We start from the raw sequence: 112,871 nt of genomic DNA on the forward strand, positions 1-112,871 counted from the left end.
ATGCCGACAGTTATCTGGGGATTTTGGAAGGAGCTAGATCCGACATAGCTGCGATGAGTGGCTTGGCCAAAGAAGGAAATCTGAAAGAGAGCTTGGAAAAGCTTCTTAGCGACCAGTGTTGCCAAGCAGATGGTGCTACCGTGGTCGACATTGACGGCGCTATTTCTCGGATCAGGAAGGGGCTGCCAGCTGAGCCTGCGCCTACTAGCTCTCTGGTCCCAAGAATTGATAGATTATGCGAAAAACTTCTTGTCGAGCGAAATAAATTAAAGACCCCTGCACCCGAAGATCTTCAGAATATTCAAGATTTAATCGCGGAAAATCTGCCAAAGTTTGTCTATTATTCGAACTATGGGAACTTGGATTCTGAGATTTACCTCCCGCATGTTGTGCAAAACCTTAAGCGAGATGACCTTGGAGCGCGAGAGGCGGCGAAAGCTCGGACGCTGAGGGTTCTTTTCAACTTTGTCACCTTGCAACCTAAAGAGATATTGGAACTTGGGCAGGACTTTCCGATGGCGGAGGGACGGACTCCGACACAGGAAGAGATTGCAGAGATTGCCACGAAAAAGCGTGATCGGACGATCCTTCTAAATTCAGCGGCAACTATGCTTACAAAAAGGTTCGGGGAGTGGTGGAAGCAGGGCGACTACATTTTCGAGTTCCAGGCGGATGGAGACCATTTCCGGATTTGGGTAAGTGACGCTAAAAGGCCAGAGAAGGTTGAACTGGAGGATAGAAGCACAGGACTCCAGTGGTTCTTAAGTTTTTACCTCGTATTCCTCGTTGAAAGCCGAGGCGAACATCGTAATGCGATCTTGCTATTAGATGAACCAGGTCTTTCGTTGCATCCTCTGGCGCAACGTGATTTGTCTTTATTTTTTGAGAATCTGGCGCAAACTAACCAACTTATTTATACCACACATTCGCCATTTCTTGTTGACGCAGATTCCCTTGATCGTGCTCGCAAGGTATATGTTGGGCCGGACGGATCAACCAAAGGCCTCCGCAGACCTTCGTCGTGGAAACGATGATCCACGAAGGAACGGAGCGACGTACGCGATATACTCGGCCCTCAATATGAACGTGGCTGAGAGTTTATTGCTCGGATGCACACCAATAGTAGTGGAGGGGCCTTCAGACCAGCATTATCTTACGACTATAAAGTCTCTACTCATCTCGGGAGGAAAAATATCTCCAAGTCGGGAACTTGTATTTCCACCCTCGCATGGGGCGCGGAATGCAATGGTAGTGGCAAGCATACTCACAGGACGAGATGAAGTTCTTCCCGTAATTTTTTTTACTCCGACGCTGCCGGTCAAAAAATGGCGAATGATCTAAGGAACGGATTGTATAAAGAGGCAAAGGAACGGGTATTGAATACCACAACATTCGTTCCGTTTGAAAATTCGGAAATTGAGGATCTATTTCCTCCTGATCTTTTGGCTCAGGTTGTTGATAGGTGGCAGCGCCAAGCAGACGTGCTTTTTGAGAGTGTGTTGAAGGTTGGTGAACCGATTGTCCCACAAATCGAAGCTTGGGCTGTTTCTCAGAACATCGAGTTGGAGGATGGCTGGAAGGTCGAAGTGGCAAGGGCCGTAAAGAAGCGCGCTTTAACCATGGGAATCGAGGCGTTCGATGCCGCGCGTGTCGCTAATTGGGTTTCATTGTTCGGCAAGTTTGAGGCGCAATAATCCTCCAACCCTTGACCCACCCCCCACACCCCGCTAAGGGCCCGTCCATCCGAAGGCGGCTTTAACTCCGCTCTCGGGCATAGAGCTGAACATTGCCGGTTTGTCCCGGAAGGCCCCGCGAAGATTCGCATGGGCCTTTTTGCTTTTTCGCTCTCCTGTCCAAAGCTGGGCTCCGGAACAATCCGGGGTGACGGTGAAGGGGGAGAATGCTGAGAGTTTCGGGGTGGCCGTCAAAGTAACCCGGTGCCTTGTGCATCAGGTGGAGTGTTTCAGGCTCCGTGCTGGTTTTGCAAGTGGACGCCTTCGGCGGCTCTCTTGTCAGCTGGACCCCGGATCAAGTCCGGGGTGACGAAAGCGGGCGTTGGTCCGGTTTTTCCAGCGCTAACCGGCATGGTCCCTTTTCCCCTTCACCTGCTGCCTTTGGCACCACCAACAAGGTGAAGAGAATACATGCCTACTATCAACCAGCTTGTCCGCAAGCCGCGCACGCCTGTGAAGGCGAAGAGCAAGGTGCCGGCGATGGAAAAGAACCCGCAGAAGCGCGGCGTTTGCACCCGTGTCTATACCACCACGCCGAAGAAGCCGAACTCGGCTTTGCGCAAGGTGGCCAAGATCCGCCTGACCAACAGCCGCGAAATCATCGCCTATATCCCGGGTGAAGGCCACAACCTGCAGGAGCACAGTGTTGTGCTGATCCGCGGCGGCAAGGTGCGCGACCTTCCCGGTGTGCGTTATCACGTGCTGCGCGGCGTGCTGGATACCCAGGGCGTCAAGGACCGCAAGCAGAGCCGTTCGAAGTACGGCGCGAAGCGTCCCAAGTGACCATGCCGGGGGCATGGTCATCCTGAAAAATTCGCCATGAGCGAATTTGTTCAGGATCCATCCCTCCGCTGTCACCGAGGTTTGCGTTAGATTTTCCAGGCTCTGCTCCCAGCCGCCCGATGGACCCTGAAACAAGTTCAGGGTGACGGTAAGGGAGGAGGGCACAAGATAAGGAATGCGAGAATGTCTCGTCGTCGTCGTCCCGAGAAGCGGGAAATCCTGCCTGATCCCCAGTTTGGTGATGAGGTGCTGTCCAAGTTCATGAACAACCTGATGCTGGATGGCAAAAAGGCCGTGGCCGAAAAGATCGTCTATGGCGCGCTCGCCACTGTCGAGAGTCGCGCCAAGACCAATCCGGTGGAAGTGTTCCACTCGGCGCTGGAAAACATCAAGCCTTCCGTCGAGGTGCGTTCGCGCCGCGTCGGTGGTGCCACCTACCAGGTGCCGGTCGAGGTTCGCCCCGAGCGTGCCCAGGCCCTGGCCATCCGCTGGCTGATCTCGGCCGCGCGTGGCCGGGCCGAAACCACCATGTCGGCGCGCCTGTCGGGCGAGCTGATGGATGCGGCCAACAATCGCGGCTCGGCCGTGAAGAAGCGCGAAGATACGCACCGCATGGCGGATGCGAACCGGGCGTTCAGCCACTACCGCTGGTAAGGGCTTTCGTTTGATGACCGGGGCGGGGGCGGATTGCCTGTCGCTCCGGTCTTCAAGCGGTCACATTTGCTACTATATGGGGCGGCAAGGGCATCAGGCCCGCCACTCCGAAAACCGAGGAATTGGACAATGGCCCGCGAATATCCGCTGGAGCGTTACCGCAATATCGGCATCATGGCGCACATCGATGCCGGCAAGACCACCACGACCGAACGCATCCTGTTCTATACCGGCAAGTCCTACAAGATCGGCGAAGTGCACGATGGTGCCGCGACGATGGACTGGATGGAGCAGGAGCAGGAGCGCGGGATCACCATTACCTCGGCAGCCACGACCTGCTTCTGGGGCGATCACCGCATCAACATCATCGATACGCCCGGCCACGTGGACTTCACCATCGAAGTCGAACGGAGCCTGCGCGTGCTCGACGGCGCCGTCGCCTGTTTCGACGGAGTTGCAGGTGTTGAACCCCAGTCCGAAACCGTCTGGCGCCAGGCCGACAAGTACGGCGTCCCCCGGATGTGCTTCATCAACAAGCTCGACCGCACTGGCGCTAACTTCAAGTATTGCGTACAGTCAATCATCGATCGTCTTGGTGCAAAGCCTGCTGTGCTTTACTTGCCGGTTGGCATCGAGGCTGACCTGAAGGGCCTCGTTGACTTGGTCAACAATCGCGCGATCATCTGGAAGGACGAGGCCCTTGGCGCCGAGTTCTTTTACGAAGACATTCCCGCCGACATGGCCGACGAGGCAGCGGAATATCGCAATGCCCTCATCGAGCTCGCCGTCGAGCAGGACGATGACGCGATGGAAGCGTACCTTGAGGGTAACGAGCCCGATGTCGCCACGCTGAAGAAGCTCATCCGCAAGGGCACGCTCAATCAGAGCTTCGTGCCGGTATGCTGCGGCTCGGCGTTTAAGAACAAGGGCGTACAGCCCCTGCTCGATGCCGTGGTCGACTACCTGCCCTCGCCGCTCGACATCGAGGACGTCCAGGGCGTGAAGATGGACAGCGACGAGAAGGACAGCCGTCCTCCCGAAGACGATGCTCCGTTCAGCGCTCTGGCCTTCAAGGTGATGAACGATCCGTTCGTCGGCAGCCTGACCTTCATCCGCATCTATTCGGGTACGCTCAACAAGGGCACCTACCTGAATTCCGTGAAGGACAAGAAGGAGAAGGTCGGCCGCATCCTCGAAATGCACGCCAATGACCGCAAGGACATCGACGAAGCCTTCGCGGGCGACATCGTGGCCCTGGCCGGCATGAAGGAAACCACCACCGGCGATACCCTATGTTCGGAACGCCAGCCGATCGTGCTGGAGCGGATGGAATTCCCCGATCCCGTGATCGAGCTGTCGGTGGAGCCCAAGACCAAGGCCGACCAGGAAAAGATGGGCGTTGCCCTCAACCGCCTGTCTGCCGAGGATCCCAGCTTCCGCGTATCGACCGACCACGAAAGTGGACAGACGATCATCAAGGGGATGGGCGAGCTTCACCTCGACATCATCGTCGATCGCATGCGTCGTGAATTCAAGGTCGAGGCCAATGTCGGTGCGCCGCAGGTGGCCTATCGCGAGTATCTCGCGAAGCCGGTGGACATCGACTACACCCACAAGAAGCAGTCGGGTGGTTCGGGCCAGTTCGGTCGGGTGAAGTTCAAGCTCACCCCGGGCGAGCGCGGATCGGGCATCGTGTTCAACGACAACGTCAAGGGCGGCAATATTCCCAAGGAATATATTCCGTCGGTCGAGAAGGGCATGCGCGAAACCGCAGCGTCCGGTTCGCTGGTCGGCTTCCCGATCATCGACTTCGAGATCGAGCTCTATGACGGCGCCTACCACGATGTCGACTCCTCGGCGCTGGCGTTCGAAATCGCCGGTCGCGCAGCAATGCGCGAAGGTGCCCAGAAGGCCGGCATCAAGCTGCTCGAACCGATCATGCGGGTCGAGGTGGTTACACCGGAAGAGTACATGGGTGATGTGATTGGCGATCTGAACAGCCGTCGTGGCATGATCCAAGGTACCGACAGCCGGGGCAATGCCCAGGTGGTCGAGGCCCACGTGCCGCTGGCCAACATGTTCGGCTATGTGAACGAGCTGCGCTCTTTCACTCAGGGCCGTGCGCAGTACTCGATGTTCTTCTCCCATTACGACGAAGTGCCGGCCAACGTGGCCGCCGAGGTCAAGGAGAAGCTTGCGTAAGGCTGGCTCAACGTCTAGGGGCGGCGCCTGATTCAGCGGGTGCCCGCCTGATCTAAAGAAGCAAACAGATTCGAACTTGAGAAGGTTACAACAATGGCAAAGGCAAAATTCGAGCGGAACAAGCCGCACTGCAACATCGGCACCATCGGTCACGTCGATCACGGCAAGACCACGCTGACCGCCGCGATCACCAAGGTCATGGCAGAACTGAACGGCGGAGCGGCCGTTGATTTCGCCAACATCGACAAGGCTCCGGAAGAGCGCGAGCGCGGCATCACCATCTCGACCGCCCACGTCGAGTATGAAACCGCCAACCGCCACTACGCCCACGTCGATTGCCCGGGCCACGCCGACTATGTGAAGAACATGATCACCGGTGCTGCCCAGATGGACGGCGCGATCCTGGTGGTGAACGCGGCTGACGGCCCCATGCCGCAGACCCGCGAGCACATCCTGCTCGCCCGCCAGGTCGGCGTGCCGGCCCTGGTTGTGTACATGAACAAGGTCGACCAGGTCGATGACGAGGAAATCCTCGAGCTGGTTGAACTCGAAGTGCGCGAGCTGCTGAGCTCGTACGACTTCGACGGCGACAACATCGCCATCGTCAAGGGTTCGGCCCTGGCGGCGATGGAAGGCCGCGACGACGCGATCGGCAAGGATTCGATTGTTGCCCTGATGCAAGCCGTGGATGACTTCATCCCGCAGCCCCCGCGTCCGACCGACAAGCCCTTCCTGATGCCGATCGAAGACGTGTTCTCGATCTCGGGTCGCGGCACCGTGGTGACCGGCCGTATCGAAACCGGCATCGTCAACGTTGGTGACGAAGTCGAAATCGTCGGCATCAAGGACACCCAGAAGACCGTCGTGACCGGCGTGGAAATGTTCCGCAAGCTGCTCGATCGCGGTGAAGCCGGTGACAACGTCGGCGCCCTGATCCGCGGCATCGCCCGTGAAGCAGTGGAGCGTGGCCAGGTTCTGGCCAAGCCGGGTTCGGTCAAGCCGCACACCGAGTTCAGTGCCGAGGTTTACGTGTTGTCGAAGGATGAAGGTGGCCGTCACACGCCGTTCTTCGCCAACTACCGTCCGCAGTTCTACTTCCGCACGACCGACGTGACGGGCGAAGTGATCCTGCCGGAAGGCACCGAGATGGTCATGCCGGGCGACAACGTCACCATCGGCGTGAAGCTGATCGCACCGATCGCCATGGACCCGGGCAACCGCTTCGCTATCCGCGAAGGTGGCCGCACCGTCGGTTCGGGGGTTGTCAGCTCGATCACCAAGTAATATAGGCGCGCGACCGGCGGGGATTCGTTCCCGCCGGTCGAACGTTTAAATCTCGATTTTGGGGGCCGCCCCTCACCGGGAGACCGGCAGGGTGGGGCGTTTCTTTGTTTTTGGCAGCAGGCCTCATCCGGTTTGCTCCAGTGGCTCTTTCGCATCGGTATGGACATGGAAGCTCAGAATATCCGCATTCGCCTCAAGGCGTTCGACCATCGCGTGCTCGACCAGGCAACTGGTGAAATCGCCGATACCGCACGTCGCACGGGTGCCCTTATTCGTGGTCCCATTCCCCTGCCGACGCACATCGAGAAGTTCACCGTGAACCGCGGTCCGCACGTCGACAAGAAGTCGCGCGAGCAGTTCGAGGTGCGCACCTACAAGCGGCTGCTGGACATTGTGCAGCCGAACGCCCAGACGGTCGACGCGCTGATGAAGCTCGATCTGGCTGCTGGCGTCAACGTCGAGATCAAGCTGGCCTAAGCCACTTGTTCCAGGTCCGCGGTTCGGACCCTAAACGAGCCGGAAGTTTCAGGGGCCCTCGATTGCCCCGCACTGCTGAACCGCAGTGCAAGACATCGGGATACCGCCGGATTTGATCCGGGCCGCGTCCCCCGTCTCGCTCCTTTCCTCAGACGGAAGGGGGCACACCAGCCCGGACGGGGCGATGCGTTACAATTTGGGCTGGTCAAGCACCCGGGATGGTCTCGGGTGCCTCTGTCGAGGAGTATGGATCATGCGCACAGGCGTGATCGCGAAGAAAGTCGGGATGACCCGCCTGTTCCAGGAAGATGGCCGGCACGTGCCCGTCACCGTCCTGGCACTCGAAGGCTGCCAGGTCACTGCCCATCGCACAGCCGATCGCGACGGCTATTTCTCGGTGCAGGTTGGCGCCGGTGATGCGAAGCAGAAGAATGTTAACAAGCCGCAGCGCGAAGCTTTCGCCAAGGCTGAAGTCGGTTTGAAGCAGAAGGTTGCCGAGTTCCGCGTGGCGGACGAGGCTGGCCTGCTGCCTGTCGGTTCCACCATCTCGGCCGAGCATTTCATTGCCGGCCAGATGGTCGATGTAACCGGCCACACGCAGGGCAAGGGTTTTGCCGGCGTCATGAAGCGCTGGAACTTCGGCGGCCTGCGTGCATCGCACGGCGTGTCGGTCTCGCACCGTTCGCACGGTTCGACCGGCCAGCGCCAGGATCCGGGCAAGGTCTTCAAGAACAAGAAGATGGCCGGCCACATGGGTGACCGCCAGCGCACCCAGCAGAACCTGGAAATCGTCCGCACGGACGCGGACCGCGGCCTGCTTTTCGTCAAGGGCTCGGTGCCCGGCTCGAAGAACGGCTGGCTGCTGGTACGTGACAGCGTCAAGGTGCCTGCTCCCGAAGGTCTGCCGTTCCCCGGCGCGATCCTCGAGAAGAAGTCCACCCTTCCTGAGCATGAAGAAGCTGCCCCCGGCCTGGTCGAAGCCGCCGCCGAGCATGAAGTCATGCCCGAAGTGAGCGTCGAGCAGCAGGAACAACTGCTTCAGGAACAGCAGGCCGGTGCTGGTGATGACATCACCCCCGCCGTCGGCGAAGACACCACCACCGACGGCGCTGCCGACGGTGAGAACAAGGAGTCCTGATCGTGAAGGTCAAGGTCCAGAAAATCGACGGCAAGGCGTCTGGCGATATCGATCTGAGCGATACCGTCTTCGGCGTCGAGCCGCGGGCAGACATCCTGCACCGCATCGTCACCTGGCAGCTCGAGAACCGTCGCGGCATCGCCCGCGCCACTCGCGAGCGGTCCGACGTGGCCCGTACCGGCAAGCGCTTCGGCAAGCAGAAGGGCGGCGGTACCGCCCGTCACGGCGACCGCGCAGCCCCGATCTTCATCGGCGGCGGCAAGGCCCACGGCGCACGTCGTCGTGAATTCGGCCAGTCGCTCAACAAGAAGGTCCGTGCACTCGGCCTCAAGATGGCCTTGTCGAGCAAGGTCAATTCGGGCCTGGTAGTGGTCGACAGCCTCGAGATGAAGGACGCCAAGACCAAGGCCCTGGCGCTGACCATCGGCAAGAATGGCTGGAACGGCAAGGTCCTCGTGATCGACGGCGATGCAGTTGACAGCGGCTTCGCCCGCGCAGTCGGCAACCTGCCCGGCGTCAACGTGATGCCGGCCGTGGGCGCAAACGTCTACGACATCCTGAAGCATGATACGCTGGTCCTCACCAAGGCAGCGGTCGAAAAGCTGGAGGCGCGCTTCAATGGCTAAGAAGACCGCAATCGACGCCCGTCACTATGACGTGATCGTCGCGCCGCACATCACCGAGAAGGCGACCCTGCTTTCGGAACATAACGCTGTTGTGTTCAAGGTGGCCAACACCGCGTCCAAGCCGCAGATCAAGGAAGCGGTGGAAGCCCTTTACGATGTGAAGGTCACGGGCGTGAACACGATTGTCCAGAAGGGCAAGAGCAAGCGCTGGAAGGGCAAGCCCTACAAGCGCTCTGACATCAAGAAGGCGGTTGTCACGCTGGCCGAAGGCCAGATGATTGACATCACCGAAGGCGTGAGCTGATCCGATGGCATTGAAACATTTCAACCCCACCAGCCCCGCGCGTCGCGCCCTGGTCCTCGTTGACAAGTCGGCCCTGTACAAGGGTCGTCCGGTCAAGGCTCTCACCGAGGGCAAGAAGAAGACTGGCGGCCGCAACAACAAGGGGCACGTCACTTCGCGCGGCATGGCCGGCGGCCACAAGCAGAAGTACCGCTTCATCGACTTCAAGCGTCGCAAGTGGGACGTGCCGGCCACGGTCGAACGGATCGAGTACGATCCCAACCGCACGGCGTTCATCGCTCTCGTCAAATACGAGGACGGCGAACTGAACTACATCCTGGCGCCGAACCGCCTCTCCGTTGGCGATGTCATCGTCGCTGGCGAAAAGGTCGACACCAAGGTTGGCAATGCCATGCTGCTCGGCCAGATGCCGGTCGGCACCATCTGCCACAATGTCGAGATGAAGCCGGGCAAGGGCGGCCAGATCGCCCGTTCGGCCGGCACCTATGTGCAGTTGGTCGGTCGTGACCGCGGCATGGTGATCGTGCGTCTCAACTCGGGCGAGCAGCGTTACCTGCGCGCCGATTGCATGGGTACGGTTGGCGCGGTGTCGAACCCCGACAACCAGAACCAGAACTTCGGCAAGGCTGGCCGCAAGCGCTGGATGGGCGTGAAGCCGCTGACCCGCGGTGTCGCCAAGAACCCGGTCGATCACCCCCACGGCGGCGGCGAAGGCCGCACCTCGGGCGGTCGCCATCCGGTTACCCCGTGGGGCAAGCCCACCAAGGGCGCCCGGACCCGCAACAACAAGCAGACGGACAAGCTCATCATCCGTTCGCGCCACGCCAAGAAGAAGAGGTAAGACGCCATGGCACGTTCCGTCTGGAAAGGTCCGTTCGTCGATCTTCACTTGCTGAAGAAGGCGCAGGAAGCGCAGGAAGCCAGCAACACCAAGCCGATCAAGACCTGGTCGCGCCGTTCCACTGTGCTGCCCGATTTCGTCGGCCTGACGTTCAGCGTCTATAACGGTCACAAGTTCATTCCGGTGTCCGTTTCCGAGGACATGGTCGGTCACAAGCTCGGTGAATTCGCGCCCACGCGCACATTCCCCGGCCATGCTGCCGACAAGAAGGGTAAGCGATAATGGGCAAGCTGAAAGCTCCCCGCCGCGTCGCCGATAACGAGGCGCTGTCGGTTGGCACCACCATCCGTGGTTCGGCCCAGAAGCTGAACCTGGTGGCCGCACTGATCCGTGGCAGGAAGGTCGAGGATGCGTTGAACATCCTGACTTTCTCCAAGCGGGCCATGGCGCGCGACGCCAAGAAGGTGCTGGCCTCGGCCATCGCCAACGCGGAAAACAACCACGACCTGGATGTGGACGCGCTCGTCGTGGCCGAAGCCAGCGTCGGCAAGTCCGTCACCATGAAGCGTTTCGCAACGCGCGGCCGTGGCAAGTCCACCCGCATCCTCAAGCCCTTCAGCCGGCTGCGGATTGTCGTTCGCGAAGTGTCCGAAGAAGCTGGGGAGGCCTGATCGATGGGTCATAAAAGCAATCCGATCGGCCTGCGCCTGCAGATCAACCGCACCTGGGACAGCCGCTGGTATGGCGAAGGCGCCGATTACCGCAAGCTGCTGATCGAGGATCTGGCGATCCGCAAGTTCGTGTTCGAGAACCTGCAGCAGGCCGCCATCTCCAAGGTGGTGATCGAGCGTCCGGCCAAGCTGTGCCGCGTGTCCATCTATGCCGCACGCCCCGGCGTGATCATCGGCAAGAAGGGCGCCGACATCGAGAAGCTGCGGGGCCAGCTGTCCAAGCTGACTGCCAGCGAGGTGAAGCTGAACATCGTCGAGATCCGCAAGCCGGAAGTCGATGCCAAGCTCGTGGCGCAGGGCATTGCCGACCAGCTGGTCCGCCGTGTCGCGTTCCGCCGGGCGATGAAGCGCGCCATGCAGTCCGCCATGCGTCTGGGTGCCGAAGGCATCAAGATCATGTGCTCGGGCCGCCTGGGTGGTGCTGAAATCGCCCGCGTGGAACAGTACCGCGAAGGCCGGGTTCCGCTGCACACGCTGCGCGCCAACGTCGACTATGCCGAAGCCGAGGCGCTGACCGCCTATGGCATCATCGGCATCAAGTGCTGGATCTTCAAGGGCGAGATCTTCGCTCACGATCCGATGGCCCAGGACCGCCTGATGATGGAAGCCCAGACTTCCGGCGTCCGGCCGGCTCGCTGAGGGTAGGGTAGAGCAATGCTGCAACCGAAAAAGACCAAGTTCCGCAAGACCTTCAAGGGCAAGATCCACGGTCTTGCCAAGGGCGGTTCGGACCTGAACTTCGGTTCCTACGGCCTCAAGGCCCTGGAACCCGAGCGGATCACCGCGCGCCAGATCGAAGCGGCCCGCCGTGCGATCACGCGCCACATCAAGCGCCAGGGGCGTTTGTGGATCCGCGTGTTCCCGGACGTGCCGGTGACCAAGAAGCCCGCCGAAGTCCGCCAGGGCAAGGGCAAGGGCGGGATCGAATATTGGGCTGCTCGCGTAAAGCCGGGCCGCATCCTGTTCGAACTCGACGGCGTTCCCGGTCCGCTGGCTGCCGAAGCCTTCAGCCGCGCAGCGATGAAGCTGCCGATCAAGACCAAGGTCGTTGCCCGTCTTGGCGACACCTCGCACCTGGGAGGCGAATGATGGCCCAGAAGAAGACCACTATCGAAGATCTTCGCACCAAGAGCGACGATCAGCTGAGCGAGACCCTCACTGGTCTGAAGCGCGAAGCATACAACCTGCGGTTCCAGGCCGCCACCAACCAGCTCGAGCGTCCGGCCCGGGTCAAGGAAGTGCGCCGCGAAATCGCCCGGATCAAGACGCTTCAGGTCCAGCGGGCCGCCGAAGCTGTGAAGGCTTGAGGAGCTAAACGATGCCCAAACGTATCCTGATCGGGACCGTCACCTCCGACAAGACCGACAAGACAGTGACCGTCAAGGTCGAACGCAAGGTGAAGCACCCGCTTTACGGGAAGATCATCCGTCGTTCGAAGAAGTACCACGCCCACGACGAGGCGAACGCCTATCACATCGGTGATACCGTCCGCATCGAGGAAACGCGCCCGATCTCGAAGACCAAGACCTGGGCCGTGATCGACCGCGTGGCAGCCAGCAAGGGGACGGCAGTCGATGCCAACCTCGATGCCGAGGCTTCGACGAATTGAGCCATTTTGCCCGCGCCATTCCGGTTCGGGCTTGACGTTAGGAACTGCCGGACTGGATCCGGCAAGCCAATGAGAAGGAAGACGGATCAATGATCCAGATGCAATCCAATCTCGACGTCGCGGACAACAGCGGCGCCAAGCGCGTCCAGTGCATCAAGGTACTGGGTGGCTCGAAGCGCCGGACCGCGTCTGTCGGCGATGTGATCGTGGTTTCCGTGAAGGAAGCCCAGCCGCGCGCCCGCGTGAAGAAGGGTGACGTTCACCGTGCGGTGATCGTGCGTACCCGCAAGGACGTGCGCCGCGCCGATGGCAGCGTGATCCGCTTCGACAGCAATGCTGCCGTGCTGGTCAACAAGAACGAGGAGCCGATCGGCACCCGTATCTTCGGGCCGGTGGTGCGCGAACTGCGTTCCAAGGGCTTCATGAAGATCATCAGCCTTGCTCCGGAGGTGCTGTAATGGCCGCTTCAAAGATCAAGAAGGGCGATAGTGTCGTCGTGCTTTCGGGCAAGGACAAGGGTCGTACCGGCACCGTGTCCAAGGTTCTCCCGAAGGACGGCAAGATCGTGGTGGAAGGCGTGAATGTCGCTGCCCGTCACCGCAAGCCGAGCCAGGCTAATCCGCAGGGCGGCATTGATCGTGCCCCCGCTCCGATGGCGATCTCCAAGGTTGCCATTGCCGATCCCAAGGACGGCAAGCCGACCCGCGTCCGCTTCGAAGAGCGTGATGGCAAGAAGGTCCGGGTTGCCGTCAAGTCCGGGGAGACTATCAGTGGCTGATGCAACTTACACGCCGCGCATGAAGGCGCAGTACAACGAGCGTATCGTTGCGGCGATGACCGAGAAGTTCGGTTACAAGAACGCGCTCGAAGTGCCCAAGCTGACGAAGATCGTCATCAACATGGGTGTCGGTGAGGCGAGCCAGGACAAGAAGAAGGTCCAGACCGCCGCCGAGGAAATGGCACTGATTGCTGGCCAGAAGCCGGTCATTACGATTGCCAAGAAGTCGATCGCGCAGTTCAAGCTGCGTGAAGGCATGCCGATCGGTTGCAAGGTGACCTTGCGCCGTGACCGCATGTTCGAGTTCCTCGACCGCCTGGTGACGATCGCCATGCCGCGCATCCGCGACTTTCGGGGGCTGAATCCGAAGAGCTTCGACGGCAATGGCAACTATGCCATGGGCCTGAAGGAGCAGATCATCTTCCCCGAGATCAGCTACGACAAGATCGAAAAGGTGCGGGGCATGGATATCATTGTCACCACCACCGCCAAGACCGACGAGGAAGCGCGCGAGCTGCTGCGCCTGTTCGGTTTCCCGTTCCCGGCTGAAGAAGCCGCTGAAGAAAAGGCTGCCGCATAAGCGGCCGAGGAGAGCTTAAGTCCAATGGCGAAACTGAGTTCCATCAACAAGAATGAGCGTCGCAAGAAGCTCGTCAAGAAGTACGCGGCAAAGTACGCGAAGCTTAAGGCCGTTGCCGACGACAAGTCGCTCGACGAGACCGAGCGCCTGATCGCTCGCCTGAAGCTGGCGGAAATCCCGCGCAACGGGAATCCCACCCGCGTGCGCAACCGCTGTGCCACCACCGGCCGCCCGCGCGGCTATTACCGCAAGTTCGGCCTTTGTCGCATCGAACTCCGCGATCTTGCCAACCATGGCATGATCCCGGGCGTGACCAAGTCGAGCTGGTGAGGACCTGAACGATGGCTATGACCGATCCCCTGGGTGACATGCTCACCCGCATCCGCAACGGCCAGCAGGCGAAGAAGGATTCCGTCCTTTCGCCTGCCAGCAAGCTGCGTGCGAACGTTCTCGAAGTGCTCCAGCGCGAAGGCTACATCCGTGGCTATTCCGAGGACAATTCGGGCCAGCACAAGGCGCTGCGGATCGAACTGAAGTATTTCGAAGGCGAGCCGGCGATCAAGTTCGTCGCCCGCGTCTCCAAGCCTGGCCGCCGCGTCTATTCGGGTTCGAAGGAACTGCCGACGATCCGCAATGGCCTTGGCATCTCGATCGTCTCGACGCCGCGCGGCGTGCTTTCCGATGCGGAAGCCCGCCAGCAGAACGTCGGTGGCGAAGTGCTGGCGGAGGTGTTCTGATGAGCCGCATCGGCAAGAAGGCTGTAGCGATCCCCAACGGGGTTTCTGCCAGCATCGATAACGGCACGCTCAGCGTTAAGGGGCCGAAGGGCACCCTGACGCTCGGCCTGTCGGACCTGATCGACTACAAGGTGGAAGGCGAGGAAATCGTCGTGAAGCCGGCCAACGACACCAAGCAGGCGCGTGCCTACTGGGGCATGCAGCGCACGCTGGTGGCCAACCTGGTGGAAGGCGTTTCCAACGGCTTCACCAAGGTGCTGGACATCAAGGGCGTCGGCTATCGTGCATCGACACAGGGCAGCAAGATCAAGTTGCAGCTCGGGTTCAGCCACGATGTCGATCTCGACGTGCCGGAAGGCCTGGAGGTGAAGACCCCGGACCAGACCACGATCGAGATCAGCGGGATCGACAAGCAGAAGGTCGGGCAGTTCGCTGCCGAGATTCGCGAATGGCGCAAGCCCGAGCCCTACAAGGGCAAGGGTGTGGCCTATCGCGGCGAGTATATCTTCCGCAAGGAAGGGAAGAAGAAGTAAGATGGCAAAGCTCTCTCTCTTTGAACGTCGCCGTCGCCGCGTTCGTACCGCGCTCCGCGCTCGCGCTGGTGGCAAGCCCCGCTTGTCGGTGCACCGCACCGGTCGGCACATCTATGCGCAGATCATCGATGACAAGGATGGCCGCACCGTAGCCGCTGCGTCCACCCTGGGTGACAAGACCTCGGGTGCCAATGTCGATGCCGCTGCCAAGGTGGGCAAGGACATCGCCGCTGCCGCCACCAAGGCTGGCGTGACCACAGTCGTGTTCGATCGCGGCGGGTTCCTGTTCCATGGCCGCGTCAAGGCGCTGGCCGATGCCGCCCGCGAAGGCGGGCTGGAGTTCTGATGATGGCTGACGAAAACACAAACCCCGAAAACGCGACCCCGGGCAGCATTGCACCGGAAAGCACTGGTTCGGCCGGCAACTTCCCCGCCAGCAGCGAAACCCAGGGCAGCGATGCTCCTGCGGTGGAGGCGACGACTGCTCCCGAGCAGTCGCGTGGCCGTGGTGGCCGTGGTCGTGGCGGCAACGATCGCGGCGGCCCCGGTGGCGGTGGTGATCGCAACCGTGGTGGCGGTCGTGGCCGTGACGATCGTGGCGGCCGTGGCGGCCGTGACGATGACGGTGGCGAAGAACTGATCGAAAAGCTGGTCCACATCAACCGCGTGTCCAAGACGGTGAAGGGCGGCAAGCGCTTCGGTTTCGCCGCGCTGGTCGTGGTGGGTGACGGCAAGGGCCGCGTCGGCTTCGGCCACGGCAAGGCCCGCGAAGTGCCGGAAGCGATCAACAAGGCCACTTCGGCGGCCAAGAAGAAGATGATCCGCGTTCCGCTCAAGGAAGGCCGCACGCTCCACCATGACGGCAAGGGCCACTTCGGCGCCGGACTGGTTAACGTGCGTTCGGCTCCTCCGGGCACCGGCATCATCGCCGGCGGTCCGATGCGCGCCGTGTTCGAAAGCCTTGGCGTTGCCGACGTGGTGACCAAGTCGATCGGCACGTCGAACCCCTACAACATGATCCGCGCCACCTTCGAGGCACTGGGCGAGCAGACTTCGCCGAAGTCGGTCGCACAGCGTCGCGGCAAGAAGGTTGCCGACCTGCTGGGTCGTGGCGGCGCGAGCGCAGTGGAGGCCGAGGCCGCCGCTGAAGCGATTGCGGAGTAACGACAATGGGCAAGATCAAGATCAAGCAGATCGGTTCGCCGATCCGTCGCCCCAAGGTCCAGCGCCAGATGCTGATCGGCCTGGGCCTGAACAAGATGAACAAGGTGGTCGAACTGGAAGACACCCCCGAAGTGCGCGGTGCGCTGCGCAAGCTGCCGCATATGGTGGCGATCGTCGACTGACAGCCGCGGCTGCAAGGCTATTGGGCAATTGACTTATGGTGGCCCGGGCTAGTACCGGGCCACTTCACATTTTGGCGCGAACAAAGCGAAAGCGAGTGCAACACATGAAACTCAACGACATCCGTGACAACGAAGGCGCCCGCAAGGAGCGCATGCGCGTCGGCCGTGGCATCGGCTCGGGCAAGGGCAAGACCGCCGGCCGCGGCATGAAGGGCCAGAAGAGCCGTTCGGGCGTGGCCATCAAGGGCTTCGAAGGTGGCCAGATGCCGCTCCACATGCGCCTGCCGAAGCGCGGCTTCAACAACCCGTTCGGCAAGGACTTTGCCGAGGTCAACCTGGGCATGGTGCAGAAGCTGGTCGATGCCGGCAAGCTGGATGCCAAGGCCGTGATCGACCATGCGGCGCTCCAGGCGGCCGGGGTGGCTCGCGGCGGCAAGGATGGCGTGCGCCTGCTGGGCAAGGGTGAATTCTCGGCCAAGCTGACCTTCAAGGTCGATGGCGTTTCGGCCGGTGCCCGCGCTGCGGTGGAAAAGGCCGGCGGTTCAGTCGAACTGCCCGCAGCTCAGCCGAGCGAGCACGAAAAGAAGACGGCCCGCCGCGAAGTGAACAAGGCGGCGTCCAAGAAGAAGTAGGTTTGTGGTATTTGGGGGACGGGTGCATTTTTTGCCCTGCGCCGGGTTCGACATTCGGCCCGGCGCACCCTACATGACCGTGATTGCCGGACCTCCGGCGTCCCGACACCCGGGATCGATATCAGGGCGAAACTAGACCAATGGCATCACGCGCCGACAACATCGCCAGCTCGCTGAGCTTTTCCAACTTCGGCAAGGCTACCGAGCTGCGCCAGCGTATCTGGTTCACCATCGGTGCGCTGATCGTGTTCCGCTTCCTCAGCTTCATCCCGCTGCCGGGCGTGAATCCGTTGATCCTGGAAACGCTCTACGACCAGACGCGCGGCGGCATCCTCGACCTGTTCAACACCTTCTCGGGTGGCTCGCTCGAACGGATGAGCCTGATTGCCATGGGGGTGATGCCCTACATCACCGCCTCGATCGTCATCCAGCTGGCTGCCTCGCTTCATCCCACGCTGATGGCGATCAAGAAGGAAGGCGAGGCCGGACGCAAGAAGCTCAACCAGTACACCCGCTATGGCACCGTGCTGCTGTGCGCGATCCAGGGCTGGTTCCTGGCCTCGGGGCTTGAGGCCTATGGCGCGCAAAGTGGCCTGCAGGCGGTTGTTGCACCGGGCCTGATGTTCAAGGTGGGCGCGGTGATCAGCCTGATCGGCGGCACCATGTTCCTGTTGTGGCTGGGTGAGCAGATCACCAGTCGCGGCATTGGCAATGGCGTCTCGCTGATCATCATGGCGGGCATCGTGGCCCAGTTCCCCACGTTCACCGGCAACCTGTTCAGCGGCTATTCGGAAGGCTCGATCGGCAACGGCACGGTGATCGGCGTTATTGCCATGGTCATCATCCTGATCCTGGTCATCTGCTTCATGGAGCGAGCCCAGCGGCGCCTGCTGATCCAGTATCCCAAGCGCGCCACGCAGGGCGGGGGCATGCAGGCCGACCGCTCGCACCTGCCGCTGAAGTTGAACACCGCCGGCGTGATCCCGCCGATCTTTGCCAGCTCGCTGCTGCTGCTGCCGCTGACCATAGCCCAGTTCGCTGGCAATTCGGTCACCACGGATAGCACGTTCTACAGCGTGATCCAGACGCTGAACCAGTATCTCGCGCCGGGGCAGGTGATCTATCTGTCGCTCTATGCCATCGGCATCATCTTCTTCTGCTTCTTCTACACCGCCGTGGTGTTCAATCCGGAAGATACGGCGGAGAACCTGAAGAAGAATGGCGGGTTCATTCCCGGCATCCGTCCGGGAAAGCGCACTGCCGACTATCTCGACTATGTGCTCACCCGCATCACCGTGGTCGGCGCGATTTACCTCACACTGGTCTGTGTCCTGCCGGAATACCTGCTGCGCAACACCGGCTTCACCCTGTTCCTCGGCGGCACCAGCCTGCTGATCGTGGTGAACGTGACGATCGATACGATCAGCCAGATCCAGGGCCACTTGCTCGCGCACCAGTATGGCGACCTGATAAAGAAGGCCAAGCTGAAGGGCCGCATGCGCTAACAGGCGCGGGCGGTCCGGCTTGCGGACCTGCCCAAGGGGGAGAAGAACAATGGCGATGAACATCATTCTTCTCGGGCCGCCCGGTGCGGGCAAGGGCACCCAGTCGGGCCTGCTTGTAGACAAGTACGGCATGCGCCAGCTGTCCACCGGCGACATGCTGCGCGCTGCCGTCAAGGCGCAGACGCCGGTCGGCCAGCGCGCCAAGGCCGTGATGGAGGCAGGCCAGCTCGTCTCGGACGAGATCGTGTCCGACCTTATCGACGCCGAGCTGGCCGCCATGCCCCCTGAAACCGGGGCGATTTTCGACGGCTATCCTCGCACGGAGGCCCAGGCAGTTTCGCTGGACGGGCTGCTCGCCAAGCATGGCCGCCAGCTCGACCATGTGATCGAATTGAGCGTGAACGAGGATGCGCTGGTCGAGCGCATCACCGGCCGCTTCACCTGCGCCAATTGCGGCGAGGGCTATCACGACCAGTTCAAACTGCCCAAGGTCGACGGCGAGTGCGATCGCTGCGGCAGCACCGAATTCAAGCGCCGGCCTGACGACAACGAGGACACCGTGCGCACCCGCATGGCCGAATACCGCGCCAAGACCGCGCCGATCCTGCCCTATTACGACGCGCGCGACCTGGTTGCCCGCGTCGATGGCATGGCGGAAATCGGCCTGGTGACCCGGGCCATCGACAAGGTCATGCAGTCCGATTGACTATCGCGCAGGGCCGATCGACAGCGGGCGATACGGTAACTTTTGACCTGAGCGCCGGAAAGGGTTAAAGACCATTCCATAAGAAGTCGCCCGCCAGAGCCAGGGATTTTTCCCGCGGCTCTTCTGCGTGCTTGACGATGGGACCGAATCACCTTACGGCCCCCTAACTCGTTCAATCGGAAACCGGTCCGGCAGGCGGCAGCCATCCAAGCGCGCCATCCGGGCTTCTTGTCGTTCTGGCATCGGTTACCGGTTTTGCGTGTTTGAACCTATCGCTATGAGATGGGGGCCGCCTTCAGGCTTGCCCCTGTGGAGCAGGAGAAACAAGTGGCTCGTATTGCCGGGGTAAATATCCCCACCAACAAGCGCGTTATCGTGGCGCTGACCTACATTCACGGTATCGGCCCGACCACGGCCAAGAAGATCGCCGACAAGCTCGGCATCGATCCCAGCCGACGCGTGCAGGACCTGTCCGACGCCGAAGTTCTGCAGATCCGTGAAGCCATCGACGCCGATTACACCGTGGAAGGCGATCTTCGTCGCGATACCGCGATGAACATCAAGCGCCTGATGGACCTGGCCTGCTATCGCGGCCTGCGTCACCGCAAGGGCCTGCCCGTTCGCGGCCAGCGCACCCACACCAACGCCCGTACCCGCAAGGGTAAGGCCAAGCCGATTGCCGGCAAGAAGAAGTAAGCTTTTTCGCTTTTCCCTTCTCGCTGACTTTTAAGGAATACGAACCATGGCACGCGAACCCGGCCGCATCAGGCGCCGCGACAAGAAGAACATTTCAAGTGGTGTTGCGCACGTCAACGCCAGCTTCAACAACACCATGATCACCATCACCGACGCCCAGGGCAATGCAATTTCCTGGTCCAGCGCGGGTGCGATGGGTTTCAAGGGTAGCCGCAAGTCCACTCCCTATGCCGCCCAGGTGGCTGCGGACGACGCTGGCAAGAAGGCCGCCGAACACGGCGTCCGGACCATCGAAGTCGAGATCAAGGGCCCGGGTTCGGGTCGTGAAAGCGCGCTGCGGGCTTTGGCCGCAGTGGGTTTCACAATCACTTCGATCCGCGACGTCACGCCGATTCCGCACAACGGTGTGCGGCCATCAAAGCGCCGCCGCGTCTGATCGAAGTCTTTCGCGAAACCGGTAGAGAGCTCGCCGGTTTCGCAACAAGTCATTTGCATCGGCCGCGGCGCTTCAAGCGTCCCGCGGCCGTTGCCGCCAAAACAAACCTTTAGGGGAAGTCCATGTCCGTCAACATCAAGAACTGGCAGGAACTCAAGAAGCCCAACAGCCTCGAAATCAAGGAAGGCGGCGACAAGAAGCGCAAGGCCACCTTCGTGGCTGAACCGCTCGAGCGTGGCTATGGCCTGACGCTCGGCAACTCGCTGCGCCGCGTGCTGCTGTCCAGCCTGCAGGGTGCCGCCATCACCTCGATCAAGATCGAAAACGTACTGCACGAATTCTCCAGCCTCGCCGGTGTGCGCGAGGATGTGACCGACATCGTGCTCAACGTGAAGCAGATCGCTCTCAAGATGGAAGGCGAGGGCCCCAAGCGCCTGCAGCTTTCGGCTACCGGCCCGGCCGATGTGAAGGCCGGCGACATTGCCGTGACCGGCGATATCGAGGTGCTGAACCCCGACCTGCTGATCTGCCACCTGGACGAGGGCGCGACCCTCAACATGGAACTGACCGCCGATACCGGCAAGGGCTACGTTCCCGCCGTGTCGAACCGTCCGGTCGATGCGCCGATCGGCCTGATCCCGGTGGATTCGCTGTACTCGCCGATCAAGCAGGTCAGTTACAAGGTCGAGAACGCCCGCGTCGGTCAGGAACTGGACTTCGACAAGCTGAGCCTGACGGTCGAGACCGATGGCACGGTGACCCCGGAAGATGCCGTTGCCTATGCCGCGCGCATCCTGCAGGACCAGCTGACCCTGTTCGTCCACTTTGACGACGGCATCCCGCAGCCGGTCGGCACGATGATCGGCCTTGCCGCCGAGCCGCAGGAATCGGACACTAACCAGCTCAACCGCTACCTCCTCAAGAAGGTGGACGAACTGGAACTGTCGGTGCGTTCGGCCAACTGCCTCAAGAACGACAACATCATCTATATTGGCGACCTGGTCCAGAAGACCGAAGCCGAGATGCTGCGCACTCCGAACTTCGGCCGCAAGTCGCTCAACGAGATCAAGGAAGTGCTGTCCAGCATGGGTCTGCGCCTCGGCATGGACATCCCCGGATGGCCGCCGGAAAACATCGAGGAAATGGCCAAGAAGCTCGAGCAAGAGCTGCTGGGTTAATCCATAATCGGGGCATGGGCCGGACCCCTTCTTCCGGCCTGCACCGGGCTACCTCGTACGGGCCCCTTTCGAACGGAGTATAGAATATGCGTCACGGACATTCAGGCCGCAAACTGAGCCGCAAGTCGGGCCACCGCACGGCCATGTTTCGCAACATGGCTGCTGCGCTGATCAAGCACGAGCAGATCACCACGACCACGGCCAAGGCCAAGGAACTGCGCCCCTATGTCGAAAAGCTGATCACGCTGGCCAAGCGTGGCGGCCTGTCGAACCGTCGCCTGGCCCACTCCCGGATGCTGGACGATGCGCAGCTGACCAAGCTGTTCGACGTGCTGGCCTCGCGTTATGCGGATCGTGAAGGTGGCTACACCCGCATCATCAAGGCCGGCTACCGCGCATCGGACGCTGCCCCCATCGCGGTGATCGAACTGGTCGATCGCGACGAGAGCGCCAAGGGCCAGGATTCGGGCCCGGTCATGACTGCGGACGATTACGAAGACGCATAAGCTCCGGTTAATCCGGAACTTTCCAAAGGGCGGTTGCAATTGTAACGATTGCAACCGCCCTTTTGCGATTCCGGAGCCCCGATGCGTCTTGCCGCTACTGTTGCCGCCTTTGCCCTCACCGCCGCTCCTGCTATCGCGCAGGACATGACAGCTCCCCGATATCCTGAAACCCACCGCGGCCCGACCGTCGAAACCCTGTTCGGCGAGGAGGTGGCAGATCCCTATCGCTGGCTGGAGGACGATGTCCGCAATAGCCCCGAGGTAGCCCAGTGGGTGGCACAGCAGAATGCGGTCACCGACGCCTACCTGGCGCAATTGCCTGCCCGCCCATGGTTCAACCGGCGCATCGGCGAGATCTTCGACTTTGCGCGCTATTCCACGCCCTACGAGCGCGGCGGGCGCTATTTCTACACCCACAACACCGGCCTGCAGAACCAGAGCCCGCTCTATGTGCGTGACAGCCTGGAAGGCGAGGCGCGCCTGCTGATCGATCCCAATGCCTGGGCGCAGGATGGCGCGACCGCCCTCGACAGCTGGCGGCCTTCGCCCGATGGCTCGAAGCTGCTCTACAGCGTGCAGGATGGTGGCAGCGACTGGCGCATCCTGCGGGTGCTCGATGTTGCCAGCGGGGAACCGCTGGGTGAGGAGATCCGCTGGGCCAAGTTCACCTCGCTTGCCTGGGTAGGAGAGGAGGGCTTCCTCTATTCGCGCTTCCCGGAACCGGCCGAAGGAGAAGATTTTCAGGCACTCAACTATAACCAGGCGGTGTACTTCCACCGCATCGGCACACCGCAATCGGCTGACGAACTGGTCTATGCCACGCCCGGCCATCCGGAGCAGAACCACACTGCCGGGGTGACGCATGACGGGCGCTGGGCGATCATCACCTCGTCGATCGGCACCGATGCGCGTTACGAAGTGCGCGCGATCGACCTTGCTGCGCGCGCCGCGCAGGGTTGGCAGGCGCGCGAGCTGGTGACCGGGTTCGACAACTCGTGGAGCGTGGTCGAAGGGATCGGTGGCCGCCTGTTCGTGGTCACCAACAAGGATGCGCCGCGCTACCGGGCACTGACGATTGATCTCGACTCGGTCTCACCGGCATGGACCGAACTGGTGGCCGAGCGCGAGCAGCCGATCAGCGGGGCTTCGGTGGTGGGCGACCGCCTGGTGCTGTCCTACCTGCGCGATGCAAGCTCTGCCGTCAGCCTGTTCACTCTCGAAGGCACTCCTGCGGGCGAAGTCGAACTGGCGGGCATCGGCTCCGTCGGCGGCTTCTCGGGCGAGCCGGGCAAGGCCGAGGCGTTCTATTCCTTCACCAGCTTCAACCGCCCGCCGACCGTGTACCGCTGGGACATGGCCAGCGGCGAGCGCACGACCTTCGCTGAAGCCGATCTTGCCTTCGATCCCGAGCGCTTCGTGGTCGAGCAGCGGTTCTTTGCCAGCAAGGATGGCACGCGGGTGCCGATGTTCATCATGCGGCGACGCGATCTGGCCGATGCCGGCGCGGCAGTGCCGACGCTGCTCTACGGCTATGGCGGGTTCGACATCTCGCTCACCCCCGGGTTCTCGGCCAGCAGGATTGCCTGGGTCGAGGCGGGCGGCGCCTATGTCGTCGCCAATATCCGCGGCGGAGGTGAATATGGCAAGGCGTGGCACGATGGCGGCAGGCGGGCGAACAAGCAGAACGTGTTCGACGATTTCATCGCGGCGGGGGAATTTCTCATCGCCGAGGGCATTACACCGGCGGATGGCCTGGCGATCCAGGGCGGCTCCAACGGCGGGCTACTGGTGGGTGCCGTGGCCAACCAGCGGCCAGACCTGTTTGCTGCCGGAAATGCCTCTGTCGGGGTGATGGACATGTTGCGGTTCGACCGCTGGACCGCCGGGCGGTACTGGGTGGACGACTATGGCTATCCTGATCGCGAGGAAGACTGGCGGATCCTGCGTGGCTATTCCCCGCTGCACAATATCCGGCCCGGCGTGGACTATCCCGCCTTGCTGGTGACCACGGCAGATACCGATGATCGCGTGGTTCCTGGGCACAGCTTCAAGTACACCGCTGCCTTGCAGGCGGCGGGGCTTGGCGATCGGCCGCAACTCATCCGGATCGAAACCCGCGCGGGCCACGGATCGGGAAAGCCGACTGACAAGGCCATTGCCGAGGCGGCTGATGTAATGAGCTTTCTGGCCCGCTGGACCGGTTTGCAGGCCCCCTGAGTGACCGTTCATGAAACGAGCTCTATTTCTGAACGTTTCCTAACCGGCAAGTTCAGGCTCATCTCACGCCGACTCGGTTAGAACTCCTCTCATGGGCGGCAAACCCGCTGCCGGAATTGAGAGGAGAAGCCTCATGAAGACCCTGACAAAAACTCTCGTCGGCACGGCCGCAGTTCTTGCAGTAGCCGTCGGCTCGGCGGTTCCCGCAGCCGCGCAGGATCGCCAGCGCGACCGCGGCGGCCTGAGCACTGGCGAAGTGATCGCCGGTGCACTGATCATCGGCGGTATCGCTGCCGTTGCCGCGTCTGCCAGTAACAACCGCGACCGCTACGACGATCGCAACTATCGCGGAAACAACAGCGGTTGGTACGATTACAATTCCAACCGCCGCAACAACCGCAACAACAATGCCGATCGCGCCGTGCAGCAGTGTGTCCGCGCAGCCGAACGCCAGGCTGAACGCTGGGGCGGTGGCCGGGCCGATGTCACCCAGATCCGCGATGTCGAGCGGGAGCGCAACGGGTTCGAGGTGCGTGGCACCATCGCCGTCCGCACCTACAACAACCGGGGCGGCAACTGGAACAACTACCGCCGCGGCTATCGCAACAACGGCTTCGAGGAAGGTCGCTTTACCTGCGACTTCCGCCGGGGACAGGTAAGGAACGTGGACTTCCGCGGACTGCGCGGTCTTTGATCCCGATACCGGTCATCGGGGCTCCTGACCGATGATCCTTCCCGGATGGGCGGTTCAGGCACATGAAAGCCTGGGCCGCCTATCTGACTGTATCCCCGTGTGATTATATCGCCTCCTATAAGGACCGTTCTATGGTTCACCTTCGCTCGAAGCTTTCGCTTGCTGCCGCAGTGCTCGCGGCAACCTCGATGACTGCCGCACCCCTCGCGGCAGCCGAGCTTCCGTACCAGGTGTCCGGTGCGGCAGGCGCATATGACCCGCGTGTCGAGAATGCCCACGGCTATGGCTACCGGTACGATCGCTATCGTCCGCATCGTCGCGGACACATCAGCACGGGCGACGTGATCGCAGGCGTGGCGGTTATCGGCGTGCTGGCGGCAATTGCCAGCTCCGCATCCAACAACCGCTCCCGCACCGAGACCTATCGCGCCCCACCGCCTCCGCAGCGCCAGTCGCGCGGGTGGAACAGCAGTGGCATCGATAGCGCGGTGGATATGTGTGTGGATCAGGTCGAACGCGGACGCGACCGGGTGGACAGCGTGGACAATGCCGCGCGCAATGCCAGCGGGTGGAACGTGTCGGGCAGGCTCGACAATGGCGACGGCTTCACCTGCCGGATCGACAACGACGGCCGCATCCGCGCCATCGACATCGGTGACGGCTATGCCACCCGCGACCTGTCATACGGCGGGCAGGGGGCGCAATTGAGCGACGATACCTACGCCCGTGCCCGGGCGGCAACGCGAAATTCCCCGCGCGAATGGTCCGACCAGATGCCGATGGCTGGCGCGGTCGATGGCGACATTGCCGATGACGATCTGCGTCCGGCCTATCCCGGTGGTCCGCTGCCGGGTGAAGAGGGCTATGAGGAAAGCTGGGGCGGCTGAGCCGTTCAGTCCCCGCGCGAATAGGCGGGTAGCTTGATGTTCCATGTCAGCGCCGCGCCGCGCAGGGCGAATCCTGCCAGCGCGGCGATGGACCAGGTGAGCGCCTCGCCCACACCCAGTGCGTAGAGCGTAACGGTCAGCCCAGCCGACAGGGCGCCGGCCGTGACATAGATCTCGGGCCGCATGATGATCGACGGCACGCCCGCCACCACATCGCGGATGATGCCGCCCGCGCAGCCGGTCAAGATGCCGAGGATCGCTGCCGGAACCGGGGCCACGCCCAGCGACAGGGCCTTGGCCGTGCCGATCACCGTGAACATGGCAAGGCCTGCGGCATCGGCCCATTCCAGCAGCTTGCCCTCCCACCAGCGATGCGGCGTGAACCACGCGACCAGCGCCGTGGCGAGGATGGCGGGGGCGATCCACGGATCGCGCAGCCAGAAGGCGGGCACGTTGAGCAAGGCATCGCGCACCGTGCCTCCGCCGACCCCCGTCACCAAGGCGAAGAAGCTGGCGGTCACGAAAGTCTGTTTCAGTCGCGCGGCCAGCAATGCGCCGGTCAGGGCGAACAACGCGGTGGCAACGATCTCGACCGGGGCGGGCAGCACCGGAGGCATGATCGCGCCGATCATGGCTTCACTGCCGTCTTGGGACGTGCCTTGCGCCGCCGGAACAGCAGCACGCAGCCCAGCAGCGATCCAGCCACGGCCAGGGCGGCGAACAGGATCAGGATCGGGTGCGAGCTGTCCTCGCGTGTTTCGAGATCCATGATGTGCAGGCCCCACATGACATCGTATGTCCGCCACCAGTCCGTCCGTACAGCCAGCACCTCGCCCGTTGCGGCGCTGAGATAGACATTGGTGCCATCGGCATAGTGCGCCTGCCAGCTATCGATCGGGGCGCGCAGATCTGGCGGAGACAGGTCGGAGGGGAAGTAGGTGACGCTTTCGAGCGCGGCATCGCCAGCATATTCCGCCGCGACAATGCGTCGCGCCTCGCTGGCGATCACCGGGGGGACGAGCGAGCCGTCCCGCGCCGAATAGCGGTATCTGCCCCCGTCAGGTTCGGTCACGATCCACACCGGCCCATCGGCCTGCATGGCAAGGACCACACTGGTGGCGCGCCCGATGCGGTTGGGAAACACCAGTTCGCTGGTGTCGATTACTCGCGCTTCTGTCCGCAAGTGATCGCCGCGCACGTCTTCCAGCGGGTAAAGCGCCATGACCAGGCCGGTCGCGGTCCACATCAGCACCGGCACACCGACCAGCCATCCCAGCCAGATGTGCCAGCGGGCGAAGTTCAGCATGAAGTTGGGCGAGCGGGCCATCCCTAGCTGGTCGCAAACAGCTTGGAGCGGTCGGCAAAGGCCTTCATCTCGATGGCATTGCCCGAAGGATCGCGGAAGAACATGGTCGCCTGCTCACCCGGCTGGCCCTTGAAGCGGATATAGGGTGCGATGGCAAAGTCTGTCCCGGCGGCGGTCAGTCGGTCGGCCAGTGCCTGCCACTCGGGCATCGACAGCACGATCCCGAAATGCGGCACCGGCACGCCGTGGCCGTCAACCGGATTGTTCGCCTCGTCACGCTGGTCGCAATCGGGCACCAGGTGGGTGACGATCTGGTGGCCGTAGAAATCGAAATCGACCCACTGGTCGCTGCTGCGTCCTTCCGAGCACCCTATCACGCTGCCCCAGAAGGCGCGCGCGGCGGCCAGATCATGCACCGGAAAGGCGAGGTGGAAGGGCGAGAGTTCGGTCATGCGGCAGCTTTCCTGACTAGGCCTAGAGCCAGTCCATAGCCGATGATGGGCGCCGCGCCATGGCCGATCAGGGCCGAGGGATAATTCGACAGCAGCGCCATCAGCGAAAAACCGAACAGCGATCCGGCCAGCGCGAGCCGCGCAGGTCGCTCAAGTGGAACGGCCGTGGCGATCAAAACGAAGCTCGCCACCAGAGCGGCGAACAGGGCCAGGGCGACCGTGGGGCTGAGGACGGCGTAATCGACCAGCACCCGCTCGACGAACTCGGTCGCGGGCAATTCGCCATGGACCGCCATGTAGAGCGTGGCGACGAAGCCAACGATAGCGGTCAGGCCCATGCGCCAGTCGCGCGTGGCGTGATGGATCCCCACCGCAGCAATGGTCAGGGCAAAACCGCTCGCCGCATCGGGCTGGAGCAGCGCGGCGCCCAGGGCCGCCAGCAGGATCGGGGCGGCATAAAGCTTGTCGCGCGCGGCGAAGACGGCGAGGGCGGGGATGACCAGCATCCCGGCGTGGAGCCGCACCGGACCTAGCGCGATCCAGCGGGTCACGTCGTTGTATGCCGGGCCGGCTACCAGCGGCAGGTAGAGCAGAGCGACGAGGGCGACTGCGACGATCCGGCTCCGTCGTTCATCCGGCGCATCGAGCAGCAGCAGCAGGGCAAGGCCCAGCGCCAGGCCAGCGCCATTGGCTGCAACATAGGAGCCCGGCGCCCCAAATGCGACGAGGCAGGCGATGCCGGCCAAAACCGGCAGGGCGAGCGCCACGATGGCGGGAAGGCGGTGGCGCGCGCGATCCTGCAACGCCACCGGCTGCCTCACATGTGGATCGGCTTGCCGCGCACCGCCATGGCCGCTTCCTTGACCGCTTCGGCATGGGTCGGGTGGGCGTGGCAGGTGTAGGCGATATCTTCCGAAGTCGCGCCGAATTCCATGCCGAGCGCAGCTTCGGCGATCATCGTGCCCGCCACGCTGGCAATGCACCACACGCCGAGCACGCGGTCGGTCGCTGCATCGGCGATGACCTTCACGAAGCCGTCGGGCTCATGGTTGGTCTTGGCGCGGCTGTTGGCGGCCATGGGGAACTTGCCCACATTGACCTCGCCCTTTTCGCGCGCCTGTTCCTCGGTCAGGCCGACCCCGGCCATTTCGGGCCAAGTATAGACGACCGACGGGATCACGCCGTGGTTGACGATGCCGATCTCGCCCGCGATCCATTCGGCCACGGCAATGCCCTCGTCCTCGGCCTTGTGGGCCAGCATGGGGCCGGGCACCACGTCACCGATGGCGCGCACGCCTTCGACAGAAGTGCGGAATTCGCCGTCCACCTCGATCTGCCCGCGCTTGTTCGGTTCCAGCCCGATGGCTTCGAGGTTGAGGCCATCGGTATTGGGCTTGCGACCGATGGACACCAGCACGCAATCGGCGGTCAGCGTTTCCGCTTCGCCCCCGGCAGCGGGTTCGAGCGTCAGCGTGGCCTTCTTGCCCTTGACCGTGCAGCCAGTAACCTTGGTGGAAAGCCGCAGTTTCATGCCCTGTTTAGCGAAGATCTTGGCCGCTTCCTTGCGGATGTCGCCATCCATGCCGGGCAGCAACAGGTCGAGATATTCGACCACGGTGACTTCGGCACCGAGCCTGCGCCACACGCTGCCCAGTTCCAGCCCGATCACCCCGCCGCCGATCACGACCATGGTCTTGGGCACGGCTGGCAGTTCCAGTCCGCCGGTGGAATCGACCACCACGCCCTTGGCGTTATCGACTTCGACCCCCGGCAGCGGCGTGACGCTGGAGCCGGTGGCGATGACGATTTCCTTGGCGGTGTGGGTGGCATCGCCAACCTTCACTGTGTGCGCATCGACAAAGCTGGCGTGGCCGTTCAGCCAGGTCACCTTGTTCTTCTTGAACAGGAAGGCGATACCCTTGGTCAGCTGGTCCACCGCGTCGATCCGCTGGGCGTGCATGGCGGGCAGGTTGAGCTTGGGCGTTACTTCCACGCCCATCTTGGCCATGGTGCCATTGGCGGCCGCATCGAAAAACTCGCTGGCGTGGAGCATGGCTTTGGACGGGATGCAGCCGACATTGAGGCAGGTGCCGCCCAGCGTGGCGCGGCTTTCGACGCAGGCCGTGCGCAGGCCAAGCTGCGCCGCGCGGATCGCGCCGACATAGCCGCCGGGACCGGCACCGATGAACAGGACGTCGAAATCGTAGTCAGCCATTGTTGGGTTCCTCAAAGGTCGATCAGCAACCGCATCGGATCCTCGATCGCTTCCTTGATGATCTTCAGCGCGGTCACCGCCTCGCGCCCGTCGATCAGGCGGTGGTCGTAGCTGAGCGCGATGTACATCATCGGGCGGATCACCACCTGGCCATCGCGCGCCACGGGGCGATCCTCGATGCGGTGGAGGCCGAGGACGGCGCTCTGCGGGGGGTTGATGATCGGGGTGCTCATCAGCGAACCGAACACGCCGCCGTTGCTGATCGTGAACGTGCCGCCCTGCATGTCGGCCATGGTCAGGGTGCCGTCCTTGGCCTTCTGGCCATAGCCGGCGATGGCCTGCTCGATCTCGGCAAAGCTCATGGTGTCGACATTGCGCACCACCGGCACGACCAGCCCGTTGGGCGCGCTGACCGCGACCGACAGGTCGAGGTAATCGTGATAGATGATCTCGTCGCCTTCGATGCGGGCGTTGACCGAAGGCACGTCCTTCAGTGCCAGGGCCGAGGCCTTGGCGAAGAAGGACATGAAGCCCAGCTTGATGCCGTGCTTCTTGGCGAACAGGTCCTTGTACGCCTCGCGCGCTTCGATCACCGCGGTCATATCGACATCGTTGAAGGTGGTGAGCAGCGCGGCCTCTTCCTGCGCGCTCTTCAGGCGGCGGGCGATGGTCTGGCGCAGGCGGGTCATTTTCACCCGTTCCTCGCGGCGTTCGCCACCGGCGCCTGCCACGGGCGAGGGTGCCGGGGCCGATGTGCTGGGTGCAGGGGCGGCCTTCTTCGCTTGCGCTGCGGCCAGCACGTCTTCCTTGGTCAGGCGGCCATCCTTGCCGGTGCCCTTGATAGTCGAGGGGTCGAGCCCGTGTTCCAGCACCGCGCGGCGGACCGAGGGCGAGAGTGTCTGCGGATCTCCGCTTTCTTCCTCGGCAGCAGGAGCAGGGGCGGGTGTCGGCGAGGGCGTTGGTGCGGGCGCCGGAGCCGACGATGGCGCAGCCTTAGCGGCCGGTTTCGCCCCGGCCTCTCCGGCCTCGACCAGCGCGATCAGTGCGCCCACGTTCACCGTGTCGCCCACCTTGACCGAATGTTCGGACAGGATGCCTGCCACGGGCGAAGGCACTTCCACCGCCACCTTGTCTGTTTCCAGGCTGGCGATCGGTTCATCCAGCGCCACGGCATCGCCGGGCTGCTTCAGCCATTCGCCAAGCGTGGCTTCGGTAACGGATTCGCCGAGCGCGGGGACTTTGACTTCGGTTGCCATGATTGTGGTCCTCGAACCTTATTTCTTGCGATTGGTGATGCCCAGCGCATCGGCGACCAGCGCCTCCTGCTGGGCAAGGTGGCGGGCGGCGAAACCGGTAGCGGGCGAGGCGGCGGCCTCGCGTCCGGCATAGCGCGGGCGCATGCCCTTGTGCCCAGCGGCGATCAGGGCATCCTCGATCTGGTTATCGACGAAGAACCAGGCGCCGTTGTTCTTCGGCTCCTCCTGGCACCAGACGATCTCTTCCAGATTGGTCATGCGCTGCAGGCGCACGGCCAGCGGCTCGCCCGGGAAGGGGTAGAGCTGTTCGAGCCGCACGATGGACGTGTCGCCCAGCTTTTCGGCATCGCGCTTTTCCATCAGGTCATAGGCGACCTTGCCGCTGCACAGGACCAGGCGCTTCACCTTGGCATCGGCGATCTCGGTCTTGTCCGACAGGATGCGCATGAAATGGCTGCCGGTGAAGCGGATGGAATCGCTCTTCGCCAGCGGGTGCCGCAGCAGGCTCTTGGGGGTCATGATTACCAGAGGCTTGCGGAACGGGCGCAGCATCTGGCGGCGCAGCACGTGGAAGTAGTTCGCCGGGCTGGTGATGTTGCAGACCTGGATATTGTCGTTCGCGCACAGCTGCAGGAACCGTTCGAGCCGGGCGCTGGAGTGCTCCGGCCCCTGGCCTTCAAAGCCATGCGGCAGCAGCATGACCAGGCCGTTGGCGCGCAGCCACTTGGCCTCGCCGCTGGCGATGAACTGGTCGATGATGACCTGCGCGCCGTTGGCGAAATCGCCGAACTGCGCTTCCCACATCACCAGCGTCTTGGGGTCGGCCAGGGCAAAGCCGTATTCAAAGCCAAGCACGCCGAATTCCGACAGGACGCTGTCGTACACCTCGAATTTGCCGTGGGGCAGGGTGGCGATGGGGATGTATTTGCGCTCGCTGGTCTGGTCCACCCAGATGGCGTGGCGCTGGCTGAAAGTACCGCGTCCTGAATCCTGGCCCGACAGGCGCACGTTGAAGCCCTCGGACACCAGGCTGCCGAAAGCGAGCGCTTCTGCCGTAGCCCAGTCGAACCCGGTGCCACTGGCGAACATTTCCTTCTTGGCGTCGAGCACGCGCTGCAGGGTCTTGTGGATCGTGTGGTCCTCGGGGACCGTAGTGAGCGTGCGGCCGAGGCTTTCGAACAGCTTTGGCGAAACGGCGGTATCGACATTACGCCGCGCGGTTTCGGGGTCGGCCGGCTTGTGCAGCCCGCTCCAGCGTCCGGCGAACCAGTCCGCCTCGTTGGCCTTGTAGCTCTTGCCGGCTTCGAACTCTTCTTCGAAAATGGCGTTGAATTCGGCGCGCACGCCATCGGCGTGGCCATCGTCGATCACCTGTTCGGCGGCGAGGCGCGCGGCATAGACTTCGCTCACGCGCGGATGCTGGCGGATGCTTGCATACATCAGCGGCTGGGTGAAGCTGGGCTCGTCGCCTTCGTTGTGGCCGAAGCGGCGATAGCACCACATGTCGATCACGATATCGCGCTTGAACCGCTGGCGGTATTCGATGGCGAGCTTGCAGGCGAAGGTCACGGCCTCGGGATCGTCGCCGTTGACGTGGAGGATCGGTGCCTGGACGCCCTTGGCAACATCGCTGGGGTAGGGGGACGATCTGGCGAATTGCGGGCTAGTCGTAAAACCGATTTGGTTATTGATCACGAAATGCAGGCAGCCGCCGGTGTTGTAGCCACGCACGCCCGACAGGCCGAGGCATTCCCACACCACGCCCTGGCCCGCGAAGGCGGCATCGCCGTGGAGCAGGACGGGCAGGACCTTCTCATGCTTGCTCAAATCATCGTGGATCGCCTGCTGCGCGCGGACCTTGCCCAGCACCACGGGGTTGACCGCTTCGAGGTGGCTGGGGTTGGGAACCAGGCTCATATGCACCTTGATGCCGTCGAATTCGCGGTCGGTGCTGGTCCCGAGGTGGTACTTCACATCGCCCGAACCACCCACATCCTCCGGGTTGGCGCTGCCACCGGAGAATTCGTGGAAGATCACGCGGTATGGCTTGGCCATGACATTGGCGAGCACGTTCAACCGGCCGCGATGGGCCATGCCATAGACGATCTCGCGCACGCCCAGCGATCCGCCATACTTGATGACCGCTTCCAGCGCCGGGATCATGGATTCGCCGCCATCAAGGCCGAAGCGCTTGGTGCCGACATACTTCTTGCCGAGGAACTTCTCGTATTCCTCGCCGCGGATCACGGCTGCCAGGATCGCCTTCTTGCCCTCCGGCGTGAAGGTGATGACCTTGTCCTTGCCTTCGATCCGTTCCTGCAGGAAGCGGCGCTCCTCCACATCGGCGATGTGCATGTATTCCAGGCCGACATGGCCGCAGTAATTTGCCCGCAGTGTTTCCACCAACTCACGCACGGTGGACCATTCAAAGCCCAGCGTGCCGCCGAGGTAGACCGGCTTGTCGAGCGCCGCGCCGGTGAATCCGTGGTATTCGGGCGTGAGATCAGCCGGGATGTCCTGCTTGGTCAGGCCCAGCGGATCGAGATTGGCGGCCAGGTGCCCGCGCACGCGATAGGTGCGCACCAGCATCATCGCCCGGATCGAGGCGTCCGCCGCCTCGGTCACGGCCTTTTCGTCCAGCACCTTGCCGCCCTTGGCTGCGGCATCGGCCACGGCCAGCTTCATCGCCGTGGGATCCATCGCGCCCGACAGATCGGCCCCGTCGGTCAGCGGCCAGCGTGGATTGGCCCAGCTCGGCCCGGCCTGTGGTCCATCCTGTCCCTCGATCTCGGGGAGGAATTGCTGTGCTTCGTTACCCATGGCGATAAATCCCAGTGAAGCGGTTTACGCCAGCTCTTTGAGCAGAGCGTCGAGCGTGGTGCCGAGTTCCGAGGGCGAGGCGGCAACGCGGATGCCGGCCTTCTCCATCGCGGCGATCTTGTCTTCCGCGCCGCCCGATCCGCCCGAAACGATGGCGCCAGCGTGGCCCATGCGGCGGCCGGGAGGGGCGGTGAGACCGGCGATGAAGCCAACCATCGGCTTGGCGCGGCCCTTCTTGGCCTGATGCGCGATGAATTCGGCGGCCTCTTCCTCGGCGCTGCCGCCGATTTCGCCGATCATGATGATCGACTTGGTTTCGTCGTCAGACAGGAACAGGTCCAGCACGTCGATGAAGTTGGTGCCGTTGACCGGATCGCCGCCGATGCCGACTGCCGTGGTCTGGCCGAGGCCCGCGCGGGTGGTCTGGTGTACGGCTTCATAGGTCAGCGTGCCCGAACGCGAGACCACGCCCACGGTGCCCTTGGAGAAGATGGAGCCGGGCATGATGCCGATCTTGCATTCGTTCGGCGTCAGCACGCCGGGGCAGTTGGGGCCGATCAGGCGGCTTTTGCTGCCCGACAGCGCGCGCTTCACGGAGACCATGTCGAGCACCGGAATGCCCTCGGTGATGGCCACGATCAGCTCGATCTCGGCATCGATCGCTTCGAGGATCGAGTCCGCCGCGAAGGGCGGGGGGACATAGATCACCGAAGCGGTGGCGCCGGTGGCGTGCTTGGCCTCGGCCACGGTGTTGAACACCGGCAGCCCGATGTGGTTGGAACCGCCCTTGCCGGGGGTCACGCCCGCCACCATCTGCGTGCCATAGGCAAGCGCCTGCTCGGTATGGAAAGTGCCGGTTTCACCGGTCATGCCTTGCGTGATGACCTTGGTGTTCTTGTTTACGAGGATGCTCATGAAAACTCCGACGAATTTAGTGACGCTTTCCGGCGGTCAATGGACCGAGAAATGACGAAATAGAGAGCGATTAGGCAACCAAACCAAAACGGCAGGAAGGCAAAAATAGCAAAGCCATGAGGACCCGCCACGGCGTCAAACTGCATTGCTATTAACGGAAGGGCAAAACTTGCTGCGAGTATCGCGGAGGCAGATCGGATCGAAGCAAAGCGCAGTGCTGTTAATGCCGGGAGGGCACCAAGCAGAACCGCAAGTGCAGCAAAGATGACTGCCGCGAACATTTACCCCAAGCTGCCATCAATCGCCCGGCACGCCACCAGCAGTTCCTTCACCGCATCGACGCTGACCTGGAAGTTGGCCTTGGCTTCGTCGTCCAGGGCAATCTCGATCACCTCTTCCGCGCCGCCTGCGCCGATCACTACCGGCACGCCGACATAGAGGCCGTCGAGGCCGTACTGGCCGTCAACATAGACCGCGCAGGGCAGGATGCGCTTCTGGTCGCCCAGATAGGCTTCGGCCATCGCGATGGCGCTGGTGGCAGGCGCGTAATAGGCCGAGCCGGTCTTGAGCAGGCCGACGATCTCGCCGCCGCCAGCGCGGGTGCGGGCGACGATTTCGTCAAGCCGCGCCTTGCTGCTCTTGCCCATCTTCACAAGATCGGTGACGGGCACGCCGCTGATGGTCGAATATTCGAGCACCGGCACCATGGTATCGCCGTGGCCGCCCAGCACGAAGGCGTTTACGTCCTTCACCGAAACGCCGAATTCCCACGCGAGAAACGTGGCGAAGCGCGCCGAGTCCAGCACGCCAGCCATGCCGACCACCTTGTTGGCGGGCAGGCCGGAAAACTCGCGCAGCGCCCAGACCATCGCATCGAGCGGGTTGGTGATGCAGATCACGAAAGCGTCAGGCGCGTTGGCCTTGATGCCTTCGCCCACGGCCTTCATCACGCCGAGGTTGATGGCCAGCAGATCGTCGCGGCTCATGCCCGGCTTGCGCGGGATACCGGCGGTAACGATGATCACATCGGCCCCGGCAATATCGGCATAGTCGTTGGTGCCGGTAATCTTGCTGTCGAACCCTTCGACCGGGCCGCACTGCGACAGGTCGAGCGCCTTGCCTTGGGGAATCCCCTCGGCAATGTCGAACAGGACGATGTCGCCCATTTCCTTCTTTGCTGCGAGGTGGGCGAGGGTGCCGCCGATCATGCCAGCGCCGATCAGCGCGATTTTCTTGCGTGCCATGTAATCTACCAGTCCTTGCAAGCTGCGCGGGCGCGAAACCGGTGATCGAATGGCCTTCCCCGCGCACCGCATGGGGGACAGGGCCGTCAAATGCATGTCCGCCCTACGCCCGCGAATCACCGATGGCAACCGCGAATGACGCGTAAGTGACGGTTAAATATGATAACAGTTCGCAGTAGCTATAATGCAACGTTTATCCCGCTCGCAGAACCCGCGCCGCCATGCAACGCTCCTCTTCCAGCAGCCGCAACGCCAGATGTTCGGGCACGGCGCGGCTGAAGTGGAAGCCCTGGCCCAGCGTGCAACCGGCACGGCGAACGGCCTCGACCTGTTCTGATGTCTCCAGCCCTTCGGCCACAATCTCCATGCCCAGCGTATTGCCCATCTCGGCCACGGCCCGGATGATCGCTTCGGTCCGCAGGCCGGTTGCCGGGCCGGACACGAAGCTGCGATCGACCTTGATCGTGCTGAACGGATACTTGTTGATGTAATGCAGCGAGGAATAGCCCGTTCCGAAATCGTCGAGAGCAAAGGTCACACCTTCCGCCGCAAGCTGTTCCATGAACACGGTGGTTTCGTGCTTGTCCTCCACGAACAGGCTCTCGGTGACTTCCAGTTCGAGCCGGCGAGGGTCGAGCTGGGCTTCCTTCAGCGCTGCCAGCACGCCCAGGGCAGCGCCCGGGGCGCTGATCTGCGCGGGGCTGAGGTTGACCGCCAGCTTCATGTCTTCGGGCCAGCTGGCGCAGGCGCGGGCGGCGGTGCGGGTGATCCAGTTGCCCAGCGTGATGATGAGGCCGGTCTCCTCGGCCACGGGGATGAATTCGTCGGGCAGCAGCTCGCCCTTGTCCGGATGGAACCAGCGTACCAGCGCCTCGAACCCGCGGATGCGTCCGGTGGACAGGTCCATGATCGGCTGGAAATAGATCGACAGTTCATCGCGCAGGATGGCGCCGCGTAGTTCGGCCTCGATCTCCTTGCGGCGGGCGAGGTCGCGGGTCATCGACGGGGCGAAGAAGCGGGCCTGGTGCCGCCCGGCAACCTTGGCATGGTAAAGCGCGAGGCCGGCGTTCTGCATCAGCTGGTCGAGGTCTGGCGTGCCGGGACACAGCGTGGCGATGCCGATGGATGCTCCGCTTTCGATCCGGTGGCCGTCCACCCGCATGGGCAGGGCCATGTCGGCACAGAGCAGCCCGGCCAGCTGTTCGATCGCCTTGCGCGAGGTCATGGGGGCCAGCAGCAGGAATTCGTCGCTGCCAAAGCGCGCGCAGATGGAACCTTCGGGCATGCGCGCTCGCAGACGTGTGGCGATCTCGCACAGCACGCGGTCACCCGTGTGGTGGCCGTACATGTCGTTCACTTCCTTGAAGCGGCGGACATCGAGCCAGAACAGCGCCATCTGTGACCTGGCGCCAACGCAGGCCAGTACGGCGGGCGCTGCCGCCTCGAAACCAGTGCGGTTGTATAGGCCGGTGACCGGATCGGTCCGCGCCTGTTCGCGCATTTGCTGGCCCAGCGAAGCGCTCTCTCCCGCCGCGCGCACCTGGCGCATGAGGCTGGAGAACACGTTGAAGGTCACATAGGTCAGGCCCGATGCGAGCGCGGGCAGGATCAGGCCCAGCACGACCAGCGGCATGGTGCCCACGGTAAAGCAGGCGAGGGAAATCGGCAGGAAGGTCAGGACCATCTGCCCCACCGCGATCAGCGGGCGGCCGGCGTTGCCCATCGCGATCCCCGCGCCCAGCGTCATGGCATAGCCGACCAGCAGGATCTGCAGGTGTTGTTCCACATCGTGCAGGATCGCCGTGGCCGCTGCCAGGCCGATGATGGCGGCATAGGCCAGCGCGCCGAACGGATAGATGCGGCGCATCGTGCGGCCCAGTGCATTGTCGCACTCGCTGGCCAGATAGGCCATGACCACGCGAGCGGCGGCCACGATTACCAGCGTCAGTGCAATCCACCGCAGGGCGGGGACTGCAGTGATGGCAAGGGTGGTGCTGCCCGCCGCCATGCCGCAGGCGGCACTGGTGAACAGGCCGATGGGCCGCGTGTGCATCTTGCGCGCAAGTTCGGCGCGGAGCCGCGCGTCGTGGTTCTCGAAGCCGAATGCACCGGCCAGCAGGTTTTCCAGGCTTGCGATGGGAACAGCTCCTCCTGGGGCCGATCTTGGAGCCGGAAGGTCACCTTTTGGTTAACTCCGGGCTTACCCTGAAATACCTAGGAAAAGGCTGCGATTGCGCCCTCAGATCGCCCGGCGGTCAAGCTCGCGCGCCATGCGGCGGTCGAGCGCGCGGCAGATTTCCAGCCACCAGGCAAAGCCCTGTTCGTCCCCAGCCAGCCGCGCGGCCACGGCCTGGGCGCCGGCGTGGCGAGCGGCGGCAAGGCCGTGGCGGGCGAAATGGCGCAGTGCGGCGTGCAGCGTGGCATCGCCCGGGCCGCTGTCGCTGTTGTCGTTGGCCGGAAACAGGCAGGCGGCACGCGCGGCGGGATCGTCCATGTGGTTGCGGATGGCGTGCCGGGGCGCGGCAAAGCGGATGGACATGGGGGCGGGTTCCTGCTCGTTGGCGGGCGTCCGTTGCCCGCAGGCCGCTTCTAGGCGCGCGCCGCCTAAGCCTTGGTTCGGCAAGATGGTTTCCGGATTCTTGCGCCGCGTTAAGGCTGTTGCAGCCACTGCCCGCTGCGTGCGTGCTGTTCGAGGACCTGGCCGGATTGCGGACGGATGACCTGCTGCGCAGGTTGCACAGGGGCAGGTTCCGTCACAGCTACCTGCATAGCCTGGGCGGCCGGGCTGTAAGTCGCATGCTGGTAGGATGCGGCAAGCGGCGCTTCTGCCCTGGCCACGGGCTCTACAGCGGCGCTGGCATAGTGCCGCACCGGCCCGCTCTCGTTCCCGGCATAGACCGCACTGAACGCACCCGGCCCGCCGCCCGCGCCATTTCCGCGGTAGAACCGGTGGAGCCCGATCGTGGCGACCGTCTTCAGGCTGGGCGCCCAGTAGGGATAGATGTCGGTCGTATGGTAATGGGTGGCAAGACCAACTCCATCATGGACATAGCCGCCCAGCGCTGCCCGCGCGACCACATGCGCCCGCGCCATGGCCGAGGCCTGCGGCTTGCGGTTCAATGATCCGTCGCAGGTAAAGCTGAACTGGCAGCCGGTCGTCCGCTCCGCCCCCTGGAACACCACGCCGCAGACGCTGGCCGGCCACGAGGGATGGCGCACGCGGTTCATCACCACCTGGGCCACGGCGCGCTGGCCATCGAGGCTTTCGCTCGCCGCTTCGTAATAGACCGCCATGGCCAGGCACTCCTGCGCCCGCGCGCGGTCGGCATAGCCGAGGAGCGCAGCGAATGGGCGCGCCGAAGGGCCGGGGTCGGCGAGAGCGGCGGGCAGGACAGCCGGTTCGGCGACAACTGCGGCGTTGTCGGCTTGGGCAACAGGAGTTGGCACCCAGGGGATCGTATCGGGCAGGACGAAACGGATCACCTGCGGCTCTGCCTGCTGGATCGGCGGGGCGGCCATGGCGGGCACGGCGATCGCGGCGGCGAGGACGCCCACGCGCTTGAACACGATCCGGCGGCGGGTGCGGCTGGTCAGCCCCTGGGCGCGGCCGACGCGGGTCATCCGGGCGGAAAAGTCCCGCGCGGGTTCATCATCCCGGTCATTAATCAGGCGCAGATAGTCGGACAGGTGCTGTGTTCCTTGGCTCGCGAAAATCGCGCCCCGGCGCGTAGCCAGCCACGCCGCCCGCCGCACCTGCCGTGAATGGGGCGTTCCGGAACGGGACGGATAGGAGCAAGGTCTTAAGCAGCGGTCGCGGGCAGGGGAGGCGGCGCAATTCGCGCCGCCTCCCACCCGGTTTTACATCAGTCCGCGCGCTTCCAGCATCGGTTCCACCCGCACGTCGCGGCCGGTGAAATCGCGGTACATCTGTTCGTAGGGCCTGGAATGGCCCAGGCCGAGGAAGGTCGAGCGGATGCGATCGCCCATGGCGCGGGTCATGCCGCCGTTGTCCTCCACCCAGCTATAGGCATCGTGGTGGAGCGCCTCGGTCCACAGATAGGCGTAATAGCCTGCGTCATAACCGTGGCTGAAGATGTGCCGGAAATAGGGCGTGCGATAGCGCGGCGGAACGAGATCGGCGTTAAGGCCAAGGCGATCCAATGCTTCGGCCTCGAATGCCATCACGTCGTCCGGAACCTCGCCCGGAGCGAGCGCGTGCCATTCCATGTCGAGCAGTGCGGCGGTGACCGTTTCGCCCATGGCATAGCCCTGGCCGTACTTGCCCGCCCGGTCGATCGCTTCCAGCATTTCTGCCGGGATGGTCTCGCCGGTCTGCCAGTGACGGGCATAGTTGTTCAGCACGGCAGGCACTGTGGCGAAGTTCTCGTGGAACTGGCTGGGGAATTCGACCCAGTCGCGCGTGGTGTTGGTGCCGGACAGGCTGGGATAGTGCTGGTCGGCGAACATGCCGTGCAGCGCGTGGCCGAATTCGTGGAACATCGTGATCACATCGTCGAAACCGGCGAGCGCGGGCTCGCCTGCGGCCGGCGGAGCGATGTTCTGGGTGTTGGTGACGACCGGGATGTCGCCGAGCAGGTGGCTCTGTTCGACAAAGTTGCTCATCCACGCGCCGCCCTGCTTGGTGTCGCGCTGGAACGGATCGAAGTAGAACAGGGCCAGCTCGCTGCCATCGGCATCGAACACGGTGTAGACGGTGACATCGGGGTGATAGACCGGGATGTCGTCACGCTTCTCGAACCGCAGGCCATAGAGCTGTTCGGCCATATGGAACACGCCGTCTTCCAGCACGCGGGTCACTTCGAAATACTGCTTAATGGCGTTCTCATCGAGCGAATAGCGTTCCTGCCGGATCTTCTCGGCATAGAGCGGCCAGTCCCACGGCTGGACGGTGAAATTGTGCCCGTCCTGCGCGATCCGCTGGTTGATTTCCTCGGCCTCGCGCTCCTGCGTGGCGGCAAGGGCGGGGACCATCTGGCGCATGAAGGTAAGTGCCGTGGCGGGATCGCCCGCCATGCGATCATACATCTGCCAGGTGGCATAGGTCGGCTCGCCGAACAGTTCGGCCTTGCGGGTGCGCAGTTCGACAACTTCGCGCACGATGGCGCGGGTGTCGTTCGCGCCGCCTGACGAAGTGCGGTCGGTGCTCGCCTTGTAGAGTTGCTCGCGCACATCGCGGTTTTCCAGCCGGGCGAGGGCCGGTTGCTGGGTGGTGTTCTGCAGCGCCAGCATGAACTTGCCCGGATGGCCGCGCTCGGCCGCCAGGGCAGCCGCGGCGGAAATCTCGCCGTCGGTGAGCCCGGCCAGCTCCGCGCGGCTATCCACCAGCACTGCGGCGGCATTGGTCGCAGCGGTCAGCTTCTGGCTGAAAAGTGTCTCCAGCTCCGAAATGCGGCTGTTGATACCCCGCAGTTCCTCCTGCGCCGCCGGATCGAGCAGCGCGCCATTGTGGACGAAGCGGGCGTAAGTGGCTTCCAGCAGCATCGCGTCTTCTGCCGTCATGGCCCCCGAGGCGCTTTGGGCGGCGCGGTTGTCATAGACCGCCTTCACGCGGGCAAAGAGCTGCGGGTTCAGGTAGATCGCGTCCTGCATCGCGGCGATCTGCGGCGAGATCGCGCTGTCGGTGGCATTCAGCACATCGTTGAAGTTGGCGCTCGTCTTCTGGCTGAACGGGGCATAGGCGCGATCGAACATGCGGCCGGTCCGCTCCATCGCCACCAGGGTGTTGGCGAAGGTGGGCGCGTCGGGATTGCGTTCGATACGCTCGATTTCGGCCAGCTTAATGGCGATGCCCTGTTCCAGCGCGGGCAGGTAATCCTCGTCGCGGATGAGGTCGAAATCAGGCGCCTGGAACGGCAGGGTGGAGGCTTGCGCAAAAACGCCGGTCGCTTGGGGGATCGGCGGGAGGGCTTCGGCAATGGCAGCAGAACTCATCGGGGCATTTTCCATGGTGGTGCAGGCGGCAAGCAGCGACAGCGCGGCAACCCCTGCGAACAGGCGGATTTCCATATTTTCTCCGAAATGGCGAGTCTCGCCCTGAGGACTCAGCGAGGTTTCAGGCGAAACTTGATTCGCGAGCCACTAGGAAAACCGGCCTGTCGCGGCAATGAACAGGACGCTTCAATCCAGCAGTTTTGCGTTTAGCCGTGCGGGAATTGTGCCAGTTCTTCGTAACTTGCGCCGGCGGCTGACAGGTGACTGCGGAACAGGCCGAAGTGGCTCACCGTGAAAAGCTCGCTGTGCAACCGGGCATGGCGGGCAAGCCATGCCGGGACTTCGGGCGCGGGGTGTGAGAACCGGGCGAGGGTGATGTGCGGCGCAAAGCGGCGATGGTCGGGCTCCAGCCCGGCGGACTGGCAAGCCCGTACTACGCGCCTCCGTAGCGCATCCAGCGCCTCGCTGGCGGACAGACCGGCCCAGATCGCCTTCACCCGCCCCTTGTGCTCGAAATGCCCGACCCCGGCAACGGCCAGGGCAAAAGGCGAGAAGGCCACGCTTTCGAGGGCACTGGCTAGGTCCTGCGCGCTGTGCTCATCGACATCGCCGAGGAAGGCGAGGGTGAGGTGCAACTGTTCCTCGTCCTGCCACCGGGCGCTTTCGATGCCTTCCATCGTGTCGATCAGCAGGTCGATCACCGGCGGAGGCGGACGCAGGGCGACGAACAGGCGCAGCATGGTGGGCGGGTTCAGCTTGCCGGGCAGGTCAGGGCAGCGGGGCGCAGCGGCTGAGATCGCCCCGTTGACACGCGGCTACATCGGCCCGCCAGCGGTCCATCGCGGCTTCGTGTTCACGCTCGCGCCGCAGTCGTTCGTCCTCGTATGCTTGCTGGGCGGCTGCTTCCTCTGCCTTCATGCGGGCAAGGGTCGCCTCGTGCTCGCGCATCTCTCGTTCGTAGCGTTCCACATCAAGGCGGCTGGCTTCGTTCTCGGCCAGTTGGCGAGCGGCGAATTCGGCCTGTTCGCGATTGAGCTTTGCCCGTGTCTCGGCCTCAGGGTCGGGCGACTTCGCCTCATCCTCAAGGTTGGCGAAGGCGTCGGCCACGCTGGCGGGAGCCTTTTCCTGTGCGGCCACAGGCGGCGCAACAACCATGCCCGCCGTGGCCAGCGTCAGCGCAAGGCAAGTGTGAAGGGTACTGTGCATCGGTGCAGACTCCAGTGGTTGTTCTGTCCTCCCAGTCTATCACGAACCCGTTCCATCATGAACAGTCGGGGCCGTATGCGCGGCTTTTTCACGGCCGGGCAGGCAGCTGAATGGACAAGCGCCGTGTTATTGCCCGTCGAGCGACAATGATCCGAATGTCCTTGGCCTTGCTTGCCATTCTTACCTGCCCGATGGCTTCGCAGGCCGCCGTTTCGCAGGCAACGGACGAGGCAGCGCCCGGCGATGACGTGCAAGTCGTACTGAGCCCCGCCGAACTGTTCATTTTCGCCGATAACGCGCGCGATGCCGGGATTTCGTGACGATCAATAGCGGGCTGTCCGCTTTCGCCGGTACGGGAACGATGCTGGTCGATTTCGCCAATCTTTCGGTAATTACTGTACGTGAACATTCCCGACCTGACCTTCAGCGAATTGTTCAGCGGCAGTTCGGCGCGCATTTCCACCACCCTGAACATCCAGGGCACGGCGCTGGAAGGTGGCGCTTCACGCAACTTCGGCACCTTCGCCTATGACAGCCTGATCGAGGGCAATACCATCAGCACGGCATGCAACCGCTGCGGATTGCGCGGGACCTTCTACGGCCCCAAAGCCGACGAGGTGGCCGCGATCTTCGGGATCAGCGCCTTCAATGGCGAGGCGGGCGGTCCGCCGTCCACGGAACGGACTGATCTGGACGGGCTATTCCTTGGTAGGAAGGCACCTTGAGCGCCGCCATGGCACCGGCTGTACGGGGATAGCAGCCTTCCTGCCAATGACGAGGGGCCGCGACAACCGAAGCTGCCGCGGCCCCTGTCGTTTTGGGGTTCAGTGGATCAGAAGCTGAACCCGGCTCCGGCGGAGAAGCCACCCTTGCCGCGTGTGTCGAGCGTGCCACCCGCCTTTACCACTGCAGCGCCATCGTTAAGCGTGGTCGATGCGCCGATGGCGAATGCGGTCTGCCCGCGGAAGTGACCGATCGCTCCGCCGACCATTGAGCGACCTTCCTCCATCGTCTGCGGGATGCCGGCAAAGGCCATCGCTGCGGCCGAACCGGCAAAGGCATCGCGCCGCAGCCGTTGCACGTCCGAGCCCAGGTTGCCGAGATCGAAGCTAAGCGCATTGAACCGTTCGTCGGTATAGCTGCGCGCATCAGCCAGGGTCGAGGCCAGCCCGGCCTGCATCTGTCCGAGGTTCACCGCATCGGTGGCAGTCAGGCCATTAGCTACGTTGTGCACCCGCACCGGCAGGCCAGGGTCAGCCCCCACGAAGGTGACGTCGTTGGTTATGGTGCCGCCGTTGCTCTGCGTGGGGTTGTCGGGGTCGGAATACTGCACTGCCACCACAGTGCTACCGGCCAGGTTGTTGTTGATCGTGGTGATCGCGGTGGTGTTTTGCGTCACCTGCTGGTTGGTGGCAAACAATTGCCCGCCATTGACCGCATCGGTCGATCCGGCAGAAAGCTCTCCGGCCGCCACGGTGGTCAGCGTGGCCGCTCCGCCACTGGCCGAAACCAATGCTACCGTGTCGGTCGGAACAGTGCTGGGGGTCGATCCATCGGCGTTCGAGACATAGCGGATCGGGACATTGGCCACCTGCTGCTGCAGCACGGTGACATTGCCTTCGTTCACAGTAAGCCGCGTATCGACATTGGCGATGTCGGTGGTGTTGGTGGTGACCCGCGCGTCGATGTTGGTGACATCGGTCTCAAGGCTGGCAATGTCCCCTTCGTTGACGGTGACCCGCGCATCGATGTTGGTGACATCTGTTTCCAGATTGGCGATGTCGCCTTCGTTGACCGTGACGCGCGCATCGATGTTGGTGATGTCGGTCGTATTTGTGGCCACTTGCTGGTTGGTCGCGAACAATTGCGAGCCGTTCACCGCTTCGGTCGATGTGGCATCGAGAGCGCCTGCCGCAACGTTTGACAGTGTCGTGCCACCAGCCCCGTCGAAGGTGATCGAGGTGTGGCTCGCATCGTCATAGCGCACGGCATCGGCACTGAACGCCTGCAGGTCGGCGATATCGGACGTGTTAACATCCACATCGGCCCGCAGGTCGACAATGTCGGCCGTGTTGGTCGTCACGCTGGTCTGCAGGGTGGTTACATCAGTCTGCAACGTCGTCACATCGGTTTGCAGCGTGGTCACATCGGTCTGCAGAGTGCCGATTGCGGCGGTGTTGCTGGAGATGTTGGTGGTGTTGGTTGCCACCTGGGTGTCCAGTGCAGCGATATCGGCGGTATTCGTGGAGATATTTGTCGTGTTCGTTGTCACCTGCGTGTCCAGGGCCGCGATGTCGGCCGTGTTGGTCGCGATGTTGCCGCCATTCACGCTGATCGTTGCGGTGTTCGTCGCCACCTGGGTGTTCGTGGCGAAGAGCTGTGAACCATTTACCGCATCGCTCGATGCCGCACTGACTGCGCCGTCTGCCACATTGGTAACCGTGGTGCCGCCTGCTCCACCAAGGGTTACCGAGGCCTGCGTTGCGTCATCGTATTGCACGCCAAGCGTGCCGAGATCGGCAATGGCATCGAGTGCGCCCTGGACTTGCCCCACGGTTGCCGCATCGGTCGCGGCCGTGCCGGGCGCGACATTGGTAATCTGGCGCAAGGCTCCGGCAGATCCTACCGACACCGAGCCGGCGGAATCGAAAGTACCTGCAAGGCCCGGGGCCGCGTAACCGGTTTGTGGGCCGCGATCCGCAACCGAACCGGCGCCCAGCGCGACACTGTTGACGGCCGTGGCTGAAGCGTCGGTGCCAATCGCCACCGCGCCGGTTGCTCCCACCGCCGTGCTGGCATTGTTGCCAAAGGCGATTGCATCGATTTCACCAGCCGTTGCCGCCTGGCCGTTGGCACCAAGACCGGTGATTGCATTGCCGCCGATGGCAATGCCACCTTCCTGGTTCAGGGCGAAGCCGTCTGCTGTCACGTTGCAATCGTCCGAAGCGGTGATGACGTTGCCGTCGGTATCGAGGATCTGCAGGCTGATCGGGTCACCAGCAGCGGCATCGGCCAGGATCGTGGTCAGGTCGATATCAAGGTCAGTGAGGGAAGCGAGCGGGGCCAGGATCAGCGTCACCGTCGTGAGGCCGTTCACCGTGCTCTCGACCTGGTTGACGATCGGCTGGTTAACCGCACCGATGATCTCGGTGACTGCCGAGCGGGGCAGGGTGATGCCGGTGCACAGATCGACCACGGGCTGCAAGGTCTGGGCCTGGGCCGTTGCTGTGAACGACCCCGGGGCGACGATGGCCATGGTTGCCGATGCCATCAGGCAGGCCCGCAGGCGATTTGTCTTGTTGATCCTCACGATTGCTCTCCTCTTGATCTCCCGTCCAAGAAAAGTGCTCTGCTATCGCGAGCGGAGGTTGCAATGAAAAGGTTAAAAAAAGGTAAACAGACATAGTTAACAAAGAAATATAGCGTTTATTTAAAGTAAGTTATAAAACTTTCATTATGGTCTAGCATGAAACAAAAACGCGTCGAACCGCTGTCGGGCCTGAAACTATGCAGATCGTTGCGCGTTGTTGGCGCCTGTGCCCGCGCAGTTTGGCGGGCGTACTAGGGCTGGCAGTTACAGGGACACAAAAGAACATTCCGACGATTGGCGAATGGTCCTCTCGCCAAATCGCAGGACGCTTCTGGTCACTGATTGACTCGGGTGAACATTTGCGGAACATGGTTCATTCGCCGGGCCGGAGCGATCCTGTTCTTAAGCCCTACTGGACTTAGTCGAACACAGGCACCACATCGCCGCCATGGCACTCACCCACATTTCCGTCCGCGGCGCCCGGGAGCATAATCTCAAGGGCATCGATATCGATCTGCCGCGCGATGCGCTGATCGTCATCACCGGTCTGTCGGGCAGCGGCAAGTCGTCGCTCGCCTTCGACACGATCTATGCCGAAGGGCAGCGGCGCTATGTCGAGAGCCTGAGCGCCTATGCGCGTCAGTTCCTCGAGATGATGCAGAAGCCCGATGTGGAGCATATCGACGGCCTGTCGCCGGCGATCTCGATCGAGCAGAAGACCACGAGCCGCAATCCGCGCTCCACCGTGGCGACCGTCACCGAAATCTACGACTACATGCGCCTGCTGTGGGCGCGGGTGGGCGTGCCGCATTCACCCGCCACCGGCCTGCCGATCAGCGCGCAGACGGTCAGCCAGATGGTCGACCGGGTGATGACCCTGCCCGAAGGCACGCGCGCCTACCTGCTCGCGCCCGTGGTGCGCGGTCGCAAGGGCGAATACCGGCGCGAGCTGGCCGAATGGCAGAAGGCCGGCTTCACCCGCGTCCGCGTGAACGGCGAGGTTTACGAGATCGCCGATGCCCCGCTGCTCGACAAGAAGTTCAAGCACGATATCGAAGTGGTGGTCGATCGCATCGCCGTGCGTCCGGGGATCGAGACGCGGCTGGCCGACAGCTTCGAAACCGCGCTCAAGCTGGCCGAGGGGCTGGCCTTTGTCGATCTGGCCGATGGCGTGGTTCCGGGGCGCGAGGAGGAGGCCGCATCGGGCGGCAACCTCAAGGGCGCAGGCCTGCCGCCCAACCGCATCGTGTTCTCCGAGAAGTTCGCCTGCCCGGTCTCCGGCTTCACGATCGAGGAGGTGGAGCCGCGCCTGTTCTCGTTCAACGCCCCGCAAGGCGCCTGCCCGACCTGTGATGGCCTGGGCGAGAAGATGCTGTTCGATCCGCAGCTGGTGGTGCCCAACGAAGGCCTCACGCTGAAGAAGGGCGCGATCGTGCCCTGGGCCAAGTCCAACCCGCCAAGCCCCTATTACATGCAGGTGCTGGCCAGCCTGGCCAAGGCCTACGGCTTTGATCTCGACACGCCGTGGAACGAGCTGGGCGGCGAGGTGCAGCTCATCATCCTCTACGGCACCGGCGGCAAGAAGGTGGCGCTCACGTTCAAGGACGGGCGCAAGGAATATACCGTCGAGAAAGCGTTCGAAGGCGTGATCGGCAACCTCAACCGCCGCCTCATGCAAACCGACAGCGCCTGGATGCGCGAGGAGCTGAGCCGCTTCCAGACCGCGCAGCCGTGCGAGACCTGCGGCGGCGCGCGGCTGAACGAGAAGGCGCTGTGCGTGAAAATGGCGGGCAGCGACATCTCCGGCCCGGTGCGCCTCTCCGTGTCCGATGCGCTGGCCTTCTTCACCGACCTGCCGGACAAGCTGACCGACACCCAGAACCAGATCGCCAGGGCCATCCTGAAGGAGGTCGTGGAGCGGCTCGGCTTCCTCAACAACGTCGGCCTCGATTACCTCAACCTCGATCGCACCAGCGGCACCCTCAGCGGCGGCGAGAGCCAGCGCATCCGCCTCGCCAGCCAGATCGGCAGCGGCCTGTCGGGCGTGCTCTACGTGCTCGACGAACCCTCCATCGGCCTCCACCAGCGCGACAACGACATGCTGCTCGCCACGCTGAAGCGGCTGCGCGACCTCGGCAACACGGTGATCGTGGTGGAGCATGACGAGGACGCCATCCGCGCCGCCGACCATATCGTCGATCTCGGGCCGGGCGCGGGCGTGCATGGCGGTGAGGTGGTGGCGCAGGGCAAGCTGAAGGATATCCTGAAGGCGAAGAACTCGCTCACCGCCGCCTATCTCAACGGCACGCGCGAAATCGCGATTCCGGCCAAGCGGCGCAAGGGCAGCGGCAAGAAGATCACGGTCCACGGCGCGCGGGCCAACAACCTGCGCGATGTGACCGCCACGATCCCGCTCGCCACCTTCACCTGCATCACCGGCGTATCGGGTTCGGGCAAATCGAGCCTGACGATCGACACGCTGCAGGCCGGCGCCGCCCGCGCGCTCAACAATGCGCGGGTCATTGCCGGCGCGCATGACAGGATCACCGGCCTCGAACACTGCGACAAGGTGATCGAGATCGACCAGAGCCCCATCGGCCGCACCCCGCGATCGAACCCGGCCACCTACACCGGCGCCTTCACCCAGATCCGCGACTGGTTCGCCGGCCTGCCCGAAAGCCTGGCGCGCGGCTACAAGCCGGGGCGCTTCAGCTTCAACGTGAAGGGCGGCCGCTGCGAGGCGTGCCAGGGCGACGGCCTGATCAAGATCGAGATGCACTTCCTCCCCGATGTCTATGTGACCTGCGAGGAATGCCACGGCCGCCGCTACAACCGCGAAACGCTGGAGGTGAAGTTCAAGGGCATGTCCATCGCCGACGTGCTCGACATGACGATCGAGGACGCGGAGGAGTTCTTCAAGGCCGTGCCCCCGATCCGTGACAAAATGCACATGCTGAACGAAGTCGGCCTCGGCTATGTCAAGGTCGGCCAGCAGGCCACCACGCTATCGGGTGGCGAGGCGCAGCGGGTGAAACTGGCCAAGGAACTGGCCCGCCGCTCCACCGGGCAGACGCTCTATATCCTCGACGAACCGACCACGGGCTTGCATTTCGAGGATGTCCGCAAACTGCTCGAAGTGCTCCACCGGCTGGTGGACCAGGGCAATTCGGTGGTGGTGATCGAACACAACCTCGACGTGATCAAGACCGCCGACTGGGTGATCGACCTGGGGCCGGAAGGCGGCGTGCGCGGCGGCGAGATTATCGCGGTCGGCGTTCCCGAAGAAGTTGCCAAGAATGAACGGAGCTACACCGGCCGCTATCTCCGGCCTCTCTTGGAAAAGTGACACGGGAACGAGCCTGCCCCGGATTCATTCCGGGGCCGGAGGACGTGGCGAAGGAGCCGCGGTCCTATACGGGGCGGTATCTGGCACCGATGTTGTGATTTTGGCATATTTGTGGAGAGGTATACGAGCGAACTTATAATGGGGGATTCTAGTGGCCAACTTCATCGAACTTGCAAAAGCGCTTGGGTGGCCAATTGCGATAATTATCGCAGCAGTTTGCATCCTCGTCACAATTTTCAGAATCACTTCTAAAAAGGGGTCGTTGAAATTCGGCGTAAAGGATTGGTTCAATCTTGAGACAGATTCCCAGAAGAGCGTCACAGCGACTGCGGACAAATCCGTTACCTCTGAAGACGAGATAACCTCTCGACCAATTTCTGGCAGTGGGATTGGCGAGAGAGACGAGGATGGCGTTCTCCAACCAGAGAAAGCGGGCCCGGTCCACTTCTTCCTTGCCGGCTCAATTGAAGAACTCGATTCAGCGTTTTCGAGCTTTCGCATTACCGAAAGCTTTTCTAAGGATCCTGATTTTTGGCAGTGCACCTATATAAATAAGAAGCACGAATTAGGTGTGCTGAATGAAGATGTAGAATATCAAAAATTGGCGGCTGCTAATCCTACTTGGGTATGGCCCTTAATTTATCTTATTCGGCGCTACGTTCGGCTTCATGAGGCGGAAAAGGCAAGCGATTGTCTGGAGCAGGCGCTTATTCGCTCATCAGAGGATAATTTGCAGTACGTTCTGAGGGAAGGTGTGCGAATGCATGCCACGCTGTTCAGCACAGATCGGGCCTTTCAGTTCGTGGTCAGCAGACTGAAAATTTCAAGTAGCGATATTGATATCTCAAGCATGTTTCGAGAACTATCTAGTGTTATTCAAACAGATAATATTTTCGATACGATATTCTACAGAGAAATTGCATTATCATTGAATTTCGATAAGAATGAGCTGTTTGAGATAGCTTACGCTTATGGCAGTATTCCTGATACGAAGCTTGTTTCCTTTGAGAGGTATCGAGAGCTTTACTGTGCAGATGATGGATACATCAGCGCCGCAAATAATATGGGTGTTATAGTAAGTGACAATACAGCGGTGGAGACCGACTATTTCGAGAGAGCGATAAAGAGTGGTGATGCTATGGCGCACGCAAATCTCGCAAGAAATCTTGCGCATGCCGGATATATTGCGCGCGCCGAGAAGGTTCTTGAAGATGCTTTTAGTTTGCACCTATCGACGGAGGCGGAGGCCGCTCTTGCGGATGCGAAGGTCAAAGTTAGTGTTGCTAGGAAGAGAGTCGATGAGGAACGCGACAAGCTCGAGAAACATGCTCGTGAACAGGACACCAAGTATAAGTCGCTAGTGTTTTCTGCTTTCTCCTTCTTGAAGGCCGGTGGAGATTATTCGATTGAGGGGCTATTCATCTCAGAAGACAATGAAATTGGGATAAATGGAACGGCAGACGTCCGCGTTGGAATGCAGGTTGGAGAAGAAATTCATTTGGGAGTTTTAGCTGCAAGAGGGCTCTGCTATGAAGGAAAAATTAATCGTAAAGGTGCTGGCCTCTTGGATTTTTCGGAAAGAAGAGTGATTGCCGCTCGCGTATCTGATGATGAGGTCAGGGTTATTTTGTTCCCGATCGGATTTTCACTTGATAGCAAATCTCGCGTAATTTCCCTCCGCCGTGTTGTTAGCGATCATCAGCAACTAGAAGAACAAAAAGATATGATGGAGCGATTACTGTTGGAGGTAAAGCGCTAGCCCCTTTCCTACACCCCCCAATCCATGCCTTACCCGGTTGCCCCTTTCCGCAATCCGTGAGGCCTCGCCGTGGCTGCTCCTGTTCCGTCCGCCCGCTTTCTCTCCACTACGCCGGGGGAGTGCTCGGTGCCGGGGGAGGACCTGGTGCGCTGGCGGGGGCATGTGGCGGCGGGGCGGATCGGGGAGGGGTGCGCGGTGGCGCCTGAACCCTGGTGCCAAGATCCCTGGTGGGCGTCCATGCCGCCCGACCAGCTCGCGCGGCACCTGGCTAACGAGGCCCTGATCCTGGGGCCGGATCATCCGCGCGGGCTGGCGATGATGCTGCGGGCGGCGGGGGTTGTTTTGTGAGGTTGTGCTTTGGCGCCCCCACCCCTTGCCCCTCCCCTGAAGAGGAGGGGGATAAGAGATTTCTCACGCAAAGGCGCGAAGGGGAGGGGCTTTTGCCCGCAATATTCGTCATCCCCGCGAAGGCGGGGATCCAGTTGCGGAAGGGGGACTGGATTCCCGCCTTCGCGGGAATGACGAAGTGGGGCGCGGGAATGACGAAGTGGGGCGCGGGAATGACGAAGTGGGGCGCGGGAATGACGAAGTGGGATGCGGCGGGAAGTTGGGTTGGGCGCGCAACGGCGCTACGCGGGGAAAGAGGCGCAAGTCTCCCGGGGGGGGTGTCACTTTGTCCACTTGGGCGCAACATGCTGGGATTGCACGAAAACAGGGCGAAAACGAAAGTGACACCCTGTCACTTCTGTCACCTTTGTCCGGCAGGCGGGAAGGCTCAGTCTTCGAGCAGTTCCAGCGCCACCTCGGCATGGCCGGGGCGGATCAGGCCGAGTTCCTCGGCGGCGGCGCGGCTGACGTCGATTTCGCGGCCGCGGATGAAGGGGCCGCGGTCGTTGATGCGGACCACCACGCTGGCGCCGGTCGCCTCGTTCGTCACGCGGACCAGCGATCCGAAGGGCAGGGTGCGGTGTGCGGCGGTATAGGCGGCCTGGTCGAACGCCTCGCCGCTGGCGGTGCGGCGGCCGTGGAACTTGTCGGCATAGTAGCTGGCGCTGCCGGTGCCGAGGGGGGTGGCGAGCGGGCTGGCGACGGGGGCCGCAAGTTCGGCAGCGGCTTCGGCGCTGGGCTGGAAGCGCAGGGCAGGCGGCGTGGTGGCGGCAACGGCAGGGGCCAGGGCGGCGGTCTCGGTGCTGACCTGGGCCTGGCCGGCAGTGCCAAGGCCTACGCCAAGCGCCACGGTGGCGGAGAGGGCCAGGAGCCAGCGGACCTGGGTCCGGGTGGCGCGGGGCCGGGGGGCTTCGGGTCCCGTCATGGGCAAGGCGGATAGGCGGGTGGGCGCGCGGATGCTACCCGTCGGGGCTCTGTCTGCCTCCTTTGCGCCACAATTGGTCGTAATCCGGAGGACAAGTGCGGGCGGACTCGGGGTGCGGGCGGGGAATGGAGCGCACAACAGAAATGGGGCCGGCATTGCTGCCGACCCCACTCTCACCGGCGTGTGGACCGTGCCGAAGCATGGTACTTTGCGCCTGGCGTGTCGCCTCATGGCTCGCCCGAAGGTGGGCCGCTTGGCTATGTCGCCCGGCGCTCGCGCCGGTGCCGGATCGTTGCCGTGGCCGGGTATGATGACGGGTTTTACCCCGGATCTGTCCCTTGCCGCGTGGCGGTCCGAGACCGGGTTGCTCTGCCTGCCGCCTCGAACGGAGCCGCTTTTGCCAGGGGGCTTGGCGGTTCCTCGGCGGCCGGAATTGCTGTCCGGCCTGTCCGGCAGTTGGGCCTTGCGCGGGGTCGATCAGTCGGGTTTCGGATTGCCCTTGCGGGTGTTTCCGGCACCTTCCCTAGTCCGCGCGGTGGCTTTCCCGCCGCGTCTTTCACTTCGGCCCTTCCGGTCCGGATCGGCAGGCGATCCTTCGTGGGAGCGGGTCTCCGTGGCTGACAAGTGGAAGATGCGCCGCTGTCCTGAGTCGGGCAATATTGCGCGCGCCGACTTATCCACCGCACGCAAATTGCGCGGTGGACAAGGGTGGATAAGTCAACGGTTCGTCGCAGGGTGCGGAGCGTTTACGCCTTGCGGTCGCGGCTGGCGAGGAGGCGGAGGCGGAGCGCATTGAGCTTGATGAAGCCCGCCGCATCCTTCTGGTCGTAGGCCCCGGCGTCGTCCTCGAAAGTGACGTGGGCTTCGGAATACAGCGAGTGCGGCGACTTGCGGCCGACCACGCTGGCCATGCCCTTGTAGAGCTTGAGGCGCACGGTGCCGCTGACCTTCTGCTGGCTGAGGTCGATCGCGGCCTGCAGCATGTCGCGTTCCGGGCTGAACCAGAAGCCGTTGTAGATCAGCTCGGCATAGCGCGGCATCAGCTCGTCCTTGAGGTGGGCGGCGCCGCGATCCAGCGTGATCTGTTCGATCCCGCGATGGGCGCGGGCGTAGATCTCGCCGCCCGGCGTCTCGTACATGCCGCGCGACTTCATGCCGACGAAGCGGTTCTCGACCAGGTCCAGCCGGCCGATGCCGTGCCTGCGGCCAAGCTCGTTGAGCGCGGTGAGGAGGGTAGCGGGCGACATGGCTTCGCCGTTCAGCGCCACGCCGTCACCGCGTTCGAATTCGATGGTGATGTACTCCGGCGCGTCGGGCGCGTCCTCCGGGTTGACGGTGCGCGAATAGACGTAGTCCGGCGTCTCGACCCACGGATCCTCCAGCACCTTGCCCTCGGACGAGGTGTGCAGGAGGTTGGCGTCGGTGGAGAAGGGGCTGTCGCCCTGCTTGTCCTTGGGCACCACGATCTGGTGCGCTTCGGCCCAGGCGATCAGCGCGGTGCGGCTGGTGAGGTTCCACTCGCGCCACGGGGCGATGACCTTGATGTCGGGATCGAGCGCATAGGCCGAAAGCTCGAACCGCACCTGGTCGTTGCCCTTGCCGGTGGCGCCATGGGCGATGGCATCGGCGCCGGTCTCGTGGGCGATTTCGACCAGGCGCTTGGAGATGAGCGGGCGGGCAATTGAGGTGCCCAGCAGGTAGTCGCCTTCATAGCGGGCATTGGCGCGCATCATGGGGAAGACGAAATCGCGCACGAATTCCTCGCGCAGGTCCTCGATATAGATGTGGTTGTCGGGTATGCCCATCAGCCGCGCCTTGGTGCGCGCCGGTTCGATCTCCTCGCCCTGGCCGAGATCGGCGGTGAAGGTGACCACCTCCAGCCCGCGCTCGACCGAAAGCCACTTGGCGATGACGCTGGTGTCGAGGCCGCCGGAGTAGGCAAGGACAACACGCTTGATATCGGACATGTGAGGTTCCCGTCTGCAAAGTCGCGGCGCGCCTAACAGGCGGCGGGGAGAGTCGCAACGCCGTTGAGGTCAGCGGACCTCGTCGGCGCCCAGGTGCGGGTTGTTGCGCGTGACATAGTTGAGCCAAGCGCGCGGGCGGCGGACCATGTTGGCGGGCACATCGGCGCGGATGCCGATCAGTTCGGCCATACGGGCGACGAAGTGGACGCAGTTGCGGGTGTCGAGGCTGTAGTAGCGCCCCGGCTGGTTGCGCCAGGTCTCCACCTCCTCGCGCAGGCGACGGTACTGGGCATCGGTCAGCACGACGCTGAAATGGCGGTTGGTGCGGCGGATCTGGTCCGGCTCCTCCACAACGATGTCATGCTCTGCCGGGCCGCTGATCGCCTGGGTGGTGGACTTGGCGGTGAAGCCGAAGTTCTCGTTTACCACCGTGCCGGTGTCATCCAGCGTCCCCTCGAACACCACGAAGGTGTGCGGGAAGCGGCCGAACAGGACCGACCCGTTGAACGAGTGGAAATGCACGGTGACCGCTGCCTGGGCGGGCAGGGCGGCAAGCAGCATGGCCAGCGCAGCGGCCAACAGCAGGGCGAGGTGGCTGGATGGCTCGCGCCAGCGGTGGAACAGGGAGGACATGCTTAGGCAAAATCCCCGAGCCGTCCCGCCGCGTCAACCCGCCTTGTCGGACGGCTTCGGGAAATCGCGCAGCAGCGCGGGGAGGTACAGGCCGAGCGCTCCTGCCCGCAGCAGGTAGCTGGCAGAGAAGGCAATCCATACGCCTAGGTTGCCCGCGCCGCGCAATGCCAGGTCGAGCGCAAGATAGAGCGCCGCCGCGATCACCGCGGCGTTGCGCAGGGCAACTCCGCGGGTTGCGCCTATGAACACGCCGTCGAGTAACCAACTGGGCATGCCGAGCAGCGGAATGGCGGCGGCGAACGGCAGGTAGCGCGACGCTTCGGCCCGCACAGCAGGGTCGGTGGCGATAAAGGCAATCAGGTGCTCGCCCAGAGCCAGGAACAGCAGGGCCAGCACCAGGCCTGCCGCCAGCGAGAATTCGCTCGCCAGCCGCACACTGCGCACGAAGCGCGGCTTGTCGCGCCCGCCGATTGCATGGCCGACGCGCGCCTCGGCGGTAAAGGCGAAGGCATCGAGCACGAAGGCGGCCAGGCTGACGAACTGCAGCAGCACATGATTGGCCGCCAGTTGCACTGCGCCGAGCCGTGCCCCGGCATTGGCGAACCAGGTGAACATCAGCAGCATGGCGAGGGTCCGCACCATGATATCGCGGTTGACGACCAGCAGCCGGGCCAGTGCTGCCCTGTCGGTGAGAGTGCCGGCCGGTACGGTCCGGATCATGGCGATCAGGCTGCGATCCAGCACGCGGCCCATTAGCAGCAGCCCGGTGACAAGCGCAGCAAGTTCCGCCAGGGCCGTGCCATAGCCGACGCCTTCTGCACCCATGCCCAGGCCCCAGACAAACCACAGGTCAGCCCCAATGTTCACGGCATTCATCACCAGTTGCAGCACCAGCGCGGCGCGGGTGCGGCCAAGGCCGAGCAGCCAGCCGGTGATCGCATAGCTACCGAGAGCGGCCGGTGCGCCAAGCAGGCGGGCGGCGACATAGAGATCGGCCTCGGTGGTCACAGCCTCGCTGCCCGAAAGGATGGCGAAGGCGGCGGCGCGCAGGGGTATACTGGCGGCGAGCAGTGCTGCACCGATAACCAGCGCCAGGACTAGCGCGCGCAGGGCCAAGGCGCGAACCTCTGACGTGTCGCCGCGCCCGTCGGCCTGCGATGCGAGGCCGGTCACGCCCATGCGCAGGAAGCCGAAGCTCCAGAAGATCATGGTGATGACCGAAGCGCCAAGCGCGACACCGGCCAGGGCGGCGGCATCCCCCGTGCGCCCGATAACCGCCGCATCGACCATGCCGACCAGCGGAATCGACGCCTGGCCCAGCATGATCGGCCAGGCTTGCTGGAAGATCGCGCCGCGGGTCAACGCGGGCGCGGAGGCGGCTCTATTGGTCAACTGGAACTATCCGGCAGTGCTGTTGCGCGGGCTATGGCGCGGGGGCGAGGCGCAGCACCGCCATCTCCGGCCCGTCGGTCAGCACATAGACCAGCCCGTCCGGACCTTGTGCCACGTCGCGCACGCGCTGGTGCAAGGGCGTGAGCAGGGTCTCTCGGCGCAGTTCGCCCCAGTCCTCGCCGAATACCACGCGTTCCAGCCCGCCGGTGCCGTTCACGCCGCCGCGCCTGCTGCTGCCGATGAACAGATTGCCCTGCCAGGCGGGGAAGGCGTCGCCGGTGTAGTGCAGCAAGCCCGAAGGCGCGATGGAGGGGAGCCAGGCGACAAGCGGGTCCACCATGCCGTCAGCCTGTCGCCGCGCCTCGATGGCACTGCCATCGTAATTGCGGCCCAGCGTGACGGCGGGCCAGCCGTAGTTTGCGCCAGGCTCGATCAGGTTCAGCTCGTCACCGCCGCTGGGGCCGTGTTCGGCGCTGAACACCTCGCCCGTGGGCAGGACCATCAGGCCGTGCTGGTCGCGGTGGCCGAGGCTGTAGATCGCCGGGTGCGCGTTTGGCTGGCTGGCGAAGGGATTGTCCGCCGGGATTGCGCCATCGGCGGTGAGGCGAAGCACCTTGCCATAGGGGCTGGCGAGATCCTGGCCTTCCGGCCCGAACGGCGCACTGGTGGTGACATAGAGCATGCCATCGGGGCCGAAGGCGATGCGGGTGCCGCCGGCATATCCCGGTTCGTCCACCACGAACACGGTCTCCACGCCGCTCAGCGCGCCATCGGCGAGCTGCCCGCGCATGATCGAAAAGCGGCCCTGCTGCGGTGGTTCGCCTTCGGTGGCATTGGGAACGGGCACGTTCCAGGTCCAATAGACCAGGCCGTTGGAAGCAAAATCCGGGTGCAGGGCGAGGTCGTGCAGACCGAAGCTGCCCTGGGTGGTGCCGGGCAGGGGCATTCCGGCAATCGGCTGCGGGTCCCTTGCCGCCTGCGATGTGGTCGCAGCACGGATCAGGCGCAGATTGCCGCCGCGCTCTGCCACCAGCAAGCTGCCATCGGGCAGGAATTCGAAGGCAAAGGGGCGGGCGAAGCCTTTGGCTACCACGCTGACGGTGATCGGATGGACCTCTGCCGTCTCGAACACATAGGGCGTGTCGGACAGTGGCGGGGAGGGGACAGCGGTGGGCGGTTGCTGGGCGAGAACCGGGGAGGCGAGGAGCGCCAGCGTCGCACAAACTGCAAGCCGGCGCCCCACCATCACCGCTACTCCGCCGCCTGCTTCAGCGCCGGGTCGAGGTGCCACACTGGCGGCTCCTCTGCCGCGCGCAGGCGGGCGCTCTCCTCATAAACGTATTCGCCGGTCATCGGGATGGCATTGCGATCCTTCACGTACTGGATCTGCCAGTTGACCATGCGCCCGTTGCGGAAAGCCTGTTCGGCGCCCGCCAGGTAGAACAGCCACATCTTGTAGAACTGTTCGTCATACATTTCCGTGATTTCCTCGCGGTGCATCACGGTGCGGTTGTACCATTCCTCCAGCGTGTGGCTGTAGTGGAAGCGCATGGCCTCCACGTCCATCACCTGCCAGCCGTGGCGTTCGGACTGGGTGACAAGCTCGCTGAGGGCAGGAATATAGCCGCCGGGGAAGATATACTTGCGGGTCCAGGCATCGGTGAAGCCGGGAGGTCCGGCGCGGCCGCAGCAGTGGCTGAACATCACGCCATCGGGCGCCAGAAGCTCGGCGGTTTTCTGCATGAATTGCGGGTAGTGCGGGGTGCCGACGTGTTCGAGCAGGCCGACCGAACTGATCCGGTCGAATGTGCCTTCGACATCGCGGTAGTCCATCAGCGCGAACTTGACCTTGTCGTCCACGCCCGCTTCCTTCGCCCGCTCCTTGCAGAAGGCGATCTGGTCGGGCGCCAGGGCCACGCCCAGCACTTCGCAGCCATAGTGCTTGTTGAGGTAGAGCGCGAAGCCGCCCCAGCCGCAGCCGATATCCAGCACGCGCATCGGGCGATCCATTTCGCGCGCTTTCTGCATGTACATCTTGGCGGCCATGTGCGCCTTCTTGTCGCGCTGTGCCTGTTCGAGGCTGGTCTTGCTTGGGTCCGCATCGCGGTAATAGCCCATGGTGTACTGCCGGTCCTCATCGAGGAACAGCTCATAGAGGCGGCGGGTGAGGTTGTAGGTATGCTCGGCGTTCTTGCGCGCCTTGCCTTTCAGGTTGACGCTGTCGGCCTTGGCGGCGGCCTTCTGGATCAGCCGCTTCATCGGGCCCTGCGGCTGGAGCACCTTGTCGCCCCGCGCCTTGGTCTGGGCGGTGACGAACAGGATCATGTCGCGGATATCGTGCGGTTCTTCCACGTGGAGCCAGCCCCACATGAACGCCTCGCCCGCGCCGACCTGCGGATAGCGGGCGATATGGCCCGAAGCCTTCTTGTTCGTCAGGCGGATGCGGATCGGCGCATCGCCGCTTTCCTTCGTGGGGCCACCCGGTCCGTATTCATAGACCTTGCCGTCGTGGTCGGTAATGATCAGGCGACCCTGCTTGATCACCTTGGTCAGCATCTTGTCCAGCAACCACATGAGCGGCGCGTCTCCCCTAGTTTCTCCAGCTTGCAAGGTTGGCGACCCCCTTGCGTGGAGTCAATCGCGGCTTATCGCGCGGCGTTTCATTCGCATCGAACCGGCGCGAGGTTAGATCCCCGCATACCACTGGTATCCCGAATCCCGGTCCTCCCAGTAACCGCCCCGGCCGCGCCCGATGTGGTCGAAGCTTTCCACCAGTTCGATGCCGGTCAGGTACTTGGCGTGCTTGTAGCCGAGTTGCCGCTCCAGCCTGAGGCGCAGCGGGGCGCCGTTCATTTCTGGCAAAGCCTCGCCATTCAGCAGGTGGGCGATGATCGTCTGCGGGTGCAGGGCATCGTCCATGTCGCAGCTTTCATAGTAGTCGGCATTGCCAAGCGTATCGGCGCAATGGAACACGGCAAAACGGGCGGCAGGCTGGACCCCGGCCAGCGCGAGGATGCTGGATAGCTGTGGCCCGGTCCATTCGCCGATCGCGCTCCAACCCTCCACGCAATCGTGCCGCGTTATCTGGGTGCGCTGGGGCAGGGCGCGCAGGTCGTCCATCGACAGCTCAAGCGGGGTCGTGACTAGCCCGGTCACCGCCAGCCGCCAGTCTGCAAAACCGTTATCGCGCGAAGCATCGTATTCCGGCTTGCCAACACGGGTGGTGCCGTTGCCCCGAAAATGGGGCGATACCTCGCTGCGGTGGTATTCAGGCGCCATGGTGATGCGGCCTGCGCCAAGTGCGCGGTGAATGCCGCGGTGCCAGTCCTGCGCGCCTTCGACCAGCGCCTTGAAGGTGCCGGTCTTGCCGATCTCCGAACAACCGCCAAGGAATCCCGCGCCCAATGCGGCCAGGAAGTTACGCCGCTTCATCGTCGATCCCTCCGGTAATCATGTCGCCTATCTGCTCGTCCGGCTTCGTCAACAAAACCAGCAGGATATGGCCCACAGTGAAGGCAAACAGCAGCCAGGCGAAGATGAAGTGGAGCGACCGCGCGCTTTGCCGCCCGCCGAACACATCGAGCAGCCAGGGCCAGGCTGCGTTCATCCCCGGGCTGATCGCCATGCCGGTAAAGATCATGCCCGGCAGCAGGATGAATATAACCAGCCCATAGTTCGCCTTCTGCAGGAAGTTGTACTTGGAGCCCTCGCGGCGAAAATCGAACTTCAGGTGCCTGGCGATGTCGGCCCACACGGCAGAAGGCTTCCAATCGCGCCAGCGCGTGACCAGATCGTACCGGAAATGGCCGTTGCGCAAGGCCGCAATCATGAACAGCAGCAGGCCCAGCGAGAAGACCCAGGCGAACAGCACATGCCAGTCACGCGCGGCGGCGAGGCTGTAATAGCTCGGGATCGTCATCCAGCCTGGGAAGCGTGGCACTTCCAGCCAGGCCTGTTCGGGCATGAAGCCCCAGTCGCCCCAGTAGAGGTAACGGTGGGCGTTGGAGATGTTCAGGCCCGACATGAACAGGATGAAGAAGCTCAGCGCATTCACCCAGTGCCACAGTCGCGTGCTGAGCGCATGGCGTTTTTTCCGGGTCGTGCCGCGTTCGGCCATGGTCACTTCTCCTCCCGCGCCAGATACAGCACATCGCGCGGCTGTGACAGCAGGTGTTGGCCGGAATCGACGAACAGCGCCTGGCCGCTGGCGAGCGGGGCCGTGGCCAGGAACAGCGCGGCATCGGCCACTTCTGCTGCGGCAGTGCGGCGGCCCAGCAGGTTGAGGCGGTGGGATTGTTCGGCCTCTGCCGGGGTCTGGTCGTGGCTCGGCAGGATCGCGCCGGGGGCGAGGCGATAGACCCGGTCAGTCGCGGCGCAGGACATGGCCAGCATCTGCGCCGCAGCATCGACGGCGAACTTGCTCATCGTGTAGCTGAAGAAATCGGGGTTGGGGTTGGCCAGCTTCTGGTCGGTCAACTGGATCACCCGCCGACCTCCGTGCAAACGGGCGCGGGCGAAAAAGGCCTGGGCCATGGCCGCCGGAACCAGCGCGTTGACCTGCCAGGCGCGCGAAGCTACTGCCGGGTCGAGCGCGTTGGCGGCGTCTTCCTCGAACAGCGAGGCATTGGCGACCATCACCCGCCAGTCTTCCAGCCGAGCGGCGAGACCTTCCACCAGATCCTTGGCGGCGGAAGCATCGGCCAGGTCGCACTGCACCACCTCTGCCGAGGGCAACGATGCGGCAAGCGCGCGGGCCTCGTCCACAGAGCGGTGGCAGTGGATCACCACGTGCCAGCCTGCCGCACCGTAACGACGGGCGATTTCGGCGCCGATGCGCCGTGCGGCTCCGGTGACCAGGACGGACTTCAAGGCAGGCTGGGTGACCATCAGGATCGGGTAGTAACCTCATTCGGGCGCCAAGCCAAAGCCGTCGCGGACAATCCGATCGCTGGCCTGCTAGAAAAACGTCCGGAAATTCCGGACAGAGTCATTGTGCACCGGCCCGCGCGGCAATAGGATACGGCAAAAGGGGTGGCCTTGCAGGCAAGCGGGGCCGGTCACGGGAAAGGACAATTGATGAGGTTTTTGGGGGCGTTGGCCGCAAGCGCGGCACTGGCTTTGGTTGCAGGGGCATTGCCCGCAAGTTCCGCGCTGGCGCAGGACGCACCGGCTGCCGCTCCGCCGGCACGGCCGGCGGGTCCGCCGCCTCTGCCCGCCGGGCCATGGGACTATCACACCAGCGCTGGTCCAATGCATGTCGAAGTGATCGCCCGCGGGCTCGACCATCCCTGGAGCCTGGCCTTCACGCCAGATGGCGACATGCTGGTTACCGAGCGCCCCGGCCGCCTGCGCATCATCCGCAACGGCGTGCTCGATCCTACGCCGATTTCCGGTCTGCCGACGATCTTCAACCTCGGCATCGCCGGTCTGACCGACATTGCCCTGCACCCGGATTTCGCCACTAACGGGCTGGTCTATTTCGCCTATTCCGCGAACAACCCGGCCAATTCGGCCGAACAGGCGCTGGTCGTGGCGCGCGCGCGGTGGGACGGCGGTGACAGCGTTACCGACTGGGAGGAGATTTTCGTCGCCTCGCCATGGTATGGCGCCCAGACCCCGGCCGAGCGGTGCTGCGGGCAGGGGCCGGCCTTCGGCAGCTTCGGAGGTCGGATCATGTTCGATCCCGATGGCTACCTGTTTATCACCAGCGGTGATCGCAACTATGGCGAGATGGTGGCCGATACCACCAGCCACTTCGGCAAGATCCTGCGGCTGAACGACGATGGCAGTGTGCCGGCCGGTAATCCCTGGGTGGGCCGCGAGGGCCATGCGCCCGAGGTCTGGTCCACCGGCCACCGCAACCCGCTGGGGCTAACCTACAACACCCTGACCGGCGAGATCTGGGAAAGCGAATTTGGCCCGCGTGGCGGGGACGAAGTCAACCGCATCATGCGCGGCGGCGATTATGGCTGGATGAGCGTGACGCAGGGCTTCCACTATGATGGCACACAGCAGCAGTTTATCCGCAACCGCCCGGGCAAGATCGATCCGGTGCTGGCATTCGGGCCGCCCTCGGTGAATCCGGGCAACCTGACATTCTACGATGGCGACCTGTTCCCCGCCTGGCACGGCGACATGTTCCTCGCCAGCTTCACGCAAGGGTTGCTGCGCTACGACACGGACCAGACCGGCACGCCGGTGGGCGAGCCCGAGCATATGCTGCGCGACCTTGGCCAGCGCTGGCGCGATGTGCGTACCGGGCCGGATGGCGCGATCTACCTGTTGACCGACATGACCGACGGTGCGGTGATGAGGGTTGCGCCGGGGGGCTAGGGCTCAGCCGCGCGCCTCATCAGGCATCACATTGTAGCGCCGCACCTCGTCCTGGCTGAGACAGTACCGGGTGCTGGCGTTGCCCTCGGTCTGCACCGCCTGCTGGCGATACATTACTTCGGTCAGAAGCAGGCGGCTGATGCCCATGCGGATGAGGAAATCGTTGTCCTCGCTCGCCAGCATTGCGCTTGATTGTTCGATCCCGGCGATCAGTTCGGTGGTGGCCGCGGTGCCGTCCATCACGCTTTCGCTGATCACGCTGCGGTCACTGGTGTGGGTGAACATGTGGACCATGAAAATGCCGTCCGGTTCCACCACGCGCCGGTCGCCGCCCATGAACATGAAGTTGCAAGCCGAAAAGCAGGTCCAGCCTGCCGGGATACGGGTCAGCATGCCGGTGTAGGAGCGGATGATCCGGCCCGCCTCGTTACCTGCGCGGGCATCGCCCCCGCGCGAGCGCAGCCACACTTCGCCGACCATTTCGTCGGCCTCGATCGCGGCGCGCAGGCGGGCAGGCAGGGTCGCGTCGATCATGCCATCGGCCACCAATACGCGGTAATCGCCCACATCGCGCGTTGTCAGGCTCATCGCCGTGGTCGGCCCCCAGTCGGGCTGGGCGGGGCAGCTCGGATTGTCGGCATCCATCGGCCCGGCACCCAGCAGCAAAGCCGCAACAGCGGGCAGGGCAAAAATGCGGAAGGCCCGCATCATACGGCGATCGAATAGCGCGCCGATCCGGGGCGACGGCACATGCGCTTGTCGGCGCGGGTCTCCTCGCCCGATACGATGATCACGTCGGATACGGTGATGCATTCGAGCCCATCGGCCGATCCATCGGCCGCGCCAACCACGGTGGACGTGCCCGAAACATCGCTGCGGGTGTTCGATTGCCAGCTGGACGACGTGCCGATCACAGGGGCGCCAAGGCCGTCCTCGCCCGTGCCGCGGGTTGCTTCCAAGGTGGCATCGGCTGCCTGCTGCTGCTCCTCGGGATCTAGCTTGCAGGCGATGGCGGTGGAAAGCTGGTCGGAAAACTCCGCCATCGGAACGAAGGAGGAGACGCCCGCACGGCTGGCCGCGTCACGCGCCGCACCGCCCAGCAGGTTGCCGACAATGCGCGATCCCACGTTGCTCGAACTGCCGCTGGCGCAGCCTTCAACCGTGGCCGCCTGCACCGCGTTGCGGCCGCGCAGCAGCCCGCCAAGCTGCGCCTGGGCGGGCAGCGAGGTTGCCAACAGGGCAAGGGATGCGACAAGCGATCCGGCGAGCGGGAGGGTCATCTGCATAAAACCGGCTTTCGGTTGGCCCGCATCGGCGCGGCGGGCAGGTTTGCAGAATTACTCCATGCCAGACCCAAGCGTCAATCAACAGGCACGTTGCGGCGCAGTTCCTCCAGCCAGACCTCGGCCACAGCGTCGCTCGGCGCGCGCCAGTCGCCGCGCGGTGACAGCGCGCCGCCGCTCGATACCTTTGGGCCGTTGGGGATGGCGCTGCGCTTGTACTGGCTGGTCTGGAAGAAGCGCACAAGGAACGCCTCCAGCCACTTGCGGATGGTGGCAAGGTCATACTGGTTGCGCTGGCTTTCGGGGAAGAACGGTGGCCACTCGCCCGCTTCGAGATCGCGCCAGGCGTGGAGCGCGAGGAAGGCAACTTTGGACGGCGGTAGGCCCCAGCGCATGATGTGGTGGAGGAAGAAGTCATTTAGCTCGTAAGGCCCCACCTTGCTTTCCGTGCTCTGCACTTCGCCATCTTCGCCCACCGGGACCAGTTCGGGGCTGATCTCGGTATCGAGGATCGCCTGGAGCACCGCGTCGGTATCGTGGCTGAACTGTTCGGACCGGATGGCCCAGCGGATGAGGTGCTGGATCAGGGTCTTTGGCACGCCGGAATTGACCGCATAGTGGCTCATATGGTCGCCCACGCCATAGGTGCACCAGCCCAGCGCCAGCTCGGACAAGTCGCCCGTGCCGACAACGAACCCGTTGTTCTGTCCGGCCAGCCGGAAGAGGTAATCGGTGCGCAAGCCCGCCTGGACGTTCTCGAAAGTCAGGTCATAGACCGGATGCCCGTCGGCAAAGGCATGGCCGATATCCTGCAACATCTTGGTGGCGGCGGGGCGGATGTCGATTTCCTGCGCGTGGATGCCGAAGGCTTCCATCAGCTTCCAGGCATTTCCCTTGGTGTGGTCGGTCGTGCCGAAGCCGGGCATGGTATAGCCGCGGATCGTATCGCGCGGCAGGCCCAGCCGGTCGCAGCATTTGGCTGCCACGATCAGCGCATGGGTGGAGTCGAGCCCGCCCGAGATACCGATGACGAGCGATTTCGTGCCCGTCGCTTCGATCCGCCGCATCAGGCCATCGACCTGGATGTTGAACGCCTCGAAGCAGTCCTCGTCCAGCTTGTGTTCGCGGGCGGGCACGAAGGGGAAGCGGGCGATGGCGCGGTGGAGGCCGATGTCGCCGCGTGCGGGGCTGTGCGCCATGGGGACGAACCGCCAGTGGTCGGCCGGGCGGCCAGCCGCCTCGATCGCGTCGTCGAAAGTCTTGTTACGCACCCGGTCGCCGTGGATCGATTGCAGGTCAACGTCGGCAATCGCCAGTTCCGGGTGCAGTGCGAAGCGCTCGCTTTCGGCCAGCAAGCCGCCCAGTTCATAGATGAAGCCCTGTCCGTCCCACGCATGGTCGGTCGTACTTTCGCCGTGCCCCGCGGCGGAATAGGCATAGGCACAGCTGGTGCGGGCAGAATGGCTGCGGGCGAGGAGGTGACGTTCGTCGGACTTGCCGATCACGATGTTGGAGGCAGACAGGTTGGCGCAGACCGTGGCACCCGCCAGTGCGCCTTCGACGGAAGGGGGCAGCGGGGCCCACATGTCCTCGCAGATCTCCACATGCAGGCGGAAATGCTCGATCGCCTCGCTGGCGAAGATCAGGTCGGTGCCGAACGGCGCTTCCAGCTTGCCCACGCGAATGGTCGCGCCCTTCACGTTGCGGCCGTGAGCGTACCAGCGCTTCTCGTAGAATTCGCGGTAGTTGGGCAGGAAGCTCTTGGGCACCACGCCGACAAGCTTGCCCGCCGCGATCACCGCAGCGCAGTTGTAAAGCTGGCCCTGCGCCATCAGCGGTGCGCCGATCACCAGCACGGGGGTGAGGTCAAAGCTGGCCTCGACCACCTCGGCCAAAGCCTCCTCTACCCGGGTCAGGAAGGCGGTCTGCATTACCAGGTCATCCAGCATGTAGGACGACAGGCACAGTTCGGGATAGACCAGCAGGTCCACATGGCATTCGTGCGCCCGCCGCGCTTCGGCGAGGATGGCATCGCGGTTGAAGGCGATATCGGCGGTCCGCACTGCCGGCGTGCTGGTGGCCACGCGCACGAAACCGTGGCTGTGGAGCGCGTGAAAATCGAAACTGTCGGTGGTCATTGTGGGTGAATCCGTGGAGGGGAGGGGCGGTTCCAGCCAATCGCCGGGCTGGCAGATGCCAAGTTGGGCAAGGCGGCGCTGGACCGGAGCGCGCGGCACCTTGCCCTTTACCTCCCAGCCATAGACCGTGCGGCTTGGCCAGGGATCGGGCTGGCCATAGAGCGCGCCGAATTCGTCCGCCGACAGAGGCGGTTGCTGCGCTTCGCGCCATGCCCGAATGAGTTGTCCCGCTTTATGCATCGGCGTCTGGTATCCCCAAAGGATACTTCGATCAAGCCGTCATCGCGCTTGCCCGCTGCCCAGTCTCGCGCCACACCTCGCCTGGGATGCTGAACACCACCACCTTTGCGCCGCTGCGTCACCGGGCCTTTGCCGTGCTGGTGGCGAGCAGCCTGCTGGCGAATGTGGGTAACACCATCCAGTCGGTCGGGGCTTCGTGGCACCTCACCGAACAGGGCCAGCCGGCCGACGTGGTGGCGCTGGTGCAGACCGCCTACAACCTGCCGATCATGCTGCTGGGCCTGCCCGCCGGGGCATGGTCGGACATGGTCGATCGCAAGAAGCTGCTGTTGACCGCCCTCGGCGGGATGCTTGCGGTATCGCTGCTACTTGCCGTTATGGTCGGGCTCGACATGGCGGGGCCGGCGGTGACGATCACGCTGACGGCGCTGCTTGCCTGCGGCGTTGCCTGCATGATCCCGGCCGTGGCGTCCTCGGTCAATTTCGTGGTCCCGCGTACCCAACTGGCGGCGGCGGTCGCGCTCAACATCCTGGGTTTCAATGTGGCGCGCAGTTTCGGACCGGCGCTGGGCGGGGCGGTCACCTCGCTGGGCGGGGCGAGTGCGGCCTTTGCGGTCAATGCGGTGGCCTATCTGCTGGTAATCGCGCTGCTGTGGCGCTGGAGCTTCCCCGTCGAACCCCCGCGCAACAAGGGCAAGGTGGGCAGCGTCATGGCCGAAGGGCTGCGCCATGCCTTCTCCTCGCGCGAGATACGCACGATCATGCTGCGCGGGTTCACCTTTACCACCACCGGTGCCGCAGCCTGGGCGGTCATGCCTCTGTTCGCCAGCGAGGTGCTGGGTAAGGGGTCGTTCGTCTATGGCTTGTTGCTGGCGGGACTGGGCGTGGGCGCAGTGATCGGTGCCGCCAGCGCTACATGGTTCCGCGCGCGCTATTCGGCAGAAGCGATCATTCGTGCTTCGGGCGTGATCTATGGCCTCGGCTGCTTGCTGGTGGCGCTGGTGCCCAGCCTGCCTGCGATCATGCTGCTGCTGGTGCTGGCGGGTTCGGGCTGGGTTCAGGCGCTGTCAGGCTTTGCCGTTTCGGGCCAGTTGTGGGCACCGCAGGCACTGGCGGGCAGGGTTGCCTCGCTGGTCAGCAGCGTGACCTTCGGCGGCATCGCGGTGGGCAGCTGGGCCTGGGGCCACTTTGCCGATGCACAGGGCATCACCACGGCACTGCTGGCATCGGGCGCGGCGATGGTGGTGCTGCCGCTTATCGGCCTTGTCCTCAGGATGCCGGCGCACGAGGCGCCGCAGCAGGGCTAGGCCGCTGCGCGATCCCCGCCGATCGGCAGCCGCGCCTTCACCGTCGCATTGGACAGGTCGAGGCCATAGAGCTTGGCCGCATTGCCACCGGTAATGCCGCGCACCTGCTCTACCGGCATGTGACCCATGTGTTCGGCGATCTTGGCCACTGAATCGGGCCAGATGGAATCGGGGTGTGGATAGTCGCTCGCCCACAGGAGGTTTTCCGGCCCCCAGAAACCAGTCAGTGCCATGGTAGTGGGGCTTTGCTGGAACGTGCCGTAGATCTGCCGCTTGAATAGTTCGCTTGGGCGCATCTTGTGCGGGATGCCGCCTTTGTCATCCCAGTAGTCGGCGCATTCGTGCAGCCGGAAGTGGCGGTAGTCGAGCTCCTCAACCACCCACGGAACCCAGCCCGCGCCGCATTCGGCGATCACCAGCTTCAGCCCAGGGTGCCGTTCAAGAATGCCCCAGGCGAACAGGTCCACGAAGGGATCGAGGAACTGTTCGATGAACATCTTGGCGTGAAGGAAGGTCGCACCGGGCGAGCCTTTGTACTTGTCGAACGCCTTGGACACGCCGGGGAACACGGTGACGTGGAAGGATAGCACGATGCCGCTTTCTTCCAGCAGGCTCCACAAGGGTTCCCACCGCTTGTCTTCCAGCCGGGGTTCACAGACGGCGATCTGCAGGTTGGCCTGGCGGCACTTGCCCAGCATCGCCAGCCGCTGCAATTCAGCCAGGGCATATTCGGGATGCGGCGGCAGCATGGCCACGCCGATAAGCCGGTCGGGCGCGGCGGAGCAGAAATCCTCATACAGCCAGTCGTTGTAAGCGGCGTAGCAGGCCTGCATGAAGGCCTCGTCGGTCGTCCGGATCGAGGTGACGGGGCCGAACACCACATGGGCCCAGACGCTGTCGCGGTCCATGTCGGCCAGCCGCAACTGAGGGTTGCCCGCGCGCAGTTCAGTCACATCCTCGATCCCGCCGCGATCATATGCGGTGTGGATCGGCTTGGGGCCGGAAAAGCCCATCGGGCGGCCGGACCAGAAGCCCCAGCTCTGCCCGTCGGCCATCCACAGGGCGGGCCCCTTGTCCTGTTCCACCACCTGCGGGACACGGTCGCCCCACGACGAGGCCATGCGGCTGGTCCACACATTTGCCGGCAACATGTTGAGGTCGAGGTGGTCATCACAGGAAACCAGCGCGGTTTCGATCATCGGGCGCTCCGCAGGATAGCTATTTGACTTTGTCCGTAGCGCAGGAATTCGGCAATTACCATGCCTCCCAAGGTCCACTGTCATGACAATGCCGCCCTTCCGATGGGGAAGGACGGCATCATTGTGGTTCCCGTGAAGGGGAGCGGGAACCGGAAGGTTTAGCGGCAGCGCGCCCCGCCACGGTCGATCTCGCGGCCCAGGACACCGCCAAGGGCAGCGCCGAGCAGCGTGCCGACGGTGCGGTCGCCGCGGGTGTCGATCGTGCGGCCCACCAGTGCGCCACCGGCGGCACCGATGATCAGGCCCGTGGTGCCGTTATCACGCTGGCAGTAGTAGCGGCCGTCATTGCCCTGCCACACTCGGTCGTTGCGGCTGACACGGCGTGGTTCGACATAGCGGCCGCGATCATCATAGCGGCGGCTTTCGTAACGCCGACTGTCGCGGCGGTCGTCGCCGCGATCATAATTCCGGTCGTTGTCGCGATAGCCGTGGGCAGGAGCCCAGCGGGGCGGATCGGCGGCGGCCGGTGCGGCGGGAATGGCCAGCATGGCGGCGGCGAAAACCAGGATGCTCTTGCGCATGATACCTACCTCTTGTTGCGTCTTGCTATGAGTGGATAATCGGCACATTCATTCATCGATCCCCAACGCCAGATGAACGGCTCGTTGGGATCGGTAATGTGGGACGAAATGTTTTCCAGCAGCGATGAGGCGAAGAAAATCGCTTAGCGGGGCCCGAGCTTTTCCAGCAACTGCCCGCGGAGCTTGTCCGCCAGCGGGGCAAGCGTAGTCACTTCACGCAGCAGCTCGGCATCGGGCGGGGTCGATGTTCCCCAGATTGCTTCGAATACCCGCGCCATCGGCCAGCCAGGCAGGCCGCGTTCGATCAGAGCCAGTTCGTCGCCCGCCTGCGCCTCGCCCGGTTCGAGCACGCGGTAGAACCAGCCGCAGCGGCCCGTGCGCATGATGGTCTTGACCATGCCCTTGGCGCCGAAGCGGTGTTCGATCTTCCAGCACGGCTGGCGCGGCTGGCAGGCTTCGAGCAGCGCCGTACCCAGGTGAAAGCGGTCGCCGAGCAGGACTTGATCTTCTGTCAGGCCCCTGGTGGCGAGGTTGCTGCCGAAGCTGCCGGGTTCCTGCAGTAGGATCTCGTCCTCCAGCTTGTCGCGCCAGAAGTAGTGATGATCGAGTGGGTAGTGGTGCACCGCCATGTCCGGCCCTCCGTGATGGTGGCGGTCGGCCTGCATATCGCCCGCAATGCCCGAGCCGGTAATCGCAACCTTGCCAGTGAGCGCCTGTTTGGCGATGGCGCTCTGTTCCGTTCCGCGGAACGGGACCGACTGTGCGGCGCAGATGGCGAGAACTGTGGTCATGCGGGGCCTTTCTGCACGGTAATGGCAATCCAGTCGCGCATGACCTTGTCCATACCGCTGTCGCGATAGTCCAGTACCTCTACGAGCGACCAGTCGTGCGCGGCGTAGAGCGCCATCAGGTCATCGCGTGGCGGGAAATTGTATAGCCGACCCAGCGCATCGCGGGCGTCGCCCTGGCCCAGTTTGTAGTTGGCGAAGAACCATCCGCCCGGCCTAAGCGCCCGGAATATCCGCGCCAGCACGTGGGCCAACCCCTCGATGGGCTGGTGGTGGAGCGAAGCGTGGGCCCAGACCGCGTCGTAGCCAGCCTCGGCATCAAGCTGGCCGAATTCCATCTGCCGGGCGGGGCGACCGAGCTTCTCCGCTGCCAGCTCGGCCATGCTGGCGGTTCCGTCGGTAGCATCGACGACAAAGCCGTGCGCCTCCATCCGCGCCGCATCGCGTCCGTCGCCGCACCCCAGTTCGAGGATGTGGGCACCCGGGTCGAGGCGGGCACAAAAGGGGTCGAGAAACTTCGAGTGCGGGTAAGGGAATGCCTCCGCCCATTTACGGGCGTGCTGCTGGTAGAAATCGCGGGTCGCCGGGTCCATCGGGCCAGACTAGGATAGCGGGATGGAAAAGGCGATGATTCATGAAGCTCGATCTGGTTGACGTTTTCGGTACCGGCCCGCTCAGCGGCAATCCGCTGGCTGTAGTGGGGGGTGGCGAGGAACTGGACACCCCGCAGATGTTGCGCTTGACCCAGTGGCTCGGCTTTTCCGAAACCACCTTCCTCTTGCCGCCGACCGATCCTGCGGCGGATTACCGGGTGCGGATATTCTATCCGGCGGGCGAACTGCCCTTTGCCGGGCATCCCACGCTGGGTTCAGCCTTTGCCTGGGCAGCGGCAGGGGGCAGGCCTCGCCGGTCCGGCGTGGTCGTGCAGCAATGCGAGGCAGGTCTGATCGAAGTGCGGCTGTCAGGCGACATGCTGTCCTTCGCCGCGCCACCCTTCACCCGCTATGGCCCGCTGAGCGAGGACGAGGCAGCCGAAGCGGCGCGCATCGCAGGGGTCGATCCGGCGGCGATTGTCGAAGCGGTGCATGTCGCGAACGGGCCGAAATGGCAGCTGCTGCGCCTGGCCTCTGCCGCCGAAGTGCTCGCCGCCAGCCCTGCGGCGCGCGCGCCAATCGGCACCGATGTGGGCCTTGCCGGACCGTGTGATCCGGGCAGCGCAGCCGATTGGGAGCTGCGCGCCTTTTTCGCTAACCAGCAAGGCGTCTTGGTGGAGGATCCGGTGACCGGCAGCTTCAACGCCGGCGTTGCCATGCACCTGTTCGCCAGCGGATTGGCGCGGGGAAGCTATGTGGCGGGTCAGGGTCAGGCGACCGGAGCCGATGGCCGGGTGATGTGCGAGCAGGACGAAAGCGGGCAGGTGTGGATCGGCGGGCGATGCGCGATGGTGGCGCGGGATGGCGAACTGCCCAATTTATAGCGCAACCCCGTTCGCCGGTGTCTCGACTTCGCTCGACACGAACGGAACTGGTGCGGGCCTAGGCCTCCAGCGCGGCCTGCTTTTCCTCGGCCAGCCGGTCAAGCTCGGCGCGGCTTTTCTTTTCGGCGCTGGTTTTCAACTGCCCGCAGGCGGCATCGATATCGCGGCCGCGCGGGGTGCGGACGGGGGCCGAAATGCCGCCCTCGAACACGATATTGGAGAACCGCCTGATCCGTTCCGGCGTCGAGCATTCATAGGTCGCGCCGGGCCACGGGTTGAACGGGATCAGGTTGACCTTGGCGGGCAGGTCATAGTGCCGCAGCAGCCGCACCAGTTCGCGCGCATCCTCGTCGCTGTCGTTCTTGTCCTTCAGCATCACGTATTCGAACGTGATGCGGCGGGCATTGCTGGCGCCGGGATAGTCGGCGCAGGCCTGGAGTAATTGCTCGATGCCGTACTTGCGGTTGATCGGGACGATCTCGTCGCGCACGTCCTTGGTCACCGCGTGGAGGCTGACGGCCAGGTTGACCCCGATCTCCTCGCCACAGCGGGCCATCATCGGCACCACGCCGCTGGTGGAGAGCGTAATGCGGCGCTTCGACAGGGCCAGGCCATCGCCGTCCATCACCAGTTGCAGCGCATCGCGCACGTTGTCGAAATTATACAGCGGCTCGCCCATGCCCATCATCACGATGTTGGTCAGCAGGCGGCCGTCAGAGGTATATTCGGAAGCCTCTTCGGCCTCATCGTCGGGAACGATGAAGTCCATGCGGCCCTTGGGCCATTCGCCCAGCGCGTCGCGCGCCAGCATGACCTGGCCGACAATCTCGCCTGGGGTGAGGTTGCGCACCAGACGCATGGTCCCGGTGTGGCAGAACCGGCAGTTGAGCGTGCAGCCGACCTGGCTGGAGACGCACAGGGTTCCGCGGTCGGCATCGGGGATGAAGACCATCTCGAAATCGTGGCCGTCGGCCGTGCGCAGCAGCCATTTGCGGGTGCCGTCGGTACTGTGCTGCGCCTCGATTATCTCTGGACGGCCGATGACAAAGCGCTGTTCCAGCCACGGGCGCATGGTCTTGGCAATGTCGGTCATCGCCTCGAAGTCGGTCACGCCGCGATGGTACAGCCAATGGAACAACTGTTTGGCGCGCAGCTTCGCAGCCTTGGCATCGAGCCCGGCCTCGGCCAGCAGTTCGGCGATGCGCTTTTTCGGCAGGCCCATCAGGTCCACGCGGCCATCGGCGCGCGGCGTGATGTCACGCGCCACGGGAACCGGATCAATCTGGCCCGGGATCGGCATGAGCTGGGTGTCTGGCATGATTGGCGGGCATATAGTGCACCATGAGCAATTTAGCCAGTGCGCGTGCGCGAACGGGGGTCATCGACCAAGGTTCCGCAACTTGTCGCACTGCAGCTTCGGTTCATCGATCACTATGTGACTAAAAAATCACATGTTTCTTGTTGTGTGAGGTTCATGAAACTCCCCGCCCCGCCACACATTCCCGCTGTCCCGGCACGAACATTTCGTCGGGATTGAGAGAATGGAGATTACCAATGAAAAAGGGTTTTGCACTCGTCCTGGCCGCCGGTTCGGTGGTGGGGCTGGCTACACCGGCCCTGGCGCAGGACGCCACCTTCACCGGCCCCCGGGCGGAAGTGCTGGTCGGATATGACCACCTGCGTCCCGGCAGCAGCGAAGATTTCGACAACGATGACGACTTCAACCGTTCGATCGACGATGTGGCTTACGGCGTCGGCGCCGGCTTCGATTTCGGCATGGGCGGGCTGGTACTCGGCGTGGAAGGGGAATGGATGATGTCCAATGCTTCGACCCAGTTCGAGACCACGTCCTTCACGACCTTCGGCGTTTCCAACTTCGAAGTGGGCCGCGATCTCTATGCCGGTGCCCGCGCCGGTTTCGCGGTGACACCAAGCACGCTGCTCTATGCCAAGGGCGGATATACCAACACCCGCCTCAACATCCTCGCGAGCGATAATGCCACCGACACCCGCACCAAGGCCAAGCTTGACGGGTGGCGCGCTGGTGCTGGTGTCGAGCAGATGCTCAACGACAACGTCTATGCCAAGGTCGAGTATCGCTATTCGAACTACCAGCGCGGCGAATTCGAAGCGCCGAGCGGCCTCGAAAGCGACCGCTTCGATGTCGACCTTGACCGTCACCAGGTGATGGTAGGCTTCGGTGCTCGGTTCTAACTTACCGTAAAGCGTAAAAAAAGCGGGCAGGCCGGGGAGCGATCTCCGGCCTGTTCTCTTAGAGGGGGTCAGGGATTACGCGCGCAGCCCACGGTCGCAGCATCCATGGCCGTAGCCGCGCCATCAAGGCTGTAGCGATCGGTGAACAGCCGCCCCTGGCTATCCCGCCCGCTGACCTGCATGGAACTGGCGGCGCGCATTGCCGCCACGATCTGTGCGTCGGACTGCCGGTCTGCGGCAAAGGCGTTCCTGCCTGATCCGGCCAGGTCGAAACGCTGACCGCCAATCGCCAGGCGGGCCGTGGTGCCCGCTTGCAGGTCGCGCGACAGGCGAAAGTGCAACTGGCCGCGCACTTGCAGTCGCGGCCATGTACCCACGCTGGCCGAGGCTGCGGCACTCCCGTCAGACGCCGAGGCTTCAGTCGCCGCGATGGCATAGCAGCGCGGTACGTCCACATCCCTGAATGCCCCCCATTGCCCGAATACGCCCAGGCTGTCGCGGGCCATGGCTGGCGCGGCGATCAGGGCGAGGGGCAGCAGGAGGGCAAGGCGGCGCATCTTCCCCGCGTTATCGCATGGAGAACGCGGCGTAAAATCGTATCGGCAAATTTCGGTTTTTCTGGCTCTGCCAACAGCTTCATGGCACCATCGTTAGAACGGAGGGGCACCGAGAGACTTGGCCCCGGGGGAAAGCGCAGACGCGTTCAAGATGGATCTGCTGGCTGATCATAACCTGCCGTTTGCCATCGCGCTGGGCGCGATGCTCTTGTTGTCGCTGATCCAGATCATCGGCGTGAGCGACCTGTTCAGCGCCGACGTAGATGCGGACATCGATGCCGGTGCTTCGTTCGATGGCTCCACTTCGCTGATGGGTGGCATCACCACGCTGCTCGGCATTGGGCGGGTGCCGTTCCTCGTGTGGCTGATGGTTTTCCTGTTCCTGTTCGCCGCGATCGGCCTTGGCATCCAGGAACTCGCCGAGAACCTGACAGGCGGGCCGCTCTATAACTGGCTCGCGGCGCTGTTTTCCGCCGGAGCAACCTTGCCGACCACTGCCGTGCTGGTGCGCCCGCTGGGCAGGATAATGCCGCAGGACGAAACCGATGCGGTCCATGTGGAAACGCTGGTCGGCCGCCGAGCAGTGATCACCATCGGCCGCGCCGCCAGCGGCTCGCCAGCCCGCGCCAGGGTGCTCGATTTTCACGGCACGACCCATCACGTGATGGTTGAGCCGCACGAGGCGGGCAGCGAAATCCACGAGGGCGAGGAAGTGCTCCTCGTCCGCCGCGAGGGGGCGGTTTTCTTCGGCATGCCACTGGCCGAACGGCGCCTCTCACCGCTCGACTGAACCGTTTTTAGCCACTTAATTGCTTCGAGGAACGACCATGGACGACCTGCTGCCATCCACAATTATCCTTCCTGCCGTTGCAGTTATCGCCTTCTTTGCCGTACTGATCTTCCTCGCCAAACTCTACCGCCGCGCGTCCAAGGAAATCGCCTTTGTCCGCACCGGCGTGGGCGGCGAGAAAGTGGTGATGAACGGCGGCGCGCTGGTGCTGCCGGTGTTCCACGAGACCATGCCGGTCAACATGAACACGCTCGTCCTGCCGGTGGTGCGTCGCGATAGCGAGGCGCTGATTACGCTCGACCGCTTGCGGATCGATGTGAAGGCCGAATTCTACGTCCGCGTCCGCCCCGATGCCAGTGCCATCGCCATGGCCGCACAGACGCTGGGCCAGCGCACGATGCAGCCCGAACTGCTCAAGGATCTGGTTGAAGGCAAGTTCGTCGATGCCCTGCGCTCGGTTGCAGCGGGCATGACCATGAACGAGTTGCACGAACAGCGCGCCGATTTCGTGCAGAAGGTGCAGCAGGTTTCGTCGAACGACCTGGCCATGAACGGGCTGGAGCTGGAATCGGTCTCGCTGACCGGGCTGGACCAGACTTCCATAGAGCACTTCAATGCCAACAACGCTTTCGACGCCGAGGGCCTGACCAAGCTGACCGAGCAGATCGAAGCGCGCAAGAAGCTGCGCAACGATATCGAGCAGGATACCCGCGTCCAGATCGAGACCAAGAACCTCGAAGCCAGCCAGCGCAGTTTCGAGATCAGCCGTGACCAGGAATTTGCCCGGCTGGAGCAGGAACGCGAAGTCGAGATGCGCCGCGCCAAGCAGGGAGCCGAAGTCGCGCGCGAACAGGCAGAGCGCAGCCGCGAAGCACAGGTAGCGCAGATCGATGCCAAGAAGCTGGTCGATTCGCAGCAGATCGAAGCTGACCGGCTGGTCGAGGAGGCGCGGATTGCCCAGGTCCAGGCGCTCGAGATCGCCCGGCAGGAACAGCAGATCGCGGTGCAGAACAAGAGCCGCGAGGAAAGCCAGGCCAAGGCCGAGGCAGATGCCGCGCGCGCTCTGGCCGTGGCGGCGGAGGAACAGGTTTCGACCAGTCGCCAGACCGAGATCGCCGAGCGTGACAAGCGGATCGAACTGATCGAGGCAGCCAAGGTTGCCGAGCGCGATGCCATCGCCATCAAGGTCCAGGCCGAGGCCGAGAAGGACGCCGCCACCAACCGCGCTGCCGCGGTCAAGTTGGAAGCCCAGGGCGAGGCCGACGCCGAGAAGCTGCGCGCCGATGCGGCTCGCGTCCGATTCGAAGTGGAAGCCGCGGGCCAGCGGGCGATCAACGAGGCGGCCAATATCCTCTCGTCCAACCAGATCAGCCTGCAGACCAAGATGGCCCTGCTCAAGGTCCTGCCCGAAATGATCCGCGAAAGCGCCAAGCCGATGGAGGCGATCGATTCTATCAAGATCGTCCAGGTCGATGGCCTGACCCAGCGTACGGGCGGCGCGGGCGGTTCGGCGAGCGCGGGCGGCGGATCGGGCAATGCCTCGACCGGCAATCTTGCCAACGATGCAGTCAGCGCGGCGCTGGCCTATCGCGCCCAGGCGCCGGTACTGGACGGGCTGATGAAGGAACTGGGGCTGGATGGCTCCTCTCTGGGCGGGCTGGCCGCAGGCGGTGCTACCGCTGCCCAGCCGATGGCTGCCGAAACTGCCGAGCCGGATGAAGAGCCCAAGTCGAAGGCGAAAGCGGACAAGCCCGCGCCCACACCTGACGCGACAGAGGGTGAGGCGGAGTAGCCGCGCCCAGCTAGTCTGCGTCCGCTAGGCTTCGTAAAGGTCCAGCCAGGCCATCACGTCTGTTTCGGTTGCCAGGAACAGGCCTTGCTGCACCTCTTCGGGCTGCTGGGCGGCAATCCGCATGGCACCGGCTAGCGGGCCATAGAACAGCGTTTCGGGCGCGCCGCCTTCGGCATCCCGGTCGAGGTGGTAGAGGCGGACAGTCGCCCCGCTGGAGGTGCCGCGCATCAGTCCGGCTCCCGCCTGACACCATCGAGCAGGGCGGCGGCGCGGGCCTCGTCGGCCTTTCGCGCGGCCTTTGTTGCCTTGCTCTCGCCATGGACGGCGCGGTTGGCCTGTGCTTCCCGCTCTTTCGCATTTCGTGCCCGATCCTTGCGGGCCATGCGCAGGTTGACGATCTCGGCCATCAGTCTGCACCCGCAGGATAGGCAATCGCCAGCACTTCCCACTCGGCGCTTCCACCCGGCAGGTGCACCGTGCGCAAGTCCCCCACCGTCGCACCACGCAAGGCCCGCGCGATGGGCGCACTCCAGCCGATCCGTCCTGCCGAGGCATCCTGCTCGTCATCGCCCACCAGCATTACCTGCCGCTCATTGTCATCTTCATCCACCATGGTCACCGTCGCGCCGAACCACACGCGGGTGTGGTCGGGCTGGGCGGCGGGATCGATCACCTTGGCGGCCTTCATCCGGCGGGCAAGGTGGGCCAGCTCACGGTCGATCTCGCGCATGCGCTTGCGCCCGTAAAGATAGTCGCCGTTCTCCGACCGGTCGCCATTGCCGGCCGCCCAGCTGACGATCTCGACGATCGCCGGACGATCGGTACCGAGCAACTGGTCGTAGCGCGCCTTCAGCGCTGCAAGACCGGCAGGCGTGATTGGATTGGTCGCAACCTGTGCCACGGATTTTAGCGCAGGAAGTCGCTGATCTGGCGGCTGCGGCCCCCGGCTTCCGACGGATAGAGGTGTTCGTAGACCACGGCGTTTTCCAGCACGCGGTGCACATAGGTGCGGGTTTCGGCAAAACCGATCCGCTCGACCCATTCGACCCAGCTGATCGCACCGGTGCGCGGGTCGCCATTCTCCCGCAGCCAGCGGTTCACGTTGCCTGGCCCGGCATTGTATGCGGCCACGGCCAGCGGATAGGAGCCGTTGTAGGTCCGCAGCAGCCGCTCGATATGGTTCGAGCCGAGCTGCATCGAGTAGGTCGGGTCATCGATCAGGCGGCTGGCTGAATAGGACATGTTGGCGCGGCGCGACTCTTCCTGCGCGGTAGCAGGCATGAACTGCATCAGCCCGCGCGCTCCGGCATGGCTGATGGCGTTTTCGGCGAACTGGCTTTCCTGCCGGGCGACGGCGTGGATCATCGTCCAGTTGGTGCCGCGAGGGGTTTGCAGCCGGGGAAAGCCGATCATGGTGAAGCCGTTGTGCCCGTCGGCCATGGCGGCTTCGGCCAGGTTCACCGCCAGATCGCGGCGGCCGATATCGCGCGCCAGCTCGGCCACCAGCACGTGCTCCGCCGCTGTCGTAGCCTGGTCGGCGATGGCGCGGTAGAAGCGGATGCCGACGCTCCACGGAGCGTCGCGAGCGACTTCCGACACGGCACGGGTGATGGGCTGGCCGCGAAAGGCCGTGCGCTGTTCTTCTGTCGGCTGCTCCTGCGGCGCGAAGGATGCCAGTGCCGGCAGCGGACGGCCAAGCGCTTCGAGCGCAAGCTGGCCGTAGAAGCGGTCGGCATATTGCGCAGTCATTTCGTAATAGCGGTTGGCTTCGGCCGTGTTGCCCGCGCTGGCAGCAGCGAGCGCCGCCCAGTAGAAGCCCTTCGAGCGGGTCTGCGGCGTGCGGGCGGCTGCGCCATAGCGATAGAACAGCGGCGCGGCTGAGGCGGCATCACCGCGATCCCACAAGGCGCGCGTGCCGCCCAGCCACATCAGCGAGGTATAGTCGTCGCGCAACTTGAATTCGCGCGCCGAGATATCCTCGCCCGGCGCAAAGGCGTCATCCACGCTGGTGGCAATCAATTGCGCCCCGCGCGCGTCAGTCGTGCGGGCGACGGCGAGCAATTCCTCAACCCAGGCCGTGGCATCCAGCGGCAAGGAAGCCAGCGGAGCGCGGCGGGTGTGCAGTGCAACGGCCTCTGCCGCGCGGCCCTTCTGGCGAAGTTCGCGGCTGCGGTTGTAGAGATAGCCCGGGTCGCTCAGCGCGGCAGGATTGCTCGTCGCGCCGTCACCGCCCTGGATGATGCGCAGCCGCGCCTCGAACACCGGGCGACGAGCGACCGAAGTGCGGGTAAGGTGACGAGCGGCGGCCGCGGCATCGCGCTGCCATAGCAGGGCATCCATCCGCCTGTCGTGATCGTCCAGGGTAAAGGTGTGGCCGAAGGTGGTGGCGATGGTGGCCTCGGCAACTTCGCTCATCTCGCCGCCGCGCCATGCTTCGAGAGCAAGGGCAGCCGCGCGTTGCGGATCGCGTCCCTGCAGCGCAAGGGTGTAGTGGGCGCGGGCGAAATTGGTCACCGGTTCGTAGCGGTCGAAAAACTGCAGCAGGGTTTCGTTGGGCACGAATTCGCGCCGCAACCGCTGTTCTGCGCGGGAACGCAGTGCGGTCTCGTCCGGGAAGCCGGGGTTGCCAAGGAGGAAGCTGGCATAGCGATCGAACGGCAATTGCGCGCTGCGATCGTCATACAACTGTTGCCAGCGGGTGATCTCGCGCGCCATCGGCCCAGGCCCTTCGGCCACCAGGCTGGCGCGCGCGCTGTCCCAGCCGCCCGCCTCCTGCGCGGCAACGGGGAGGGGGAGGACAACAGCGAAAGCGATGAGTGCAGCACGAACCATGCTGGACATAGTGGCGGGCGCATCATTATCAGGCGCTGAACGCGAAGGTCGTGTGGTCATGGCTTCGAGAATCCCGTGTTTGGCGGGACATTGCAAGAGGAATAAGAATGTTTTCTGGCTCGATTCCGGCTCTGGCGACGCCCTTCCGCGACGGGGCGTTCGACGAGGAAGCATTCCGTCGGTTCGTCGATTGGCAGATCGACAACGGCTCGTCCGGCCTCGTACCCTGCGGGACTACCGGCGAAAGCGCCACGATCGACAATGATGAGCATCACAAGATTATCGCAGCCTGTGCTGAGCAGGCTGCGGGCCGCATTCCGGTGATCGCCGGCGCGGGCAGTAACGACACCCAGACCGCACTGTGGCACATCAAGGAAGCGCAGGTTGCAGGGGCCGATGCCGTGCTGCTGGTGGCGCCTTACTATAACCGGCCAAGCCAGGCCGGGCTGCTGGCGCATTACAGCTACCTGGCAGAACGCAGCGAACTGCCGATCATGCTGTATAATGTGCCTGGCCGCACGGTGACTGACCTGCTGCCCGATACGGTTATCGAACTGCATCGCCGCTTTCCGGACAAGATCGTGTCGATCAAGGACGCCAGCGGCGACCTGTCGCGGGTGGTTACCCACCGGATCGGCGCGGGTCCCCATTTCAACCAGATTAGCGGTGACGATCCACTGGCGCTGGCAGGCTATGTGCTTGGCCAGCGCGGCTGCATATCGGTGACCGCCAATGTCGCGCCCAAGTTGTGCGCCGAGTTCCACGATGCTGCGCTGGCGGGCAATTACGCACTGGCGCGCGAATTGAACGAAGCGCTCTATCCCTTGCACAAGGCGATGTTCGCAGATGCCAGTCCGGCCCCGGCCAAATATGGCCTGAGCCGGTTGCACGACTGGTTTAGCCCGGAAGTACGCCTGCCGCTTGTCGAATGCTCCGATGCCGCCAAGGCGGCGGTCGATGCTGCGCTGGAGGGACTGGGCCTAGTGTGACACCGGGCGACAATGGCATCCGGCCGGGCAAAGGGAATTGACGCCACGGCTAGAGGTGTTTGCTTTTGCCCTGCCAGACACTACATGGGCTGCCACCATGGCACGCCCCAAACCTCCCGTTTTCGACAAGCAGAAGATCGTCGCGGAAAATCGCCGCGCGCGGTTCGACTATGCGATCGAGGACGTGTTCGAGGCGGGGCTGGCGCTGACCGGCACAGAGGTGAAGAGCCTGCGGTTCGGCGAAGGATCTATTTCCGAAAGCTACGCCGAGGTGCGCAATGACGGGCAGGTGTGGCTGGTGAACGCCAATATCCCCGAATACAGCCACGGCAACCGCCTGAATCACGAACCCAAGCGCCCGCGCAAGCTGCTGCTCAACGAGCGCGAGATCCAGAAGCTGTTCGGCGCAGTGGAGCGCAAGGGCATGACGCTGGTTCCGCTGTCGGTCTATTTCAACGGGCGCGGTCGGGCCAAAGTCGAACTCGCTCTGGCCAAGGGTCGTCAGGCGCACGACAAACGCCAGCACCTGAAGGAACAGGACTGGAAGCGCGACAAGGCGCGGATCATGCGTGACAAGAGCGCAGGAGACTAGGAAACCTAAGTGGTTGGTCCGACCGTCGCCGTTAAGCTGCTGTTCGTCGAATGTAGGTTATCGGCTCCTTTCCAGTGGCCCGCAAAGGTGTATGTGACCCGGTAATATGGCAGCAAGCGGCATCATGACCTGGCTGAGAGCGCGGTGGCCGCGCATGCCGCGGCGCGAAGACATGGTGCGCAACAAGTATCTTGCCCCCATTGCGCACCGCTTTGGCCGGTCGGAATTGTGGCGATTTACCCGCCGTTCCGTGCCGCGCGGGGTAGCCCTGGGCCTGTTTGCCGGCTTTATCATCCCTGTAGGGCAGATATTTCTCGCCGCTTTCCTCGCCCTGCCGACTCGCGCCAATGTGCCGGTGGCCGCACTGGTCACGTTCCTGACCAACCCCTTCACCCTGCCGTTCTGGCTGTGGGTGGCCAACGAGGTGGGCAGCTTCGTGCTCAAGATCGATTCGATCACCACTGGCGCCGCCAACGCCGAATTGGCGAGCGGGCGGTGGTCCGATTTCGGCTGGTTCCAGATGCTTGAGGGCGTGGGAGTGACGGCATTCGGGTTCGTCGTGCTGTCCATCCTTAGCGCCTCGATCGGCTATGTCGTGTCGGGCTTCCTGTGGCGCTTTGTGGTGGCACGTAAATGGACCAGGCGACCCGCGCGCCGGAAGGTGGTAAGCCCCGCCGAATGACGGTTCGGCTGTTGAGGGATTCTTGTTTGTGAGCGCGAGGAAAGCGCCGGATTCGCGCGGCCTGCAGTCGACCGGGCTGATGGACGGGCTGGCGGTATCCGCAGCGGTCCTTGCCAGTATCGCTCTGATCCAGTTCGCCAGCGGCAGCCTTACCGTAACGCTGGCCTTCGCCGGTGGCCTGACCGTGCTTGGCCTGATCGCCTTTGCCTCGGCCCGGTTTGTTGCGGCCCCTGGCGCTCCACAGGAAGCAGCAGGCCCCGACTGGTCGGTTACGGTTGCCGCGATCGAGCAACCGGGCCAGGCTGTCGCCATCACCGACCGGGCCAACCGGTTGGTCTGCGCCAATGCCGCCTTCGAGCTGTGGTTCGGATCGGGCCACGCCCCGCCGCGCCTGCCGGTCGATGGCACATCGTCCGAGATACTCGCAAAGCTAGCCCGCAGCGCCTGGCGTGACGGCAACAGTGGCGAGGTCATGTCGATCGCTGACGAGGACCATGCATGGACAGCCGAAGCGCAACGGGCCGGGCGGGCCGACGATTACCTGATCTGGCGGTTCAGTCCGATCCTGCGTAGTGAGCCATTGCTGGCGCTCACCCGTCACATAACCGGGCCGTTCGGCCGCATGCTGGGGGCAGCGGGCATTGCCACCGCGCTGGTCGGTCCGGACGGTGCCATCCGCGCCGTCAATTCCGCATTTGCCCGTCGCGCCGGTGGTGACGAAGTGGCGAGCATGGTGGGCCAGGATTTTGCCAGCCTGCTGCAATCGGACGACCGTGACCGGATCTACTTCTCCCGCGAGGGTAAGAAAGGTACGTCGCAGACACTGGTCCACGTCCCCCTGGGAGATCCGGAGGACGCGGCAACAGCGAATGCTCACGAAAACGATGAGCCGGCGCTGATGCTGTTGCTCGATGCCGGGATCGGGCTCGGTGGCCTGGCGACCGAGACACGGGGTCAGACCCCGCAACTGGAAGCCCTGCTGGAAAAGCTCCCGCTCGGCCTAGCAATGACTGACCGCGACGGGCATTTCCTGTTCGCCAACCCCGCCTTCCTGCGCGCCGCCGGAATCGAGGGGAGGCCGCTGCCGCCCTATCCTTCCGACCTGGTGATCGCCCGCGACAAGACTGCCATGTCCGATGCCGTTCGCCGGTTTGGACAAGGCGTGGCCAACAGCGGTGACATCGCCATACGCCTGCGCAGCGAGCCCGAGGAGCCGGTCTCGCTCGGGCTGGCCGGGGTGCGCGGCCTGGGCGAGGCATCGGTGCTGCTCAGCCTCGCCGATACCAGCGAGGAAACGCGGCTACGGCGGCAAGTGGCGCAGGCCACCAAGATGCAGGCGGTAGGGCAGCTTGCGGGCGGCGTGGCGCACGATTTCAATAACGTGCTGACCGCGATCATCGGCTATTGCGACCTGATGCTGCTGCGCCACACGCCGGGCGACAGCGACTATGACGACATCCAACAGATCAAGGCCAACTCCAACCGCGCTGCCAGCCTGACGCGGCAGTTGCTCGCGTTCAGCCGCCAGCAGACCCTGCAGCCCGAAACCCTGCAATTGCCCGATGTGATTTCCGAAGTGTCGCAGCTGCTCAAGCGTCTGATGGGTGCCAAGATCACCTTGCGGGTCCACCATGACCGCAACCTCGGCCCGGTGCGGGCTGATCCGCGCCAGCTGGAGCAGGTGATTATCAACCTGGCGGTCAATGCGCGCGATGCCATCCAGACCAAGGGCGGCGGGGAAAGCGCCACCGGCACCCTGTCTTTCGTGACGCGCCGGGTTGCTGCCACCGACATCAAGCGCATGGGGTCGGAGATCATTCCGGCGGGCGACTATACCGTGCTGGTGGCCGAGGACACCGGCGGCGGCATCGCGCCCGAAGTGATCGGCAAGATCTTCGAGCCATTCTTCACCACCAAGGAGCTGGGCAAGGGCACGGGCCTTGGCCTCTCCACCGTCTATGGCATCGTCAAGCAATCGGGTGGCTTCATCTTCGCCAGCAATGCCCGCTCGCCCGACGGGCATACCAGCGGAGCGCGCTTCACCATCTACCTGCCCGTCCACAATGCCAGCGAGGATGAACTCGCCCGCGCCGAAGCCGAGGAAGAGGCGCGCGACTGGTCGGGCGGGGGCTGTATCCTGCTGGTCGAGGACGAGGACATGGTGCGCGCCGTGGCCGAACGTGCCCTGACCAGGCAAGGCTATGAAGTGGTGACCGCCAGCGACGGGGACGAGGGGCTTGAACTGGTCCGCGCCGGTGGCAAGTTCGACCTTGTCGTCAGCGACGTGGTGATGCCGGCGATGGATGGCCCGGCCATGGCGCGCGAAATCCGCAAGCTGCAACCGCGCCTGCCGATCCTGTTCATGTCGGGCTATGCCGAGGAACAGTTGCGCAACCAGATCGATATCGAGGCGATGCATTTCATGGCCAAGCCCTTCAGCGTGCAACAGATTGCCGACAAGGTGGCGAGTGTGCTGGCGGGCAAGGCGCGGGCAGGGTAGTTACCGCCCGGCGTTCAGCGCGGATACAGGCGCAAGGGTGTGACATTGTCACCTCGGTAACTGTACGATCGTATATGCTCGATCGTAGGGGGTGAAACACGATGAAACTGCACCGCCTGGCTCTTGTCTCGCTGCTTGGCGCCACCGCGCTCGGCTCCGCCGCCGCCCTGGCGCAGCAGGATCCCGCCACCGAAAGCACATCCCAGGGCGACCTGTCGGTCACGATCTACAACAACGGCCAGTCGCTCGTGCAGGACGTGCGCCAGCTCGATATCCGGTCCGGCCGCTCTACCGTGACCTTCCCCGATGTATCGGCCATGATCCGGCCCGAAACCTTGAGCTTCAATGCCGCCAACACTTCGATCGTCGAACAGAACTTCGATTTCGACCTTCTGACCCCGCAAAAGCTGATGGAAAAGGCCGTGGGGCAGGAAGTCACCTTGATCCGCACCAATCCCGCCACCGGTGCCGAAACCATGCAGCGTGCCGAGGTGCTATCCACCTATGGCGGCGTTGTGGTCCGCATCGGTGGCAATATCGAGGTGCTGCGCGACGATGGCCTGCCCGTGCGGGTGATCTTTGACCGCCTGCCGCCCAACCTGCGGGCACGGCCCACGCTGTCGGTCACACTGGAAAGCAGCCGTGGCGGCACGCGCCCGGCCTCGATCCGCTACCTCACGCCCGGCCTCGGCTGGTCGTCGGACTATGTCGCCCTGTACGACGAGACGCGCGGAACCGTGGACATGCAGGGCTGGGTCACGCTGACCAACACCACCGGCACCACGTTCCATGCAGCGAACACGCTGCTGGTCGCGGGCAATGTCAGCGGCGGCCGCTCGCAGCCCCGGCAGGCGCCCCGGCGTGACCTGGTCAGCCCTGGCACCGAAACTGCCGACCGGGAACGGCTGGGCGATTTCTACCTCTATCCCATCGCCGAGCGCACCATGATCGCCAACAACCAGACCAAGCAGGTCAGTTTCCTCGATGTGCAGGGGGTGCCCGCTCGCCGCATCTACAGTCGCCAGATCGGCTGGCTGGCGAGCGATTCCAGCCCGATCAACGCTTCTGCCGCGATCAGCTTTTCCTCCAGCCGCGATGGTGGCCTTGGCGATGCCTTGCCGGCTGGAACAGTGCGGTTCTACCAGCGCGATGCGGCAGGCTCGCCGCAGTTCATCGGCGAGAACGGCATCGGCCATACGCCCATGGGCAGCGTCCTGTCGCTGCGCACCGGCGATGCCTTCGATGTCTTCGTCCAGGCCGAAGTGGAAAGCCGCAACCGCATTACTGCCGCCGAATATGAACGAAGCGCCCGCTACCGCGTGATCGAAAACGGCGAGGTGACCCGCGAGGTCGAGGTGGACCGGGCGGTGGACTATTACCAGACCACGATGCGCTACACCTTCACCAATGCCAAGCCCGAGGCGGTCGAAGTGGAACTGACCCAGGGCGGGCTCGACCAAGGCTGGTGGGCGCGCGATTTTCGGGTGACGTCCGAGGATGTGGCGGGCCAACAGCTCAACGTCGGCAGCCGCCTCTATCGCGTGAACGTGCCCGCCAACGGCACCCGCGTGGTGCGCGTCACTTACCAGACGAAGTACTGAGCGGGGAAGGGCGGGTGTCCACCCGTATCAAACTTGGTGCGCTCGGGCTGGCGCTGGCCACGATTAGCCATTCTCCAGCTCTTGCCCAGCAGCGCCCCGTGGTCGATGCCGCCGAACCCAGCGCGCTCGCCGTCACCGTCTACCGCGCTCCGAACCGTGCTCCCGGCGGCGAGATGGACCGCAACTGGCCGCAAGGCTTCGCCATGATCAGCGAAACACGCCAGGTCACCCTGCCGCCCGGCGAATCGACCATCCGTTTCGAGGGCGTGGCCGAGGGCATGGTTGCCGTTTCCGCCATCGTCACCGGCCTGCCCGGCGGAACGATCGAGAAGAACCGCAATGCCAATCTGCTCAGCCCGGCTGCATTGGTCGATGGCACGCTGGGCAACCGAGTCACAGTCACCCGCACCGATCCCGCGACCGGCGCGGAAACCGCTTCCAGCGCCGTGATCCGCACCCGCGCCGATGGCGGACTGGTGCTCCAGACCGACCAGGGCTTCGAGGCCGTGCGCTGCTCCGGCCTTCCCGAGCGGCTGACTTTCGACCGCGTGCCCGCCGGCCTTTCGTCCGAACCCGTGTTCTCCATCGACACACGCGATTCCACGGGTGGCACCTACACCATCACCCTCACTTATCTTGCCTGGGGGTTCGACTGGCAGGCCAACTACGTCGCCACGCTGCATGAAGGCGGGGACAGCGACGATGTGCGGCTGCGGCTGATGAGTTGGCTGACCGTGCTCAACGACAACAACCAGAGCTTCGAGGACGCCGAACTGATGGCGGTGGCAGGCACACTCAACGTGGTGAGCGATTTCCAGGGCCTAAGCGATCCGCCGGAAGGGCGGCCCTTGCAACTCACCTGCTATCCCTTCGGCAGCACGGCGGCGGGCTCGCCTGAGCCCCATTACGACAAGGGCTATGCATCAGGCGGGATGCTGCCGGCGCCGCCGCCTGCGCCGATGATGATGCGCGCGGCAGCAGAGGCCGATATGGCGCAGGAGATCGTCGTCACAGGCGCGCGGATGATGGCGGAAGAGGAAAACCTCGGCGATCTCAAGCTCTATCGCCTGCCCGAACTGGTCACCGTGTCGGCCAAGGGGCTGAAGCAGGTCGCATTCCTTGATCGCGCTGCGGTTGAGGGGCGGCTCCTTTATCGGACTCAGTGCCAACCCTACAATGAGAGAGACTTTGCCGAGGCCAGCGAGATCCTGTTTGCCACGGTGAACGACGAAGATCACGGACTCGGCGTTGCCCTGCCATCGGGTAACATAGCCTTCTTTGAACCTTCGGCCGCAGGCGAGCTGCTGGTGGCGGAGGAGAACTTACGCGACTATGCCAGTGGACAGGACGTGGAGATTGTCCTGGGCCAAAGCACGCAGGTCATGGCCATGTGCCAGCGCCGGACCAGCCACGATCCGCAGGATACCAAGGGAGCCTGGACGCGCATGCGTTCAACGCTCACCAACGCCAACCAATCGCCGGTTACTGTGCGGCTGCAACTTGGCAGGCCGGGGCAGTGGGCGTTCCGCGGCATTGCCAGGGAATTGAAGGATGGCCAGCGAATCACCGAGGTGACCGTCCCGGCCAATGGAACGCGCGTGGTGGAGTGGGAATTGCGTTCTGCAACAGCGCAATAGCGCGAATTTCAGCCATTCTCCGGCCAAATCCAACAAATCTTCGTTCCCCCCTTGTTCTATCGGAACAAACTGAGTACATAGTGTTCCAGTTGATGAAATGATCGCAACACTTGGAACGTGGGGAGCACCGTGTCATGGCCGCAAGTCTGAAACTGGTAGAGGAATCCAAAGTGGACCGTCAGAAGGCTCTGGACGCGGCATTGGCGCAGATTGATCGCGCATTCGGCAAGGGCTCGGCAATGAAGCTGGGCCAGAAGGAGGCCATGCAGGTGGAAGTAATTTCCACCGGCTCGCTCGGTCTCGATATCGCGCTCGGTGTGGGCGGTCTGCCCAAGGGCCGCGTGATCGAAATTTACGGCCCGGAAAGCTCGGGCAAGACCACGCTGGCGCTGCACGTGCTGGCCGAAGCGCAGAAGGCCGGCGGAACCGTCGCTTTCGTCGATGCCGAACATGCTCTCGACCCGGTCTATGCCAAGGCGCTGGGCGTCAATATCGATGAACTGATCATCTCGCAGCCCGATACCGGCGAACAGGCGCTCGAAATCGTCGATACCCTGGTTCGTTCCAACGCGATCGATGTGCTGGTTGTAGACTCGGTGGCTGCGCTGGTCCCCCGGGCTGAGATCGAGGGCGAGATGGGCGACAGCCACGTCGGCCTGCAGGCGCGCCTGATGAGCCAGAGCCTGCGCAAGCTGACCGGTTCGATCAGCCGCTCCAAGTGCATGGTGATCTTCATCAACCAGCTGCGCATGAAGATCGGCGTGATGTACGGCAATCCGGAAACCACCACCGGCGGTAACGCCCTGAAATTCTACGCCTCGGTCCGCCTCGATATCCGCCGCACCGGCCAGATCAAGGACAGGGACGATATCGTGGGCAACGCCACCCGCGTCAAAGTGGTCAAGAACAAGGTTGCCCCGCCGTTCAAGCAGGTCGAATTCGACATCATGTACGGCGAAGGCATTTCCAAGATCGGCGAAATTCTCGATCTCGGCGTGAAGGCCGGTCTGGTGGAGAAGTCGGGTAGCTGGTTCAGCTACGATAGCATCCGCATCGGCCAGGGCCGCGAGAACGCCAAGCAGTACATGAAGGACAATCCCGAAGTTTGCGACCGGTTGGAAGCTGCCATTCGCAGCCGCACCGACAAGGTTGCCGAGGAGATGATGAAGGGGCCGGACGCGGAGCCCGAAGACTGATCTCCTCAAGAAGTGCCGCGCGCTCCCCAATACCGACCGGGAGCTGGTGCTTGCAAAAACGGAACCGGCGCTTGCCTCCTGGTCGGGGCGGGCGCCGGTTTCATTTTGGACCCTTGGCACTTCTGTTGGACCGGGCATGGCCCACTTGCCCAGCGAAGCGGGCGAACCTATGTCCTTGGCAGAGCCTGAACAGGCCGCACCAGGGGGAACGCAATGGACAAGAGTGAATGGCAGGGCGCGCAGGGCCAGACCTGGGCCAGCGAATGGCGGCGAACTGATCGCAGCTTCACTGCCGTAACCGAAAAGCTCCTCCAGCGCTTGCGCGGACTTGCTTTCTCTCAGGTGCTCGACATCGGCTGCGGGGCGGGCGAAACCTCACTTGCCATTGCCCGGAGCCGTCCCGATGCAAGGGTTGTCGGCGTCGATATCTCGCCCGACCTTGTCGCCACGGCGCGCCAGCGCGGCGAAAGCCTGCCTAACGTCTCCTTCGACCTTGCAGATGCGGCCAGCTATACCCCGCCCGCCGGTTTTGCCCCGCAATTGCTTGTATCGCGTCATGGCGTAATGTTCTTCGACGATCCGCCCGCCGCTTTCGCCAATCTCGCCCGCATCGCCGACAGCGGCGCCCACCTGCTTTTTTCCTGCTTTCGCAGCCCGGCGGAAAATCCGTTCTTCACCGATGTGGCCCGCCTCTTGCCCGAGCCGCCGCCTGCCCCGCCGCCTGGTGCCCCCGGCCCCTTCGCCTTTGCCGACCGTGCCCGCATGGCAGGGATACTGGAGGCCGGGGGTTGGGAAGGCGTGGCGATCGACCCGTTCGATTTTCCGATGGTGGTCGGCGGAGGTGATGATCCGGTGGAAGATGCCGTACGCTATTTCGGCACCATCGGCCCGGCCGCAGTCGCTGCCCGCGCCATGAGCGATGACAGCCGCGCGGCCTTTTTCGACAATCTGCGCCAGCTTGCCCGCAACAATCGCCACGATGGCCTGATCGCGCTGCCTGCCGCTGGGTGGATCGTGACGGCCCGCCGGAAGGACTGAGCGCGTCGCCGCTTAATCCGCTTGTCCCTCGTCCCAGCACCAACTAACTGGCAGCCATGCAATCGACCAATGACATCCGCCGGGCCTTCCTCGACTTTTTCGCGGCCAATGACCACCAGGTGACGCCTTCCGCGCCGCTGGTGCCCTATAACGACCCCACGCTGATGTTCGTCAACGCAGGGATGGTGCCGTTCAAGAACGTCTTCACAGGCCTGGAAACGCCGCCCGCGCCTCGTGCAGTGTCCAGCCAGAAATGTGTGCGCGCCGGTGGCAAGCACAACGATTTGGATAATGTGGGCTATACTGCCCGCCACCTTACGCTGTTCGAGATGCTCGGCAATTTCAGCTTCGGTGACTATTTCAAGGAACGCGCGATCGAGCTCGCCTGGGGCATGGTGACAAAGGAGCTGGGCCTCGATCCCAAGCGCTTGACCGTGACCGTCTATCACACGGATGACGAGGCAGCAGGCTTCTGGAAAAAGATCGCAGGCCTGCCCGAAGACCGCATCATCCGCATCGCCACCAAGGACAATTTCTGGGCCATGGGCTCGGACGGTCCCTGCGGCCCGTGCTCCGAGATCTTCTGGGACCACGGTCCCGAAATCGCCGGCGGCCCGCCCGGTTCGCCCGACGAGGATGGCGACAGGTTCGTGGAAATCTGGAACCTGGTGTTCATGCAGCATGTTCAGGAGGCCGACCAGATCGTGGGCGACCTGCCACGCCCCAGCATCGACACAGGCATGGGCCTGGAACGCATCGCTTCGGTGCTGCAAGGCAAGCACAACGTGTTTGAAACCGATACTTTCGCCACCTTGATCGCGGCGAGCGAAGAGAAGTCGCGCTCGAAGGCCGAGGGCGACAATCTCGCCAGCCACCGGGTGATTGCCGATCACCTGCGCTCGACCAGTTTCCTCATCGCCGATGGCGTTCTGCCGTCCAACGAGGGGCGCGGATACGTGCTGCGGCGGATCATGCGCCGCGCCATGCGCCATGCCCACCTGCTTGGCGCTGACAAGCCGCTGATGCACCGCCTGGTGCCCGCATTGGTGGGCGAGATGGGCCAGGCCTATCCTGAACTGGTCCGCGCCGAGGCATTGATCCGTGAAGTGCTGGAACGCGAGGAAACCCGCTTCCGCCAGACGCTCGACAAGGGCCTGCGCCTGCTCGACGAGGAAACGTCCGGCATGGGCGAGGGTGCCAGCCTGTCGGGTGAAACCGCGTTCAAGCTCTACGATACCTTCGGCTTCCCATACGACCTGACCGAAGACGCCCTGCGTGCCCGCGGGATCGGGGTGGACCGCGCCGGTTTCGATGCCGCAATGGCGGTGCAGAAGGCTGCTGCCCGCGCCGCCTGGAAGGGCAGCGGGCAGTCCGCCGATGGCGAGCTGTGGTTCGACATCGCCGAACGCGAAGGCGCGACCGAATTCACCGGCTATGCCGCTACTGAAGGCGAAGGCCGCGTGGTGGCGCTGGTGGTCGATGGCAAGGAAGTTTCCCGCGCCGAAAGCGGCCAGGAAGTGATGGTCATCACCAACCAGACGCCGTTCTACGGCGAAAGCGGCGGCCAGGCGGGCGATGCCGGGGTTATCAGCGGTGACCGGCGGCTCGACATGATAGTAACCGACACCTCCAAGCCGCTTGGGCGGCTCCACGCGCACCACGGGCGGATTTCTTCAGGTTCTGTCGAAGTGGGCGACACGGTGCATCTGAAGATCGATGCGGACCGGCGCGACCGGATCAGGGCCAACCACTCTGCCACGCACCTGCTACACGCCGCCCTGCGCAACCGCCTGGGCGACCATGTGACGCAGAAGGGCAGCCTGGTAGCCGAAGACCGCTTGCGGTTCGATTTCTCCCACCCCAAGCCTCTCACAGCTGAGGATATTGCCGCCATCGAGGCCGAGGTTAACGCGGAAATCCGCCACAACGCCGAAGTCTCCACCCGCCTGATGAGCCCTGACGATGCCATTGCCGCCGGTGCCATGGCCTTGTTCGGCGAGAAATACGGCGAGGAAGTGCGCGTGCTCAGCATGGGCCGCGCGGGCGAGGGCGGAGGGACCTATTCGGTCGAACTGTGCGGCGGCACCCATGTGCGCGCCACGGGCGATATCGGCCTGCTGCGCGTGGTGTCGGAAAGTGCGGTCTCCAGCGGGGTGCGGCGGATCGAGGCCCTGACGGCCGAAGCTGCCCGCCAGTGGATCGTGGGTCGCGAGGAAGCTCTGAAATCCGTCGCCGCTACTCTGCGGACTGCTCCGGACGAGGTCCTCGAACGGGTCGCCGCGCTGGTGGACGAGCGTCGCACCTTGGAACGCGAACTTGCTGAGGTGAAGAAGCAACTGGCCCTTGGCGGCGGTAGCGGTGCGGCACCTGCTGCGGACGAGGAAGTGGGCGGCGTCAAGTTTTCCGGCCAGGTCCTACACGGGCTCGACCCCAAGGACCTGCGCGGCCTGCTCGATGAGGCGAAGAAGCGTATGGGTTCTGGAGTAGCGGCGATCTGTGCGGTCAATGACGGCAAGGCTGCTTTCGCAGCCGCAGTAACCGACGATTTGACTGCACGGTTCAGCGCAGTCGATCTGGTTCGCGCAGGCGTCGAGGCGCTTGGCGGCAAGGGCGGCGGTGGGCGACCCGACATGGCGCAGGGCGGTGGCCCGGATGGCGACAAGGCCGAGGCCGCCATCGCGGCGGCCAGGGCCCTGCTGGGATAGGCCGACTTAACCATTCCTGCCTTTGCCCCCGCGATCCTGCGCGGCACGGCGCCGATCGTCTTCGCTGCCGCGCGCAACATCGTCCATGTTGCGTTCGTTGCGACCGGTGTCCTTCCCGGCGCCGGAGACATTCTGCGGCTTGAATTTCTCGCTGTCGGGGACGGGCTTTGCGGGATCTTCGGTCTTGCTCATGACTGTTCTCCTTTTGCAACCAACGCGCGACAACGCGACTGGTTGCCGGATGGAGCTCAGGTTTCGGCGGACGAGGTGCGCAGCTTGGGTTTTTCGTCGAGTGCGCCATCCTTCCGGATGCGCTCGCGGAACTCATCGCGCTTCTCATGGATCGACGCGATCACGTGCCCCATCGGCACGCCGAGTTCGACCAGCACCGCTTCGGATAATTGCAGCGAACTTTCGAGCGTTTCGGGCACCGCGACAGTCACGCCGCTGCGGTAGAGCTCAGCCGCATGGAGCGAATCGCGCGCGCGCGCGATGATTGTGAGATCAGGCCAGTCCGCGCGCAACCGGCGCACTACGCGCTGGGCCAGTATGTGTTCGTCCATCGTAAGAATGACTGCGGGTGCGCGTTCGAGGCCGAGTCGTTCGAGCATGCCGCCTTGCGTGGCATTGCCGAAGACCGCGGGAATCCCGTCGCGCCGCGCACGTTCGACCAGTGCGGGATCGGCGTCGATTGCGATGAAGGGGAGATGGTGGCGCTTGAGCATGTCGGCTACCACTCGCCCAATGCGTCCGAAGCCCAGGATCAGGATACGCGGTTCATCCTCGTCACCGAAATCGTTCGACGGTTGATTGGTGCCTTCGATGCGTCGCGCGACCCTCCGTCCGATCATTCCCAGCAGTGGGGTAACGGTCATGCCGAGCGCGGTGACGATCTGCCAGAACTGGCCGGTGCCAGGCTGGATCAGCGCTGCGGCCGTCGCTGCCGCGATGATGATCAACGTATCCTCCGAGGGGCTGGACATCAGGATTCCGGTTTCGGAGGCGGTGCTGCGCCGGGCGCCCATCGAGCGCAACAATATGCCGGTGACCACGGCCTTGAGCGAGAGCACGAGGAACGTTGCTACCAGGATCGACCAGAGGTGCTCCCACACTACGGCAAGATCGATTGTCATTCCCACCGTCAGCAGGAAGACCCCGAGTGCAAGGCGGCGGAACGGGTCGATAATCTCGGCGACTTCGAGCGAATAGTCCGTCTCCGCGATCAACAGCCCGGCAAGGAGGGCGCCGACGATCGGCGACAATCCGGCAAGAGTTGTAGCGATGCTTGCTCCCAGAACCACCAGCAGGCTGGCCGAGAGAAACAGCTCCGAACTCTTTGCACGCGCGGCGAGTGCGAAAAGCCGCGGGAGAAAAATCCGTCCGAGCACCAGCATGGCGACGATCACGCCAAAGCCCTGCAACAACACCTGGCCCATCGCGACATCGCTTTCGCTGTCCGCATATGGCGCGAGCGTGCCGAGCAGGAAGATGATTGGCACCAGCGCCAGCCCCTCGAACAGCAGCATGGACAATGCGGCCTTGCCCACCGGGGTCTGCGTTCCCGAAATCGGCAGGACTACAGCGGTCGAGGACATTGCCAGAGCCAAGCCCAACGCGATTGCACCGGTCCAGTACTGGCCCATCATCGAAAGGAATGCGGCCAGCAACGAGCCGATTACGATCAGTTCAAGCGCGCCTAGTCCGAAAACCATCCGCCGCATCGACCATAGGCGAGAAAACGATAGTTCGAGGCCGATGGTAAACAGCAGCAATACGATGCCGAATTCGGCGAAGGGTTCGAGCCGTTCGGGATCGGTGATTGTGACGTAAGTGAGCCACTCATGCTCATAGACCATGCGGCCAAGGCCATAGGGGCCGACCAGCAGCCCCACCAGGATGAAGCCGATGATGGGCGTGATGCGGAACCGCGCGAACAGCGGAATAACAATCCCGGCCGCGCCCAGGATCACCAGCGCGTCGGACATCAATGGAGAGAGCGCTTCACCGTGCATCGTCCTGCTCTATGTCAGACAGACGATGGATACCGCAACGCACAATTCAGGGGAGGCTTGTTTGCGGCAGGAAGCTTCCAGGGCACAAAAAAGCAGGCGGGGGCCAATCCGAAGATTCGCCCCCGCCGGTTACCTGTTCAGTGGCAGCTGCCGATCAGGCGAGGCCCTGTCTCGTCATTTCGGCTTCGAGCTCGTTCACGATGGCTTCGAAGAACTGCTCGGTGGTCATCCAAGGCTGGTCCGGACCGATCAGCAGCGCGAGGTCCTTGGTCATCTTGCCCTGTTCCACACAGGACACGCAGACCCGCTCCAGCGTTTCGGCGAAGGCTACCACATCGGGCGTATCGTCGAAGCGGCCGCGATAAATCAGCCCGCGCGTCCAGGCGAAGATTGAGGCGATGGGGTTGGTGCTGGTCGCCTTGCCCTGTTCGTGCTGGCGGAAGTGTCGAGTGACGGTGCCGTGAGCCGCTTCGGCTTCAATGGTCTTGCCATCGGGCGTCATCAGGACCGAGGTCATCAGGCCAAGGCTGCCGAAGCCCTGCGCCACCACATCGGACTGCACGTCGCCATCGTAGTTCTTGCAGGCCCAGACGAACTTGCCGCTCCACTTGAGTGCGGATGCAACCATGTCGTCGATCAGGCGGTGTTCGTAGATGATGCCCAGCTCGGCGAACTTCTCCTTGAAGCCCTCAGTCTCGAACACTTCCTCGAACAGGTCCTTGAAGCGCCCGTCATAGGCCTTGATGATGGTGTTCTTGGTCGAAAGGTACACCGGCCAGCCACGGTCGATGCCATAGTTGAAGCTGGCGCGGGCGAAGTCGCGGATCGAATCGTCGAGGTTGTACATCGACATGGCAACACCGGGGGCCTTGAACTGATAGACCTCGCGGTCGATCACCTTGCCGTCCTCGCCTTCGAACACCAGGCGCAGGGTGCCGGCGCCGGGAACGAGGAAATCGGTGGCGCGATACTGGTCGCCAAAGGCGTGGCGGCCCACCACAATGGGATCGGTCCAGCCCGGCACCAGCCGGGGCACGTTCGAGATCACGATGGGTTCGCGGAAGATCGTGCCGCCCAGGATGTTGCGGATCGTTCCGTTGGGAGACCGGTACATTTCCTTCAGGTTGAATTCGGCAACGCGCGCTTCGTCGGGCGTGATGGTGGCGCATTTTACACCCACGCCGTGCAGCTTGATCGCATTGGCGGCATCGACCGTGATCTGGTCGTTCGTCTCGTCCCGCATCTGGACCGAGAGATCGTAGTATTTCAGGTCCACATCGAGATAGGGCAGGATCAGCCGCTCGCGGATCCACTGCCAGATGATGCGGGTCATCTCGTCGCCATCGATTTCAACGATCGGGTTCTTGACCTGGATTTTCGCCATCGGGTCTTCCTGTTCTGCTTAGAAGTCTTTTCAGTTTTGGGCGGGATTGCGCGGGTCTTAGCAGCGAGGCGCGCTGGCGCAAGGGGAGGGGGCGACAGGAATCCGCGTGGCGTCCATCAATATGGCCGCAATTGCAGGAATTCGGCCCAGCAAAGCCAGCATCGGCGCATGGAACACAGGTCTTTCGGCCACGGCGCGAGCGAGCCGGGCCAGCCGCAGGGGGGATTGTGCGCGGGCGGCGAACTGGCGCTGGTAATCAATTGCCGCCGCTCTGCCACCGGCCAGGAAGTGTTGTGCAGCCATGACACCGCTGGCCAGGGCGATTCCCATGCCTTCACCCGCCAGCGAGGGGATGACCGCAGCCTGGTCGCCCAGCCGGAACAGCCCTGGCGCGGTATCCTGCGCGATCCAGCCATAGGGCACGGCGCCCACCGTATCGATCGGACAGTCGCGCCAGTAGCCACCAAGGCGCTCGCCAAAAGCCGGGTGGTCCTTTCCAAGGGCGGTCAACATAAGCGCCGGGTCGCCGCCATGGCGGGTCAGCAGCGATTTCTTTACGGCCAGGCAGATGTTCGCGCTGCCGCCCTCCTGCAGGACGATTCCGGCATAGCCGCCGTCGAACAGGTGCAGTTCGATCGTGCCTTCCAGCTGGCGGAACACAGCGGGCGAAGGGGGCAGGCGCAACCGCAGGCCCAGCGCCGGGTCGCGCGCCATGCGCGGGCGGGCGAGGCCCCTTACATCGTGCTTGCCACTGGCGAGGAACAGCGTCTCGCCGCTCCAGTCTCGCCGCGATCCATGGGCCACCAGGCCTTCGACCGAGCGGATCGTGTCCACCTCGAAGCGGGCACCTGCGGCAAGCGCGGCTGTGCGCAAGGCGCTGTCCATGGCGTGCCGCGATAGTCCCCAGGCAGGGGCTGGCAGAGGTGCTTCGGCAGACCGGTCAGTGACGACAAGGCGCAGGCGGATAACCCGGTGTGCGCCCAGTTCAGCGCAATCGACCCCAAGCCGGGCCAGTTGCTCCGCCGTCCGCCAGCTTATGAACCCGCCGCAAAGGGGATCGCGGGCAACCTCGGCCCGGTCGATGAGCAGTGGGCGCGCACCGCCTTTTGCCAGGGCAATGGCAGCGGCACATCCGGCAGGGCCGGCGCCGAGGATCAGCGGATCCGGGATACGCATAGCCGGAAGGGGAATGTGGGCTGCACTTCGGCGCGGGTGATGCAGGCTTCGGCCAGCAGCGCCTGCCATTCCGCTGGACGAAATGCGCGGGCGATCGAGGTCTGGCCATCCTGCCGCACGATGGGATGGGCGCCCATAAGGCGGGCCAGCAAGGGATAGCCGAGGTAGCTCAACGTGTGGCGATGCAGGTCGTTGACGAACCAACCCGCCCGCGCCCGCTCTTCCATGAAGCGCAGGAAACCGACGAGTTCATCGCGGGTCATGTGATGGGCCACCAGGCTCGAGACCACGCAATCGAACTGCCCTTCGCCGAAATCGGTGTAGTCGCCGGTGTAGTATTCGATTGGCAGGGCAGGATCGGTGGCGGCGCGCGCTGCCGGTTCGCTCAGGGGATTGAGGTCTATCCCCACCAGCCGCGCGTCGATCCCGCGGTCTGCCGCCCAGCGGGCGATCCGGCGCAGCATGTCGCCATGACCGAAGCCGACATCAAGCAGCGTGAACCGCCGCTTGTCGCCCACCGCTTGCTGCAGGAAACGCAAGGTCGGCCTTGCCGCCAGTGTCACCCGGTTGACCCGTGCGAGGTCAGCCAGCACCGCGTGATAGGTCGCCTCGGGCAGGGCGGCATCGTCCATCAGCTCGGTGGTGATGCGCCGCTCAGCCAGCATCGTCGGTCCAGCCGAAACGTAGCCCTTCCATCGCCAGCCCAGGCCCGAAGGCCAGGGCTAGGCCGCTGGCGGGGCGCTGGTCCATCAGCCGCTGCAGCACGAACAGCACCGTGGCAGACGACATGTTGCCATGGTCGCGCAGGACCGCGCGCGAGGCATCGAGCTTGCCCGGTGCCAGCGCCAGGCCGCGCTCCACCGCATCAAGGATCGAACGGCCGCCAGGGTGGACCGCCCAGGCCTCGATCAGGGCGGGATTGCCGATCCTCTCGGTCACCAGCGGATCGACCAGCGCTTCTGCCAGCCGCGTCGGGACTTCCCCCGACAGGTGCATGGCAAACCCGGTATCGCCGATGGTCCAGGTGATGAGGTCTGCACTTTCGTGCAATGTGAGGGATAGCGGATCCAGCAGCGCCAGGCCGGGACCGGTCCCGCTGACAACCACCGCCGCCGCGCCATCGGCGAATTGCCGCATGGCGAGCAGGGCTTCGATGTCACCTGTCTGCTGCAGGTGCAGGCTGCACAGTTCGACCGTCACCACCAGCACGCGGGCAGCGGGATCGGACCGCACCACGTGGGCGGCGGTGCGCAGGGCGGTAATCCCGGCGTAGCAGCCCATGAAGCCAATGGAGATTCGCTCGACCGTCCTGGCCAGCCCGAGCTGGCGAGCAATGACCTGGTCGAGGCCGGGTGCCATGAAGCCGGTACAGCTTGCCACCACGATGTGGGTTACGTCCCCGAGGTCGGGCAGGCCCGCGATCGCCTGGAGGGCCAGCGCCGGGGCTTCATCGGCATAGACCTTCATTCGCCGGGCAGTCGAAGCGTTTGCGGGCGTCGCGTAGAAACCTGCGGCTTCCATGCGACCGTGCTGTCCGTCGAGTACGGTGTAGCGATGTGAAATCCCCGACCGATCGGCCATTCGCTCGAACAGCTTGCGCTGCCGGTCATCGGTGATCTGGGCTGCGGCCCACTGGCGGTAATGGCCTTCAACCTCGCCAGCGGGCACAGCAGTGGAAATCGCTTCAATGCGCGCTGCTGGGGCGGAGGACTTCATGGGTTGGACGGGTAATCCTTCTGCCGACACAATGTTCCGCCGGATTGCGCCGACCTGCCACATTGTTCGACCGGAGGATACACGGGCGAACGGTCCCTGTGCGCGCGCCGTCAAACAAAAACCCGCCGCAGATGCGACGGGTCCATGCTTGTTCAGGGAATGGTGGGCGTAGCAAGGATTGAACTTGCGACCCCTACGATGTCAACATAGTGCTCTACCACTGAGCTATACGCCCGAGCCATTCCTGATGCCTCCAAGCGGGGGCAAGGCGGGCCAGATAGCGCCGCCTTTGGCCACTTGCAAGGCCTACATGCTCAACGCAGTCGCATCCTCGAACATGCGCTCTATTTCAAGCACCAGATCCTTCAGGTGGAACGGCTTGGACAGCATCTTGGCATGCGGCGCTTCGCGGCTGGCTTTCAGGGTAACGGCCGCAAATCCGGTGATGAACATCACCTTGGTCGACGGGCTGATCTCGTTGCAATGCTGGGCCAGTTCGATTCCGTCCATGACCGGCATGACGATATCGGACAGCAGCAGGTCGAAGATTTCGGTTTGCAGATGGGGCAGGGCATCCTCGCCGCTACCGACCGCCACGACCGAATATCCTGCGTTTTCCAATGCGCGCGAGATATAGCCGCGCATGGCCTGGTCGTCTTCGGCCAGCAGGATTCGGATCATGATATGCTCCCTGATTTGTGCGATCCCGGCCTAGACCACAAAGGCGTTAAATTCCTGTGCCGATTTCCAGGTGACCAAGTTTGGAACAGGAGATTTTGACTTCGTGCATCCGGCAGGCCAGCAATGCCATATGGTTGATGTGATCGCGGAAAATTGTGAACCGAGTCGCGACCAGGTGGGGGTTCCCTGCGGTCTGTTACCTGGCGATCCGGGGCTGCCCGCCTTCGAGCTGGTGCAGCGCCGTCCATCGCCAATCCCCGTGCTGATTGCCGTGCCGCATGCCGGTCGCAGCTATCCGGCCGATCTCCTTGCCGCGATGCGCAACCCGCAGGACGCCTGCATCCGGCTGGAGGATCGCTTTGCCGATATGGTGGCCCGTCAGGTGGGGCAGCAGACCGGCGCGGCACTGCTCGTCGCCCACGCCCCGCGTGCCATGATCGATCTCAACCGCGCCCCTGAAGACATGGACTGGGACATGGTCGCGGGTCCCTCTCCGCGAGGAGTATCCCGTTTTGCAGCCGGGAGAAGGGCGCGCAGCGGACTTGGCCTGGTGCCTCGCCGCTTGCCAGCGCTGGGCGAATTGTGGCGCGAACGCATGTCGCCCGACACGCTCGAAGCCCGCCTTGAACTGGTGCACCGTCCCTATCACGCCACCCTCGGGCAGGTGCTGGAAAGCCTGCGCGACCGCTGGGGCAGTGCCGTGCTGGTGGACCTCCACTCGATGCCGCCGCTGGGCCTGAAGACCGGCAGCGATCCATCAGCCGATTTCGTGGTGGGGGACCGCTATGGTTCGTCCTGCGCCGCACACCTCAGTGCGGCCGCGATCGACTATCTGGGGCAGGCCGGCTGGCGGGCGGCGCACAACCGCCCCTATGCCGGGGGCTATGTGCTCGACCGGCATTCGGCACCCCAGCGAGGCATCCATGCCGTGCAACTGGAGATGTGCCGCGCGACCTATCTCGATGCAGCGCTCAGGCAGCCGGGTGACGGGCTGGACCTTGTGGTCGATGCTGTCGCCGGGCTGGTCCGGCACCTGGCGGGCGAGCTCTCCACGGGGTGGAAGTACCTGCCGCAGGCTGCCGAATAGCATTTCGCTTTTCTCATGAAAAAACCGCCTCGTGCAAAAAGCACGAGGCGGCCAAGGTTCAGGGAGGAAGTGCGCCCCTTGGATCGAGACCCGCAGGGTACACCTTCCCGGGCAGACCATGAGGGGAGTCTGCTCGGGCAGAAACAACATAGGATCAGTATTTGCCGTTTCAAGAACAAACGGCGCCGACCGCAAGGTCGACGCCGTTTGGTACCCGGAACGGGGGAAAAGGTGTCAGGCCTGGCCCGCTACCGATTCGAATTCCGAGGCTGACAGCGGGCCCTTGCCCTGCATCGTCTGGCGGCCAAAAATCTGGCGCAGCAGATCGAGTGAAAGCAGGTGGGCATAGATCAGGGGCAACAGCCCGCTCTCGTTCCACTTGCGCAGCTGGTCACCGCGCATTTCGCGCAGCTTTTCCTGATTGATCATCTTGAAGCCACGGTAGATGAACGGCTGGCCGTTGCCATCCTGACGGTTGATCGCCACTTCGCCGTCCATCAGCAGGTCGGCCTTGACGATCTCGTCCATGAAGGCGCGGGTCTTGAGGCCGGCTTCCTCGAACTTCTGGCAGAAATTCAGCAGTTCCTGCGTAGCCTGGGTCGGCTGCTTGTCGGCGTCGAACAGGTCACGCCCATCTTCGAAATCGCCAACCAGTCCGCTGGTAGGGTCAAAACAGAGCGACAGGTCGTCGGTGTTCTGCTGCAGCTTGACCAGCATAAAGGGGTAGCGGCGGATGTAGGCCGGGACATAGGGCGTACCGATCGGCGTGCCATCGGCTTCGAAAAACACGTTCACGCCTTCATTTAGGCCCATCAGCGCCAGCGGCACGGAATTCTCACCCGAAGAAAACACGATCGGGAAATCGCGCTGCGCCTGGGGGAATTCCTCCACCGTCAGCGGGATCGCATTCTGGCTCGACACCCAGGCAGCCTTATCGACTGTCTTGGCCTTCCAGCCGAGGTGGTCCTGGCTGTTGAGCGGAATGAGGTCGTTGTACATCACGGGCAAACCGGGCTTCGGCGCGCTGGCCATCTTTCATCTCTCCGAAACTGAAATTGTCCTCGCAGCCTTGAACCGGCCACGTTGCTGGGCGGGGGCTTTAGTGGGTGGCGGCCTCGGGCGCAAGCGGCACAAGTTTGCCCGGGTTCAGCAGTCCGTCGGGATCGAGCGCGCGCTTCACGCTGGCCATGATTGCCAGTTGCACCGGATCGCCCAGCCGGGCCAGTTCGTCGCGCTTCAACTGGCCGATGCCGTGCTCGGCGCTGATGGAGCCGCCCCAGCTGGTGACGAGGTCATGGACGTAGGTGGAAATCTCCTTGCCCTGGCCTGCTTCCCATTCGCCAGGCACGGCTGCGGCAGGCGCGAGTACATGGTAGTGGACATTGCCATCGCCCAGGTGGCCGAAGGCGACCGCCCGGGTGCCCGGGAAGCGCTCTTCGACTTGCGGCAGGGTCTCGGCCACGAAGTCGGCCATGGCGGCGACCGGTACCGAGATATCGTGCTGCATCGCTGGTCCCAAGGCGCGCTCAGCCGGGGCGATTTCGTCGCGCAGGGCCCAGAATTCCTCGGCCTGGGCCTCGTTCATCGCAATGGTGGCATCTGCCACCAGACCGGCAGCAAAGGCGCTTTCGAGCAGGCCCTGCGCCAAATCCGCCAGCCGGTCCACGCTGGCAGTATCCGCCACCAGCTCGATCAGCGCATTCCACTCGTGCGCCTCGGCTAGCGGTGCCCGCGAGCGTGGGCTGTGGGCCAGAACTGCCTCGAGCGAGTGGCGCGGCATGACCTCGAACCCTTCAAGGGCATCGCCCGCCTCGGCCTCGGTATGGAGCAGCAGCTTGCGGGCATCCTGGATCGTCGGCAATCCTGCCCACAGCACGACCCGGTCTGCCAGCGCCGGCAGCAGGCGCAGCGTTGCGCCGGTGACAATGCCGAGCGTTCCTTCAGAGCCGATCAGCAACTGCTTGAGGTCAAACCCGCGGTTGTCCTTCTTGAGTGGCACCAGCGCATCGAATACCGATCCATCGGCCAGTACCGCTTCCAGCCCCAGCACCTGCGCGCGCATCGATCCGTGGCGCAGGACCTGGGTGCCACCGGCGTTGGTGGCAATCAGCCCGCCGATCGTGGCCGAGCCCTTGCCTCCAAGTGTCAGAGGGAAGCGCAGGCGATGCCGCTCGGCCTCCTCGTGCAGGGTCTGCAGGATCACCCCTGCCTCGCAGGTCACTTCGCGCGCTTGCGGGTCAAGCCGGACGATCCTGTTCATCCGCCTGAGCGAGAGGACCAGCGCATCCCCGCTCGGATCGGGCGTTGCGCCGCCCGACATGCCGCTGTTCCCGCCTTGTGGCACCATCGGTACACCGTGGCGGGCGCACAGCTTTACCAGCGCCGATACCTCCGCCGTCGATGCCGGGGAAGCCATGCCCAGCGCCCGGCCGGTATAGCGCCCGCGCCAGTCGGTGAGCCAGGGATCGACCAGCTCGGGATCCTGGGTGAACCCGCGCGGCCCAAGGAGGTTGGCGGCTTCTTCGGTGAATGTTGACCTGTCGTTCATGGCGGCAACTCTTGCCAGCGGGCATGGCCGCTTGCAACGCGCAAACGGCTACCAAGCACTGCGCAGGTTAAGCCGCTATTCAACCATCCAGGCTATAGCCCGGACAGGCAGGGGTTTCATGAGGGGGCCCGTGCGTAGAGTTCCGCCCAGAGCAATGTTTTTGACCAGACGCCTGATCCTGACCTGCGCTGCCGTTGCAGCCCTGACCACCGCCCTGGCGGGGGAGGGGCCCTTGCGGGCGCAGGAGGGTGGGCGCGAGGTGCTGGTAAATGTCCAGCCCGAGCGCACCCCGGTCGATCTGGGACTGGACGGCATCGCCACTCCGCCGCTCCGCGTGCTCGAACAGGCCCGCCAGCCGCAGACCATGGGCCAGGTCCGCATTCGCGAGCGGGTGATCATCCGCGTGTCTCCCGGTTCGCCCGATACCCGTCAGCGGGTGCTGACCATGCAGGCCCAGCGCTCTGCTACCCCGGCCTTCCGCGAAGTGAACCATGACGACTGCGTGCGGGTAGAGAACATCGTGGGCGTTGACCCGACTGCCGACAACCGCCTGCTGCTGTTCATGGAGAACCGCAACGTCCTTGTTGCCGAGCTCGACAGGACCTGTTCTGCCCGGGCTTTCTATTCCGGCTTCTATGTGGATCGCAACGATGACGGGCGGCTTTGCGTGCGGCGTGACATGCTGCAATCGCGGGCCGGGGCTTCTTGCTCGGTGGAGAACCTGACGAGGCTGGTTTCGGCGGGAAACTGACCGCCGGACTGCACGGCGGGGCGGGCAATGGCTCGCCGGCCAGCCATCGGGGGCAATTCCTTGACTTTTTCGCCTGGCAGTGCATAGGCCTGCCCTTGAGGCAGCACGCTTGCGTGCCAGCCCGACACCGCCTGTGGGAAACCCCGGGCCTCTTATCCGGACACAAGCGCACCATATGACTTTTGCCGATCTCGGCCTTTCCGACGAATTGCTCGCCGCCGTCACTGACGCCGGCTACACCGTGCCGACATCGATCCAGGCGGAAGCGATCCCGCAGGTCCTGATGATGCGCGACCTGATCGCCATCGCCCAGACCGGCACCGGCAAGACCGCCAGCTTCGTGCTGCCGATGATCGACATCCTGTCGAACGGTCGCCGCCGCGCGCGGATGCCGCGCTCGCTGATCCTTGAGCCGACGCGCGAACTGGCGATGCAGGTGGCCGAGAACTTCGAGAAGTACGGCAAGAACCACGACCTGAAGATGGCGCTGCTGATCGGCGGCGTGCAGATGGGCGACCAGGTGAAAGCGCTGGAATCGGGCGTTGACGTGCTGATCGCCACGCCGGGCCGTTTGATGGACCTGTTCGAACGCGGCAAGATACTGCTCACTGGCTGTGACCTGCTGGTGATCGACGAGGCCGACCGCATGCTCGACATGGGGTTCATTCCCGACATCGAATTCATCTGCGAAAAGTTGCCCAACCCACGGCAGACGCTGCTTTTTTCAGCCACGATGCCGCCACCGATCAAGAAGCTGGCGGACAAGTTCCTGACCAATCCCAAGCAGCTGGAAGTGGCCCGCGCCGCCAGCCGCAACGAGAACATCACCCAGTTCAAGGTGGAAATCTCGCCGCGCAAGAAGTTCGACGCGCTGAAATACCTGCTCGAAGTGGACAACGTGCAGACGGCGATCATCTTCGCCAACCGCAAGACGACCGTGCGCGATCTGAACAAGAACTTGCGCAAGGCCGGTTTCCGCAGCGGGGAAATCCACGGCGACATGGACCAGGGCAGCCGCATTGCCGAACTGGAGCTGTTCAAGGCGGGTACGGTCAATATCCTGGTGGCGTCCGACGTTGCGGCGCGCGGGCTGGACATCAAGGGCGTGAGCCACGTGTTCAATTACGACACGCCGTGGCATCCCGATGACTACGTCCACCGCATCGGCCGCACCGGCCGGGCGGGCGCCAAGGGCCGCTCGATCACGCTGGTTACTCCGGCCGATGCAGAGGCGATGGAGAACGTCGAAAAGCTGACCAAGTTCACCGTGCCCAAGTTCGACTGGAGCATGGTGGGGCAGGGCGCTTCGGCCTCTGCCGAAGCCAGCGACCAGTCTGCCGGCGACCATGCTCCCGCAGATGACAACGCGCCCGAGGAAAAGCCCAAGGGTGACCGCCGCCCCCGCAGCCGCAAGGCCGAACCGCGCGAAGCTCGCGAGGCCCGCGCTCCGCGTGAGGAACGTGCGCCAAGGGAAGAACGCGAACCGCGCGAGGCCCGTGCCCCAAGGGAAGAGCGTACACCCCGCGAGGAACGCGCTCCCCGCGAGGAACGTCGCCCCCGACGTGACGAGGACGATGCACCCGTGCCGCCGGGTGAGTGGAACGGGCCGATGCCCGGCTTCCTCGGCGTCGGGTTCGAGTGACCTACCCGCGAAAGTGACAGAAGTGACAGTGTGTCACTTTCATTTACCGGCCTAAATACCTGAAATTAAAGCCTGTTGTGCATCCGGGACAAGGTGACACTTGTCCGGGAGACGTGCGCCTGCATCAAAGGCAGGACGTGTGACGACGACAATGGCAAAGAGCTGGCCCGGGCCTGCCCTGTCGCGCTGCCTGTAGGAAAGCGGAAACGCGCTTGCCCGGTCAGCAGGCACGATCAATCCGCCAGCGTCACAAAGCTATCAATAACCCGCTTTACCCCACTGGTAACAAAGGCAATTTCAAGCTTGTTGCCTTCCTGCCCCAGCACTTCGCCATAGCCGAACTTGTCGTGGAACACGCGTGCGCCGACGGTAATGTCGGTGCGCGGTTTGGCGGCGAAGCTGGCGGCGCTGCGGGTGTTTTCCTTGACCCTCAGCTGCTTGGTCTCATAGCCGGTGGCCAGCGCGCGTTGCCAGCCGGGGCCGCGTGACGAGGACCGGTCGGGCCGGTCGCGCGAGACATGGGCGAAAGGGTCTTCGCTCTCGCTCCAGTTGGCGCGCCACAGGCTGGCCCCGCCGGTCATGCTGGTTTCCACCTCGATCGCATCGTCCGGCAGGTCTTCGACGAAACGGCTCGGGATCGAGCTGGTCCACTGGCCATAGATCCGCCGGTTGGCAGCATGGATGATGGTGCATCGCCGCCGCGCGCGGGTGATCGCGACATAGGCGAGGCGGCGCTCCTCCTCCAGTGATGCCAAGCCGCCTTCGTCCAGCGCACGCTGGCTGGGGAACACGCCTTCCTCCCACCCGGGTAGGAAAACGTGGTTGAATTCCAGCCCCTTGGCGGCGTGCATGGTCATGATGGTGACCTTCTCGCCATCGTCGGCCCGCTCGTTGTCCATCACCAGTGATACGTGTTCGAGGAAATCGGCCATGGTGGCATAGTCTTCCATGGCGCGGGCCAGTTCGGTCAGGTTGTCGGCACGCCCGGCACTCTCCGCGCTGCGATCGGCCTTGAGCATGGCCTCATAGCCCGATTCTTCGATCACCCGCCGCAGCAGCTCGCTGGGCGTCACTTCCTCTGCCAGCTGCCGCCAGCGCCAGAAATCCCCCATCAGCGCCGCCACGGTGGAGCGGGCGCGGGCGGGCAGTTCGTCGCTGTCGGCCAGTTCCAGGGCCGCAGCGGCGAGCGGGATGCCCTGGGCCCGTGCGTGCTGGTACATCTTTTCCAACGTCTTGGCGCCAAGGGCGCGCTTTGGCTGGTTGTATATCCGCTCGAATGCCAGGTCGTCTGCCGGTTGGGCAATGACCCGCAAATAGGCCAGGGCATCGCGGATTTCAGCGCGCTCGTAGAAGCGGAAGCCGCCGACGATGCGGTAATTGAGGCCGATCTGGATGAAGCGGTCCTCGAACTCGCGCGTCTGGTACTGGGCGCGTACAAGGATCGCCACCTGGTCGAGCGGCGCGCCTTCGCGCTCCAGCCGGGTGATCTCGTCACCCACGCGGCGCGCTTCCTCCGGCCCGTCCCACACGCCGATGACCCGCAGCTTCTCGCCGCCGCCGACTTCAGTCCACAGGGTCTTTCCGAGCCGCTGGCTGTTGGCAGCGATCAGTCCCGAAGCGGCTGCCAGGATCTGCGGGGTGGAGCGATAGTTCTGTTCCAGCCGGATGACCTTCGCGCCCGGAAAATCCTTTTCGAACCGCAGGATATTGGCCACTTCTGCGCCGCGCCATGAATAGATCGACTGATCGTCATCTCCCACTACGCACAGGTTCTTGCGGCTTTGCGCCAGCAGCCGCAGCCACAGGTACTGGACCGCGTTGGTATCCTGGTATTCGTCCACCATGATGTATTTGAAGCGCTGCTGGTACTGCTGCAGCACTTCGGGATGGTGGCGCAGCACGTTGAGCATGTGCAGCAGAAGGTCGCCAAAATCGCAGGCGTTCAAGGCCTTCAGCCGCGCCTGGTAGGCGGTGTACATCGCCTGGCCCTTGCCGTTGGCATAGCTTTCATTGTCGAGCGCGGTGAGATCCTGCGGCGAAAGGCCGCGGTTTTTCCACCCGTCGATGAGGCTTGCCAGCTGCCGCGCTGGCCAGCGCTTTTCATCGAGGTTCTGGTCGTTGATAAGCTGTTTCAGCAGGCGTAACTGATCATCCGTGTCGATGATCGTATAGTTGCTTTCCAGCCCGACCAATTCGGCATGGCGGCGCAGCATCTTCGCGCAGATGGAGTGAAACGTGCCGAGCCACGGCATTCCCTCCACCGCATCGCCGATCAGGTCGCCCACGCGGTGCCGCATCTCGCGCGCCGCGCGGTTGGTGAAGGTGACGCAGAGGATCTCGCTCGGCCAGGCCAGCCGCTGGCGAATCAGGTGGGCGAGGCGGTGGGTGAGGGCGGCAGTCTTGCCGGTGCCCGCGCCTGCCAGCATCAGCACCGGTCCTTCGGTCGTCAGCACGGCCTCGCGCTGCGGATCGTTGAGGCGGGCAAGCCATTCGGGCACGTCGGCGTGGTTGCCGGAGGCAGGAAGGTGGGGCTGGTTCACCTGTGAACAACTAGGGAACGAATGGTCCGCGCGCAAGCGCAGGCGGACCTATTCTGCCGCGTTGAGGCGCAACAGGTTGAGCTTGGCCTTGCCCACCACACGCTCGGCATCCAGCGTGTAATCGCGCAGTTTCACGCTCTCCTTCGCGCTGGTTTCCAGCGAGATCCAGCTCGACGGGCCGATCCAACCCAGCCGCGCCATCCGGTCGAGCGCGACGTGTCCGGCGCTGGTATCATAGGGCGGATCGAGCAGGATCAGGTCGAGCGGTTCCTTCGCCGGGCCAAGCGCCAGCACTGAAGACGCGCGCACATCGCACCGGGCCTGGGCCTGCAGGGCGGCGATGTTGGTTCGCAGGGCGCGAATCGCCGCGGCATCCTGCTCCACGAACAGGCATGTGGCCGCGCCGCGTGACAAGGCTTCAAGGCCCAGCGCGCCTGACCCGGCAAACAGGTCGGCCACCTTGAGCCCTTCGAACGTCCCGAGTCTGCTGACCAGCATGGAGAACAGTGTCTCTCGCACGCGGTCTGCCGTGGGGCGCGTGGCATCGCCCGGCGGGGTGCGCAGCTGGCGGCGCTTCCAGTCGCCCGCGATGATCCTCATGCGGGCTTGTCGCCCTTTCCGGGCTTCAATGTGGCGCGGAAGCGTTCGACCACTTCCTTGCGCAGTTCCACCGCCTGGCCGCGCCCCAGGTCGTCCAGCTTGAACGGGCCATAGGACGTGCGCAGCAGGCGGCTGACTTCGAGGCCGAGCCATTCCAGCACGTTGCGCACTTCGCGGTTCTTGCCTTCGGTCAGGGTCATTTCGACCCACTGGTTGCGCCCGGTGCGCCGTTCGAGGTTGGCGTCGATCTTGCCATAGCGCACGCCATCGATGGTGACGCCGTGGATCAGTTCTTCCAGTTGCGCCTGGCTTACCGTGCCAAAAGTGCGTGCGCGGTAGGTGCGTTCGATCCCGCTGGAAGGCAGCTCCATCGCCCGCTTGAACTCGCCATCGTTGGTAAGCAGCAGCAGGCCCTCGGTGTTGAGATCGAGCCGCCCCACCGGCATCAGGCGCGGCGTGCCCTTGGGCAGGGCATTGACCAACGCGTTGTAGATCGTCGGCCGTCCGGAAAAATCGCGCTCTGCCGTCAGCACGCCCGAAGGCTTGTGGAAAGCGAACAGGCGGGTGCGTTCGGGCTTGGCGACCGGCTTGTCGTCCACCGTCACGCCGCGCAGGTGTTCGAGGATGGTGGCAGGCGTGGTGACCAGTGCACCATCGATCTTGATACGCCCGGCCTCGATCATCCGTTCCACCTCGCGCCGACTGGCGACACCCGCGCGGGCGAGGAGCTTGGCGATGCGGTCACCCTGGGGGCGGTCGTTCGGGTCATATGCGCCCGGTTTGGTGGGAGCCGGTTTGGTGGGAGGTTGTGCCATGGGCAGCGCCTTAGCCGCCTTGGGGCGTTGCTCCAAGCAGTTCAGGCAGAAGAACAGCGGTGTTAGTCCGTGCCGTCATAGCTGCTGCTATCGTCGCGGCCCATGCGACGCCAGCCGTCAGGCTCACGCACCATCAGCGTATCGCAACGCTTGCAATGGCCTATGAAATCCCTTCCGTCATGCCGCACGCGATTGCGGTTGACGCGATGGCCGACGACTGCGCAAATCAACGATCTAAACATGCAAGACTACCCCTGAGTGAGCCTTCACGCTATTCCCCGCCCAGCGATCTTATGTCGTTGTGCGCTGCACCATAACATATGTCTTGGCGGGAATTGTTACGAGAATTCGGAAAAATAGGAAAAATACGTAGATGACCGATACCAGCGCCACCCAGCCCGAACGGCGCAGCTTCTCGCAATCGCTCAAGCCCTATCTCGAGAAGGAGTCGCTGGCGGCGCTATTCCTCGGAATTTCCTCGGGATTCCCCTTTGCCATGATCGCCGCTACGCTGACCACGCGCCTTGCGCAGGATGGCATCCAGAAGAGTACGGTCACCGCCTTCAGCCTGGCCTTCCTGGTCTATAATCTCAAATTCCTGTGGGCCTGGATCGTCGATGGCGTGCGAATCCCCCTGCTTGGCCGGTTGGGCCAGCGCGTGTCGTGGATGCTGGTAGCGGGCGTGCTGGTGATCGCTGCGGTCTTCAACCTGGCGCTGGTGCAGCCGGCCGACGACATCGTGTGGACTGCCACCAGTGCCGTGTTGCTGGGCATGGCCGGGGCCACTTTCGACATCGTGATCGATGCCTACCGGATCGAGACATTGAAGCCCTACCAGCTCGGCACGGGATCGGGGATGAGCCAGTATGGCTGGCGCATCGGCGCGGCGGGTGCCGGCGCAGTGGCGCTGTTCGTCGCGGCGCGGTGGGGCTGGGAAGCGGCCTACATGGCCTGCGCGGGCTTTGCATTGCCCGCCATGATTACCGCCCTGGTGCTGGGTGAGCCGCCCCGCCGCAAGGTGGAGATTGCCCGCAAGGGCATGGTCGAGCTGTGGCGATCGGTCGCGGGGCCGTTCCAGGAGTTCTTCCGCCGGTCGGGCGCGTTCGTGGTCCTGCTGTTCATCCTCGTCCACAAAATCGGCGACACCCTGGCCAATCTTACCTTCCGCCTGCTGTTCGACGACATGGGCTACACCAATGACGAAATCGCCATCTACGATGTGGGCGTGGGCTTCTGGGCGCTGATCATCGGCGTGTTCGTGGGCGGGGTGATCTATGCCCGGCTCGGTCTCAAGAAGGCGGTGCTGATCAGCCTGGTGCTGATGGCCGTATCCAACCTCAGCTTTGCCTTCCTGGCGGCTGCGGGGAAGAGCAACCTGGGCATGTCGGCAGCCATAGGGTTCGAAAATTTCGCCAGCGGTTATGGCGGGGTTGTCGTCGTCGCCTATTTCTCGGCGCTGTGCGACTTGCGCTTTACCGCCGCGCAATATGCGCTGATTTCGGCCAGTGCCAGCGTGGTGGGACGGTTCCTGACCGGCACGACGGCAGGCTCGCTGATCGAGTATATGGGCTATTTCAACTTCTACGTGCTGACTACGTTGGCAGCCGTTCCCGGCATCATCCTGTTCTGGTGGATGATGCGCACGGGGCTGGTCGATGCGGCGATGGGTACGGCTGGATCGGTCGGCAAGAGTGACGCGCGGGACGATCCGCCAGTCTAGGCCGCGAAGCCCTCAGTCCGGAATCTCGTCGTTCGCCTTCAGCACCTGGCCTGCGAGGTAAAGCGAGCCGGTGATAAGCACAGTGCCTTCGGTCTGGCCAACGGCGGCAATCGCCTGTTCCAGCGACTGCGCGGTGCGGACCTGCGCCACGCCCGCCTCGCGCGCCATAGCGGCGAGGTCATCCAGCGGGTGATGCTCGCTCCCGTCAATTGGAATGGCGGTCAGGCTGGCGAGGTGCGGCGCGATGGTCTTGAGGGTGGTGCGCGCATCCTTGGCGCTGAGCATACCGACAATGGCATGGACCGGCTTTGCGGCGCGGCTCTCAAGGTACTTCGCCATGGCCAGTGCCGCATCGGGATTGTGCCCGCCGTCGAGCAGAAACATTGCGCAGGGCATCAACGCGGTCAGCGGGCCATCGCCCAGGCGTTGCAGGCGGGCGGGCCAGACTGCGGTGCGGATTCCATTGGCCATGGCTTCTGGTGAGACGAACACCTCGTCCTGATGACGCAACATGGCAACGGCCAGCGCGGCATTGTCGCCCTGGTGGCTGCCGGGCATCTGCGGCAGAGGCAGGTCTAGCGCGCCCTTTGCGTCGCGATAGGCGATGCCGCTGTCGGAGACTTCGGCCTGCCATGCATGGCCGCGCATGAACAGCGGCGCACCGGCCTCGGCACACAGGCCTTCGATCATCGCTTCCATGTCTGCGCGGTAGTTTTGCGTCACCATGGGCGAACCGGCGCGGCGGATGCCGACTTTTTCGAAGGCCACGCGGACCAGCGGGTTGGCCGGGTCGGGCGCGTTTTCATCGGGGGAGAGCAGGAAGGCTTCGT

General features: G+C 63.8%; 111 protein-coding genes and 1 tRNA gene (1 of these 112 running past the window's edge). 59 read left to right on the top strand and 53 right to left on the bottom strand.

The features are described from left to right. From M3P36_RS11650 to M3P36_RS11825, 36 genes are all read left to right on the top strand, one after another. Window positions 1–1,034: ATP-dependent nuclease (locus tag M3P36_RS11650; RefSeq protein WP_249703694.1), on the top strand; the 1,034-nt coding region annotated here is incomplete at its 5' end. 342 nt (window positions 1,035–1,376) lie between these two features. Next, window positions 1,377–1,694, top strand: a complete 318-nt coding sequence (locus tag M3P36_RS11655; RefSeq protein WP_249703695.1) for a hypothetical protein — start codon at window positions 1,377–1,379, stop codon at window positions 1,692–1,694. Between the two features lie 450 nt (window positions 1,695–2,144). Next, on the top strand, window positions 2,145–2,516 hold the full coding sequence (gene rpsL / locus M3P36_RS11660; RefSeq protein ID WP_249703697.1) for a 30S ribosomal protein S12: 372 nt from the start codon (window positions 2,145–2,147) through the stop codon (window positions 2,514–2,516). A gap of 183 nt (window positions 2,517–2,699) precedes the next feature. After that, window positions 2,700–3,170: a 30S ribosomal protein S7 gene (gene rpsG / locus M3P36_RS11665; RefSeq protein ID WP_249703699.1), complete on the top strand. Its 471-nt coding sequence runs from the start codon at window positions 2,700–2,702 to the stop codon at window positions 3,168–3,170. Between the two features lie 129 nt (window positions 3,171–3,299). Continuing rightward, window positions 3,300–5,372: an elongation factor G gene (fusA, locus tag M3P36_RS11670; RefSeq protein ID WP_249703701.1), complete on the top strand. Its 2,073-nt coding sequence runs from the start codon at window positions 3,300–3,302 to the stop codon at window positions 5,370–5,372. A 93-nt stretch (window positions 5,373–5,465) separates the two neighbouring features. Beyond that, entirely contained in the window at window positions 5,466–6,656 is a 1,191-nt protein-coding gene (gene tuf, locus M3P36_RS11675) for an elongation factor Tu (protein WP_249703703.1), read from the top strand. Window positions 6,657–6,821: 165 nt separating this feature from the next. Beyond that, entirely contained in the window at window positions 6,822–7,133 is a 312-nt protein-coding gene (rpsJ, locus tag M3P36_RS11680) for a 30S ribosomal protein S10 (RefSeq protein WP_249703705.1), read from the top strand. Window positions 7,134–7,386: 253 nt separating this feature from the next. Next, window positions 7,387–8,271 (top strand): 50S ribosomal protein L3, encoded by an 885-nt coding sequence (gene rplC / locus M3P36_RS11685; RefSeq protein WP_249703707.1) that lies wholly within the window; start codon window positions 7,387–7,389, stop codon window positions 8,269–8,271. 2 nt (window positions 8,272–8,273) lie between these two features. Continuing rightward, the gene (gene rplD / locus M3P36_RS11690) at window positions 8,274–8,897 is read left to right on the top strand and encodes a 50S ribosomal protein L4 (RefSeq protein WP_249703709.1); all 624 of its coding nucleotides are present in this window, start codon (window positions 8,274–8,276) and stop codon (window positions 8,895–8,897) included. Next, window positions 8,890–9,201, top strand: a complete 312-nt coding sequence (locus M3P36_RS11695) for a 50S ribosomal protein L23 (protein WP_249703711.1) — start codon at window positions 8,890–8,892, stop codon at window positions 9,199–9,201. The genes rplD and M3P36_RS11695 overlap by 8 nt, the downstream gene beginning before the upstream one ends. 4 nt (window positions 9,202–9,205) lie before the next feature. Then, entirely contained in the window at window positions 9,206–10,042 is an 837-nt protein-coding gene (gene rplB / locus M3P36_RS11700) for a 50S ribosomal protein L2 (RefSeq protein ID WP_249703713.1), read from the top strand. A gap of 6 nt (window positions 10,043–10,048) precedes the next feature. After that, the gene (gene rpsS, locus M3P36_RS11705; protein WP_249703716.1) at window positions 10,049–10,324 is read left to right on the top strand and encodes a 30S ribosomal protein S19; all 276 of its coding nucleotides are present in this window, start codon (window positions 10,049–10,051) and stop codon (window positions 10,322–10,324) included. Next, window positions 10,324–10,713 carry a 50S ribosomal protein L22 gene (gene rplV / locus M3P36_RS11710; RefSeq protein ID WP_249703718.1) on the top strand — a complete coding sequence of 130 codons (390 nt, stop codon included), beginning with the start codon at window positions 10,324–10,326 and terminating at the stop codon, window positions 10,711–10,713. Before rpsS ends, rplV begins: the two co-directional genes overlap by 1 nt. A 3-nt stretch (window positions 10,714–10,716) precedes the next feature. Beyond that, window positions 10,717–11,412: a 30S ribosomal protein S3 gene (rpsC, locus tag M3P36_RS11715; RefSeq protein ID WP_249703720.1), complete on the top strand. Its 696-nt coding sequence runs from the start codon at window positions 10,717–10,719 to the stop codon at window positions 11,410–11,412. 15 nt (window positions 11,413–11,427) lie between these two features. Further along, window positions 11,428–11,862: a 50S ribosomal protein L16 gene (rplP, locus tag M3P36_RS11720; RefSeq protein WP_249703722.1), complete on the top strand. Its 435-nt coding sequence runs from the start codon at window positions 11,428–11,430 to the stop codon at window positions 11,860–11,862. Beyond that, window positions 11,859–12,080: a 50S ribosomal protein L29 gene (gene rpmC / locus M3P36_RS11725; protein ID WP_249703724.1), complete on the top strand. Its 222-nt coding sequence runs from the start codon at window positions 11,859–11,861 to the stop codon at window positions 12,078–12,080. Before rplP ends, rpmC begins: the two co-directional genes overlap by 4 nt. Before the next feature lie 11 nt (window positions 12,081–12,091). Next, window positions 12,092–12,382 (top strand): 30S ribosomal protein S17, encoded by a 291-nt coding sequence (rpsQ, locus tag M3P36_RS11730; RefSeq protein WP_249703726.1) that lies wholly within the window; start codon window positions 12,092–12,094, stop codon window positions 12,380–12,382. Window positions 12,383–12,471: 89 nt separating this feature from the next. After that, the gene (gene rplN, locus M3P36_RS11735; RefSeq protein WP_249703728.1) at window positions 12,472–12,840 is read left to right on the top strand and encodes a 50S ribosomal protein L14; all 369 of its coding nucleotides are present in this window, start codon (window positions 12,472–12,474) and stop codon (window positions 12,838–12,840) included. Beyond that, window positions 12,840–13,160: a 50S ribosomal protein L24 gene (rplX, locus tag M3P36_RS11740; RefSeq protein ID WP_249703730.1), complete on the top strand. Its 321-nt coding sequence runs from the start codon at window positions 12,840–12,842 to the stop codon at window positions 13,158–13,160. Before rplN ends, rplX begins: the two co-directional genes overlap by 1 nt. Window positions 13,161–13,179: 19 nt before the next feature. Beyond that, window positions 13,180–13,740 (top strand): 50S ribosomal protein L5, encoded by a 561-nt coding sequence (gene rplE, locus M3P36_RS11745; protein WP_249703983.1) that lies wholly within the window; start codon window positions 13,180–13,182, stop codon window positions 13,738–13,740. Between the two features lie 24 nt (window positions 13,741–13,764). After that, window positions 13,765–14,070 carry a 30S ribosomal protein S14 gene (gene rpsN / locus M3P36_RS11750; RefSeq protein WP_249703732.1) on the top strand — a complete coding sequence of 102 codons (306 nt, stop codon included), beginning with the start codon at window positions 13,765–13,767 and terminating at the stop codon, window positions 14,068–14,070. Window positions 14,071–14,081: 11 nt separating this feature from the next. Next, on the top strand, window positions 14,082–14,477 hold the full coding sequence (rpsH, locus tag M3P36_RS11755) for a 30S ribosomal protein S8 (RefSeq protein WP_249703733.1): 396 nt from the start codon (window positions 14,082–14,084) through the stop codon (window positions 14,475–14,477). After that, window positions 14,477–15,010, top strand: coding sequence for a 50S ribosomal protein L6 (gene rplF, locus M3P36_RS11760; RefSeq protein ID WP_249703735.1), 534 nt, complete (start codon window positions 14,477–14,479; stop codon window positions 15,008–15,010). Before rpsH ends, rplF begins: the two co-directional genes overlap by 1 nt. A 1-nt stretch (window position 15,011) precedes the next feature. Continuing rightward, window positions 15,012–15,356 carry a 50S ribosomal protein L18 gene (gene rplR / locus M3P36_RS11765; protein WP_249703737.1) on the top strand — a complete coding sequence of 115 codons (345 nt, stop codon included), beginning with the start codon at window positions 15,012–15,014 and terminating at the stop codon, window positions 15,354–15,356. Beyond that, the gene (rpsE, locus tag M3P36_RS11770; protein WP_249703739.1) at window positions 15,356–16,174 is read left to right on the top strand and encodes a 30S ribosomal protein S5; all 819 of its coding nucleotides are present in this window, start codon (window positions 15,356–15,358) and stop codon (window positions 16,172–16,174) included. Before rplR ends, rpsE begins: the two co-directional genes overlap by 1 nt. Before the next feature lie 5 nt (window positions 16,175–16,179). Further along, complete coding sequence (gene rpmD, locus M3P36_RS11775) at window positions 16,180–16,356, top strand: 50S ribosomal protein L30 (protein ID WP_249703741.1); 177 nt, start codon at window positions 16,180–16,182, stop codon at window positions 16,354–16,356. 104 nt (window positions 16,357–16,460) lie between these two features. After that, window positions 16,461–16,988 carry a 50S ribosomal protein L15 gene (gene rplO, locus M3P36_RS11780; RefSeq protein WP_249703742.1) on the top strand — a complete coding sequence of 176 codons (528 nt, stop codon included), beginning with the start codon at window positions 16,461–16,463 and terminating at the stop codon, window positions 16,986–16,988. A gap of 140 nt (window positions 16,989–17,128) precedes the next feature. Further along, window positions 17,129–18,493 carry a preprotein translocase subunit SecY gene (gene secY, locus M3P36_RS11785; RefSeq protein ID WP_249703744.1) on the top strand — a complete coding sequence of 455 codons (1,365 nt, stop codon included), beginning with the start codon at window positions 17,129–17,131 and terminating at the stop codon, window positions 18,491–18,493. A 55-nt stretch (window positions 18,494–18,548) separates the two neighbouring features. Continuing rightward, window positions 18,549–19,199, top strand: a complete 651-nt coding sequence (locus tag M3P36_RS11790) for an adenylate kinase (RefSeq protein ID WP_249703746.1) — start codon at window positions 18,549–18,551, stop codon at window positions 19,197–19,199. A 327-nt stretch (window positions 19,200–19,526) separates the two neighbouring features. Beyond that, window positions 19,527–19,895, top strand: coding sequence for a 30S ribosomal protein S13 (gene rpsM / locus M3P36_RS11795; protein ID WP_249703748.1), 369 nt, complete (start codon window positions 19,527–19,529; stop codon window positions 19,893–19,895). A gap of 46 nt (window positions 19,896–19,941) precedes the next feature. Continuing rightward, window positions 19,942–20,331: a 30S ribosomal protein S11 gene (rpsK, locus tag M3P36_RS11800; protein ID WP_249703750.1), complete on the top strand. Its 390-nt coding sequence runs from the start codon at window positions 19,942–19,944 to the stop codon at window positions 20,329–20,331. A 122-nt stretch (window positions 20,332–20,453) separates the two neighbouring features. Then, window positions 20,454–21,509, top strand: a complete 1,056-nt coding sequence (locus M3P36_RS11805; protein WP_249703752.1) for a DNA-directed RNA polymerase subunit alpha — start codon at window positions 20,454–20,456, stop codon at window positions 21,507–21,509. Between the two features lie 86 nt (window positions 21,510–21,595). Continuing rightward, window positions 21,596–22,015: a 50S ribosomal protein L17 gene (gene rplQ / locus M3P36_RS11810; RefSeq protein WP_249703754.1), complete on the top strand. Its 420-nt coding sequence runs from the start codon at window positions 21,596–21,598 to the stop codon at window positions 22,013–22,015. 81 nt (window positions 22,016–22,096) lie between these two features. Further along, window positions 22,097–24,232 carry a prolyl oligopeptidase family serine peptidase gene (locus tag M3P36_RS11815; protein ID WP_249703756.1) on the top strand — a complete coding sequence of 712 codons (2,136 nt, stop codon included), beginning with the start codon at window positions 22,097–22,099 and terminating at the stop codon, window positions 24,230–24,232. Window positions 24,233–24,365: 133 nt separating this feature from the next. Then, window positions 24,366–24,926, top strand: a complete 561-nt coding sequence (locus M3P36_RS11820) for a hypothetical protein (protein ID WP_249703758.1) — start codon at window positions 24,366–24,368, stop codon at window positions 24,924–24,926. Window positions 24,927–25,114: 188 nt separating this feature from the next. After that, window positions 25,115–25,813 (top strand): hypothetical protein, encoded by a 699-nt coding sequence (locus M3P36_RS11825; RefSeq protein ID WP_249703760.1) that lies wholly within the window; start codon window positions 25,115–25,117, stop codon window positions 25,811–25,813. A gap of 5 nt (window positions 25,814–25,818) precedes the next feature. Here M3P36_RS11825 and M3P36_RS11830 read toward each other — a convergent pair whose 3' ends face one another. The 16 genes from M3P36_RS11830 to M3P36_RS11905 form a co-directional block, all read right to left on the bottom strand. Then, on the bottom strand, window positions 25,819–26,445 hold the full coding sequence (locus M3P36_RS11830) for a trimeric intracellular cation channel family protein (RefSeq protein ID WP_249703761.1): 627 nt from the start codon (window positions 26,443–26,445) through the stop codon (window positions 25,819–25,821). Then, window positions 26,442–27,140 carry a PepSY domain-containing protein gene (locus M3P36_RS11835; protein WP_249703763.1) on the bottom strand — a complete coding sequence of 233 codons (699 nt, stop codon included), beginning with the start codon at window positions 27,138–27,140 and terminating at the stop codon, window positions 26,442–26,444. The genes M3P36_RS11830 and M3P36_RS11835 overlap by 4 nt, the downstream gene beginning before the upstream one ends. Before the next feature lie 2 nt (window positions 27,141–27,142). Further along, a complete protein-coding gene (locus tag M3P36_RS11840) occupies window positions 27,143–27,571 on the bottom strand; it encodes a VOC family protein (RefSeq protein ID WP_249703766.1) in 429 nt (142 codons plus the stop codon). Continuing rightward, the gene (locus tag M3P36_RS11845; RefSeq protein WP_249703767.1) at window positions 27,568–28,392 is read right to left on the bottom strand and encodes a hypothetical protein; all 825 of its coding nucleotides are present in this window, start codon (window positions 28,390–28,392) and stop codon (window positions 27,568–27,570) included. Before M3P36_RS11845 ends, M3P36_RS11840 begins: the two co-directional genes overlap by 4 nt. Next, window positions 28,389–29,786 carry a dihydrolipoyl dehydrogenase gene (gene lpdA / locus M3P36_RS11850; protein ID WP_249703769.1) on the bottom strand — a complete coding sequence of 466 codons (1,398 nt, stop codon included), beginning with the start codon at window positions 29,784–29,786 and terminating at the stop codon, window positions 28,389–28,391. Before lpdA ends, M3P36_RS11845 begins: the two co-directional genes overlap by 4 nt. Before the next feature lie 11 nt (window positions 29,787–29,797). Next, entirely contained in the window at window positions 29,798–31,042 is a 1,245-nt protein-coding gene (gene odhB / locus M3P36_RS11855) for a 2-oxoglutarate dehydrogenase complex dihydrolipoyllysine-residue succinyltransferase (RefSeq protein WP_249703772.1), read from the bottom strand. Between the two features lie 18 nt (window positions 31,043–31,060). Continuing rightward, window positions 31,061–33,862, bottom strand: coding sequence for a 2-oxoglutarate dehydrogenase E1 component (locus M3P36_RS11860; RefSeq protein WP_249703774.1), 2,802 nt, complete (start codon window positions 33,860–33,862; stop codon window positions 31,061–31,063). Window positions 33,863–33,886: 24 nt separating this feature from the next. Further along, window positions 33,887–34,777, bottom strand: coding sequence for a succinate--CoA ligase subunit alpha (gene sucD, locus M3P36_RS11865; protein ID WP_249703776.1), 891 nt, complete (start codon window positions 34,775–34,777; stop codon window positions 33,887–33,889). Further along, window positions 34,774–35,058 (bottom strand): hypothetical protein, encoded by a 285-nt coding sequence (locus M3P36_RS11870; protein WP_249703778.1) that lies wholly within the window; start codon window positions 35,056–35,058, stop codon window positions 34,774–34,776. The genes sucD and M3P36_RS11870 overlap by 4 nt, the downstream gene beginning before the upstream one ends. Beyond that, window positions 35,059–36,021, bottom strand: a complete 963-nt coding sequence (mdh, locus tag M3P36_RS11875) for a malate dehydrogenase (RefSeq protein ID WP_249703779.1) — start codon at window positions 36,019–36,021, stop codon at window positions 35,059–35,061. A 193-nt stretch (window positions 36,022–36,214) separates the two neighbouring features. Beyond that, window positions 36,215–38,074: a putative bifunctional diguanylate cyclase/phosphodiesterase gene (locus tag M3P36_RS11880; protein WP_249703781.1), complete on the bottom strand. Its 1,860-nt coding sequence runs from the start codon at window positions 38,072–38,074 to the stop codon at window positions 36,215–36,217. A 186-nt stretch (window positions 38,075–38,260) separates the two neighbouring features. Continuing rightward, window positions 38,261–38,560, bottom strand: coding sequence for a hypothetical protein (locus M3P36_RS11885; protein WP_249703783.1), 300 nt, complete (start codon window positions 38,558–38,560; stop codon window positions 38,261–38,263). Window positions 38,561–38,670: 110 nt separating this feature from the next. Then, on the bottom strand, window positions 38,671–39,642 hold the full coding sequence (locus M3P36_RS11890; protein ID WP_249703786.1) for a cell wall hydrolase: 972 nt from the start codon (window positions 39,640–39,642) through the stop codon (window positions 38,671–38,673). 237 nt (window positions 39,643–39,879) lie between these two features. Beyond that, the gene (locus M3P36_RS11895) at window positions 39,880–42,048 is read right to left on the bottom strand and encodes a M3 family metallopeptidase (protein WP_249703788.1); all 2,169 of its coding nucleotides are present in this window, start codon (window positions 42,046–42,048) and stop codon (window positions 39,880–39,882) included. Window positions 42,049–42,179: 131 nt separating this feature from the next. After that, entirely contained in the window at window positions 42,180–42,713 is a 534-nt protein-coding gene (gene thpR / locus M3P36_RS11900; protein WP_249703790.1) for an RNA 2',3'-cyclic phosphodiesterase, read from the bottom strand. A gap of 28 nt (window positions 42,714–42,741) precedes the next feature. Then, on the bottom strand, window positions 42,742–43,179 hold the full coding sequence (locus M3P36_RS11905) for a hypothetical protein (RefSeq protein ID WP_249703792.1): 438 nt from the start codon (window positions 43,177–43,179) through the stop codon (window positions 42,742–42,744). Window positions 43,180–43,370: 191 nt separating this feature from the next. On the opposite strand from M3P36_RS11905, the gene M3P36_RS15200 reads away from it, so the two are divergent. Then, window positions 43,371–43,499, top strand: a complete 129-nt coding sequence (locus tag M3P36_RS15200) for a hypothetical protein (RefSeq protein ID WP_283773465.1) — start codon at window positions 43,371–43,373, stop codon at window positions 43,497–43,499. 81 nt (window positions 43,500–43,580) lie between these two features. After that, window positions 43,581–43,904: a hypothetical protein gene (locus M3P36_RS11910; RefSeq protein WP_249703794.1), complete on the top strand. Its 324-nt coding sequence runs from the start codon at window positions 43,581–43,583 to the stop codon at window positions 43,902–43,904. A 107-nt stretch (window positions 43,905–44,011) separates the two neighbouring features. On the opposite strand, the gene M3P36_RS11915 is transcribed toward M3P36_RS11910, so the two are convergent. After that, on the bottom strand, window positions 44,012–46,489 hold the full coding sequence (locus M3P36_RS11915; protein WP_249703796.1) for a YadA family autotransporter adhesin: 2,478 nt from the start codon (window positions 46,487–46,489) through the stop codon (window positions 44,012–44,014). 448 nt (window positions 46,490–46,937) lie between these two features. Between M3P36_RS11915 and uvrA the strand changes: the two genes are divergently transcribed. Together uvrA and M3P36_RS11925 are read left to right on the top strand one after the other, a co-directional pair. Then, complete coding sequence (gene uvrA / locus M3P36_RS11920) at window positions 46,938–49,835, top strand: excinuclease ABC subunit UvrA (protein ID WP_249703799.1); 2,898 nt, start codon at window positions 46,938–46,940, stop codon at window positions 49,833–49,835. A 151-nt stretch (window positions 49,836–49,986) separates the two neighbouring features. Continuing rightward, window positions 49,987–51,594 carry an SEL1-like repeat protein gene (locus M3P36_RS11925; RefSeq protein WP_249703800.1) on the top strand — a complete coding sequence of 536 codons (1,608 nt, stop codon included), beginning with the start codon at window positions 49,987–49,989 and terminating at the stop codon, window positions 51,592–51,594. A gap of 775 nt (window positions 51,595–52,369) precedes the next feature. Here M3P36_RS11925 and M3P36_RS11930 read toward each other — a convergent pair. From M3P36_RS11930 to M3P36_RS11970, 9 genes are all read right to left on the bottom strand, one after another. Further along, a complete protein-coding gene (locus M3P36_RS11930) occupies window positions 52,370–52,906 on the bottom strand; it encodes a septal ring lytic transglycosylase RlpA family protein (RefSeq protein ID WP_249703801.1) in 537 nt (178 codons plus the stop codon). Window positions 52,907–53,652: 746 nt separating this feature from the next. Next, window positions 53,653–54,873, bottom strand: a complete 1,221-nt coding sequence (locus tag M3P36_RS11935) for an argininosuccinate synthase (protein WP_249703802.1) — start codon at window positions 54,871–54,873, stop codon at window positions 53,653–53,655. A gap of 69 nt (window positions 54,874–54,942) precedes the next feature. Further along, a complete protein-coding gene (locus M3P36_RS11940; protein WP_249703803.1) occupies window positions 54,943–55,506 on the bottom strand; it encodes a hypothetical protein in 564 nt (187 codons plus the stop codon). Between the two features lie 33 nt (window positions 55,507–55,539). Then, window positions 55,540–56,898, bottom strand: a complete 1,359-nt coding sequence (locus M3P36_RS11945) for an MATE family efflux transporter (protein WP_249703804.1) — start codon at window positions 56,896–56,898, stop codon at window positions 55,540–55,542. 31 nt (window positions 56,899–56,929) lie between these two features. After that, complete coding sequence (locus tag M3P36_RS11950) at window positions 56,930–58,189, bottom strand: PQQ-dependent sugar dehydrogenase (RefSeq protein ID WP_249703805.1); 1,260 nt, start codon at window positions 58,187–58,189, stop codon at window positions 56,930–56,932. Further along, complete coding sequence (locus M3P36_RS11955; RefSeq protein WP_249703806.1) at window positions 58,150–59,472, bottom strand: SAM-dependent methyltransferase; 1,323 nt, start codon at window positions 59,470–59,472, stop codon at window positions 58,150–58,152. The genes M3P36_RS11950 and M3P36_RS11955 overlap by 40 nt, the downstream gene beginning before the upstream one ends. A 111-nt stretch (window positions 59,473–59,583) precedes the next feature. After that, on the bottom strand, window positions 59,584–60,330 hold the full coding sequence (locus M3P36_RS11960) for a molybdopterin-dependent oxidoreductase (protein ID WP_249703807.1): 747 nt from the start codon (window positions 60,328–60,330) through the stop codon (window positions 59,584–59,586). Further along, window positions 60,317–61,015 carry a cytochrome b/b6 domain-containing protein gene (locus tag M3P36_RS11965; RefSeq protein WP_249703808.1) on the bottom strand — a complete coding sequence of 233 codons (699 nt, stop codon included), beginning with the start codon at window positions 61,013–61,015 and terminating at the stop codon, window positions 60,317–60,319. The genes M3P36_RS11960 and M3P36_RS11965 overlap by 14 nt, the downstream gene beginning before the upstream one ends. Window positions 61,016–61,017: 2 nt before the next feature. Next, window positions 61,018–61,785, bottom strand: coding sequence for an SDR family oxidoreductase (locus tag M3P36_RS11970; RefSeq protein ID WP_249703809.1), 768 nt, complete (start codon window positions 61,783–61,785; stop codon window positions 61,018–61,020). Window positions 61,786–61,974: 189 nt separating this feature from the next. Between M3P36_RS11970 and M3P36_RS11975 the strand changes: the two genes are divergently transcribed. Further along, window positions 61,975–63,231: a PQQ-dependent sugar dehydrogenase gene (locus M3P36_RS11975; RefSeq protein ID WP_249703985.1), complete on the top strand. Its 1,257-nt coding sequence runs from the start codon at window positions 61,975–61,977 to the stop codon at window positions 63,229–63,231. A gap of 3 nt (window positions 63,232–63,234) precedes the next feature. Here M3P36_RS11975 and M3P36_RS11980 read toward each other — a convergent pair whose 3' ends face one another. The 3 genes from M3P36_RS11980 to M3P36_RS11990 form a co-directional block, all read right to left on the bottom strand. Further along, a complete protein-coding gene (locus tag M3P36_RS11980; protein WP_249703810.1) occupies window positions 63,235–63,942 on the bottom strand; it encodes a COG3904 family protein in 708 nt (235 codons plus the stop codon). Next, window positions 63,939–64,511 carry a hypothetical protein gene (locus M3P36_RS11985; protein WP_249703811.1) on the bottom strand — a complete coding sequence of 191 codons (573 nt, stop codon included), beginning with the start codon at window positions 64,509–64,511 and terminating at the stop codon, window positions 63,939–63,941. The genes M3P36_RS11980 and M3P36_RS11985 overlap by 4 nt, the downstream gene beginning before the upstream one ends. Before the next feature lie 80 nt (window positions 64,512–64,591). After that, the gene (locus M3P36_RS11990) at window positions 64,592–66,652 is read right to left on the bottom strand and encodes an NAD(+) synthase (protein WP_249703987.1); all 2,061 of its coding nucleotides are present in this window, start codon (window positions 66,650–66,652) and stop codon (window positions 64,592–64,594) included. 326 nt (window positions 66,653–66,978) lie between these two features. Here M3P36_RS11990 and M3P36_RS11995 point away from each other — a divergent pair, with 326 nt between their 5' ends. Beyond that, complete coding sequence (locus M3P36_RS11995) at window positions 66,979–68,199, top strand: MFS transporter (protein WP_249703812.1); 1,221 nt, start codon at window positions 66,979–66,981, stop codon at window positions 68,197–68,199. On the opposite strand, the gene M3P36_RS12000 is transcribed toward M3P36_RS11995, so the two are convergent. From M3P36_RS12000 to M3P36_RS12015, 4 genes are all read right to left on the bottom strand, one after another. Next, window positions 68,196–69,398: an amidohydrolase family protein gene (locus M3P36_RS12000; protein WP_249703813.1), complete on the bottom strand. Its 1,203-nt coding sequence runs from the start codon at window positions 69,396–69,398 to the stop codon at window positions 68,196–68,198. The genes M3P36_RS11995 and M3P36_RS12000 overlap by 4 nt on opposite strands. A gap of 158 nt (window positions 69,399–69,556) precedes the next feature. Next, on the bottom strand, window positions 69,557–69,979 hold the full coding sequence (locus M3P36_RS12005; RefSeq protein WP_249703814.1) for a glycine zipper 2TM domain-containing protein: 423 nt from the start codon (window positions 69,977–69,979) through the stop codon (window positions 69,557–69,559). Window positions 69,980–70,122: 143 nt separating this feature from the next. After that, entirely contained in the window at window positions 70,123–70,770 is a 648-nt protein-coding gene (locus M3P36_RS12010; RefSeq protein WP_249703815.1) for an MOSC domain-containing protein, read from the bottom strand. Next, window positions 70,767–71,360 (bottom strand): class I SAM-dependent methyltransferase, encoded by a 594-nt coding sequence (locus M3P36_RS12015; protein WP_249703816.1) that lies wholly within the window; start codon window positions 71,358–71,360, stop codon window positions 70,767–70,769. The genes M3P36_RS12010 and M3P36_RS12015 overlap by 4 nt, the downstream gene beginning before the upstream one ends. Window positions 71,361–71,401: 41 nt before the next feature. On the opposite strand from M3P36_RS12015, the gene M3P36_RS12020 reads away from it, so the two are divergent. After that, window positions 71,402–72,244 carry a PhzF family phenazine biosynthesis protein gene (locus M3P36_RS12020; protein WP_249703817.1) on the top strand — a complete coding sequence of 281 codons (843 nt, stop codon included), beginning with the start codon at window positions 71,402–71,404 and terminating at the stop codon, window positions 72,242–72,244. Window positions 72,245–72,302: 58 nt separating this feature from the next. Here M3P36_RS12020 and rlmN read toward each other — a convergent pair whose 3' ends face one another. Continuing rightward, window positions 72,303–73,562, bottom strand: coding sequence for a dual-specificity RNA methyltransferase RlmN (gene rlmN, locus M3P36_RS12025; protein ID WP_249703818.1), 1,260 nt, complete (start codon window positions 73,560–73,562; stop codon window positions 72,303–72,305). A 236-nt stretch (window positions 73,563–73,798) separates the two neighbouring features. On the opposite strand from rlmN, the gene M3P36_RS12030 reads away from it, so the two are divergent. Then, window positions 73,799–74,458 carry an outer membrane protein gene (locus M3P36_RS12030; RefSeq protein ID WP_249703819.1) on the top strand — a complete coding sequence of 220 codons (660 nt, stop codon included), beginning with the start codon at window positions 73,799–73,801 and terminating at the stop codon, window positions 74,456–74,458. Between the two features lie 68 nt (window positions 74,459–74,526). On the opposite strand, the gene M3P36_RS12035 is transcribed toward M3P36_RS12030, so the two are convergent. Then, window positions 74,527–75,015, bottom strand: coding sequence for an invasion associated locus B family protein (locus M3P36_RS12035; protein WP_249703820.1), 489 nt, complete (start codon window positions 75,013–75,015; stop codon window positions 74,527–74,529). Between the two features lie 151 nt (window positions 75,016–75,166). On the opposite strand from M3P36_RS12035, the gene M3P36_RS12040 reads away from it, so the two are divergent. After that, window positions 75,167–75,805, top strand: a complete 639-nt coding sequence (locus tag M3P36_RS12040; RefSeq protein ID WP_249703821.1) for a YqiJ family protein — start codon at window positions 75,167–75,169, stop codon at window positions 75,803–75,805. 37 nt (window positions 75,806–75,842) lie between these two features. After that, the gene (locus tag M3P36_RS12045) at window positions 75,843–77,597 is read left to right on the top strand and encodes a flotillin family protein (RefSeq protein WP_249703822.1); all 1,755 of its coding nucleotides are present in this window, start codon (window positions 75,843–75,845) and stop codon (window positions 77,595–77,597) included. Window positions 77,598–77,621: 24 nt separating this feature from the next. Here M3P36_RS12045 and M3P36_RS12050 read toward each other — a convergent pair whose 3' ends face one another. Genes M3P36_RS12050 through M3P36_RS12065 form a run of 4 tightly spaced genes read right to left on the bottom strand, consistent with a single transcriptional unit; the run spans window position 77,622 to window position 80,489 of the window. Continuing rightward, on the bottom strand, window positions 77,622–77,825 hold the full coding sequence (locus M3P36_RS12050) for a hypothetical protein (protein ID WP_249703824.1): 204 nt from the start codon (window positions 77,823–77,825) through the stop codon (window positions 77,622–77,624). After that, the gene (locus M3P36_RS12055) at window positions 77,825–78,004 is read right to left on the bottom strand and encodes a DUF4169 family protein (protein ID WP_249703827.1); all 180 of its coding nucleotides are present in this window, start codon (window positions 78,002–78,004) and stop codon (window positions 77,825–77,827) included. The genes M3P36_RS12050 and M3P36_RS12055 overlap by 1 nt, the downstream gene beginning before the upstream one ends. Continuing rightward, window positions 78,004–78,498, bottom strand: coding sequence for a GreA/GreB family elongation factor (locus tag M3P36_RS12060; RefSeq protein ID WP_249703829.1), 495 nt, complete (start codon window positions 78,496–78,498; stop codon window positions 78,004–78,006). The genes M3P36_RS12055 and M3P36_RS12060 overlap by 1 nt, the downstream gene beginning before the upstream one ends. Before the next feature lie 5 nt (window positions 78,499–78,503). Then, window positions 78,504–80,489: a lytic transglycosylase domain-containing protein gene (locus tag M3P36_RS12065; RefSeq protein ID WP_249703830.1), complete on the bottom strand. Its 1,986-nt coding sequence runs from the start codon at window positions 80,487–80,489 to the stop codon at window positions 78,504–78,506. Window positions 80,490–80,536: 47 nt separating this feature from the next. Between M3P36_RS12065 and dapA the strand changes: the two genes are divergently transcribed. The 9 genes from dapA (at window position 80,537) to alaS (ending at window position 93,369) form a co-directional block, all read left to right on the top strand. Continuing rightward, entirely contained in the window at window positions 80,537–81,418 is an 882-nt protein-coding gene (gene dapA / locus M3P36_RS12070; RefSeq protein ID WP_249703832.1) for a 4-hydroxy-tetrahydrodipicolinate synthase, read from the top strand. Window positions 81,419–81,515: 97 nt separating this feature from the next. After that, window positions 81,516–82,010: an SsrA-binding protein SmpB gene (gene smpB / locus M3P36_RS12075; protein ID WP_249703834.1), complete on the top strand. Its 495-nt coding sequence runs from the start codon at window positions 81,516–81,518 to the stop codon at window positions 82,008–82,010. Window positions 82,011–82,134: 124 nt separating this feature from the next. Then, complete coding sequence (locus M3P36_RS12080; protein WP_249703836.1) at window positions 82,135–82,692, top strand: DUF2062 domain-containing protein; 558 nt, start codon at window positions 82,135–82,137, stop codon at window positions 82,690–82,692. A 79-nt stretch (window positions 82,693–82,771) separates the two neighbouring features. Next, a complete protein-coding gene (locus M3P36_RS12085) occupies window positions 82,772–85,192 on the top strand; it encodes a response regulator (protein ID WP_249703989.1) in 2,421 nt (806 codons plus the stop codon). A 101-nt stretch (window positions 85,193–85,293) separates the two neighbouring features. Next, on the top strand, window positions 85,294–86,793 hold the full coding sequence (locus tag M3P36_RS12090; protein WP_249703838.1) for a DUF4139 domain-containing protein: 1,500 nt from the start codon (window positions 85,294–85,296) through the stop codon (window positions 86,791–86,793). A 14-nt stretch (window positions 86,794–86,807) separates the two neighbouring features. Continuing rightward, entirely contained in the window at window positions 86,808–88,430 is a 1,623-nt protein-coding gene (locus tag M3P36_RS12095; RefSeq protein ID WP_249703840.1) for a DUF4139 domain-containing protein, read from the top strand. A gap of 134 nt (window positions 88,431–88,564) precedes the next feature. Beyond that, entirely contained in the window at window positions 88,565–89,626 is a 1,062-nt protein-coding gene (gene recA / locus M3P36_RS12100; protein WP_249703842.1) for a recombinase RecA, read from the top strand. Window positions 89,627–89,839: 213 nt separating this feature from the next. Continuing rightward, window positions 89,840–90,664 carry a class I SAM-dependent methyltransferase gene (locus tag M3P36_RS12105; protein ID WP_249703844.1) on the top strand — a complete coding sequence of 275 codons (825 nt, stop codon included), beginning with the start codon at window positions 89,840–89,842 and terminating at the stop codon, window positions 90,662–90,664. A gap of 56 nt (window positions 90,665–90,720) precedes the next feature. Continuing rightward, window positions 90,721–93,369, top strand: coding sequence for an alanine--tRNA ligase (alaS, locus tag M3P36_RS12110; protein WP_249703846.1), 2,649 nt, complete (start codon window positions 90,721–90,723; stop codon window positions 93,367–93,369). Between the two features lie 6 nt (window positions 93,370–93,375). Here alaS and M3P36_RS12115 read toward each other — a convergent pair whose 3' ends face one another. From M3P36_RS12115 to cpdR, 8 genes are all read right to left on the bottom strand, one after another. Then, the gene (locus M3P36_RS12115) at window positions 93,376–93,561 is read right to left on the bottom strand and encodes a hypothetical protein (RefSeq protein ID WP_249703847.1); all 186 of its coding nucleotides are present in this window, start codon (window positions 93,559–93,561) and stop codon (window positions 93,376–93,378) included. Window positions 93,562–93,617: 56 nt separating this feature from the next. Next, window positions 93,618–95,354 carry a cation:proton antiporter domain-containing protein gene (locus M3P36_RS12120; protein WP_249703849.1) on the bottom strand — a complete coding sequence of 579 codons (1,737 nt, stop codon included), beginning with the start codon at window positions 95,352–95,354 and terminating at the stop codon, window positions 93,618–93,620. A 181-nt stretch (window positions 95,355–95,535) separates the two neighbouring features. Beyond that, a complete protein-coding gene (locus tag M3P36_RS12125) occupies window positions 95,536–96,765 on the bottom strand; it encodes an NADP-dependent isocitrate dehydrogenase (protein ID WP_249703851.1) in 1,230 nt (409 codons plus the stop codon). Window positions 96,766–96,822: 57 nt separating this feature from the next. Next, window positions 96,823–97,941, bottom strand: coding sequence for an NAD(P)/FAD-dependent oxidoreductase (locus tag M3P36_RS12130; protein WP_249703853.1), 1,119 nt, complete (start codon window positions 97,939–97,941; stop codon window positions 96,823–96,825). Continuing rightward, window positions 97,920–98,606: a methyltransferase domain-containing protein gene (locus M3P36_RS12135; protein WP_249703855.1), complete on the bottom strand. Its 687-nt coding sequence runs from the start codon at window positions 98,604–98,606 to the stop codon at window positions 97,920–97,922. The genes M3P36_RS12130 and M3P36_RS12135 overlap by 22 nt, the downstream gene beginning before the upstream one ends. After that, window positions 98,596–99,657, bottom strand: coding sequence for a type III polyketide synthase (locus M3P36_RS12140; RefSeq protein ID WP_249703858.1), 1,062 nt, complete (start codon window positions 99,655–99,657; stop codon window positions 98,596–98,598). Before M3P36_RS12140 ends, M3P36_RS12135 begins: the two co-directional genes overlap by 11 nt. 160 nt (window positions 99,658–99,817) lie before the next feature. Then, window positions 99,818–99,892: transfer RNA gene (locus M3P36_RS12145), tRNA-Val, on the bottom strand. A 71-nt stretch (window positions 99,893–99,963) separates the two neighbouring features. Then, on the bottom strand, window positions 99,964–100,338 hold the full coding sequence (cpdR, locus tag M3P36_RS12150; protein ID WP_249703860.1) for a cell cycle two-component system response regulator CpdR: 375 nt from the start codon (window positions 100,336–100,338) through the stop codon (window positions 99,964–99,966). Between the two features lie 130 nt (window positions 100,339–100,468). On the opposite strand from cpdR, the gene M3P36_RS12155 reads away from it, so the two are divergent. Then, window positions 100,469–101,425: an N-formylglutamate amidohydrolase gene (locus tag M3P36_RS12155; protein WP_249703862.1), complete on the top strand. Its 957-nt coding sequence runs from the start codon at window positions 100,469–100,471 to the stop codon at window positions 101,423–101,425. 234 nt (window positions 101,426–101,659) lie between these two features. Here the strand turns inward: M3P36_RS12155 and M3P36_RS12160 are convergent, their stop codons facing one another. Both M3P36_RS12160 and M3P36_RS12165 read right to left on the bottom strand, forming a co-directional pair. Next, a complete protein-coding gene (locus M3P36_RS12160) occupies window positions 101,660–102,457 on the bottom strand; it encodes a SapC family protein (RefSeq protein ID WP_249703863.1) in 798 nt (265 codons plus the stop codon). 67 nt (window positions 102,458–102,524) lie between these two features. After that, window positions 102,525–103,973, bottom strand: a complete 1,449-nt coding sequence (locus M3P36_RS12165; RefSeq protein ID WP_249703865.1) for an FAD-binding oxidoreductase — start codon at window positions 103,971–103,973, stop codon at window positions 102,525–102,527. Window positions 103,974–104,127: 154 nt separating this feature from the next. On the opposite strand from M3P36_RS12165, the gene M3P36_RS12170 reads away from it, so the two are divergent. Further along, a complete protein-coding gene (locus tag M3P36_RS12170; RefSeq protein WP_249703867.1) occupies window positions 104,128–104,724 on the top strand; it encodes a hypothetical protein in 597 nt (198 codons plus the stop codon). A gap of 175 nt (window positions 104,725–104,899) precedes the next feature. After that, window positions 104,900–106,366 (top strand): DEAD/DEAH box helicase, encoded by a 1,467-nt coding sequence (locus tag M3P36_RS12175; RefSeq protein ID WP_249703870.1) that lies wholly within the window; start codon window positions 104,900–104,902, stop codon window positions 106,364–106,366. 233 nt (window positions 106,367–106,599) lie between these two features. On the opposite strand, the gene M3P36_RS12180 is transcribed toward M3P36_RS12175, so the two are convergent. The 3 genes from M3P36_RS12180 to M3P36_RS12190 all read right to left on the bottom strand — a co-directional run bounded on the left by M3P36_RS12180 (window position 106,600) and on the right by M3P36_RS12190 (window position 110,321). Next, complete coding sequence (locus tag M3P36_RS12180; protein WP_502798381.1) at window positions 106,600–108,864, bottom strand: ATP-dependent helicase; 2,265 nt, start codon at window positions 108,862–108,864, stop codon at window positions 106,600–106,602. Window positions 108,865–108,954: 90 nt separating this feature from the next. Further along, on the bottom strand, window positions 108,955–109,506 hold the full coding sequence (gene rsmD / locus M3P36_RS12185; RefSeq protein ID WP_249703874.1) for a 16S rRNA (guanine(966)-N(2))-methyltransferase RsmD: 552 nt from the start codon (window positions 109,504–109,506) through the stop codon (window positions 108,955–108,957). Beyond that, on the bottom strand, window positions 109,503–110,321 hold the full coding sequence (locus M3P36_RS12190) for a pseudouridine synthase (RefSeq protein WP_249703876.1): 819 nt from the start codon (window positions 110,319–110,321) through the stop codon (window positions 109,503–109,505). Before M3P36_RS12190 ends, rsmD begins: the two co-directional genes overlap by 4 nt. Window positions 110,322–110,694: 373 nt before the next feature. On the opposite strand from M3P36_RS12190, the gene M3P36_RS12195 reads away from it, so the two are divergent. Continuing rightward, window positions 110,695–112,041, top strand: coding sequence for an AmpG family muropeptide MFS transporter (locus M3P36_RS12195; RefSeq protein ID WP_249703878.1), 1,347 nt, complete (start codon window positions 110,695–110,697; stop codon window positions 112,039–112,041). 12 nt (window positions 112,042–112,053) lie between these two features. On the opposite strand, the gene M3P36_RS12200 is transcribed toward M3P36_RS12195, so the two are convergent. After that, on the bottom strand, window positions 112,054–112,871 hold the 3' portion of the coding sequence (locus M3P36_RS12200) for a bifunctional folylpolyglutamate synthase/dihydrofolate synthase (protein ID WP_249703879.1). Its footprint extends 520 nt past the window's final position; only the last 818 of its 1,338 coding nucleotides appear in the window; its start codon lies beyond the right edge, outside the window; it ends in the stop codon at window positions 112,054–112,056.

Source organism: Altererythrobacter sp. KTW20L, from assembly GCF_023501975.1.
GTDB lineage: Bacteria > Pseudomonadota > Alphaproteobacteria > Sphingomonadales > Sphingomonadaceae > Alteraurantiacibacter.

Excerpts from the sequence above, each read along its gene's own strand:
- rpsL (WP_249703697.1), top strand. The coding sequence starts at position 2,145 with ATGCCTACTATCAACCAGCTTGTCCGCAAGCCGCGCACGCCTGTGAAG.
- rpsG (WP_249703699.1), top strand. The coding sequence starts at position 2,700 with ATGTCTCGTCGTCGTCGTCCCGAGAAGCGGGAAATCCTGCCTGATCCC.
- fusA (WP_249703701.1), top strand. The coding sequence starts at position 3,300 with ATGGCCCGCGAATATCCGCTGGAGCGTTACCGCAATATCGGCATCATG.
- tuf (WP_249703703.1), top strand. The coding sequence starts at position 5,466 with ATGGCAAAGGCAAAATTCGAGCGGAACAAGCCGCACTGCAACATCGGC.
- rpsJ (WP_249703705.1), top strand. The coding sequence starts at position 6,822 with ATGGAAGCTCAGAATATCCGCATTCGCCTCAAGGCGTTCGACCATCGC.
- rplC (WP_249703707.1), top strand. The coding sequence starts at position 7,387 with ATGCGCACAGGCGTGATCGCGAAGAAAGTCGGGATGACCCGCCTGTTC.
- M3P36_RS11695 (WP_249703711.1), top strand. The coding sequence starts at position 8,890 with ATGGCTAAGAAGACCGCAATCGACGCCCGTCACTATGACGTGATCGTC.
- rplB (WP_249703713.1), top strand. The coding sequence starts at position 9,206 with ATGGCATTGAAACATTTCAACCCCACCAGCCCCGCGCGTCGCGCCCTG.
- rpsS (WP_249703716.1), top strand. The coding sequence starts at position 10,049 with ATGGCACGTTCCGTCTGGAAAGGTCCGTTCGTCGATCTTCACTTGCTG.
- rplV (WP_249703718.1), top strand. The coding sequence starts at position 10,324 with ATGGGCAAGCTGAAAGCTCCCCGCCGCGTCGCCGATAACGAGGCGCTG.
- rpsC (WP_249703720.1), top strand. The coding sequence starts at position 10,717 with ATGGGTCATAAAAGCAATCCGATCGGCCTGCGCCTGCAGATCAACCGC.
- rplP (WP_249703722.1), top strand. The coding sequence starts at position 11,428 with ATGCTGCAACCGAAAAAGACCAAGTTCCGCAAGACCTTCAAGGGCAAG.
- rpmC (WP_249703724.1), top strand. The coding sequence starts at position 11,859 with ATGATGGCCCAGAAGAAGACCACTATCGAAGATCTTCGCACCAAGAGC.
- rpsQ (WP_249703726.1), top strand. The coding sequence starts at position 12,092 with ATGCCCAAACGTATCCTGATCGGGACCGTCACCTCCGACAAGACCGAC.
- rplN (WP_249703728.1), top strand. The coding sequence starts at position 12,472 with ATGATCCAGATGCAATCCAATCTCGACGTCGCGGACAACAGCGGCGCC.
- rplX (WP_249703730.1), top strand. The coding sequence starts at position 12,840 with ATGGCCGCTTCAAAGATCAAGAAGGGCGATAGTGTCGTCGTGCTTTCG.
- rplE (WP_249703983.1), top strand. The coding sequence starts at position 13,180 with ATGAAGGCGCAGTACAACGAGCGTATCGTTGCGGCGATGACCGAGAAG.
- rpsN (WP_249703732.1), top strand. The coding sequence starts at position 13,765 with ATGGCGAAACTGAGTTCCATCAACAAGAATGAGCGTCGCAAGAAGCTC.
- rpsH (WP_249703733.1), top strand. The coding sequence starts at position 14,082 with ATGGCTATGACCGATCCCCTGGGTGACATGCTCACCCGCATCCGCAAC.
- rplF (WP_249703735.1), top strand. The coding sequence starts at position 14,477 with ATGAGCCGCATCGGCAAGAAGGCTGTAGCGATCCCCAACGGGGTTTCT.
- rplR (WP_249703737.1), top strand. The coding sequence starts at position 15,012 with ATGGCAAAGCTCTCTCTCTTTGAACGTCGCCGTCGCCGCGTTCGTACC.
- rpsE (WP_249703739.1), top strand. The coding sequence starts at position 15,356 with ATGATGGCTGACGAAAACACAAACCCCGAAAACGCGACCCCGGGCAGC.
- rpmD (WP_249703741.1), top strand. The coding sequence starts at position 16,180 with ATGGGCAAGATCAAGATCAAGCAGATCGGTTCGCCGATCCGTCGCCCC.
- rplO (WP_249703742.1), top strand. The coding sequence starts at position 16,461 with ATGAAACTCAACGACATCCGTGACAACGAAGGCGCCCGCAAGGAGCGC.
- secY (WP_249703744.1), top strand. The coding sequence starts at position 17,129 with ATGGCATCACGCGCCGACAACATCGCCAGCTCGCTGAGCTTTTCCAAC.
- M3P36_RS11790 (WP_249703746.1), top strand. The coding sequence starts at position 18,549 with ATGAACATCATTCTTCTCGGGCCGCCCGGTGCGGGCAAGGGCACCCAG.
- rpsK (WP_249703750.1), top strand. The coding sequence starts at position 19,942 with ATGGCACGCGAACCCGGCCGCATCAGGCGCCGCGACAAGAAGAACATT.
- M3P36_RS11805 (WP_249703752.1), top strand. The coding sequence starts at position 20,454 with ATGTCCGTCAACATCAAGAACTGGCAGGAACTCAAGAAGCCCAACAGC.
- rplQ (WP_249703754.1), top strand. The coding sequence starts at position 21,596 with ATGCGTCACGGACATTCAGGCCGCAAACTGAGCCGCAAGTCGGGCCAC.
- M3P36_RS11815 (WP_249703756.1), top strand. The coding sequence starts at position 22,097 with ATGCGTCTTGCCGCTACTGTTGCCGCCTTTGCCCTCACCGCCGCTCCT.
- M3P36_RS11820 (WP_249703758.1), top strand. The coding sequence starts at position 24,366 with ATGAAGACCCTGACAAAAACTCTCGTCGGCACGGCCGCAGTTCTTGCA.
- M3P36_RS11825 (WP_249703760.1), top strand. The coding sequence starts at position 25,115 with ATGACTGCCGCACCCCTCGCGGCAGCCGAGCTTCCGTACCAGGTGTCC.
- M3P36_RS11830 (WP_249703761.1), bottom strand. The coding sequence starts at position 26,445 with ATGATCGGCGCGATCATGCCTCCGGTGCTGCCCGCCCCGGTCGAGATC.
- M3P36_RS11835 (WP_249703763.1), bottom strand. The coding sequence starts at position 27,140 with ATGGCCCGCTCGCCCAACTTCATGCTGAACTTCGCCCGCTGGCACATC.
- M3P36_RS11840 (WP_249703766.1), bottom strand. The coding sequence starts at position 27,571 with ATGACCGAACTCTCGCCCTTCCACCTCGCCTTTCCGGTGCATGATCTG.
- lpdA (WP_249703769.1), bottom strand. The coding sequence starts at position 29,786 with ATGGCTGACTACGATTTCGACGTCCTGTTCATCGGTGCCGGTCCCGGC.
- odhB (WP_249703772.1), bottom strand. The coding sequence starts at position 31,042 with ATGGCAACCGAAGTCAAAGTCCCCGCGCTCGGCGAATCCGTTACCGAA.
- M3P36_RS11860 (WP_249703774.1), bottom strand. The coding sequence starts at position 33,862 with ATGGGTAACGAAGCACAGCAATTCCTCCCCGAGATCGAGGGACAGGAT.
- sucD (WP_249703776.1), bottom strand. The coding sequence starts at position 34,777 with ATGAGCATCCTCGTAAACAAGAACACCAAGGTCATCACGCAAGGCATG.
- M3P36_RS11870 (WP_249703778.1), bottom strand. The coding sequence starts at position 35,058 with ATGTTCGCGGCAGTCATCTTTGCTGCACTTGCGGTTCTGCTTGGTGCC.
- mdh (WP_249703779.1), bottom strand. The coding sequence starts at position 36,021 with ATGGCACGCAAGAAAATCGCGCTGATCGGCGCTGGCATGATCGGCGGC.
- M3P36_RS11880 (WP_249703781.1), bottom strand. The coding sequence starts at position 38,074 with ATGCACACGCGGCCCATCGGCCTGTTCACCAGTGCCGCCTGCGGCATG.
- M3P36_RS11885 (WP_249703783.1), bottom strand. The coding sequence starts at position 38,560 with ATGTCCATCCGCTTTGCCGCGCCCCGGCACGCCATCCGCAACCACATG.
- M3P36_RS11890 (WP_249703786.1), bottom strand. The coding sequence starts at position 39,642 with ATGACCCGCGTCGGCCGCGCCCAGGGGCTGACCAGCCGCACCCGCCGC.
- M3P36_RS11895 (WP_249703788.1), bottom strand. The coding sequence starts at position 42,048 with ATGGAAATCCGCCTGTTCGCAGGGGTTGCCGCGCTGTCGCTGCTTGCC.
- thpR (WP_249703790.1), bottom strand. The coding sequence starts at position 42,713 with ATGCTGCGCCTGTTCGTCGCCCTGCGTCCGCCTCCGCCGGTGATCGAC.
- M3P36_RS11905 (WP_249703792.1), bottom strand. The coding sequence starts at position 43,179 with ATGCACAGTACCCTTCACACTTGCCTTGCGCTGACGCTGGCCACGGCG.
- M3P36_RS15200 (WP_283773465.1), top strand. The coding sequence starts at position 43,371 with ATGGCTTCGCAGGCCGCCGTTTCGCAGGCAACGGACGAGGCAGCGCCC.
- uvrA (WP_249703799.1), top strand. The coding sequence starts at position 46,938 with ATGGCACTCACCCACATTTCCGTCCGCGGCGCCCGGGAGCATAATCTC.
- M3P36_RS11930 (WP_249703801.1), bottom strand. The coding sequence starts at position 52,906 with ATGACGGGACCCGAAGCCCCCCGGCCCCGCGCCACCCGGACCCAGGTC.
- M3P36_RS11935 (WP_249703802.1), bottom strand. The coding sequence starts at position 54,873 with ATGTCCGATATCAAGCGTGTTGTCCTTGCCTACTCCGGCGGCCTCGAC.
- M3P36_RS11940 (WP_249703803.1), bottom strand. The coding sequence starts at position 55,506 with ATGTCCTCCCTGTTCCACCGCTGGCGCGAGCCATCCAGCCACCTCGCC.
- M3P36_RS11955 (WP_249703806.1), bottom strand. The coding sequence starts at position 59,472 with ATGTGGTTGCTGGACAAGATGCTGACCAAGGTGATCAAGCAGGGTCGC.
- M3P36_RS11960 (WP_249703807.1), bottom strand. The coding sequence starts at position 60,330 with ATGAAGCGGCGTAACTTCCTGGCCGCATTGGGCGCGGGATTCCTTGGC.
- M3P36_RS11965 (WP_249703808.1), bottom strand. The coding sequence starts at position 61,015 with ATGGCCGAACGCGGCACGACCCGGAAAAAACGCCATGCGCTCAGCACG.
- M3P36_RS11970 (WP_249703809.1), bottom strand. The coding sequence starts at position 61,785 with ATGGTCACCCAGCCTGCCTTGAAGTCCGTCCTGGTCACCGGAGCCGCA.
- M3P36_RS11975 (WP_249703985.1), top strand. The coding sequence starts at position 61,975 with ATGAGGTTTTTGGGGGCGTTGGCCGCAAGCGCGGCACTGGCTTTGGTT.
- M3P36_RS11980 (WP_249703810.1), bottom strand. The coding sequence starts at position 63,942 with ATGATGCGGGCCTTCCGCATTTTTGCCCTGCCCGCTGTTGCGGCTTTG.
- M3P36_RS11985 (WP_249703811.1), bottom strand. The coding sequence starts at position 64,511 with ATGACCCTCCCGCTCGCCGGATCGCTTGTCGCATCCCTTGCCCTGTTG.
- M3P36_RS11990 (WP_249703987.1), bottom strand. The coding sequence starts at position 66,652 with ATGACCACCGACAGTTTCGATTTTCACGCGCTCCACAGCCACGGTTTC.
- M3P36_RS11995 (WP_249703812.1), top strand. The coding sequence starts at position 66,979 with ATGCTGAACACCACCACCTTTGCGCCGCTGCGTCACCGGGCCTTTGCC.
- M3P36_RS12000 (WP_249703813.1), bottom strand. The coding sequence starts at position 69,398 with ATGATCGAAACCGCGCTGGTTTCCTGTGATGACCACCTCGACCTCAAC.
- M3P36_RS12005 (WP_249703814.1), bottom strand. The coding sequence starts at position 69,979 with ATGCGCAAGAGCATCCTGGTTTTCGCCGCCGCCATGCTGGCCATTCCC.
- M3P36_RS12010 (WP_249703815.1), bottom strand. The coding sequence starts at position 70,770 with ATGACCACAGTTCTCGCCATCTGCGCCGCACAGTCGGTCCCGTTCCGC.
- M3P36_RS12015 (WP_249703816.1), bottom strand. The coding sequence starts at position 71,360 with ATGGACCCGGCGACCCGCGATTTCTACCAGCAGCACGCCCGTAAATGG.
- M3P36_RS12020 (WP_249703817.1), top strand. The coding sequence starts at position 71,402 with ATGAAGCTCGATCTGGTTGACGTTTTCGGTACCGGCCCGCTCAGCGGC.
- rlmN (WP_249703818.1), bottom strand. The coding sequence starts at position 73,562 with ATGCCAGACACCCAGCTCATGCCGATCCCGGGCCAGATTGATCCGGTT.
- M3P36_RS12030 (WP_249703819.1), top strand. The coding sequence starts at position 73,799 with ATGAAAAAGGGTTTTGCACTCGTCCTGGCCGCCGGTTCGGTGGTGGGG.
- M3P36_RS12035 (WP_249703820.1), bottom strand. The coding sequence starts at position 75,015 with ATGCGCCGCCTTGCCCTCCTGCTGCCCCTCGCCCTGATCGCCGCGCCA.
- M3P36_RS12040 (WP_249703821.1), top strand. The coding sequence starts at position 75,167 with ATGGATCTGCTGGCTGATCATAACCTGCCGTTTGCCATCGCGCTGGGC.
- M3P36_RS12045 (WP_249703822.1), top strand. The coding sequence starts at position 75,843 with ATGGACGACCTGCTGCCATCCACAATTATCCTTCCTGCCGTTGCAGTT.
- M3P36_RS12050 (WP_249703824.1), bottom strand. The coding sequence starts at position 77,825 with ATGCGCGGCACCTCCAGCGGGGCGACTGTCCGCCTCTACCACCTCGAC.
- M3P36_RS12055 (WP_249703827.1), bottom strand. The coding sequence starts at position 78,004 with ATGGCCGAGATCGTCAACCTGCGCATGGCCCGCAAGGATCGGGCACGA.
- M3P36_RS12065 (WP_249703830.1), bottom strand. The coding sequence starts at position 80,489 with ATGACCACACGACCTTCGCGTTCAGCGCCTGATAATGATGCGCCCGCC.
- dapA (WP_249703832.1), top strand. The coding sequence starts at position 80,537 with ATGTTTTCTGGCTCGATTCCGGCTCTGGCGACGCCCTTCCGCGACGGG.
- smpB (WP_249703834.1), top strand. The coding sequence starts at position 81,516 with ATGGCACGCCCCAAACCTCCCGTTTTCGACAAGCAGAAGATCGTCGCG.
- M3P36_RS12080 (WP_249703836.1), top strand. The coding sequence starts at position 82,135 with ATGACCTGGCTGAGAGCGCGGTGGCCGCGCATGCCGCGGCGCGAAGAC.
- M3P36_RS12085 (WP_249703989.1), top strand. The coding sequence starts at position 82,772 with ATGGACGGGCTGGCGGTATCCGCAGCGGTCCTTGCCAGTATCGCTCTG.
- M3P36_RS12090 (WP_249703838.1), top strand. The coding sequence starts at position 85,294 with ATGAAACTGCACCGCCTGGCTCTTGTCTCGCTGCTTGGCGCCACCGCG.
- recA (WP_249703842.1), top strand. The coding sequence starts at position 88,565 with ATGGCCGCAAGTCTGAAACTGGTAGAGGAATCCAAAGTGGACCGTCAG.
- M3P36_RS12105 (WP_249703844.1), top strand. The coding sequence starts at position 89,840 with ATGGACAAGAGTGAATGGCAGGGCGCGCAGGGCCAGACCTGGGCCAGC.
- alaS (WP_249703846.1), top strand. The coding sequence starts at position 90,721 with ATGCAATCGACCAATGACATCCGCCGGGCCTTCCTCGACTTTTTCGCG.
- M3P36_RS12115 (WP_249703847.1), bottom strand. The coding sequence starts at position 93,561 with ATGAGCAAGACCGAAGATCCCGCAAAGCCCGTCCCCGACAGCGAGAAA.
- M3P36_RS12120 (WP_249703849.1), bottom strand. The coding sequence starts at position 95,354 with ATGTCCGACGCGCTGGTGATCCTGGGCGCGGCCGGGATTGTTATTCCG.
- M3P36_RS12125 (WP_249703851.1), bottom strand. The coding sequence starts at position 96,765 with ATGGCGAAAATCCAGGTCAAGAACCCGATCGTTGAAATCGATGGCGAC.
- M3P36_RS12130 (WP_249703853.1), bottom strand. The coding sequence starts at position 97,941 with ATGCGTATCCCGGATCCGCTGATCCTCGGCGCCGGCCCTGCCGGATGT.
- M3P36_RS12135 (WP_249703855.1), bottom strand. The coding sequence starts at position 98,606 with ATGCTGGCTGAGCGGCGCATCACCACCGAGCTGATGGACGATGCCGCC.
- M3P36_RS12140 (WP_249703858.1), bottom strand. The coding sequence starts at position 99,657 with ATGAAGTCCTCCGCCCCAGCAGCGCGCATTGAAGCGATTTCCACTGCT.
- cpdR (WP_249703860.1), bottom strand. The coding sequence starts at position 100,338 with ATGATCCGAATCCTGCTGGCCGAAGACGACCAGGCCATGCGCGGCTAT.
- M3P36_RS12155 (WP_249703862.1), top strand. The coding sequence starts at position 100,469 with ATGGTTGATGTGATCGCGGAAAATTGTGAACCGAGTCGCGACCAGGTG.
- M3P36_RS12160 (WP_249703863.1), bottom strand. The coding sequence starts at position 102,457 with ATGGCCAGCGCGCCGAAGCCCGGTTTGCCCGTGATGTACAACGACCTC.
- M3P36_RS12165 (WP_249703865.1), bottom strand. The coding sequence starts at position 103,973 with ATGAACGACAGGTCAACATTCACCGAAGAAGCCGCCAACCTCCTTGGG.
- M3P36_RS12170 (WP_249703867.1), top strand. The coding sequence starts at position 104,128 with ATGTTTTTGACCAGACGCCTGATCCTGACCTGCGCTGCCGTTGCAGCC.
- M3P36_RS12175 (WP_249703870.1), top strand. The coding sequence starts at position 104,900 with ATGACTTTTGCCGATCTCGGCCTTTCCGACGAATTGCTCGCCGCCGTC.
- rsmD (WP_249703874.1), bottom strand. The coding sequence starts at position 109,506 with ATGAGGATCATCGCGGGCGACTGGAAGCGCCGCCAGCTGCGCACCCCG.
- M3P36_RS12190 (WP_249703876.1), bottom strand. The coding sequence starts at position 110,321 with ATGGCACAACCTCCCACCAAACCGGCTCCCACCAAACCGGGCGCATAT.
- M3P36_RS12195 (WP_249703878.1), top strand. The coding sequence starts at position 110,695 with ATGACCGATACCAGCGCCACCCAGCCCGAACGGCGCAGCTTCTCGCAA.